The organism is Frigoribacterium sp. Leaf172, assembly GCF_001424285.1.
Lineage (GTDB): Bacteria > Actinomycetota > Actinomycetes > Actinomycetales > Microbacteriaceae > Frigoribacterium.
Map to the genome: position 1 here is coordinate 1 of NZ_LMPB01000005.1, position 111,455 is coordinate 111,455.

The 111,455-nt window shown below is 71.6% G+C and carries 111 protein-coding genes, 1 tRNA gene and 1 pseudogene (1 of these 113 running past the window's edge); 75 read left to right on the forward strand and 38 right to left on the reverse strand.

Going from position 1 to position 111,455, the window contains the following annotated elements; all coding sequences use genetic code 11:
- From ASF89_RS13700 to ASF89_RS13760, 14 genes and pseudogenes are all read left to right on the forward strand, one after another.
- Nucleotides 1-104 (forward strand): bL21 family ribosomal protein (locus ASF89_RS13700; protein ID WP_200937193.1); only part of this gene is annotated, 104 nt, incomplete at its 5' end.
- 12 nt (nt 105-116) lie between these two features.
- A partial coding sequence (locus tag ASF89_RS16300) for a 50S ribosomal protein L27 (RefSeq protein WP_369814556.1) occupies nt 117-226 on the forward strand: 110 nt, incomplete at its 3' end.
- A 1-nt stretch (nt 227) separates the two neighbouring features.
- A pseudogene (rpmA, locus tag ASF89_RS13705) lies at nt 228-470 on the forward strand (50S ribosomal protein L27); the annotation flags it as partial.
- A gap of 118 nt (nt 471-588) precedes the next feature.
- Entirely contained in the window at nt 589-2,124 is a 1,536-nt protein-coding gene (obgE, locus tag ASF89_RS13710; protein WP_055794750.1) for a GTPase ObgE, read from the forward strand.
- Nucleotides 2,121-2,945, forward strand: coding sequence for a glutamate 5-kinase (gene proB, locus ASF89_RS13715; protein ID WP_055794753.1), 825 nt, complete (start codon nt 2,121-2,123; stop codon nt 2,943-2,945). The genes obgE and proB overlap by 4 nt, the downstream gene beginning before the upstream one ends.
- A 10-nt stretch (nt 2,946-2,955) precedes the next feature.
- Nucleotides 2,956-4,224 (forward strand): glutamate-5-semialdehyde dehydrogenase, encoded by a 1,269-nt coding sequence (locus tag ASF89_RS13720; protein WP_055815876.1) that lies wholly within the window; start codon nt 2,956-2,958, stop codon nt 4,222-4,224.
- A gap of 35 nt (nt 4,225-4,259) precedes the next feature.
- On the forward strand, nt 4,260-4,478 hold the full coding sequence (locus ASF89_RS13725; RefSeq protein ID WP_055794755.1) for a hypothetical protein: 219 nt from the start codon (nt 4,260-4,262) through the stop codon (nt 4,476-4,478).
- A 17-nt stretch (nt 4,479-4,495) separates the two neighbouring features.
- Complete coding sequence (gene nadD, locus ASF89_RS13730) at nt 4,496-5,134, forward strand: nicotinate-nucleotide adenylyltransferase (protein ID WP_082474975.1); 639 nt, start codon at nt 4,496-4,498, stop codon at nt 5,132-5,134.
- Nucleotides 5,131-6,309, forward strand: a complete 1,179-nt coding sequence (locus ASF89_RS15770; RefSeq protein WP_055815878.1) for a hypothetical protein — start codon at nt 5,131-5,133, stop codon at nt 6,307-6,309. The genes nadD and ASF89_RS15770 overlap by 4 nt, the downstream gene beginning before the upstream one ends.
- A gap of 39 nt (nt 6,310-6,348) precedes the next feature.
- On the forward strand, nt 6,349-6,729 hold the full coding sequence (rsfS, locus tag ASF89_RS13740; RefSeq protein ID WP_055794760.1) for a ribosome silencing factor: 381 nt from the start codon (nt 6,349-6,351) through the stop codon (nt 6,727-6,729).
- 243 nt (nt 6,730-6,972) lie between these two features.
- Nucleotides 6,973-7,045 (forward strand) — tRNA-Ala (locus tag ASF89_RS13745).
- A 175-nt stretch (nt 7,046-7,220) separates the two neighbouring features.
- Nucleotides 7,221-7,985: a general stress protein gene (locus ASF89_RS16145; RefSeq protein WP_235484135.1), complete on the forward strand. Its 765-nt coding sequence runs from the start codon at nt 7,221-7,223 to the stop codon at nt 7,983-7,985.
- 105 nt (nt 7,986-8,090) lie between these two features.
- Nucleotides 8,091-8,351 (forward strand): hypothetical protein, encoded by a 261-nt coding sequence (locus ASF89_RS13755; protein WP_055815883.1) that lies wholly within the window; start codon nt 8,091-8,093, stop codon nt 8,349-8,351.
- The gene (locus tag ASF89_RS13760; RefSeq protein WP_055815885.1) at nt 8,348-8,806 is read left to right on the forward strand and encodes a MarR family winged helix-turn-helix transcriptional regulator; all 459 of its coding nucleotides are present in this window, start codon (nt 8,348-8,350) and stop codon (nt 8,804-8,806) included. Before ASF89_RS13755 ends, ASF89_RS13760 begins: the two co-directional genes overlap by 4 nt.
- Nucleotides 8,807-8,835: 29 nt before the next feature.
- On the opposite strand, the gene ASF89_RS13765 is transcribed toward ASF89_RS13760, so the two are convergent.
- On the reverse strand, nt 8,836-9,147 hold the full coding sequence (locus ASF89_RS13765; protein WP_156357258.1) for a hypothetical protein: 312 nt from the start codon (nt 9,145-9,147) through the stop codon (nt 8,836-8,838).
- A 204-nt stretch (nt 9,148-9,351) separates the two neighbouring features.
- On the opposite strand from ASF89_RS13765, the gene ASF89_RS15775 reads away from it, so the two are divergent.
- Nucleotides 9,352-10,896, forward strand: coding sequence for a fibronectin type III domain-containing protein (locus tag ASF89_RS15775; protein ID WP_055815889.1), 1,545 nt, complete (start codon nt 9,352-9,354; stop codon nt 10,894-10,896).
- A 45-nt stretch (nt 10,897-10,941) separates the two neighbouring features.
- Here the strand turns inward: ASF89_RS15775 and ASF89_RS13775 are convergent, their stop codons facing one another.
- Entirely contained in the window at nt 10,942-11,673 is a 732-nt protein-coding gene (locus ASF89_RS13775; protein ID WP_055794771.1) for a FadR/GntR family transcriptional regulator, read from the reverse strand.
- A gap of 286 nt (nt 11,674-11,959) precedes the next feature.
- On the opposite strand from ASF89_RS13775, the gene ASF89_RS13780 reads away from it, so the two are divergent.
- Nucleotides 11,960-12,511, forward strand: coding sequence for a gluconokinase (locus tag ASF89_RS13780; protein ID WP_055815892.1), 552 nt, complete (start codon nt 11,960-11,962; stop codon nt 12,509-12,511).
- Nucleotides 12,512-12,536: 25 nt separating this feature from the next.
- Here the strand turns inward: ASF89_RS13780 and ASF89_RS13785 are convergent, their stop codons facing one another.
- Complete coding sequence (locus ASF89_RS13785; protein ID WP_162240704.1) at nt 12,537-13,010, reverse strand: 2'-5' RNA ligase family protein; 474 nt, start codon at nt 13,008-13,010, stop codon at nt 12,537-12,539.
- A gap of 66 nt (nt 13,011-13,076) precedes the next feature.
- Nucleotides 13,077-13,580, reverse strand: coding sequence for a DUF4188 domain-containing protein (locus ASF89_RS13790; RefSeq protein ID WP_055815897.1), 504 nt, complete (start codon nt 13,578-13,580; stop codon nt 13,077-13,079).
- Between the two features lie 71 nt (nt 13,581-13,651).
- Between ASF89_RS13790 and ASF89_RS13795 the strand changes: the two genes are divergently transcribed.
- Nucleotides 13,652-14,260: a MerR family transcriptional regulator gene (locus ASF89_RS13795; protein ID WP_055815901.1), complete on the forward strand. Its 609-nt coding sequence runs from the start codon at nt 13,652-13,654 to the stop codon at nt 14,258-14,260.
- Nucleotides 14,261-14,290: 30 nt separating this feature from the next.
- Here ASF89_RS13795 and ASF89_RS13800 read toward each other — a convergent pair whose 3' ends face one another.
- The 3 genes from ASF89_RS13800 to ASF89_RS13810 all read right to left on the reverse strand — a co-directional run bounded on the left by ASF89_RS13800 (nt 14,291) and on the right by ASF89_RS13810 (nt 19,359).
- Entirely contained in the window at nt 14,291-15,727 is a 1,437-nt protein-coding gene (locus tag ASF89_RS13800; protein ID WP_055815904.1) for an MFS transporter, read from the reverse strand.
- 82 nt (nt 15,728-15,809) lie between these two features.
- Nucleotides 15,810-18,365, reverse strand: coding sequence for an ATP-dependent DNA ligase (locus ASF89_RS13805; protein ID WP_055815907.1), 2,556 nt, complete (start codon nt 18,363-18,365; stop codon nt 15,810-15,812).
- 106 nt (nt 18,366-18,471) lie between these two features.
- Entirely contained in the window at nt 18,472-19,359 is an 888-nt protein-coding gene (locus ASF89_RS13810; RefSeq protein ID WP_055815910.1) for an SDR family oxidoreductase, read from the reverse strand.
- A gap of 93 nt (nt 19,360-19,452) precedes the next feature.
- On the opposite strand from ASF89_RS13810, the gene ASF89_RS13815 reads away from it, so the two are divergent.
- Nucleotides 19,453-20,613, forward strand: a complete 1,161-nt coding sequence (locus ASF89_RS13815; RefSeq protein WP_055816061.1) for a Ku protein — start codon at nt 19,453-19,455, stop codon at nt 20,611-20,613.
- A 27-nt stretch (nt 20,614-20,640) separates the two neighbouring features.
- Here the strand turns inward: ASF89_RS13815 and ASF89_RS13820 are convergent, their stop codons facing one another.
- From ASF89_RS13820 to ASF89_RS13830, 3 genes are all read right to left on the reverse strand, one after another.
- On the reverse strand, nt 20,641-20,919 hold the full coding sequence (locus ASF89_RS13820) for a Rho termination factor N-terminal domain-containing protein (protein ID WP_055815913.1): 279 nt from the start codon (nt 20,917-20,919) through the stop codon (nt 20,641-20,643).
- 173 nt (nt 20,920-21,092) lie between these two features.
- Nucleotides 21,093-23,492, reverse strand: a complete 2,400-nt coding sequence (locus ASF89_RS13825) for a phosphoketolase (RefSeq protein ID WP_055815916.1) — start codon at nt 23,490-23,492, stop codon at nt 21,093-21,095.
- A complete protein-coding gene (locus ASF89_RS13830; protein WP_055816063.1) occupies nt 23,489-25,309 on the reverse strand; it encodes a glycoside hydrolase family 15 protein in 1,821 nt (606 codons plus the stop codon). The genes ASF89_RS13825 and ASF89_RS13830 overlap by 4 nt, the downstream gene beginning before the upstream one ends.
- Before the next feature lie 238 nt (nt 25,310-25,547).
- Between ASF89_RS13830 and ASF89_RS13835 the strand changes: the two genes are divergently transcribed.
- On the forward strand, nt 25,548-26,423 hold the full coding sequence (locus ASF89_RS13835) for an SMP-30/gluconolactonase/LRE family protein (RefSeq protein WP_055794790.1): 876 nt from the start codon (nt 25,548-25,550) through the stop codon (nt 26,421-26,423).
- A 110-nt stretch (nt 26,424-26,533) separates the two neighbouring features.
- Here ASF89_RS13835 and ASF89_RS13840 read toward each other — a convergent pair whose 3' ends face one another.
- Both ASF89_RS13840 and ASF89_RS13845 read right to left on the reverse strand, forming a co-directional pair.
- Nucleotides 26,534-27,712 carry an NAD(P)/FAD-dependent oxidoreductase gene (locus tag ASF89_RS13840; protein WP_055816066.1) on the reverse strand — a complete coding sequence of 393 codons (1,179 nt, stop codon included), beginning with the start codon at nt 27,710-27,712 and terminating at the stop codon, nt 26,534-26,536.
- A gap of 89 nt (nt 27,713-27,801) precedes the next feature.
- Nucleotides 27,802-28,341 (reverse strand): Dps family protein, encoded by a 540-nt coding sequence (locus tag ASF89_RS13845; protein ID WP_055794792.1) that lies wholly within the window; start codon nt 28,339-28,341, stop codon nt 27,802-27,804.
- 236 nt (nt 28,342-28,577) lie between these two features.
- Here ASF89_RS13845 and ASF89_RS13850 point away from each other — a divergent pair, with 236 nt between their 5' ends.
- Entirely contained in the window at nt 28,578-28,919 is a 342-nt protein-coding gene (locus ASF89_RS13850; RefSeq protein WP_055794794.1) for a hypothetical protein, read from the forward strand.
- Nucleotides 28,920-28,923: 4 nt separating this feature from the next.
- Complete coding sequence (locus tag ASF89_RS13855; protein WP_055815918.1) at nt 28,924-29,637, forward strand: triacylglycerol lipase; 714 nt, start codon at nt 28,924-28,926, stop codon at nt 29,635-29,637.
- Nucleotides 29,638-29,643: 6 nt separating this feature from the next.
- Here the strand turns inward: ASF89_RS13855 and ASF89_RS13860 are convergent, their stop codons facing one another.
- The gene (locus ASF89_RS13860; RefSeq protein ID WP_055815921.1) at nt 29,644-30,738 is read right to left on the reverse strand and encodes an aromatic acid exporter family protein; all 1,095 of its coding nucleotides are present in this window, start codon (nt 30,736-30,738) and stop codon (nt 29,644-29,646) included.
- 113 nt (nt 30,739-30,851) lie between these two features.
- Here ASF89_RS13860 and ASF89_RS13865 point away from each other — a divergent pair, with 113 nt between their 5' ends.
- The 3 genes from ASF89_RS13865 to ASF89_RS13875 all read left to right on the forward strand — a co-directional run bounded on the left by ASF89_RS13865 (nt 30,852) and on the right by ASF89_RS13875 (nt 35,090).
- Nucleotides 30,852-32,096: a phosphotransferase enzyme family protein gene (locus ASF89_RS13865; protein WP_156463433.1), complete on the forward strand. Its 1,245-nt coding sequence runs from the start codon at nt 30,852-30,854 to the stop codon at nt 32,094-32,096.
- A 330-nt stretch (nt 32,097-32,426) separates the two neighbouring features.
- Nucleotides 32,427-34,559, forward strand: coding sequence for a DEAD/DEAH box helicase (locus tag ASF89_RS13870; protein ID WP_055794802.1), 2,133 nt, complete (start codon nt 32,427-32,429; stop codon nt 34,557-34,559).
- 135 nt (nt 34,560-34,694) lie between these two features.
- Complete coding sequence (locus ASF89_RS13875; RefSeq protein WP_055794804.1) at nt 34,695-35,090, forward strand: VOC family protein; 396 nt, start codon at nt 34,695-34,697, stop codon at nt 35,088-35,090.
- 86 nt (nt 35,091-35,176) lie between these two features.
- On the opposite strand, the gene ASF89_RS13880 is transcribed toward ASF89_RS13875, so the two are convergent.
- On the reverse strand, nt 35,177-35,449 hold the full coding sequence (locus ASF89_RS13880; protein WP_055794805.1) for a mycoredoxin: 273 nt from the start codon (nt 35,447-35,449) through the stop codon (nt 35,177-35,179).
- 83 nt (nt 35,450-35,532) lie between these two features.
- On the opposite strand from ASF89_RS13880, the gene ASF89_RS13885 reads away from it, so the two are divergent.
- Entirely contained in the window at nt 35,533-37,290 is a 1,758-nt protein-coding gene (locus ASF89_RS13885; RefSeq protein ID WP_055794807.1) for a pyruvate dehydrogenase, read from the forward strand.
- A 124-nt stretch (nt 37,291-37,414) separates the two neighbouring features.
- Here the strand turns inward: ASF89_RS13885 and ASF89_RS13890 are convergent, their stop codons facing one another.
- Nucleotides 37,415-38,770 carry a hypothetical protein gene (locus ASF89_RS13890; RefSeq protein WP_055815927.1) on the reverse strand — a complete coding sequence of 452 codons (1,356 nt, stop codon included), beginning with the start codon at nt 38,768-38,770 and terminating at the stop codon, nt 37,415-37,417.
- 85 nt (nt 38,771-38,855) lie between these two features.
- Here ASF89_RS13890 and ASF89_RS13895 point away from each other — a divergent pair, with 85 nt between their 5' ends.
- Nucleotides 38,856-39,494: a CYTH domain-containing protein gene (locus ASF89_RS13895; RefSeq protein WP_055815930.1), complete on the forward strand. Its 639-nt coding sequence runs from the start codon at nt 38,856-38,858 to the stop codon at nt 39,492-39,494.
- Between the two features lie 124 nt (nt 39,495-39,618).
- Here the strand turns inward: ASF89_RS13895 and ASF89_RS13900 are convergent, their stop codons facing one another.
- Genes ASF89_RS13900 through ASF89_RS13910 form a run of 3 tightly spaced genes read right to left on the reverse strand, consistent with a single transcriptional unit; the run spans nt 39,619 to nt 42,921 of the window.
- Nucleotides 39,619-41,727 (reverse strand): S9 family peptidase, encoded by a 2,109-nt coding sequence (locus tag ASF89_RS13900; protein WP_055815933.1) that lies wholly within the window; start codon nt 41,725-41,727, stop codon nt 39,619-39,621.
- Nucleotides 41,728-41,736: 9 nt separating this feature from the next.
- Nucleotides 41,737-42,534 carry a hypothetical protein gene (locus tag ASF89_RS13905; protein WP_055794814.1) on the reverse strand — a complete coding sequence of 266 codons (798 nt, stop codon included), beginning with the start codon at nt 42,532-42,534 and terminating at the stop codon, nt 41,737-41,739.
- A gap of 36 nt (nt 42,535-42,570) precedes the next feature.
- Nucleotides 42,571-42,921 carry a hypothetical protein gene (locus ASF89_RS13910; protein ID WP_055794816.1) on the reverse strand — a complete coding sequence of 117 codons (351 nt, stop codon included), beginning with the start codon at nt 42,919-42,921 and terminating at the stop codon, nt 42,571-42,573.
- A gap of 56 nt (nt 42,922-42,977) precedes the next feature.
- Here ASF89_RS13910 and ASF89_RS13915 point away from each other — a divergent pair, with 56 nt between their 5' ends.
- Nucleotides 42,978-43,472 (forward strand): 8-oxo-dGTP diphosphatase, encoded by a 495-nt coding sequence (locus ASF89_RS13915; RefSeq protein ID WP_055815937.1) that lies wholly within the window; start codon nt 42,978-42,980, stop codon nt 43,470-43,472.
- 6 nt (nt 43,473-43,478) lie between these two features.
- Here the strand turns inward: ASF89_RS13915 and ASF89_RS13920 are convergent, their stop codons facing one another.
- Genes ASF89_RS13920 through ASF89_RS13930 form a run of 3 tightly spaced genes read right to left on the reverse strand, consistent with a single transcriptional unit; the run spans nt 43,479 to nt 46,857 of the window.
- Nucleotides 43,479-43,700, reverse strand: a complete 222-nt coding sequence (locus ASF89_RS13920; protein WP_055794821.1) for a hypothetical protein — start codon at nt 43,698-43,700, stop codon at nt 43,479-43,481.
- A gap of 11 nt (nt 43,701-43,711) precedes the next feature.
- Entirely contained in the window at nt 43,712-45,043 is a 1,332-nt protein-coding gene (locus ASF89_RS13925; protein WP_055815940.1) for an ABC transporter permease, read from the reverse strand.
- A 50-nt stretch (nt 45,044-45,093) separates the two neighbouring features.
- Nucleotides 45,094-46,857, reverse strand: coding sequence for a sodium:proton antiporter (locus ASF89_RS13930; RefSeq protein WP_055815943.1), 1,764 nt, complete (start codon nt 46,855-46,857; stop codon nt 45,094-45,096).
- Between the two features lie 144 nt (nt 46,858-47,001).
- On the opposite strand from ASF89_RS13930, the gene ASF89_RS13935 reads away from it, so the two are divergent.
- The 4 genes from ASF89_RS13935 to ASF89_RS13950 all read left to right on the forward strand — a co-directional run bounded on the left by ASF89_RS13935 (nt 47,002) and on the right by ASF89_RS13950 (nt 51,762).
- On the forward strand, nt 47,002-48,543 hold the full coding sequence (locus ASF89_RS13935; RefSeq protein ID WP_055815946.1) for a carboxylesterase/lipase family protein: 1,542 nt from the start codon (nt 47,002-47,004) through the stop codon (nt 48,541-48,543).
- A gap of 89 nt (nt 48,544-48,632) precedes the next feature.
- Nucleotides 48,633-49,913 (forward strand): inorganic phosphate transporter, encoded by a 1,281-nt coding sequence (locus tag ASF89_RS13940; protein WP_082474978.1) that lies wholly within the window; start codon nt 48,633-48,635, stop codon nt 49,911-49,913.
- Entirely contained in the window at nt 49,910-50,119 is a 210-nt protein-coding gene (locus ASF89_RS13945; RefSeq protein WP_055815951.1) for a hypothetical protein, read from the forward strand. Before ASF89_RS13940 ends, ASF89_RS13945 begins: the two co-directional genes overlap by 4 nt.
- A 128-nt stretch (nt 50,120-50,247) precedes the next feature.
- A complete protein-coding gene (locus ASF89_RS13950; protein ID WP_055815954.1) occupies nt 50,248-51,762 on the forward strand; it encodes an aspartate ammonia-lyase in 1,515 nt (504 codons plus the stop codon).
- Nucleotides 51,763-51,849: 87 nt separating this feature from the next.
- Here the strand turns inward: ASF89_RS13950 and ASF89_RS13955 are convergent, their stop codons facing one another.
- Nucleotides 51,850-52,986 carry a YihY/virulence factor BrkB family protein gene (locus ASF89_RS13955; RefSeq protein WP_082474979.1) on the reverse strand — a complete coding sequence of 379 codons (1,137 nt, stop codon included), beginning with the start codon at nt 52,984-52,986 and terminating at the stop codon, nt 51,850-51,852.
- A gap of 73 nt (nt 52,987-53,059) precedes the next feature.
- On the opposite strand from ASF89_RS13955, the gene ASF89_RS13960 reads away from it, so the two are divergent.
- On the forward strand, nt 53,060-54,439 hold the full coding sequence (locus ASF89_RS13960; protein WP_055794832.1) for a PrsW family intramembrane metalloprotease: 1,380 nt from the start codon (nt 53,060-53,062) through the stop codon (nt 54,437-54,439).
- 39 nt (nt 54,440-54,478) lie between these two features.
- On the opposite strand, the gene ASF89_RS13965 is transcribed toward ASF89_RS13960, so the two are convergent.
- Nucleotides 54,479-55,795 (reverse strand): MFS transporter, encoded by a 1,317-nt coding sequence (locus ASF89_RS13965; protein WP_235484136.1) that lies wholly within the window; start codon nt 55,793-55,795, stop codon nt 54,479-54,481.
- Nucleotides 55,796-56,004: 209 nt separating this feature from the next.
- Between ASF89_RS13965 and ASF89_RS13970 the strand changes: the two genes are divergently transcribed.
- The 3 genes from ASF89_RS13970 to ASF89_RS13980 all read left to right on the forward strand — a co-directional run bounded on the left by ASF89_RS13970 (nt 56,005) and on the right by ASF89_RS13980 (nt 59,608).
- Nucleotides 56,005-56,379, forward strand: a complete 375-nt coding sequence (locus ASF89_RS13970) for an FKBP-type peptidyl-prolyl cis-trans isomerase (protein WP_055795575.1) — start codon at nt 56,005-56,007, stop codon at nt 56,377-56,379.
- Entirely contained in the window at nt 56,376-57,209 is an 834-nt protein-coding gene (locus tag ASF89_RS13975; RefSeq protein WP_156463436.1) for an aldo/keto reductase, read from the forward strand. Before ASF89_RS13970 ends, ASF89_RS13975 begins: the two co-directional genes overlap by 4 nt.
- A 107-nt stretch (nt 57,210-57,316) precedes the next feature.
- Nucleotides 57,317-59,608, forward strand: a complete 2,292-nt coding sequence (locus ASF89_RS13980) for a UvrD-helicase domain-containing protein (protein WP_055815960.1) — start codon at nt 57,317-57,319, stop codon at nt 59,606-59,608.
- 8 nt (nt 59,609-59,616) lie between these two features.
- Here the strand turns inward: ASF89_RS13980 and ASF89_RS13985 are convergent, their stop codons facing one another.
- The 5 genes from ASF89_RS13985 to ASF89_RS14005 form a co-directional block, all read right to left on the reverse strand.
- On the reverse strand, nt 59,617-60,753 hold the full coding sequence (locus ASF89_RS13985; RefSeq protein WP_235484137.1) for a hypothetical protein: 1,137 nt from the start codon (nt 60,751-60,753) through the stop codon (nt 59,617-59,619).
- Nucleotides 60,753-61,820 (reverse strand): extracellular solute-binding protein, encoded by a 1,068-nt coding sequence (locus ASF89_RS13990; RefSeq protein ID WP_055815963.1) that lies wholly within the window; start codon nt 61,818-61,820, stop codon nt 60,753-60,755. The genes ASF89_RS13985 and ASF89_RS13990 overlap by 1 nt, the downstream gene beginning before the upstream one ends.
- A gap of 107 nt (nt 61,821-61,927) precedes the next feature.
- Nucleotides 61,928-62,938 carry an ABC transporter ATP-binding protein gene (locus tag ASF89_RS13995; protein ID WP_055815966.1) on the reverse strand — a complete coding sequence of 337 codons (1,011 nt, stop codon included), beginning with the start codon at nt 62,936-62,938 and terminating at the stop codon, nt 61,928-61,930.
- A complete protein-coding gene (locus ASF89_RS14000; RefSeq protein ID WP_235476315.1) occupies nt 62,935-63,732 on the reverse strand; it encodes an ABC transporter permease in 798 nt (265 codons plus the stop codon). The genes ASF89_RS13995 and ASF89_RS14000 overlap by 4 nt, the downstream gene beginning before the upstream one ends.
- Nucleotides 63,729-64,553, reverse strand: coding sequence for an ABC transporter permease (locus ASF89_RS14005; RefSeq protein ID WP_235484139.1), 825 nt, complete (start codon nt 64,551-64,553; stop codon nt 63,729-63,731). The genes ASF89_RS14000 and ASF89_RS14005 overlap by 4 nt, the downstream gene beginning before the upstream one ends.
- A gap of 215 nt (nt 64,554-64,768) precedes the next feature.
- On the opposite strand from ASF89_RS14005, the gene ASF89_RS14010 reads away from it, so the two are divergent.
- Complete coding sequence (locus ASF89_RS14010; RefSeq protein ID WP_055815971.1) at nt 64,769-65,773, forward strand: LacI family DNA-binding transcriptional regulator; 1,005 nt, start codon at nt 64,769-64,771, stop codon at nt 65,771-65,773.
- A 15-nt stretch (nt 65,774-65,788) separates the two neighbouring features.
- Here ASF89_RS14010 and ASF89_RS14015 read toward each other — a convergent pair whose 3' ends face one another.
- The 3 genes from ASF89_RS14015 to ASF89_RS14025 are packed head-to-tail and all read right to left on the reverse strand — an operon-like array spanning nt 65,789 to nt 67,795.
- The gene (locus tag ASF89_RS14015; RefSeq protein WP_055794843.1) at nt 65,789-66,388 is read right to left on the reverse strand and encodes a hypothetical protein; all 600 of its coding nucleotides are present in this window, start codon (nt 66,386-66,388) and stop codon (nt 65,789-65,791) included.
- 2 nt (nt 66,389-66,390) lie between these two features.
- Nucleotides 66,391-66,696, reverse strand: coding sequence for a protealysin inhibitor emfourin (locus ASF89_RS14020; protein WP_055815973.1), 306 nt, complete (start codon nt 66,694-66,696; stop codon nt 66,391-66,393).
- A 52-nt stretch (nt 66,697-66,748) separates the two neighbouring features.
- On the reverse strand, nt 66,749-67,795 hold the full coding sequence (locus tag ASF89_RS14025) for a M4 family metallopeptidase (protein ID WP_055794847.1): 1,047 nt from the start codon (nt 67,793-67,795) through the stop codon (nt 66,749-66,751).
- 51 nt (nt 67,796-67,846) lie between these two features.
- Here ASF89_RS14025 and ASF89_RS14030 point away from each other — a divergent pair, with 51 nt between their 5' ends.
- Complete coding sequence (locus ASF89_RS14030; protein WP_055794849.1) at nt 67,847-68,386, forward strand: adenine phosphoribosyltransferase; 540 nt, start codon at nt 67,847-67,849, stop codon at nt 68,384-68,386.
- A gap of 10 nt (nt 68,387-68,396) precedes the next feature.
- Here the strand turns inward: ASF89_RS14030 and ASF89_RS14035 are convergent, their stop codons facing one another.
- Nucleotides 68,397-69,131, reverse strand: a complete 735-nt coding sequence (locus tag ASF89_RS14035) for a M50 family metallopeptidase (RefSeq protein ID WP_055815976.1) — start codon at nt 69,129-69,131, stop codon at nt 68,397-68,399.
- 151 nt (nt 69,132-69,282) lie between these two features.
- Between ASF89_RS14035 and ASF89_RS14040 the strand changes: the two genes are divergently transcribed.
- The 4 genes from ASF89_RS14040 (at nt 69,283) to ASF89_RS14055 (ending at nt 74,056) form a co-directional block, all read left to right on the forward strand.
- Nucleotides 69,283-69,732 carry a VanZ family protein gene (locus tag ASF89_RS14040; RefSeq protein WP_055794853.1) on the forward strand — a complete coding sequence of 150 codons (450 nt, stop codon included), beginning with the start codon at nt 69,283-69,285 and terminating at the stop codon, nt 69,730-69,732.
- A gap of 93 nt (nt 69,733-69,825) precedes the next feature.
- Nucleotides 69,826-70,095 (forward strand): 30S ribosomal protein S15, encoded by a 270-nt coding sequence (rpsO, locus tag ASF89_RS14045; protein ID WP_055794855.1) that lies wholly within the window; start codon nt 69,826-69,828, stop codon nt 70,093-70,095.
- Between the two features lie 398 nt (nt 70,096-70,493).
- Nucleotides 70,494-72,767, forward strand: coding sequence for a polyribonucleotide nucleotidyltransferase (locus tag ASF89_RS14050; protein ID WP_055794857.1), 2,274 nt, complete (start codon nt 70,494-70,496; stop codon nt 72,765-72,767).
- A gap of 236 nt (nt 72,768-73,003) precedes the next feature.
- Nucleotides 73,004-74,056 (forward strand): aldo/keto reductase, encoded by a 1,053-nt coding sequence (locus ASF89_RS14055; protein ID WP_235484141.1) that lies wholly within the window; start codon nt 73,004-73,006, stop codon nt 74,054-74,056.
- A 32-nt stretch (nt 74,057-74,088) separates the two neighbouring features.
- On the opposite strand, the gene ASF89_RS14060 is transcribed toward ASF89_RS14055, so the two are convergent.
- Nucleotides 74,089-74,703, reverse strand: coding sequence for a TetR/AcrR family transcriptional regulator (locus ASF89_RS14060; protein ID WP_055794860.1), 615 nt, complete (start codon nt 74,701-74,703; stop codon nt 74,089-74,091).
- Between the two features lie 221 nt (nt 74,704-74,924).
- Here ASF89_RS14060 and ASF89_RS14065 point away from each other — a divergent pair, with 221 nt between their 5' ends.
- The gene (locus ASF89_RS14065; protein ID WP_055815981.1) at nt 74,925-76,301 is read left to right on the forward strand and encodes a pitrilysin family protein; all 1,377 of its coding nucleotides are present in this window, start codon (nt 74,925-74,927) and stop codon (nt 76,299-76,301) included.
- A gap of 14 nt (nt 76,302-76,315) precedes the next feature.
- The gene (locus tag ASF89_RS14070; RefSeq protein ID WP_055795584.1) at nt 76,316-76,918 is read left to right on the forward strand and encodes a histidine phosphatase family protein; all 603 of its coding nucleotides are present in this window, start codon (nt 76,316-76,318) and stop codon (nt 76,916-76,918) included.
- A gap of 30 nt (nt 76,919-76,948) precedes the next feature.
- On the opposite strand, the gene ASF89_RS14075 is transcribed toward ASF89_RS14070, so the two are convergent.
- Nucleotides 76,949-77,452: a GNAT family N-acetyltransferase gene (locus tag ASF89_RS14075; RefSeq protein WP_055815984.1), complete on the reverse strand. Its 504-nt coding sequence runs from the start codon at nt 77,450-77,452 to the stop codon at nt 76,949-76,951.
- A 52-nt stretch (nt 77,453-77,504) separates the two neighbouring features.
- On the opposite strand from ASF89_RS14075, the gene dapB reads away from it, so the two are divergent.
- Together dapB and ASF89_RS14085 are read left to right on the forward strand one after the other, a co-directional pair.
- Nucleotides 77,505-78,239, forward strand: a complete 735-nt coding sequence (gene dapB / locus ASF89_RS14080) for a 4-hydroxy-tetrahydrodipicolinate reductase (protein ID WP_055794867.1) — start codon at nt 77,505-77,507, stop codon at nt 78,237-78,239.
- 28 nt (nt 78,240-78,267) lie between these two features.
- A complete protein-coding gene (locus tag ASF89_RS14085) occupies nt 78,268-78,714 on the forward strand; it encodes a tetratricopeptide repeat protein (RefSeq protein ID WP_156463434.1) in 447 nt (148 codons plus the stop codon).
- Between the two features lie 72 nt (nt 78,715-78,786).
- Here ASF89_RS14085 and ASF89_RS14090 read toward each other — a convergent pair whose 3' ends face one another.
- Nucleotides 78,787-79,692, reverse strand: coding sequence for a TIGR01777 family oxidoreductase (locus tag ASF89_RS14090; protein ID WP_055794874.1), 906 nt, complete (start codon nt 79,690-79,692; stop codon nt 78,787-78,789).
- 151 nt (nt 79,693-79,843) lie between these two features.
- On the opposite strand from ASF89_RS14090, the gene thyX reads away from it, so the two are divergent.
- From thyX to dapF, 13 genes are all read left to right on the forward strand, one after another.
- The gene (thyX, locus tag ASF89_RS14095) at nt 79,844-80,611 is read left to right on the forward strand and encodes an FAD-dependent thymidylate synthase (RefSeq protein WP_055815987.1); all 768 of its coding nucleotides are present in this window, start codon (nt 79,844-79,846) and stop codon (nt 80,609-80,611) included.
- Nucleotides 80,612-80,690: 79 nt separating this feature from the next.
- Complete coding sequence (gene dapA / locus ASF89_RS14100; RefSeq protein WP_055794879.1) at nt 80,691-81,668, forward strand: 4-hydroxy-tetrahydrodipicolinate synthase; 978 nt, start codon at nt 80,691-80,693, stop codon at nt 81,666-81,668.
- A 64-nt stretch (nt 81,669-81,732) separates the two neighbouring features.
- Complete coding sequence (locus tag ASF89_RS14105; protein WP_055794882.1) at nt 81,733-83,409, forward strand: ribonuclease J; 1,677 nt, start codon at nt 81,733-81,735, stop codon at nt 83,407-83,409.
- Nucleotides 83,410-83,531: 122 nt separating this feature from the next.
- Nucleotides 83,532-86,354: a DNA translocase FtsK gene (locus ASF89_RS14110; RefSeq protein WP_055815990.1), complete on the forward strand. Its 2,823-nt coding sequence runs from the start codon at nt 83,532-83,534 to the stop codon at nt 86,352-86,354.
- 1 nt (nt 86,355) lies between these two features.
- On the forward strand, nt 86,356-87,000 hold the full coding sequence (gene pgsA, locus ASF89_RS14115; RefSeq protein WP_055794887.1) for a CDP-diacylglycerol--glycerol-3-phosphate 3-phosphatidyltransferase: 645 nt from the start codon (nt 86,356-86,358) through the stop codon (nt 86,998-87,000).
- Complete coding sequence (locus ASF89_RS14120) at nt 86,997-87,488, forward strand: CinA family protein (protein ID WP_055815993.1); 492 nt, start codon at nt 86,997-86,999, stop codon at nt 87,486-87,488. The genes pgsA and ASF89_RS14120 overlap by 4 nt, the downstream gene beginning before the upstream one ends.
- Before the next feature lie 146 nt (nt 87,489-87,634).
- Nucleotides 87,635-87,943, forward strand: a complete 309-nt coding sequence (locus ASF89_RS14125) for a helix-turn-helix domain-containing protein (RefSeq protein ID WP_055794896.1) — start codon at nt 87,635-87,637, stop codon at nt 87,941-87,943.
- A gap of 130 nt (nt 87,944-88,073) precedes the next feature.
- The gene (locus ASF89_RS14130; protein WP_055815997.1) at nt 88,074-88,298 is read left to right on the forward strand and encodes a DUF3046 domain-containing protein; all 225 of its coding nucleotides are present in this window, start codon (nt 88,074-88,076) and stop codon (nt 88,296-88,298) included.
- A gap of 312 nt (nt 88,299-88,610) precedes the next feature.
- Entirely contained in the window at nt 88,611-89,672 is a 1,062-nt protein-coding gene (recA, locus tag ASF89_RS14135; protein ID WP_055794902.1) for a recombinase RecA, read from the forward strand.
- 281 nt (nt 89,673-89,953) lie between these two features.
- The gene (locus ASF89_RS14140; protein WP_055816001.1) at nt 89,954-90,610 is read left to right on the forward strand and encodes a regulatory protein RecX; all 657 of its coding nucleotides are present in this window, start codon (nt 89,954-89,956) and stop codon (nt 90,608-90,610) included.
- A gap of 37 nt (nt 90,611-90,647) precedes the next feature.
- Complete coding sequence (miaB, locus tag ASF89_RS14145; RefSeq protein ID WP_055816005.1) at nt 90,648-92,231, forward strand: tRNA (N6-isopentenyl adenosine(37)-C2)-methylthiotransferase MiaB; 1,584 nt, start codon at nt 90,648-90,650, stop codon at nt 92,229-92,231.
- A gap of 1 nt (nt 92,232) precedes the next feature.
- Nucleotides 92,233-93,144 carry a tRNA (adenosine(37)-N6)-dimethylallyltransferase MiaA gene (gene miaA, locus ASF89_RS14150; RefSeq protein ID WP_055816008.1) on the forward strand — a complete coding sequence of 304 codons (912 nt, stop codon included), beginning with the start codon at nt 92,233-92,235 and terminating at the stop codon, nt 93,142-93,144.
- A complete protein-coding gene (gene dapF / locus ASF89_RS14155; protein ID WP_055816011.1) occupies nt 93,141-94,019 on the forward strand; it encodes a diaminopimelate epimerase in 879 nt (292 codons plus the stop codon). The genes miaA and dapF overlap by 4 nt, the downstream gene beginning before the upstream one ends.
- A gap of 29 nt (nt 94,020-94,048) precedes the next feature.
- On the opposite strand, the gene ASF89_RS14160 is transcribed toward dapF, so the two are convergent.
- Complete coding sequence (locus tag ASF89_RS14160; RefSeq protein WP_055794916.1) at nt 94,049-94,657, reverse strand: class I SAM-dependent methyltransferase; 609 nt, start codon at nt 94,655-94,657, stop codon at nt 94,049-94,051.
- Nucleotides 94,658-94,738: 81 nt separating this feature from the next.
- On the opposite strand from ASF89_RS14160, the gene hflX reads away from it, so the two are divergent.
- Complete coding sequence (gene hflX, locus ASF89_RS14165) at nt 94,739-96,283, forward strand: GTPase HflX (protein ID WP_055794920.1); 1,545 nt, start codon at nt 94,739-94,741, stop codon at nt 96,281-96,283.
- A gap of 63 nt (nt 96,284-96,346) precedes the next feature.
- Here hflX and lexA read toward each other — a convergent pair whose 3' ends face one another.
- On the reverse strand, nt 96,347-97,036 hold the full coding sequence (gene lexA / locus ASF89_RS14170) for a transcriptional repressor LexA (protein ID WP_055816013.1): 690 nt from the start codon (nt 97,034-97,036) through the stop codon (nt 96,347-96,349).
- A gap of 250 nt (nt 97,037-97,286) precedes the next feature.
- Here lexA and ASF89_RS14175 point away from each other — a divergent pair, with 250 nt between their 5' ends.
- From ASF89_RS14175 to ASF89_RS14200, 6 genes are all read left to right on the forward strand, one after another.
- On the forward strand, nt 97,287-97,661 hold the full coding sequence (locus ASF89_RS14175; protein WP_082490063.1) for a LysM peptidoglycan-binding domain-containing protein: 375 nt from the start codon (nt 97,287-97,289) through the stop codon (nt 97,659-97,661).
- A gap of 72 nt (nt 97,662-97,733) precedes the next feature.
- On the forward strand, nt 97,734-98,819 hold the full coding sequence (locus tag ASF89_RS14180) for a histidinol-phosphate transaminase (protein ID WP_055794926.1): 1,086 nt from the start codon (nt 97,734-97,736) through the stop codon (nt 98,817-98,819).
- A complete protein-coding gene (gene hisB, locus ASF89_RS14185; RefSeq protein ID WP_055816017.1) occupies nt 98,816-99,430 on the forward strand; it encodes an imidazoleglycerol-phosphate dehydratase HisB in 615 nt (204 codons plus the stop codon). The genes ASF89_RS14180 and hisB overlap by 4 nt, the downstream gene beginning before the upstream one ends.
- Nucleotides 99,427-100,062, forward strand: a complete 636-nt coding sequence (hisH, locus tag ASF89_RS14190; RefSeq protein ID WP_055794932.1) for an imidazole glycerol phosphate synthase subunit HisH — start codon at nt 99,427-99,429, stop codon at nt 100,060-100,062. The genes hisB and hisH overlap by 4 nt, the downstream gene beginning before the upstream one ends.
- A gap of 74 nt (nt 100,063-100,136) precedes the next feature.
- Nucleotides 100,137-100,883 carry a bifunctional 1-(5-phosphoribosyl)-5-((5-phosphoribosylamino)methylideneamino)imidazole-4-carboxamide isomerase/phosphoribosylanthranilate isomerase PriA gene (gene priA, locus ASF89_RS14195; protein WP_055794934.1) on the forward strand — a complete coding sequence of 249 codons (747 nt, stop codon included), beginning with the start codon at nt 100,137-100,139 and terminating at the stop codon, nt 100,881-100,883.
- Nucleotides 100,883-101,650 (forward strand): SseB family protein, encoded by a 768-nt coding sequence (locus tag ASF89_RS14200; protein ID WP_055794936.1) that lies wholly within the window; start codon nt 100,883-100,885, stop codon nt 101,648-101,650. The genes priA and ASF89_RS14200 overlap by 1 nt, the downstream gene beginning before the upstream one ends.
- Nucleotides 101,651-101,710: 60 nt before the next feature.
- Here ASF89_RS14200 and ASF89_RS14205 read toward each other — a convergent pair whose 3' ends face one another.
- Entirely contained in the window at nt 101,711-102,022 is a 312-nt protein-coding gene (locus ASF89_RS14205; protein ID WP_156357293.1) for a DUF1844 domain-containing protein, read from the reverse strand.
- Nucleotides 102,023-102,331: 309 nt separating this feature from the next.
- Between ASF89_RS14205 and infC the strand changes: the two genes are divergently transcribed.
- The 10 genes from infC to pheT all read left to right on the forward strand — a co-directional run.
- Nucleotides 102,332-103,006: a translation initiation factor IF-3 gene (infC, locus tag ASF89_RS14210; RefSeq protein ID WP_235484144.1), complete on the forward strand. Its 675-nt coding sequence runs from the start codon at nt 102,332-102,334 to the stop codon at nt 103,004-103,006.
- 3 nt (nt 103,007-103,009) lie between these two features.
- Entirely contained in the window at nt 103,010-103,204 is a 195-nt protein-coding gene (rpmI, locus tag ASF89_RS14215) for a 50S ribosomal protein L35 (RefSeq protein WP_043596704.1), read from the forward strand.
- A 30-nt stretch (nt 103,205-103,234) separates the two neighbouring features.
- Nucleotides 103,235-103,621, forward strand: a complete 387-nt coding sequence (rplT, locus tag ASF89_RS14220; protein ID WP_055794941.1) for a 50S ribosomal protein L20 — start codon at nt 103,235-103,237, stop codon at nt 103,619-103,621.
- A gap of 96 nt (nt 103,622-103,717) precedes the next feature.
- Nucleotides 103,718-104,542 carry an RNA methyltransferase gene (locus ASF89_RS14225; protein ID WP_055794944.1) on the forward strand — a complete coding sequence of 275 codons (825 nt, stop codon included), beginning with the start codon at nt 103,718-103,720 and terminating at the stop codon, nt 104,540-104,542.
- A gap of 108 nt (nt 104,543-104,650) precedes the next feature.
- Nucleotides 104,651-105,388, forward strand: coding sequence for an amino acid ABC transporter ATP-binding protein (locus tag ASF89_RS14230; RefSeq protein WP_055816020.1), 738 nt, complete (start codon nt 104,651-104,653; stop codon nt 105,386-105,388).
- A 99-nt stretch (nt 105,389-105,487) separates the two neighbouring features.
- Nucleotides 105,488-106,357, forward strand: a complete 870-nt coding sequence (locus ASF89_RS14235) for a glutamate ABC transporter substrate-binding protein (protein ID WP_055816023.1) — start codon at nt 105,488-105,490, stop codon at nt 106,355-106,357.
- 100 nt (nt 106,358-106,457) lie between these two features.
- Nucleotides 106,458-107,123 carry an amino acid ABC transporter permease gene (locus ASF89_RS14240; RefSeq protein ID WP_055794953.1) on the forward strand — a complete coding sequence of 222 codons (666 nt, stop codon included), beginning with the start codon at nt 106,458-106,460 and terminating at the stop codon, nt 107,121-107,123.
- Entirely contained in the window at nt 107,120-108,052 is a 933-nt protein-coding gene (locus tag ASF89_RS14245) for an amino acid ABC transporter permease (protein ID WP_055816027.1), read from the forward strand. Before ASF89_RS14240 ends, ASF89_RS14245 begins: the two co-directional genes overlap by 4 nt.
- An 86-nt stretch (nt 108,053-108,138) precedes the next feature.
- On the forward strand, nt 108,139-109,179 hold the full coding sequence (pheS, locus tag ASF89_RS14250; protein WP_055816031.1) for a phenylalanine--tRNA ligase subunit alpha: 1,041 nt from the start codon (nt 108,139-108,141) through the stop codon (nt 109,177-109,179).
- On the forward strand, nt 109,179-111,455 hold the 5' portion of the coding sequence (gene pheT / locus ASF89_RS14255) for a phenylalanine--tRNA ligase subunit beta (RefSeq protein WP_055816034.1). The gene runs 216 nt beyond the window's last position; the window shows 2,277 of its 2,493 coding nt (coding positions 1-2,277); its start codon is at nt 109,179-109,181; its stop codon lies off the right edge, out of view. Before pheS ends, pheT begins: the two co-directional genes overlap by 1 nt.

Consider the following 111,455-nt stretch of genomic DNA (forward strand, 5'->3'; position numbering starts at 1 on the left):
GCCCGAAGATCGTCATCCAGAACTACAAGAACAAGACCGGGTACAAGCGCCGCATGGGCTTCCGTGCCGACCTCACCCGCGTCAAGATCACCTCGATCAAGTAAGGGACACGGCTCATGGCACACAAGAAGGGCGCATCGTCCACCCGTAACGGCCGCGACTCCAACGCCCAGCGCCTCGGCGTGAAGCGCTTCGGCGGCCAGGTCGTCCTCGCCGGCGAGATCATNAAGGGCGCATCGTCCACCCGTAACGGCCGCGACTCCAACGCCCAGCGCCTCGGCGTGAAGCGCTTCGGCGGCCAGGTCGTCCTCGCCGGCGAGATCATCGTGCGCCAGCGCGGCACCCACTTCCACCCCGGCGCCAACGTCGGCCGCGGCGGCGACGACACCCTGTTCGCCCTCGCCCCCGGCTCGGTGGAGTTCGGCACCAAGGGCGGCCGCAAGGTCGTCAACATCGTCGCCGGCGCCTGAGCCTCGACCAGAGGCGCGGCGTCAGCTGCGACACACCGTATGGGCGAGCGTTGCTCGCCCATACGTGTTCGACCCGGGAGTCCATCCCCGGCCCCAGAGACTGAAATGACTGCACCCCATGGCCACATTCGTCGACCACGTCACCCTGCACCTGCGCGCCGGCAACGGCGGCAACGGCTGCGTGTCCGTCAAGCGCGAGAAGTTCAAACCCCTCGCCGGGCCTGACGGCGGCAACGGCGGGCACGGCGGAGACATCGTGCTGGTCAGCGACACCGGCGTCACGACCCTCCTCGGATTCCACCGCGCCCCGCACCGCTCGAGCGAGAACGGCGGCTTCGGCATGGGCGACCACCGCAGCGGCACGAACGGCGAGCTGCTCGAGCTGACCGTCCCGGTCGGCACGGTCGTCAAGAGCGAGGACGGCACCGAGCTCATCGACATGGTCGAGCCCGGCATGCGCTTCGTCGCCGCCCAGGGCGGCATCGGCGGACTCGGCAACGCGGCTCTGTCGTCGACCAAGCGCAAGGCCCCCGGCTTCGCGCTCCTCGGCACGCCCGGCTGGCAGGGCGACGTCCTGCTCGAGCTCAAGGTCGTCGCGGACATCGCCCTGGTCGGCTACCCGTCGGCCGGCAAGTCGAGCCTGGTCGCCGCTCTGTCGGCCGCCAAGCCGAAGATCGCCGACTACCCGTTCACCACGCTGCACCCCAACCTCGGCGTCGTCGAGTCGGGCGAGACGCGCTACACGGTCGCCGACGTCCCGGGGCTCATCGAGGGGGCCAGCGAGGGCAAGGGGCTCGGGCTCGAGTTCCTCCGCCACGTCGAGCGCTGCTCGGCCCTGCTCCACGTCCTCGACTGCGCGACGCTCGACCCGGGCCGCGATCCGCTGACCGATCTCGACATCATCCTCGGCGAGCTCGAGGCATACCCCGTCCCCGAGGGGCAGCTGCCGCTGCTCGAGCGTCCTCAGCTGATCGCCCTGAACAAGGTCGACGTGCCCGACGGCCGCGAGCTCGCCGACTTCGTCACCCCCGAGCTCGAGGCGCGCGGCTACAAGGTCTTCGAGATCTCCGCGGTCAGTCACGAAGGGCTGCGGAACCTCTCCTTCGCGCTGGCCGACGTCGTCGAGGCGAGCCGGGCCGAGATCGCCGCCCGACCCGCGCCTCCTCGACTCGTCATGCGTCCCCGCGCCGTCAACGAGAAGCCCTTCATCATCCGCGTCGAGGGCGGCACCTACGGCAACGTCTATCGGATCCTGGGCGAGAAGCCCGAGCGCTGGGTCGTGCAGACCGACTTCAACAACGAGGAGGCGGTGGGCTACCTCGCCGACCGGCTCAACACCATCGGCGTCGAGGACGCCCTGTTCAAGGCCGGGGCGCAGGCCGGCTCGACGGTCGTGATCGGGCCCGAGGGCGGCATCGTCTTCGACTGGGAGCCCACGCTGACCTCGACGGCCGAGCTGATGACCAGCGCCCGAGGCACCGACCCCCGACTCATCAAGAACGACCGGCCCACGCGCAACCAGCGTCGCGAGGAGTACTTCGAGCGCATGGACGCGAAGGCGGAGGCGCGTGCCGAGCTGCAGCGCGAGCGCGCCTCGGGCATGTGGACCGACGACGACGGGTTCCTCGTGAAAGAGGGCGACGACAAGGCATGAGCGACACGGCGTCGTCGTCGCCCCGCCGGGAGGGCGCCCGCGTGATCGACCGGGCCGGCATCGCGTCGGCTCGGCGCATCGTCGTGAAGGTCGGCTCGTCGTCGATCAGCGGCGACAACGCCGGTCAGATCGATCCGCTCGTCGACGCCCTGGCTGCGGCCTACGGACGCGGCGCCGAGATCGTCCTCGTGTCGTCGGGAGCCATCGCGACCGGCATGCCCCATCTGCGACTCGACGCGCGGCCGACCGATCTCGCGACGCAGCAGGCGGCGGCCGCCGTGGGGCAGAACGTGCTCATCTACCGGTATCAGCAGAGCCTGCGCCGGTACTCCATCGTCGCCGGGCAGGTGCTGCTCACCGCGGGCGACATCCAGAACCCGACGCACCGCAGCAACGCCCAGCGGGCGATGTCGCGACTGCTCGACCTGCGGATCCTGCCCATCGTCAACGAGAACGACACGGTCGCGACACAGGAGATCCGCTTCGGCGACAACGACCGCCTCGCCGCCCTCGTCTCGAAGCTGATCGGCGCCGACGCCCTCGTGCTGCTGAGCGACGTCGACGCGCTCTACACGAGGCCGCCCCACGAGGCCGGGGCCGTCAAGATCGTCGACGTCCCCTTCGGCGACGAGCTGCGCGGCGTGACGTTCGGCGACGTCGGCGCCGCAGGGGTCGGCACGGGAGGCGCGGGCACGAAGGTCGCCGCCGCGCGCTACGCGGCCGAGGCGGGCACGCCGGTGCTGGTGACCTCGACCGCGAACGTCGCCCGGGCGCTCTCGGGCGACGACGTGGGCACGTTCTTCGAGGCCGTCGGACCGTAAGATCGACCCCATGTCAGCCCGAGAAGCCGTCGTCCCCTCGTTCGATGACAAGGTGACCGCGGCGAAACGGGCGGCGTCGGCGCTGGCGACCTCGACCGCCGACGCGAAGAACGCGGCTCTCCGGGAGATCGCCGCCGCGATCGTCGCCGCCGAGGACCGGATCACCGCCGCCAACGAGCTCGACCTCCGGGCGGGTGCCGAGGCCGGGCTGTCGGACTCCCTGCGCGACCGACTCCGACTCGACGGCGACCGGCTGCGCGCCCTGGCCGCGGCGACGGAGCTCGTGGCGACCCTCGTCGACCCGGTCGGCGAGACCGTCCGCGGGCGCGTGCTGCCGAACGGGCTGCGGCTCGACCAGGTCAGGGTGCCGTTCGGCGTCGTCGGAGCCATCTACGAGGCCCGGCCGAACGTGACCATCGACATCGCCGCGCTCGCCCTCAAGAGCGGCAATGCGGCGGTGCTCCGGGGCGGCAGCGCAGCGCAGCGCACGAACGCCGTGCTGGTGGAGGTCGTGCAGGAGGCGCTGGTGCGGTCCGGTCTCCCCGCCGACGCCGTCGTCACCGTCGACGAGTTCGGTCGTGACGGGGCGGCCCGGCTGATGACCGCGCGCGGACTCATCGACGTGCTCGTGCCTCGGGGGAGCGCGGAGCTCATCCGGACCGTGGTGGAGCAGTCCACCGTGCCGGTGATCGAGACCGGTGCGGGCGTCGTCCACGTGTTCCTCGACGCGTCGGCAGACGCCGCGATGAGCGTCGACATCGTCCTCGACGCCAAGACCAGCCGACCGAGCGTCTGCAACGCGCTCGAGACGCTGCTGGTGCACGCCGACTCGGCCGAGCGGCTGCTGCCCGTCGTCGTCCCGGCCCTGCGGCGGGCCGGGGTCACGGTCCACGGCGACGCCCGCACGAGCGCCCTCGTCGCCGACGTCGTGCCGGCGACGGACGACGACTGGGCTGCGGAGTACATGAGCCTCGACCTGGCGGTCGCCGTCGTCGACGACCTCGACGCGGCGATGTCGCACATCCGCCGCTGGTCCACGGGGCACACCGAGAGCATCGTCACGGCCGATCTCGTCAGCGCCGAGCGCTTCCTGGCCGAGGTCGACAGCGCCGTCGTCATGGTCAACGCCTCGACGCGCTTCACCGACGGCGGCGAGTTCGGCTTCGGAGCCGAGGTCGGGATCTCCACCCAGAAGCTCCACGCGCGCGGGCCCATGGGCCTCGGCGAGCTGACGAGCACGAAATGGGTCGTGCGCGGCAGCGGTCAGGTGCGCGGCTAGACTGGCCCGGATCGTCCTCTCGAAACGGAGTACCCATGCTCGACGTCACCCTCCTCGCCGCGGCCCACGAAGAACTCGCGCCCCTGCTGGCGCCCCCGGTCGTGATCTCGCTGGTGTTCGGCGTCTTCTTCCTGTTCCTCGGGTACGTCGTGTGGAGCTACCGCGACGTCGCCAACCGCAGCCCCCGCAAGGCCAAGTCGCAGGAGCACAAGTCCGGCCCGGTCGACGAATTCGGCCACCCCGAATCGCACTGACCCGAGAGACGGACACCATGGTCGCGGCCAGCACCTCGGAGTCGTCGGCGCAAGCCGGCACCGGGCCGGGTCGGCGACCCCGCGTCGGCATCATGGGCGGCACCTTCGACCCCATCCACCACGGCCACCTCGTGGCGGCCAGCGAGGTCGCCCAGTCGTTCGATCTCGACGAGGTCCTCTTCGTCCCCACGGGGCAGCCCTACATGAAGACGGGCGTCACCGACGGCGAGCACCGGTACCTCATGACGGTCATCGCCACGGCCTCGAACCCGATGTTCACGGTCAGTCGCCTCGACATCGACCGTCACGGCCCCACGTACACGATCGACACCCTGCGAGACGTCCGCGCTCAGCGGCCCGACGCCCAGCTCTTCTTCATCACCGGCGCCGACGCGGTCGCGCAGATCCTCGACTGGAAAGACGTCCAGGAGCTCTGGGACCTCGCGCACTTCGTCGCCGTGTCGCGCCCCGGTCACGACCTGACCGTGAGCGGACTGCCCGAGAGCGACGTAAGCTTGCTCGAAGTCCCCGCGCTGGCCATCTCGTCGACCGACTGCCGCGCCCGGGTCGCCCGAGACTTCCCGGTCTGGTACCTGGTCCCCGACGGGGTCGTCCAGTACATCTCCAAGCACCATCTGTATCGGAGCGTTGCATGAGTTCGTCCGACGGCCAGCCGCCCCTGACCCGACGGCAGGTTCGAGACCTCGAGCGTGCCCGCGAGGCCGGTCAGGCGGTCACCGGCGCGATCCCCGTCCCGGCGTCCGCCCCCGCATCGATGCCCACCCCGGCCTCGGTGCCCGCTCCCGCCCCGGCGCCCGCATCCGCGGCGGCGCCTGCGTCGGCCCCCGCGCCCGCCCCCACGTCGGCGCCCGCCCCGGCGTCCGCGCCCGCCCCCGAGGCGGCGCCTGCGTCCACGCCGACCCCGGCCTCGACGCCCGCCCCCGGGTCGACGCCCGCCCCGTCGTCGATCCCCACGTCGGCGACGGCCTACGGATCCGAGCGCGGCCTGACCCGTCGCGAGCTGCGCGCTCTCCGTGAGGCCCAGTCGGGCAAGGCGGCCGAGCCCGTCCCGCTCCAGCCCCCCGGCCCCGAGCCCCGTCGGCCCCTGTCCGAGGCATTCAGCGCCGTCGACGAGATCATCGCCCCCACCGGGCAGATCCCCCGGGTGACGAGCGCGCCGTCGTCCGGCGAGACACCAGGGTCCGAGGCGACCAGCGCCACCTCGGCTCCGACCCCCGCGCTGCGACCGGCGTCGTTCGACCGCCGCGAGCCGAGCGGCCCCGCCGCCGCGGCGCCTGCGGCCCCGGTGCGTCCGGTCGTGCCCACGATCCCCGCCTCGGCGCCCGAGTCGAACGGCTTCGTGCCGCCGGTCGGTCATTGGACCACCCAGAGCAGCGAGCCCGACGGCGACACCGCCCCGGGTCGCGCTCTCGGCACCCACACCGGTCAGACGAACGCGCTGATCCTGACGGACCAGCAGGTCGCCGACGTGACCGGTGCCCTGAACGCCACGGGCGAGATCATCATCACCGGCTCGATCGACCTGCCTCGGAGTCTCGGAGCGACGGGCTCGCAGGCGCGGGTCGACAGCGCCGACATCGACCGCCTGCTCGAGCAGGGCGACGCCGAGAACGCCGAGACCGACGCCGTGCCCGTGCGGGCCAGCCGGGCCATCAGCACGCACACCTCCACCCGTGCGGTGGTGCTCGCGGCCTCGCAGCCGAAGGCGAGCCGGCTGCCGCTCTTCCTCGGGATCGGCGGCGGCATCATCGGAGCAGGTATCATCGGTGTGGTCGTCGCGGGTTTCGCGTCGGGCATCCTGGGTCAGTGACCCTCCTCATCCTCCGCACCACCGACATCTAAGGCATCCGTGACAGCCACCCCTCGCGCCATCGAGCTCCTGCAGATCGCGGCCCGCGCCGCCGACGACAAGCAGGCCGACGACCTCGTCGCGCTCGACGTCTCCGAGCCGCTGCCCCTCACCGACATCTTCCTGCTGGCCTCCGGCCGCAGCGAGCGCAACGTCGTCGCCATCGCCGGCGAGGTCGAAGACAAGATGCTCGAGGCCGGGGTCAAGACGCTCCGCCGCGAAGGCCGTGCCGAGGGGCGATGGATCCTCCTCGACTTCGGCGACCTGGTCGTCCACGTCTTCCACGATGAAGACCGTCAGTACTACTCGCTCGAGCGTCTGTGGAGCGACTGCCCGACGATCCCGATCGAGCTGCCGCAGCCCGCGCAGAACGAGGCCTGAGCCTCCTCCGACAGTCGACCGCGACCGCCGACCCGCACTCCGTGCGTGATCGGCGTCGCGGTCTCGTCGTCTCGGCCGCCACCCGGCGGGGACCGGAAGCCGTCCGGCGACGGGGCCGGGTCGCGTCGGAGGGTGCGAGCCCGGCTCGTCCCGCCGCGGTCGCGGGGGTGTTCAACCTCGCGCGATTTGTGTAGTAAGGTTGACGAGTTGCTTCGAGAGACGCAGCGAAGAGAAAACGAATACGGGTCTGTGGCGCAGCTGGTAGCGCACCTGCATGGCATGCAGGGGGTCAGGGGTTCGAGTCCCCTCAGATCCACCCTCACGAGAAGGCATCCGCAGAGCGGGTGCCTTCTCTCGTTCCCAGCCCTCGATCCCAGCCCTCGGGCGGCAGCGGGTCGTCCGGCGGCGCTCACGCGGCCTGCCGCCGCCTGTGTCTGGGAGCGCTCTGTGCATAAGCTCCACGCGGTCGTCCGCGACGGTAGAACTGATGCATGAGCGACGATCAGTCCGGCACCGGCAGCACCCCCGACCCCCACGCGACCCCCGCCTCCTCGGGGACGACCCCGGGCGAGACCGCCTCGGGCGCTGCGGCCCCCGACCAGCGTCCGCGTCCGGCCTACGGCGAGTACGCCCCGACGCCCGTCGGCGGCGGCGAGACCGATGCGACCGGCGCTCAGGCGCCCCCCGCGGTGCCCCACGACTCTCCGGCGCCGCCGAGGGGCGGAGCCGTCCCTCCCGCGGCGACTCGCCCGAGCGCGACCGACGGGATGCCCGGCCCCCGCGGCACCGGTGCCTTCGCAGGGGGCGGTCAGCCGCAGACCCTGGCGACCTTCACCCGCTACGAGGACGCCCAGTCGGCCGTCGATCTGCTCTCGGACGAGGGGTTCCCCGTCGAGAGCGTCTCGATCGTCGGTCATGACATCCGCACCGTCGAGAACGTGACCGGGCGACTGACCAAGGGCGGTGCGGCGGCTCGAGGCGCCGGGGGAGGAGCCTGGTTCGGCCTGTTCCTGGGGCTCCTCTTCGGTCTGTTCGCCACGAACGTCGCCTTCATCGGCATCCTCCTCATCGCCGTCGGCGGCGGTGCCCTCTGGGGTGCGCTGTGGGGCTTCGTCGGTCACGCCGCGCTCCGGGGTCGTCGCGACTTCGCGTCGACGAAGACGATGGAGGCCGGCAGCTACGAGGTGCTCGTCCGTGGCGAGCTCGCCGTCCAGGCGCACCAGGTGCTCGCGCGGGGGCGCGGCATCGCTCCGTAGGCTCCCGCGAGATCACTCGAACGGCCCGCCATCCCTCGGGGAGGCGGGCCGTCCGTCTGCAGCCGACACTCGCTTGGTGCACCAATCGTTGGTACGCTAATCGACGTGAGCCCGAGACGAGACGCCAGAGAACCCCGTACCTACGAGCACGGCAGCCGCTTCGGCGACCTCGTCGAGGGCCTGAACCGCCGCCTGCGGCCGTACATCGGCGGTGCGCAGCTCGGCCTCAAGAACGAGGCGCCGCTCGTCGAACCCGACCACGGGGGCGCCTGCCCCCTCTGCGGCCGTGCGATGGACGAGCACGTGGTCGACCGGACGGGTCCGCGCACGATGCTGCACTGCCCCACCCCGCAGGCCGAGCAGTGACCTCCCCGGACGCGGCGCCGCTGGAGGCCGCCGACCCGCTGGCGCTCGAGAGCCAGATCTGCTTCGCGCTCTCGGTCGCCTCGCGGAGCGTCGTCGCGGCGTACCGTCCCGTGCTCGAGCCGCTCGGTCTGACGCATCCGCAGTACCTCGTGATGCTGGCCCTCTGGCAGGGCCCGACCCTGACCCTCCGGGCGCTGGCCGAGACGCTCCGGCTCGACCCCGGCACGCTCTCGCCGCTCGTCAAGCGACTCGAGAGCCAGGGTCTCGTCACCAGGAGGCGCGGGTCGGCCGACGAGCGCACCCTCGCCATCGCGCTGACACCCGCGGGCGCCGCCCTCCGGGGGGAGGCCGAATCGATCCCGTCGCGCATGATGCGGCGCCTCGGCGTCGAGCGCGACGAGCTCGTGCTGCTGCACCGGACCATGTCGAAGCTGATCGTGGCGGCCGAGAGCTGACCCGCGCCTCCTCGGCGGTGGCAGCAGCGTCAGCGGAGGGGGACGGCGGCGGTCGCGTCGCGCGACCAGCTCACGGCCAGCGAGCCGCGGAGGGTGCGGATGTCGAGCTCCGAACGGAACGAGTCGACGAAGTGCCGCGCCGACCGCTCGTCGGCCACGACGACGTCGAGTCGGAGCGAGCCGAGCTCGTCCGTCACGAGCACCGGTCCGTCCGAGAAGCGGACCAGGTACTGATGCGGGCTGATCGGCAGGCTCTCGTAGCGACTGCGGAGGTCGCGCTCGAGGGTGCGCACCGAGTCGATGCCGGCGGTGGGCCTCACCCGGGCGCTCATCGCGATCATGACGGCATGCTGCCGGGTCGAGGCGTCCACCGGATGAACGGGACGTGACGACTCCCTCGGCTCCCGAGAGGGCGCCGGAGCGCCGGGCTGGTCACCCGCTCTCACCCGGTCTCACCCGGTCCGCCTCTTGGGGGACACCGGTCCCGGGCAGTACTGTCACGACTGGCGGAACCCGAACCCGCCACCTGTCAGGAGTACACCCGCATGCGGAGAATCACCGGCATCGTCGCACTCGCGACCGCCTTGACCCTGGGGGTGTCGGCTCCGGCCCTCGCCGCCCCGACCGGCTCGACCGGCGTCACCGGCTCGACGAGCAGCACGGTCGTCAGCAGCTCGTCCGCCGCCCCCTCGAAGTCGGCCGCTGCGAAGAAGGCGGCTGCTGCGAAGGCGGCTGCTGCGAAGAAGGCGGCTGCTGCGAAGAAGGCCGCCGCTGCGAAGAAGGCCGCGGCTGCGAAGGCCGCCGCCGCGAAGAAGGCGGCCGCCGCCCAGGCCGCCGCCACCGCGGCGTCCACGCCGCGTCAGCTGACGGCGACCGCAGCCGGCCCGACCTCCGTCGTCCTCGCCTGGAAGGCGCCCGCGACGAGCGGTCGCCCGGCCCCGGCCGGCTACACGGTCACCGTCGTCTCGTCCGACGGGCGCCCCGTCGGGCGCACGGTCTGGGTCCGCACGCCGAGCACGAGCACCCGCGTCGACGGCCTCGCCGCCGGCGCGACGTTCCGGTTCGAGGTGAGGGCCTGGACCAGGGGCGTCGCGAGTCCCGCCGCGCGTGTCGCGTACACGACGGCCGCCGCCCCGGTCGACCTCGGCACGGCGGTCTTCGCGGTCACGGACGGACGCATCGTCGCGTTCCCGACCGTCGACTCCGCGCCCGTCGACGTCGCGGCCGCCCCCGCGTCTCCCGGTGGCTACGACGTCGCCGCGAACGGCGATGCGGTCGTCCTCGACTCCGTCGCCGGGACGCTCGTCCGCCACCCCGCCACGCAGGCCGGTCCGGTCACCCTGGCGACGGACCTCGTCGGAGCCCGCGAGCTGCACGTCGCCTCGAAGGGCACGGCCTACGTGCTGACGGCCGGCGGCTCCCTCGTCGCCTTCGGCGCGGACGGCACGCGTCGCACGGTCGAGGCGGCCTTCCCCTCGACGCCGCTGCAGCTGGACGTGCGGCCGAACGGCGACGTCGTCGTGCTGTACACGAGCGTCCTCCGCACCTACCCGGCCGCCGGCGGTGCGCCGACCGAGAGCGTCTTCACGCAGGGGACCACCCGCCTGAACGACATCATCGCCGGAGCCGGGACGACGACCTACTACGAGGCCAACAGCGGCGGCGCCGTCGGTCTGCAGTTCTGGTCCATCGACGACGGCTCGGGGGTCTCGAGCGGCATCACGAGCACGACGGACCGCACGACCTACGCCGCCGGCGGCTACGGGCTGAACGGCTCGTTCTACGCGCTGCAGGCTTCGCAGTTCTGCCTGCCGTTCCCCAGCCCGAACCGACCGCCGTGCACGGTCGACCTGGCCTCGAAGGACATCGTCGTCACCTCGGCGTCGGGCGTCCGCACCGTCGTCCCCGCCACGGGCGTCGCCCTGCAGAGCGAGTCGCGCCCCGGCAGCATCACGGCCGACGCCGACGGCGTCCTGTTCGTCGGTCTCGCCGGCGGTGCGACCCCGGGTCTGTGGAGCTTCGCCCCCGAGGGAGGCGCGGCGCAGCTGGTCGAGGCCGGCGCCTTCACCGACGTGAAGGTCGTCGACTGACCCGTCGTGCCGTACCGCCGGACGGGGCGGGTCGGCCGGGTGCAACTAGCGCCCGGCGGCCCGCCCTTCGTCGTCGAACTCGGCGACCGTGGCCGCGATGAGCGCGTAGGCGGCCTCGTGCGCCGCCTCGTCGTCGCGTGCCGTGAGGGCGTCGGCCAGGGCGTGATGCCGGGCGGCGCTGGAGGGCGTGTAGTCGGTGATCGTGAAGCGCCGCTCTTCGGTGCGGGTGCGCAGCAGGGCCTCGACCGTCCCGGCGAAGTGCCCGATGACGGAGTTGCCCGATCCGTGCAGGATCGCCGTGTGGAAGGCGATGTCGGCCTCGAGGTACCGACGCCCGTCGCCGGCGGCCCCGGCCTCGAGCATCGTGCTCGCGGCCTGCTGCACGAGCGCGGCCTGGAGCGGGTCCAGTCGGGTCGCGCTGAGCCGGGCGGCCACGGGTTCGAGGCCCAGTCTCAGCTCGAGGAGCTCGCGCATCTGCGTGTGGTACTCGGAGCCCCGACCGCGCCAGAGGATGATCTGCGGGTTCATGAGATCCCAGGAGGCGCGGGGCAGCACCTGCGTGCCCACCCGCTGCCGAGGCTCCACCATGCCGAGCGACTGCAGCACGCGCAGCGACTCGCGGAGCACGGAGCGCGAGACGGAGAACCTCAGGGCCAGGTCGTCGAGGTTCAGGATGGAGGCCGGGGCGAGTCGTCCGTCGACGATGTCCTGGCCGAGGACGTCGACGACCCGGCCGTGCAGACCTCGTTCGCGGGCGGGCGGGAGTCGGAGCGTCATCGTGGGTTCCTGGGGTCGGGGCGGGCCGTCTTGCCGGTCGGGGCGCCGTGTGGCACACTCCATAAATCTGATTATTCACCTGATCAGATCGATCGCGTGCTCCAGACTGCCAGACCCGTTCTCGCACCGGGTCCGCGATCGATCCCGCACCATCCACCTGACGAAGAGGTCGCATCGCCGCGTCCTCGAGAGGATGCGACAGCATGCACCTGATCGCCTCGGCCACCGCCGCCCCCACGCCCTCGACGGCCCACGCCGGCGTCCTGCTCGCGAGCGCGGCCGTCTGATGGCCGTCGTCGAGAACCCGACCCGCGCCTCCTCGGGGCCGTACGCCGCCGACCCGGTGCTGGTGGTCATGGGCGTGTCGGGGTCGGGCAAGTCGACCCTCGCCGCCCTGCTGGCCGACGAGCTCGGCTGGGATCTCGCCGAGGGCGACGATCTGCACCCCGACGAGAACGTCGCGAAGATGGCGGCGGGCACGCCCCTCGACGACGACGACCGCGCGCCCTGGCTCGACACCGTGTCGTCGTGGATCATCGAGCACGCCCTGGCGGGCGTGCCCGGCGTCATCACCTGCTCGGCGCTGAAGCGGCGGTACCGCGACGTGCTGCGCGAGCACAACGTCGTCTTCGTCTACCTGCGCGGCACGCGCGAGCTGCTCGGCGACCGGATGGCCGCACGCGAGGGGCACTTCATGCCGACGACGCTGCTCGACTCGCAGGTCGCCACGCTCGAGCCGCCGCAGGCCGACGAGCGGCATGTGGTCGTCGACGCGGGCCGCGCACCCGCCGACGAGGTCGCCGACGTGATCCGGCTGCTCGGGCTGACCCGCGCCTGATGCGCGGTCCGTGCCCGCCGGCGACTCAGGCGGGGGCGCCCGCGAGGGCGGCGACGGAGACCACGGTCGCCTCGTCGCGGTCGAGATCGACGACGGCGAGGTGGTCGAGGATCAGCACGGCGCCCACCGCGAGGGCGGCCTGACGCGTGGCCGCGACGTGGGGCCGGTAGCCGGTCCCGTTGGCGTCGGCGTCGACGGGCGCCCAGCCGAGCGGCTCGAGCGCCGCGAGGAGGCTCGTGTGCAGGTCGGTCAGGAGCTCCGGCTCGACGAGTGCGACGGGCACGTCGCGGTTCGGGCCGAATCGTGCGGTCGCCCCGATGGCCGTCGGGATGGGCTGCTTGCCCGCCGCCACCCCGGCGACGGCCTCGACGACCGCGTGGCGGCCCGACAGGACGCCGAACGGGGGCACGACGGTGGCGTGCAGCGGGAACCTCGCGACCGCGTGACGGTCGCCGACGACCAGGGCGTCGATCGGGGCGATGATGGAGAAGTGCGGCACGAGCGCCACCGTACGCCGCCGCCCCTGCGCGGCGTCCCCCGGTCGGCGCTGCCGAGCATCGGGGTCTCAGCCGGAGGCGCGTGGCGAGGTCCGCCCGTCCGCCACCCGGTCCCGGGCCGTGTCTCTGCGGGGCCCGACGGGCACCGATCGGGTCGCCTGCGCGAGCCCCGAGACGGGAACGTCGACGTACATGCTCTCGGCGCGCTCGACCACGAACGTCTCGTGCCAGATGCCGACGGCGCCCGGCGCCGAGCGGGCGCGGCGGTTGAAGGCGCTCCAGGCCGGTCGGTGGGCCTGGTCGGGTGAGCTCGCATACGCGTAGAGCTTCTCGAGCGACGTCCAGTACTGGACGAGCACCGGGCCGCCGCGGCCGATCGTCACCCGCAGTCCCGTGATCCCGCTGTCGGGGTCGCGGAAGAGCTCGGTGAGCATCGGCCCCATCGCGCCGAAGACCGGGAGCCACTGGTCGGGTCGCCACCACCGGTTGATGCGCATCCCGATCAGGAAGACGACGAGCTCCCCGTCGTGCTCGTGGGTGGTCCGGCTCGGTCTCGGCTTGACTCGTGACATGGTCTCTCCTTAGATGGATAGTGCTGCTCTCCAATATTGGAGAGCAGCACTATCCAATGTCAAGGGGTCCCGTGCGCATCTCCCAGCTCGCCGAGACGACCGGGGTCGCGGTCGCCACGATCAAGTACTACCTCCGCGAGGGGCTCCTCCCCGAGGGCGAACGCACCAGCGCGACCCAGGCGCAGTACGGCGACGAGCACGTCCGACGGCTGCGCCTCGTCCGCGCTCTGCTCGGTGTGGGCGGTCTCAGCGTCGCCACGGCCCGCGACGTGCTCGCCCAGCTCGACGGAGAGCACGCGTCGATCGCCGAGATGCTCGGCGTCGCCCAGACGGCGGTGACCCCGACGGCCGACGAGGGCCTCGACCTCGGTCGCGCCCGGGCGCTCGTCGAGCACTGGGGGTGGTCGATCGATCCCGACTCCGACGACGTCCTCGCGGCGCTCGAGGTCGCCGTCGCGGGTCTCGACGCGGCCGGCTTCGATCTGCCCGAGAGCACGCTCGACGGGTACGCCCGCGCGATGGCCACGGTCGCCCAGGCCGAGATCGAGGGCATCCCGGTCGACTCGGTCGACGCCGCCGTGCAGTACGTCGTGCTCGGCACGGTGCTAGTCGAGCCTCTGCTGCTCGCGCTCCGTCGCCTGGCGCAGCAGGACGCCTCCTGGCGGCGGTTCGGCGTCTGAGCGCGAGCCCCTCCGCCTCCCGGCCGTCGGTCAGGAGGCGCGGTGCGAGCCCCGCAGGCCGACGAACGAGACCACGGCGCTCGCCGCGAGGAGCAGCGCGACCACGACGATGACGCGATGGAACCCGTCGACGGTCAACGCGCCTCCGGCGATGATGCCGAGGAATGCGACCGCGACCAGCCCGGCCACCCGCGAGATCGCGTTGTTGACGGCCGAGGCGATGCCGGACTGCGCGGCGGGCACCCGCGAGAGCACCGTCGAGGTCAGCGGTGCGACGGTCACGGCGAGACCCAGGCCGAAGAGCACGACTCCCGGCAGGATCTGCCACCGGACGTCGATGGGCTCGCGGACGAGCAGCATCCAGAGGAACCCGGCGGCGGTGATGAGCGGGCCGACGGTCATGAACGGCCGGGGCCCGTGGCGTGCCGCGAGGGTGCCGAACAGGGTCGAGAACAGCAGCGAGACGATCGTGGTGGGCAGGGTGACGAGCCCGGCGAGCGTGGCCGGCAGACCCGCGAGCTCCTGGACGACCAGGGGGATGGTGAGGGTCCCGAGGTTCAGCGCGGCGTAGACGCCGACCGTGGCGAGGTTGCCGACGGTGAACTCGCGGGTGCGGAACAGCGACAGGGGCATCATCGGAGCGGGTGCGCGGCGCTCCCACCAGACGAAGCCGCCGAGCGCCGCCAGGCCCACGATCAGCGGGGCCACGACGAACCAGGCGCCGAACCCCACGCGCTGCCCCTCGATCAGCGCGAAGACCGGGCCCGCGAGGCCCACGGCGGCGAGTGCGGCGCCGATCACGTCGACGTGCGCGGGCGCTCCGTCCGCGCCCCGATGGGCGTCGCCGGGGAGGCGCGTCATCAGCAGCAGGGTCAGCAGCACGGGCACGACGACGACGGCGAACACCCAGCGCCAGCCGATCGTGTCGACCAGGGCTCCTCCGGTCAGCGGACCGATGAGGAACGCGACCCCGGTCCAGGCGGTCCAGGCGCCGATCGCGCGGCCCTGCGCCGCACCCGTGAAGGTCGAGGTGATGAGCGCGAGACTGCTCGGGACGAGCAGCGCCGCCGCGACGCCCTGCAGCGCTCGGGCGGCGATCAGCAGACCGGGGTCGGGCGCGAGGGCGGCCAGCACGCTCGTGACCGCGAAGGCGACCAGCCCGATGCGGAGCACCCGCACCCGCCCGAAGGTGTCGCTGAGCGATCCGGCGACGAGCATCAGCGAGCCGAGGGCGAGCAGGTAGGCGTCGACCACCCACTGCTGCAGCACGAGGTCGGCCCCGGCGGCGCCCGGCCCCTGCGCCGCGCCCTGGCCCACGAGCTCGCGGGCGATGGCGGGCAGGGCGACGGTCACGATCGATCCGTCGAGGAACGCCACGGACGACGCCAGCACGGCCACGGCGAGCACCACGCGGCGGCCGCGCAGGGTCGCGGCGGAGGGGGCCGTCTCGGATCCGGGGATGGTCATGCGTCGACGCTCATGCTGGAGCCAACACCCGTCGGACCCCGGGCGATACCCGGTCGGTCGGGTGATTCGCCGACGGGCCCGATCACCCCTCGCGGACGACGTCCTCCGGCGACTTGTCCGGGCGCCAGCCGCGCCACGACGGCTGCCGGAGGCGGCCGGTCGACGTCCACTCGGCGATCGACACCTCGCCGACCCGCGACGGCGTCACCCAGCGCGCCCCGCGCGCATCCACCGTCGGGACCCCGACGAGCGGGCTCGTCTTCCGCTCGGCGGCCTCGAGCATCGGCAGCAGCTCGTCGAGCTCGCGGTCGCTGAACCCGGTGCCCACGCGCCCCACGTACTCGAGGCCCGCGTCGCCCGGCACGCCCATCAGCAGCGCTCCGACCCCGTCGGCCCGGCGACCGGCACCCGGACGCCACCCGGCGATCACGACCTCCTGCGTCCGATGGTGCTTCATCTTGAGCCAGGCCCGCGAGCGCCGCCCCGCGCTGTAGGTCGCGTCGCGGCGCTTGGCGACCACGCCCTCGAGTCGCAGTCGCCGCGACGTCGTCATGGCGGCGTCGAGGTCGCCGTCGAACGCGGGCGGCACATCGATCGCGCCGCCGCCCTCGACGATGCGTTCGAGCACCTCCCGCCGGTCGTCGTAGTGCTCGCGCACGAGCGAGCGGCCCTCGGCCCGCATCACGTCGAACAGCAGCAGCCGGACGGGTGCCGAGGCGGCGGCCCGCGCCACGTCGCGGGGGCGGGTCAGGCCCATGCGGCTCTGCAGGAGGCCGAAGTCGGGGCGACCCTTCTCGTCGACGGCGACGATCTCGCCGTCGAGCACCGCGCCTCCCTCGCTGTCGACCCGGTCGGCCAGCTCCTGCAGCTCGGGGTAGGCGGGGGTGAGGTCGTTGCCGTTGCGACTCGTCAGGGTGACCTCGCCGTCGTGGACCACCGCGACCGCGCGGATGCCGTCCCACTTCATCTCGAACGCCCACTCGCCCTCGGCGACGTCGTGCGCGTCGCCCGTCGTCGCGAGCATCGGCGCCACCGGCTCGGGCGCCGTCGGCTCGCGCTCCGTGCTCCGAGCCGACGAGGTGCCGCCCGAGCCGCGGCCCGTCGCGCCTCGGCCGGTCGGCTTCTCAGGAGGACGGCCGTCTCGGCGGGGTGAGCGCCGCTCGGACCCCTCGGCGCCTGAGTTCCCGACCGCCGACCCGCCGCCGTCGTCGTCCTTCATGCGGTGGATCAGCCAGTTCCGCTCGGCCTTCCCGCCGCCGTACCCGGTGTGGATGAGGGCGACTCGCCGGGTGCCGCGCTGCTCGCCGTGCAGCACGACGATGGCCTCCTTCCCGTCGCGCCACTTCTCGAGGTCGTACTCGCCCGAGTCCCAGATCGTGACCTCGCCGGCCCCGTACTCGCCCTTCGCGATGGTGCCCTCGAACGTCCCGTACTCGAGCGGGTGGTCCTCCGTCTGGACGGCGAGGTGGTTCGTGCCGGGGTCGTCGGGCTCGCCCTTCGGCAGGGCCCAACTGACGAGCACGCCGTCGTGCTCGAGGCGGAAGTCCCAGTGCAGCCGGCTCGCGTGGTGCTCCTGGATGACGAAGCTCCGGCCGTCGGTCGAGGGCGGGGCCTCGGCGGGCACCGGCTCGCGCGTCCGAGCCGGGTCGCGCATCGAGCGGTACATCTCGAGGCGGTCCCGGCGCTTCTCGGACGGGTCGTGGTCGGGGTCGTCCGTGTTGCGGAAGTCCTCGCCGAGCTCGCCCGGCGGCACCGGGGTGCCGCTCGACACGTCGGCGAGGGGGTCGCCGCGGCGCCTCAGGCGCGACAGCACCTCGGTGTGCTCGAGCTGACGCAGCGACGGCGAGGCGAGCTCGCGCCAGGTGCGCGGCATCGCGACGGTGGGCCGTGACCGTCCGCGCAGCGAGTACGGCGCCACGGTCGTCTTGCTGCCGTTGTTCTGCGACCAGTCGAGCAGCACCTTGCCGCGGCGATCGGCCCGGCCCATCGTGCTCAGCACGAGATCGGGGTGGTCGGCCTCCAGGGCCCGGGCCAGCTCGTGCGCCACCGCGCTCACCTGCTCGCCGGTCTGCCGGCCGTCGAGGCGCGCGTAGAGGTGCACCCCCTTGCTGCCGCTGGTCACGGGCACGAGCTCGAGACCCATGCCCTCGACGATCGGCCTCAGCTCGCGGGCGACCGCGACGCACTCGGCGAGACCGACGCCCTCGCCCGGGTCGAGGTCGAGCACGAGGCGATCGGGGTTCCGTCGCGCGCCGCGGGGGCCGAAGCGCCACTGCGGCACGTGGACCTCGAGCGCGGCGACCTGGGCCAGCCAGGTCAGCGTGGCGAGGTCGTTGACCATCGGGTAGACGTTCGCGTGGTCCTTGTGCTCGATCTCGTGCCGGGCGACCCAGTCGGGCGCGGAGTCGGGCAGGTTCTTCTCGAAGAAGACCTGGCCCTCGACCCCGTCCACCCAGCGCTTGCGCGTGGCCGGGCGCCCTTCGACGTGCGGCAGCATCCACTCGGCGACGGCTGCGTAGTAGCCGAGCACATCGGCCTTCGTCGTCCCCGTCTCGGGGTACAGCACCTTGTCGAGATTGGTCAGCTGCAGCCGGTGCCCGCCGACCTCGACGGTCTCGCCGCGTCCTCTGCCCGCCATCGCGCGCCTCCTCGGTCCGTGTCGCCTCCTGTTCTACCCGGCACGACGGCGGCCCGTCGCCCGCAGGGAGGGGGCGACGGGCCGCAGGAGCCGAGGAGGCGCGGTGTCAGACGGCGGGCGTGCCGCCGGCGATCGTGATGGTGGCGCCGCTCGTGTAGCTCGACTCGGGGCTGACCAGGTGCACGTACGCGGCACCCAGCTCGGCGGGCTGGCCCGGGCGACCGTAGGGCGCCTGCGCGCCGAACTCGGCGACCTTCTCGGCGTCCTGCGAGCCGGGCTGCAGCGGCGTCCAGATCGGGCCGGGCGAGACCTGGTTGACGCGGATTCCCTTCGGCGCCAGCTGCTGCGCGAGGCCGGCGGTGAAGACGCCGATCGCGCCCTTCGTCAGCGCGTAGTCGAGCTTGTCGGGCGAGGGCTGCGTTCCCTGGATCGAGCCCGTCGTCACGATCGACGAGCCGGGCTCGAGGTGCGGCAGGGCGGCCTGCGTCAGCCAGAACAGCGAGTACACGTTGGTCTTGATGGTCTCGTCGATGCCCTCGGTGGTCATCTCGAGGATGTCGTCGTGGCTCTCCTGGTGACCGGCGACCATGACGAGGGTGTCGAGCCCGCCGAGCTCGTCGACGGCCTTCTGGACGAGGTCTCGGCAGTACTGCTCGTCCGAGATGTCGCCGGGCACGAGGACGGCCTTCCGGCCCTCGCCCTCGAGCAGGTCGCGCACCTCCTCGGCGTCGGCCTGCTCGGCGGGCAGGTAGCTGAGCACGAGGTCGGCGCCCTCGCGGCTGAGCGCGATGGCGGCGGCGCGGCCGATGCCGGAGTCGGCGCCGGTGACGACGCCGCGGAAGCCGGTCAGGCGCTCCTTGCCGACGTAGCTGGTCTCGCCGTGGTCGGGCTTCGGGTCCATCGCGCGGGCCTCGCCGGGCATCGACTGCTCCTGCTCGGGGAACGGCGGCACCGGGTAGAGGTCGACGGGGTTCTTCTTGTCGTATTGGCTCATGCCGCATACCGTGGCCCCGCCGCGCCCGCTCCGCCCGGCCTCCTGTACCCCGAGAGCGGTCATTCGGAGCGAGCCCGGAGAAAGATGGCGGGCATGCGATCGATCTGGAAGGGCGCGATCACGTTCGGGCTCGTCAACGTGCCCGTCAAGCTGTACAGCGCCACGGAAGACCACGACGTCTCGCTGCACCAGGTCCACGACGCCGACGGCGGGCGGATCCGGTACCAGCGCCGGTGCGAGATCTGCGGCCGCGTCGTCGACTACGAGCACATCGACAAGGCCTACGACGACGGCGATCGCACGGTGATCATCACCGGCGACGACCTCAAGGCGCTGCCGGAGGAGAAGTCGCGCGAGATCGACGTGCTCGAGTTCGTGCCGAGCGACCAGCTCGACCCGATCATGTTCGACCGCAGCTACTTCCTCGAACCGGACGGCTCGTCGCCGAAGGCCTACGTGCTGCTGCGGCGCACCCTCGAGGAGACGGACCGCACCGCGATCGTGCACTTCTCGCTGCGGCAGAAGACCCGTCTCGCCGCGCTGCGCGTGCGCGGCGACGTGCTCATGCTGCAGACGCTCCTCTGGGACGACGAGGTGCGCGAGGCCCGGTTCCCGGCGCTCGAGAAGCAGACCCGCATCACCGACAAGGAGCTCGACATGTCGTCCTCGCTCGTCGACTCGCTGAGCGACGACTTCGAGCCGGCCGACTTCAGCGACGACTACCAGGCGGAGCTCCGCCAGCTGATCGACGCCAAGCTCGAGGAGGGCGAGTCGCTCGACACCGACGCGACCTTCGGCGAGTCGTCGGACGACGCTGACGAGGGCGAGGGCGGTGAGGTGATCGACCTGATGGAGGCGCTGCGACAGTCGGTCGAGAAGAACCGGTCGGGCGGGCGGCGCAAGCCCGCGAAGAGGGCGGCTGCTCGCGCGGGGTCGTCGGACGACGCGGATGACGCCGACGACGGCGACGACACCGACGACGGCGAGTCGGCGCCGAAGAAGCAGGCGGCGAAGAGTCCGGCCGCGAGGAAGCCGGCGGCGAAGGCGTCCGCGAAGAGGCCGGCGGCGAAGGCCTCGGCGAGGAAGCCCGCAGCGAAGAGCGAGCCGGCCGACGAGAAGCCGGCCGACGGGAAGTCAGGCGCGGCAAAGTCGGGCGCGAAGAAGGCGAGCGCGAAGAAGGCGAGCGCGAAGAAGCCGACTGCGAAGAAGGCTCCCGCCCGGAAGTCCGCCGAGGGCGAGCGGAAGGCCGGCTGACCGTTCGGACAGGCCGCCGCGGCGCGCTCAGTGGTCGCGCAGCGCCTCGATGAGGTCGGCCTTCTTCAGATCGGAGTAGCCGGTGAGGCCGAGCTCCTCGGCCCGCCCCTTCAGCTCGTCGACCGTCCAGTCGTCGTACGAACCCGAGCGGCCGCCCTTCGCGGCCACCTCCTTCTCGCTGCGACCCTTCTGGGCGGCGGCGTTCGAGATGCGGGCCGATTTCTCCTTCGAGTTCCCCTCCTCGCGGAGCGCCTCGTACATCTCGGGGTTCTTCAGCTGCGGGGGAGTGTCGTCCTTCGGCGTCATGCGCCCGACCGTACGCCGTCGCGCGAACGCTGTCGCACCTCGCCGAGACCGACCCCGAGACCGAGCCCGACACCAAGACCGAGCCCGAGACCGACCCCGAGACCCCGGCGATCCGCCGGGACCCTGCCGCGCGCGCATGGGGCCGAGAGGATTCCCGGGGTGCGAACCGCGTATCAGGCCCCGAACTGCCAGCCGACGACGTCGGGGTGGTCCTCGCCGTGCTCGTACGCGTAGGCGCGGGCGGCCTCGCGACGCGACTCGAAGTCGGCGACGAGGTCGGGGTGCTCGTCGGCCAGTCCGGGGACGCGGTGCAGCACGTCGAGCACGAGCCGGTACCGGTCGATGTCGTTCAGCATGGCCATGTCGAAGGGCGTGGTCGTGGTGCCCTTCTCCTGGAAGCCCCGCACGTGCAGGTTGTCGTGGTTCGTGCGCCGGTAGGTCAGCTGGTGCACGAGCGACGGGTAGCCGTGGAAGTCGAAGACGACGGGCTTGGACGTCGTGAACAGCTCGTCGAAGTCGTCGCTGGTGAGCCCGTGCGAGTGCTCCCGGACGTCCTGCAGGCGCATGAGGTCGACGACGTTCACCACGCGGGTGCGGAGTGACGGCAGCACCTGGCGCAGCAGATCGGCCGCCGCCACCGTCTCGAGCGTCGGCACGTCGCCCGCGCAGGCGAGGACGATGTCGGGGTCGACGCCGGCGACGGGCGCTCCCTCGGTGCCGGCCCACTCCCAGACGCCCACGCCGCGGCGCACGTGCTCCTCCGCCTCGGCGAGCGACAGCCAGGCGGGCGACTCCTGCTTCCCCGCCACGATGACGTTGACGGTGTCCGTGGTGCGGAACGCGTGGTCGGCGACGGCGAGCAGGGTGTTCGCATCGGGTGCCAGGTAGATGCGCACGAGATGCGCCTGCTTGTTGACGACGACGTCGAGGAACCCCGGGTCCTGGTGCGAGAAGCCGTTGTGGTCCTGTCGCCAGACGTGCGACGAGAGCAGGTAGGTGAACGACGAGATGGGGGCGCGCCACTCGATGCCGTCGGCGCTCTCGAGCCACTTGGCGTGCTGGTTGAACATCGAGTCGACGATGTGCACGAAGGCCTCGTAGGTGTTGAGCAGGCCGTGACGACCGGTCAGCAGGTAGCCCTCCATGAGCCCCTGCAGCAGATGCTCGCTGAGCACCTCCATGACCCGGCCGCTCGGTGCGACGTGCTCGTCGTCGGGCCAGATGTCGGCCGACCAGACCCGGTCGGTGACGTCGAAGACCGGGTCGAGGCGGTTCGACACCGTCTCGTCGGGTCCGAAAAGCCGGAAGGTCGACGGGTTGTCGCGCACGATCTCGGTCAGCCATCGGCCGAGCACTCTCGTCGCCTCGGCCTGCGTGCGGCGGTCGTCGGACGTCTCGACGGCGTGCCGGCGGTGGTCCGTCAGCTCGAGGTCGCGTCGCACGAGGCCGCCGTTCGACGCGGGGATCGCGCTCATGCGCTTCTCGCCGCGCGGGCGGAGCCCGTCGAGCCACGCGACCGGGCGTCCGGTCTCGTCGAACAGCTCGTCGGGTCGGTACGAGCGCATCCACGCGTCGAGCTGCTCCCGGCGCTCGTCGTTCTCGCGCACGCCGCTGAGCGGGACCTGGTGCGCCCGCCAGGTGCCCTCGATGCGCTCGCCGTCGACGGTCTTCGGTCCCGTCCAGCCCTTCGGGGTGCGCAGCACGATCATGGGCCAGCGCGGGCGCTCGCCGCCGTCGCCCGTGCGGGCCTCGCGCTGCAGCTCGTCGATGCGGGCGAAGGCCGTGTCGAGGGCCGCGGCCATCCGCTCGTGGACGAGCATCGGGTCCTCACCGTCGAACCCGCCCGAGACGACGATCGGCTCGTGGCCGTACCCGCGCATCAGCTCGAGCAGCTCGCTCTCGGGGATGCGCGAGAGCACGGTCGGGTTGGCGATCTTGTAGCCGTTCAGGTTGAGGATCGGCAGCACCGCGCCGTCATGTCGTGCGTCGAGCAGCTTGTTCGCGTGCCAGCTCGCCGCCAGCGGCCCCGTCTCGGCCTCGCCGTCTCCGATGACGCAGACCGCCACGAGACCCGGGTCGTCGAGCACGGCGCCGTAGGCGTGGCTCAGCGAGTACCCGAGCTCGCCGCCCTCGTTGATCGAGCCGGGGGTCTCGGGCGCCGCGTGCGAGGGGATGCCCCCGGGGAACGAGAACTGCTTGACGAGCTTCTGCAGCCCGTGCGCATCCGGGGTGACGTCGGGGAACAGCTCCGAGTACGTGCCCTCGAGATACGTGTTGGCGACCATGGCGGGCCCGCCGTGGCCGGGCCCGCAGACGTACAGCAGATCGCGGTCGTCCCGGCGGATGACCCGGTTCAGATGCGCGTAGACGAAGCTCAGCGCCGGAGACGTGCCCCAGTGGCCGAGGAGGCGCGGCTTGATGTCGTCGCGCGCGATCGGCCGCGTGAGCAGCGCGTTCTCCATCAGGTAGATCTGCCCCACCGTGAGGTAGTTGGCGGCCCGCCACCACGCGTCGACGAGGGCGAGCTCGTCTCCGGTCGCTGCGGGGACGGGGGCGGGTGCGGGTGTGCTCATGGGGCCTCCTTCTGGCCGTCGGTGTCGTCGCTGCTCAGCTCGTGGATGGTGATGGCCGCGTTGACCAGCGCGAGGTGACTGAGCCCCTGCGGCATGTTGCCGAGGAACTCGCCGCCGTCGGCGCTGATCATCTCGGTCAGGAGGCCGAGGTCGTTGGTCTGGTCGACGAGCTCGTCCATCAGGGCCACCGCCTCGTCCAACCGACCGACGCAGGCGAGGGCGCTCGCCATCCAGAAGGCGCAGGCCACGAAGGTGCCCTCCTCCTGGTCGACGTCGCTGTAGCGGAACACCAGCGGCCCCGCCCCGAGCTCGCGGCGGATGGCGTCGATCGTGCTCGACATGCGCTCCCCGCGGTCGAAGCCGCTCGGCGCGTGCAGCAGTACCGAGGCGTCGAGCTTCTCGCTGCCCGGGTACATGACGTACGCCCCGAGCTCCTCCGACCAGCCGTGCTCGTCGATCCACTCGACGATCAGGTCGCGGTTCTTCTTCCAGTGCTCGACGTCGTCCGGGTCGGGGTGCATCTGACCGATCTCGGTCAGCCGCAGCGCCGAGTCGATCGCCTGCCAGCAGCCCATCTTGCTGCTGACGTAGTGCTGCACGTCGGGGAGCTCCCACATGCCGGAGTCCTTCTCCTGCCAGCGACGGCACGCGTCGTCGGCGAAGCTCGCGAGGAGGTCGCCGGTCGAGACGTCGAGGATGTTGCCGTCGGCGGCGTACTGGCTCATGATCGAGAGGATGTCGGCGAACGTGCCGAGCTGCAGCTGCTCACCGGCCGGGTTGCCCTTGTAGACCGGTCCGATGCCCCGCCAGCCCTCCGATCCGGTCTCGTGGGTGCCGTCGGGCACGGTGCCGTCGAGGTTGAGGAAGATGTGCATCGTGCGCCCGTTGGCCTTGAGGGCCGAGAGCATCCACGACACGGCGGCCTGGGTCTCCTCGCGGAGGCCGAAGCGGACGAGGGCGTTGACCGTGTAGGCGAGGTCGCGCACCCACGCGAACCGGTAGTCCCAGTTCTTGTCGCCGGTGAAGTTCTCGGGCAGCGCGGCGGTCGCCGCGGCGGCGATGGCGCCGGAGGGGCTGTAGATCAGCAGCTTGAGGGCGAGGGCGCTGCGCTGGACGTGCTCGGCCCAGGGGCCGTCCCAGTTGAACTCGTCGGACCAGGTCTGCCAGTTGCGGATGGTGCGGTCGATGCCCTGATCGACGACGCGCGGATCGGGCAGGTGCAGAGGTTCGTCCTCGACGCCGCAGAGGCACAGGAGCGAGCGCGATCCCGGCTCCGTCGTGAACTCGCCCCAGAAGCGGTGCGGACCCCCGTGGGTCTCGCCGTCGCCGGGCTCGGTCGAGTCGATGCGGCCGTGGCCGAAGCCGACCAGGGCGATGTTGATGTCGGCCGCCCGGAGGACGGGCCCGTGCAGCGTGTCGAACCGTCGGATCGGGTGGGTTCCGAACGTGTTGCCGGGCACGACGGCCCAGCGCATGTCGACCGAGCCCTCGACCCCGTCGATCCGTCGGGCGAGCTCGGCCCAGGGGAGTCGACCGGCGATTCCGGTGACCAGGGCGTCGGTCACCTCGACGACGCCCGTCGAGGTGCGGAACCGGGTCACCAGGACGTTCGTGTTCGCGACGTACTCGCGTTGCACCTCGAAGTCGTCGTCGACCGGGCGCAGCTCGATGCGACCGCCCTTGCCGGCGTCGACGATGCCCGAGAACACGGGGTCCGTGTCGAGCTCGGGCATCGGGAGCCAGTCGATCTGCCCGTCGCGGGCGATGAGGGCGACGGTCCGGCCGTCGCCGATCGCCCCGTACGAGCGCAGCGCGATGTAGCCGTCCTCTCGCGGTTCGGGCCGGTGCCACTCGCCGGCGGCACGCGCGGCTCCGGGGTCGGCGGGGGCGGCGGTGTCGTCGGGTCTGTCGAGGAGATCGGTCACCGGGTCTACGGTGGCCCGGTGCGTCTCCTCGTGCCCGCCCCTCGCAGGGTTCTGTGATGATGCTGCGAGGCCGTACCCCTGTGGAGGGGCGACCGTGCGGCGCACCGCACCCGACTGGTAGACCGGACCGATGCCGCTGCCCACCGGAACACTGACCGAGCCCCGCCTCCTCCTCGACGCGAAGGCGGTGCTCGTCGAGAGCCCCGTCTGGGACGTCGACGCCCAGGAGTGGATCTGGTGCGACATCACGCCGGGCGTGCTGCACCGGACGAGCGTCGACGGTCGGAACGACCGCGCCGCGCAGCTGCCCGCGCCGCTCGCGAGCTTCCAGCGTCGTCGCGGGGGAGGCCTCATCATGGCCCTCGGCGACCGGATCGTCTCGACCGACGACGAGGGGGGCGGGCTCCGCGAGATCGCGCACCTGCCCCACCGACACGACGGCATCCGCTTCAACGAGGGCAAATGCGACCCGTTCGGCGCCTTCGTCGTCGGAGCGATGGACGTCACCGACGAGGCCCCGGACGGCCTGATGTACCGGGTCGGCCCCGACGAGGTCGTGACGCGCCTCCGGGGCGGGTTCACGACCTTCAACGGGCTCGAATGGAACGACGACGGCCGCACCATGTGGTTCACGGACACCGGGGTGAAGACGATCTTCCAGGCTCAGTGGGGCCCCGAGGGCGACCTGGCCGAGGTCGTGCCGTTCACCAGCGGCGGCATGCACGACGGTCTCGTGCGCGACGAGCGGGGCGAGTTCTGGGGGGCGATCTACGGCGAGGGCGTCGTGGTCCACCTCGACCAGGACGGCGATCTCATCGACCGCATCGAGTTCCCGGCGCCGCAGCTGACCGGCATCGCGATCGGCGGCCCCGACATGTCGACGCTGCTCGTCGGTTCGGCGCGCGAGAACATGAGCGACGACGAGCTGGCCCGTGCTCCGCTGAGCGGCGGCCTCTTCACCGTCGAGCTGGACCGCCGGGGTCGCGAGAGCTCCCTGTTCGGCTGAGCGGGCCGTCCGCCCGCCCGAGCGGGGGGCCGGTCCGGCGGAGCGGCCCGCCCGCCCGGCGGGCCGACAACCCGCGTCGACCGGGCCGTCCGCCTCCGGAGCGGGGTCCGTCAGATGCGGCCCGCCAGCTCGACGTCGCCGGGCGTGCAGTCGCGGACGACCTCGCGGGCCGCGTCGCGGGCGCCCTCGACGTTCCAGAGCAGCACGCCCTCGACACCCTCGTCGCCGAGGTAGTAGGCCACGGCGCGCCCCTCGCCCTTGTCGTCGAGCACCGTCTCGAGCGACGTGTCGAGCGTGCCGACCGCCTCGTACGAGATGTCGAAGACCTTTGAGTAGTAGTACGGCGTGTGGTCGTAGACCTCGTCGGAGCCCGCCATGATCCGGCCGACCGCGGCGCCCTGCCACTTCGCGTTGTCGACGTGCTCGACCCGTCGCCGCCCGAGGATGGCGTCGGGGTAGCTCGCGACGTCGCCCGCGGCGAACACGAGCGGGTCGGAGGTGCGGAGCGTCTCGTCGACGACGATCCCGTCGTCGACGTCGAGACCCGCGTCGGAGGCGAGTCCGTCGTCGGGCGAGATGCCCAGCCCGACCACCACGGCGTCCGCGTCGAGGGCCGACCCGTCGTCGAGCACGAGATGCAGGCCCGAGTCGTCGGCCGTGCCGCTCTCGACGCGGCGTCCCCGGGCCAGCTCGACCCGCGCCTCCTCGAAGGTCCTGTCGAGCACGGAGGCGATCGGCGCCGGCAGCAGGGAGGCGCCGAGCACGTCGTCGGGGAACACCAGGGTCACGCGGGTGTCGTTCTGGGCGAGCGCGGCCGCGATCTCGGTCCCGATGTAGCTGCCGCCCACGACGGCGACGTGCCGCCCGGACCCGGCCAACTCGCGCAGCCGCCGGTAGTCGGCCGCCGTGCGGAAGTACAGCACGCGGTCGTCGTCGGGCAGGTCGAGGGCCGTGGGGCTGCCGCCCGTGGCGAGGAGCAGCCGCCCGTAGCCGACGGTGTCGCCGTCGCTCGTGGTGACCGTCCGCGCGTCGCGGTCGATGGACTCGACGAGGGTGCGCAGCCTCAGGTCGGCGCCCGACTCCGCGACCGTGCCGAGGTCATTGTCGCTCTCGGTGTAGTCGGGGTCGATCCAGAGCTTCTTCGACAGGGCCGGACGGGTGTAGGGGGCGTCGACGTCGGCGCTGATGATCAGGATCGTCGCGTCGGGGGTCGTCTCGTGGATCGCCTTGGCGGCGGCGTCGGCGGTCATGCCCCCGCCGACGATGACGTGGTCGTAGCTCGTGCTCATGATGCTGTCGGTCCTCTCGACGACGGACGGCACCGCCCCGGAGGCGCGGGTCGCGCGCTCCGGGACGGTGCCGTCATGGGGTGGTGGAGCTAGTTGGCGACGGCGCCGACGCGATCGAGGCCCTCGGCCGCGGCCGACTCGTCGCGCTCGCGGGTGTCGGCCGAACCGGCGTCCTTCGCGGGGTGGCGGTTCTCGGCGCCCGTCATCCAGGCGAGCTGCTCGAGGCGCTCGAGGATCCCGTGCAGCACGTCGGCCGTCGTCGGGTCCTCGTCGTCGACCTCGTCGTGCACGGCGCGCATCGTCTCGGTGACGGCGTACATGCGGTCGACGATCAGGTCGACCACGGCCGTCGTCTCGACCGGCCCTTCGGGGAACTGCACGAGGCTGGTGTTCGCCGTGACGACCGACGAGCGGCCGTCGGGGATGAGGTACACGGCGCGCATGCGCTCGGCCACCTCGTCGGAGAACTCGCGGGCGGCGTCGACGATCTCGTCGAGCTGCAGGTGCAGGTCGCGGAAGTTCGAGCCGAGGAGGTTCCAGTGGGCCTGCTTGCCCTGGAGGTGCAGCTCGATGAGGTCGACGAGGACCTTCTGCATGTTGGTGCGGAGTGTGTCGGATCCCTGGAACATGATGTCTCCCGTTCGTCGTGGGTTCGTTGCCGAGTCTGTGCACCGGTGCGGTGCGATCTGGACGGTAGACCCTCCGCCGTGAGTGCTCTCAGCATTCGGGGGACGGCCGGGGAGGGAACCGGTTCCCTCCCGCTCGCCCGGGTGATATCTTCTGGGTGTCGACCGAGTCGATACCCGTCGGCATCGGTCGGCGGCGCCACCCCGATGGCGGGGTGGGCAGGTCCTGAGGGGGGCGCATGATCACGAGGACGACGGCGACGTCGGCCGAGGCGACGGAGATCGTCCGGCTCCGACGCGAGATCGAGAGCGCCTGGGGCGCGTTCGACGACATCGAGCAGATGGAGTGGAGCCACCGGGTCCTCGTCGTCCGGAGCATCGTGGGCTCGCTGCCCGACGCCGCCAGCGCCGCCTCCCGCGCGGGCCATGGCGAGTTCGCCCGTCAGCTGCTGCACGACGCAGCGGAGTTCCCGCCCCCGTGGGCGAGCATCTGCAGCAAGTGGGACGCCGCCCTGGCGATGTCCCTCGAGGCCGTCGAGGCCGCGGCCTGGTCCGAGAGCGAGCCCCTCGGCCTAGCCTGAGGTCATGACGAACGCCCCCTCCCGCGATCGACCCGGGCGGCGGCGGGTCGGCCTGGCGCGCTTCGTCCGGTGCCTGGTGCTCGACTACGTCTTCGTCTGGCGGGTCCACCTCGATCCGCCCTCGCGACGATCGGTTCCCCGGGTCTACCGCGAGGGCGCCCGGGCGCCCGTGCTCCTGCTGCCGGGCGTGTACGAGACGTGGCGGTTCCTCCGGCCCCTGGCCGATCGTCTCAGCGCCCTCGGCCACCCCGTCGTCGTGGTGCCGGGTCTCCGCCACAACCGTCGACCGATCAAGGCGACCGCCGAGCTGGCCCAGGCCGTGCTCGACGCGCACGACCTCCGCGACGTGATCGTGCTCGGGCACAGCAAGGGCGGCCTGATCGGGAAGACGATGATGGTGTCGACCGACGTCGAGGGCCGCATCGCGCGCATGGTGACGGTCAACAGCCCGTTCTCCGGCACCCGATGGTCGCGGGTGCTGCCGAACCCGGCGCTCCGGGCGTTCTCGCCGCGAGATGCGGATCTGCTCCTGCTGGCCGAGCAGCTCGAGGCCAACTCCCGGGTCACGTCGATGGCGTCGCGCTTCGACGCCCACGTCACCGAGGGCAGCGTGCTGCCGGGGGCCGTCAACCGCACCTTCCCCGTCGACGGGCACTTCCGTCCCCTCGGCCATCCGCGCTGCATGGCGATGATCATCGCCGAGGTCGAACGGGGCTGAAGGCCGTCAGCCGATGATCTCCTCGCGCACCCGGCGGAGATCCTCCAGCAGCGACCCCACGAGCACCCAGTTGTCGGGATCGGGCAGCATGACCTGCACGGGCGCCGTGAGCGCGGGGGAGTCCTCGGGCGACGACGCCGACGAGGCGGGCCGGCCCCCGGTGCCGGGCCGCGCCTCCTCGGTGGTCCTGGCGAGCAGTCTCACGTCGTGAGCCGCGCGACGGAGGTCTTCGGCGATGCTCTGCACGACCGGGTCGTCGGCCAGGGCGGGGTCGTAGTTGTCGTGCACGGAGCGGACCATGCCCACCACGCGGTTGACGAGCACCGTCAGCCGGTCGAGCAGATCCCCGTCGGCCTCGAGCACCGACCGGTTGCGACTCGCGCGCGGATTGAGCTGGAGGCTCTCGACGCCGGCGGTCACGGCCGAGGAGGCGCGGGCCTGGGTAGCGCGCAGGGCCCTCGCGTTCTCGAGACCCGCCGCGAGACGGTCCGCGTCGACCGGCTCGGCGAGCACGGCGGCGGTCTCGTCGAGCACGGCGGCGATGTCGCGGGCGAGCCGCCCGACGGCCAGATGGGCGGGCGCGAGCAGCACGGGCGGGACGATCAGGGCGTTGACCGCCAGTGCGATCGCCGCCCCGATGATCGTCTCGAGCACCCGGTCGAGGGCGTAGTCGGGGGTCTGGGCGCCGATGGCGAGCACCAGCATGGCGGAGATGGGCACCTGGTTCGCCGAGCTCGGCGTCAGCCGGAAAGCCCAGGCCACCAGCAGGCTGACGACGACGATGACGAGCACGATCCACGTCGAGTCGCCGAACAGCACGCCGGCGGCGTAGGCGATGAGCACGCCGGCCATGACGCCGACGCTCCGTTCGAGCCCGCGGACGAACGACTGGTTGACGCTCGGCAGCACCACGAGCAGCGCCGCGATCGCGGCGAAGATCGGCAGCGGCTGCTGCAGCAGCGCGATCGAGGCGAACCAGGCGGCGATCACCGCCACCGAGGTCTTGACGACCTGCAGCAGCGGCGTCCGCTTCGACTGCCGGATGCGCGAGACGACGGCTCCGCCCGGCAGACGCGGGGGACGCGGAGGGAGGGGTCTCACGCGCGACGGTCTCACCCGCTCAGACTAACGACCGGCCCGGACCGACGATCACGATTCGGTCTCCCCGCCGCCGTGCGCACGGCGGCTCGCGCGCCGGCTGGTTCACTGGTGGGGTGTGGCCTGATTCGGCGGAGATCCTCCCTGCAGCGTTCGCGAACTCCGGCGTGACCGTCGTGTCGTTCCGACCGCACTCCGTCGAGCCCTCGGGTGCCGGATTCCTCTACGGCTACGAGGTCGACACGGTCGACGCGCACGGCACCACCGCCACCGTCCTGACCTTCATCGACACGGACGCCCGCGCGGTCGACGGGTCGTCGGTCCTCACGACCGACCCCGCCACCGGTCGGCCCCTCGCGGTCTGGGCCTACCCGGCCGACCCCCTCCTGCCGGCGCTCGCCGGGGTGACGTTCCCCGACCGCGTCGTCGAGTCGCTCGCCGCGCTCGGCATCGTCGTGACCTCGCCGACCCTCACCGTGGCGGCGTACCGGCCGGGCAAGCGCGCGGTGATCCGTCTGGATTCGGCGGAGGCGACGCTGTTCCTCAAGGTGATCCGACCCGACCGGGTGGCGCCCATCGTCGAGCTCCACGCCGCGTTCCGCGGCCGGGGCGTCCCGGTCCCGGCCGTGCTGGCGTCGCGCGCCGACGGGCTGCTCGTGCTCGAACGGGTGGCCGGCGAGCCGGCGGGGCGGCACGTGCTCGCCCTCGCCGACGACCCGCGGTTCATCGATCAGCTCGTCGAGATCGGCCGGCGGACGGCCACGGTGCCCGTCGTCTCGCAGGCCCAGTCCGACGCCCTCGATCACGGCGACTGGCACCGGGCGACGCTGCTCGGGCAGCTGCCGTCGAACGCGGCCGAGATCGACGCCCTCTACGCCGAGATCGAGCGCCGTCGGGCGAGCTGGGTCGGCGACCCCCTTGCGGTCATCCACGGCGACCTGCATCTCGAGCAGCTCTTCGTCGACCCGGCGGAGCCCTGGCGGGTCACCGGCGTGCTCGACATCGACACGGCGGGCGTCGGGCATCCGGCCCGCGACGCCGCGGCGCTGATCGCCCACCTCGTCGTGACCGGCCAGTGGCACCGCGGCAACGGCGACGAGGCCCAGGCCCGTGCCTGCGAGCGCCTCGCCGACGAGGTCACCGGCGTCTGGACCGAGCGCGCGCCCGAGTGGGCCGAGCGTCTCGCCCCGGCCGTCGCGTCGCAGCTGCTCGCCCACGCGGGCGGGCAGGCGACGCTCAGCACCGAGACCGGGCGCCGGAAGGCCGTCCAGCTGATCGGCGCCGCGACGGGCGCCCTGCGGTCGTCGGCTGCCGACCGCGTCGACCCTGCCGACCCCGTCGACCGCCCCGAGTCGGTCTGACCCGCTGCGGCCCTGGTGGGCCGGCATCCGCGACACACGAGGAGGCGCGGGTGGCGTCGGTCCCTCCCGTGCGCGTAAACTGACCCCAGCATCAACGCCCGCGTCGTCGACCGACCCGGCCCGCCACGAGACACCGCTCTCGTCCGGTCCGCTCGTGCCCGTCGGTCCCGCCGGGGCGGGGTGGCCCGTCTCTCCGCGGACACCACAGCTGCACCCCGTCCAGCCCCACCCGCGGGCACGGCCGCGCGCATCGGGCGCGACCGGCTCGCACCGTCGCCGTCACGGCGGCGCATGCACCGTCGACGTCCACGTCGACCACGAGGAGGAGCCTTGGCTCGACCAGGCCAACGTCAATCGGGCGGCACCCGTACCGCCGCACGCTCGCACCGTCGACGCGAGGTCGACAACGACGGGCTGATCCCCGTGCTGGCCCGCGCCGTGCGCGAGGTCGAGGCGGCGGCTCAGCGGGGGCAGGTGAAGCCCTCGTCCCGCACCAAGTTCCAGGTCATCGCCCTGCTGATGCGCGAGGAGCGCGCCCGCGTCAAGGTCGACAAGACCATCTCGGACTCCGAGCGGGCCGAGCAGATGAAGCGCCTCGACGGCGTGGCGCAGATCCTCGCGAAGACGGCCGCCCGCGACACATCGCTCATCGCGCTGCTCGCGGAGGACGCCGTCGTGTCCGAGACCGCCAAGGCGCTCAAGCGCGACCTGCAGATGTCGGCCGGTCTCGAGCTCGCGCCCGAGGAGCTCGTCATCGTCACCGAGAAGGCCCCGGCCCCGGTGGCCTCCGAGCGTCAGGTCGTCCCGCAGTCGGTCGTGTCGCGGCAGCTCGCGAACCCGTTCCTGCCGCCGGACTTCTCGCTCGCCGAGGTCGCCCGCGAGGTGCACCCCGTGCGCCTGGCGAACTGGGAGCTCTTCGGCCCCCTCTTCAAGTCGTTCGAGTACGGCGCCGGCGGCGGGCCCGCCTGCATGCCGCTGCCCGAGCCGACCACCGTCGACGCGCCGGCCGGCGCGACGCTCATGCACCACCAGGCGCAGCTCGTCGAGTCGGCCCGTCAGGGTCACCGCACGTACCTGCTCGCCGACGAGCCGGGTCTCGGCAAGACGGCCCAGTCCCTCCTGGCGGCCCAGGCCGCCGACGCCTACCCGCTGCTCGTCGTCGTGCCGAACGTCGTCAAGACCAACTGGGCCCGCGAGGTCCAGCTCTGGACCCCGACCCGCAGCGCGACCGTCATCCACGGCGACGGCGAGAACCTCGACGCCTTCGCCGACGTCGTGATCGTCAACTACGAGGTGCTCGACCGGCACGTCGGCTGGCTCGGCGAGCTCGGGTTCAAGGGCATGATCGTCGACGAGGCGCACTTCATCAAGAACAAGGAGTCGCAGCGTTCACGGCATGTCATGCAGCTGTCGCAGCGCATCCGTCAGCGGACCGCGCACCCGCTGCTCATGGCGCTGACCGGCACCCCGCTGATCAACGACATCGAGGACTTCAGGGCCATCTGGGAGTTCCTCGGCTGGATCGGCGAGAAGAAGCCGAACGCCGAGCTGCTCGAGCAGCTCGAGGACGCGGGGCTGACCCCGGCCGACCCCGGCTTCTTCTCGTCGGCCCGCGAGATCGTCATCGACATGGGCATCGTCCGGCGCCGGAAGGTCGACGTCGCCGCCGACATCCCCGCCCGGCGCGTGGCGGACCTGCCGGTCGAGCTCGACGACGAGGTGGGTCGCTCGATCCGCGAGGCCGAGCGCGAACTGGCCCGCCGTCTCGTCGAGCGCTACCGGTCCGCTCTGGCGACCCGCACCTCCGGCGTCCGCGTCGACGGGGTCGACCACGATCTGGTGCGCCAGGTCGCCAAGTGGGAGCTGGAGGACAGCCGCTCGGCGTCGTCCGGCGAGAACGTGTTCAGTATGGTCCGTCGCATCGGCCAGGCGAAGGCCGGCCTCGCGGCCGACTACACCGCTCAGCTGGCCCGCAACGTCGGCAAGGTCGTGTTCTTCGCGAAGCACATCGACGTGATGGACACCGCCGAGGCGACCTTCGCCAAGCGCGGCCTCAAGTACGCGTCGATCCGCGGTGATCAGACGCCCGCCGTGCGCCAGCGTCAGATCGACGCGTTCGTGAACGACCCCGAGGTCGCCGTCGTGGTCTGCTCGCTGACGGCCGCCGGCGTCGGCCTCAACCTGCAGGTCGCATCGAACGTCGTGCTCGCCGAGCTCTCGTGGACGGACGCCGAGCAGACGCAGGCCATCGACCGCGTGCACCGCATCGGACAGGAGGAGCCGGTCACCGCGTGGCGCGTCATCGCCGCCCAGACCATCGACACGAAGATCGCCGAGCTGATCGACAGCAAGGCCGGGCTCGCGGCCCGCGCCCTCGACGGCGACGACAGCGAGATCGCGGCATCGACGGACGTGCAGCTCGATGCGCTCGTCGCCCTGCTCACCGAGGCCCTCGGGGGCTGACCGCTCGCCGGCCGACCCGTCGACGGGTCGGCCGGCCCTCCGACGCCCTGGCCGCAGAGCGCGGGGGAGGGGCGCCTCCCAGCGAGGGCGCGTTCTGTGGTGGTCGATCCGTCATCCGACCCCGAGGAGCACCCCATGCCCGAGATCCAGGGCTACGCCCACGTCGCCATCACCGTGTCCGACCTCGACGCGAGCCTCGCGTTCTACGAGCGGCTGCTCGGCACGGCGCCGGTCGGCCGCATCCAGCTCGAGGGTCTCGACCGTCGCCTGTTCCCCGTCGGCGGTGGGCAGATCCTCGGTGTGACGGCCTACACGCACGGCTCGGCCGACGTGTCCGATCCGACGAAGCCCGGTCTCGACCACATCGGGTTCGCCGTCGCCGACCGCGAAGGCGTCGTGGCGTGGCAGACCCAGGCGACCGAGGCGGGCATCGACTCCGATCTGCAGGACGCCGACTTCGGTCACGCCCTGATGGTCAAGGACCCGGACGGCAACCAGATCGAGTTCTTCGCACCCGCCGCCGAGGCCTGATACCGGACCCGGGCCTCGGCCCGGACGCACGGAACGGCCGCCCCGCATCCCTGCAGGGCGGCCGTCGCGGCGTCCGGGCCGTCGGGCTAGAGGCCGAGCTTGGCCTGCACGTCGGCGAGCGACGGGTTGGTCGCGGTCGAGCCGTCGGGGTAGATGATCGTCGGCACGGTCTGGTTGCCGTCGTTGACGCTCTGGACGATCTCGGCGGTGCCGGGCACCTCCTCGATGTTCACCTCGGTGTAGGCGATCCCCTGCTTGCCGAGCTGCTGCTTCAGGCGTGCGCAGTACCCGCACCACGACGTGCTGAACATCGTGATGGAGCCGGCGGCGGGGACATAGGCGGTGGCGGTGTCACTCATGACCCCAGGCTAGGCCCGGTCGGCGGTGAGCGAGGGGGGAGTTGGCTGGGAGGCGCACCCGGCACCCGAACGAGAGGATCACCATGGCCGACACGGTCGCCGATCAGATCATCGCCCAGCTCGTCGCGGCGGGGGTCCGTCGCATCTACGGCATCGTGGGCGACAGCCTCAACCCGATCGTCGACGCCGTGCGTCGGACGGGAGGGTCGTCGGCGGGCGGCATCGACTGGATCCACGTGCGCAACGAGGAGGCCGCCGCGTTCATGGCCTCGGGCGACGCCCAGATGAGCGGTGAGCTCGCCGTCTGCGCAGGGTCGTGCGGCCCAGGCAACCTGCACCTGATCAACGGGCTCTACGACGCGCACCGCAGCCGCGCGAAGGTCCTCGCCATCGCCAGTCACATCCCGAGCGAGATGATCGGGTCGGGGTACTTCCAGGAGACCCACCCCGACCGCCTCTTCGTCGAGTGCTCGGGCTACAGCGAGATGATCTCCACCGCGGCGCAGTCCCCGTCGGTCGTCGCCTCGGCCATCCGTCACACGCTCGCGGGCGAGGGGGTGAGCGTCATCACGCTCCCCGGCGACATCGCCGAGCTCGACGCCGCCGGGCGCGTGCCGACCCCGGTGACCGTCGGGGCGGCGGAGCTCGTCCCCGCCGCCGCCGACGTCGAGGCCCTGGCCGCCGCCATCGACGCCGCCGGCACCGTCGCGCTCTTCGTCGGCGAGGGCGGCCGCGGGTCGCACGACGAGATCATCGCGCTGGCCGATCTCATCGGCGCTCCCATCGGGCACAGTCTCCGCGGCAAGGACGTCATCCAGTACGACAACCCGTTCGACGTCGGCATGACCGGGCTGCTGGGCTACGGGGCCGCGCACGCGGGAATCCACGACGCCGATCTGCTCGTGCTGCTCGGCACGGACTTCCCGTATCCGCAGTTCCTGCCCGACGGCGAGAAGGTGACGATCGCGCAGGTGGATGTGAACGCCGCGGTGATCGGTCGCCGCGCCGACGTGCACGTGCCCGTCCACGGATCGGTCGCGGCGACGCTGCGGGCCCTGACGCCGCTCGTGCGACGGAAGCGCAGCCGGAGGTTCCTCGACCGCACCCTGAAGAAGCACCGGAAGCTCATGACGGGTGCCGTGGGCGCCTACACGAAGAACGTCGAGAAGCTGCGGCCCATCCACCCCGAGTACGCGGCCTCGCTGGTCGACGAGATCGCCGCCGACGACGCCGTCTTCACGGCCGACACCGGCATGGGCAACGTCTGGGCCGCGCGCTACGTGACGCCGACGGCCGAGCGGCGGATCTTCGGGTCGTACCTGCACGGGTCGATGGCGAACGCGCTGCCGCACGCCCTCGGCGCGCAGCTGGCGTTCCCGGGGCGGCAGGTCGTGTCGATCTCGGGCGACGGCGGTCTGTCGATGCTCCTGGGCGAGCTCGTCACGGCGAAGATGTACGAGCTGCCGGTCAAGATCGTGGTCTTCAACAACAGCACCCTGGGGCTCGTCAAGCTCGAGATGCTCGTCGACGGGCTGCCCGACTTCGGCGTCGACGTGCCGTACACGGACTACGCCGCCGTTGCGCGGGCCATCGGCATCCACGCCGTCCACGTCGAGGACCCCCGCGACCTGAGGACCGCCCTCGAGGCGGCCTTCGAGCACGACGGCCCGGCCCTCGTCGACATCGCCACCGATCCGAAGGCGCTCTCGCTGCCGCCCATGATCACGGGGGCCCAGGTCAAGGGCTTCTCCCTCGCGATGTCCAAGATCGTCATGAACGGCGGCGCCGGCGAGGCCGTGGCGATGGCGCGCTCGAACCTGCGGAACGTCCCCCGGCCGTAGTCGCCGTCGAGGAGGCGCGGCGGGGGTCGATCGCACCCGCACCGCGCCTCCTCGGCTCGGCTTCGAGACCGCCCGGGAGGCGCGGCCCAGGAGGCGCGTCCGAAGCCGCGACGCACCGCCCGCGTCAGCCGGCGGCGGGGGTGCTCCGTGCCGCGAGCCGTGCGACGGCCGCGAGCGGGATGCCGATCCAGTCGGGTCGGTTGCGGCTCTCGTAGACGGCCTCGTAGACGGCCTTGTCGATCTCGAACGCGTCGAGCAGGGCGCGCTCGGCACGGACGTCGACGCCGGACGACGCGATGTACCCGTCGACGAACGCCCGGCGGGCGTCGTGCGCCCAGCCGCTCGCGTCGATCGGGGTCGATTCGTGGGCCAGGGAGCCGGCCACGTAGTCGAACGACCGCAGCATGCCCGCGATGTCGCGAAGGGGCAGGTCGGGGCGCGAGCGCTCGGGCATCGGCCGGAGGGGCTCGCCCTCGAAGTCGATGAGCATCCAGCCGCGCTCCGGCGAGAGCAGCGCCTGACCGAGGTGCAGGTCGCCGTGGATCCGCTGCAGCTCGGGCCAGGCGAGGTGCTCGGCCGCGTCGTAGACGGCGCTGATCGCCGCCTCGTGCTCGGCGATCTCGGGGACCTCTCGGGCGGCGGTCGTGATCCGACGACGCATGCTGACGAGAGCGCCGCCGACCTCGTCCGGCCCGGCCGCGACCGTGCCGAGCTCGGCGGCGAGCGTCGCGTGCATCTCGGCGACGGCGACGCCGAGGTCACGGGCCTCCGCGGTGAAGTCGGTGCCGGCTGCGGCCGCGGCCAGGGCGACGCGCCAGGCGTCGTCGAGCCCGGGCAGGAACTCCTGCGAGAACGCGAGGTGACCGGTCGCCGTGCCCCCGTCGCGCCCCGGGTCGGTCCAGGTCGCGCGCAACGACCCGAACGACGACGGGACATGGGTCGACCCTCCGCGCGTCAGCGAGGCCTGGGTCGTCACGTCGGGGTTGTCGCCGTGGTGCAGCACGCGGAAGACCTTCGCGATGACGTGCTCGACGGGCCCGCCCTCGACGTCGTAGATGATCGACGTGTTCGACTGCTCGCCCGAGAGCACGCGCGAGCGGCGCACCCGACCGGGGTCGACGATGCGGCTCCCCTCGACGACCACGTCGGGCCCCTCGACGCGGGACTCGTCGGTCATGACGCGCAGGAGCTCGGCCGCGTAGGCCGGGTCGTGCGGCCCGTCGTACAGGTAGCGGCCGTCGGCGGACCCGATGAAGGCCCTGTCGCCGCCGGGGAGCGGTGCGTCACGGGCCACGAGGGGCACCTGGTACAGCACCGGGGTGTCTGCGGCCTCGTCGATGACGAGGAGGGTGAGCGCCAGCGCATCGCCGAGGTCGGACTCGAACGACCCGATGACCCGCAACGCGGGGGTCCGCCCCTTCGTCGCATACCAGCGCTGTCGCGCCATCCAGCCGGCCAGACTCGGTGCCACGTCGCTCATGCGACGACCCTACGCCCGGGCGATGCGACCCGCCCGGGACGACCTCGTCACCGGACGACGGGGAGGACCGGCTACAACTGGAGTCATGAGCCGCAGCGAGCAGACCGAGATCGAGCGCAAGTACGACGTCGACGGGACGGCGGCCGTGCCCGACCCCGTCGGAGTCGCCGGCGGCGGGCTCGTCGTCGCGCACGTCGAGAGCCCCGTCGTCGTCGAGCTCGCGGCGACCTACTGGGACACCGACGACCACGCGCTCGTCGCCGCGCGGACGACCCTGAGGAGGCGCGAGGGCGGCGGCGACGCGGGTTGGCACCTCAAGCTCCCGCCGGAGGCCGGTTCGACGGGTCGCCGCGAGGTGCACCGGCCCCTCGGCGCGGCCGACGAGCCGGTGCCGGACGAGCTGCTCGGACTCGTCTCCGACGTCGTCGGCGATCGGAGCCTCGGGCCGGTGCTGAGGCTCGAGACGACCCGAACGGTGCGCGCGCTCGTCGGGGGCGACGGCTCGTCCCTGGCCGAGATCGCCGACGACGACGTCGTCGCGACCCGGCTCGGGTCGGACGTCGAGCGCCGGTGGCGCGAGTGGGAGGTCGAGCTCGCGCCGGGGGTCGACGGCCCGTCCGGAGAGGGTCTCCTCGACGCCGTCGAGGAGGTCGTCCGAGCCGCCGGGGCCGTCCCGTCGACATCGCGGTCGAAGCTGGCCAGAGGTCTCGGCGCCGAGGGCTGATGCGTCAGCGGCGTCGCGGCTCGACGACCCGCCCGATGCGCCCGATGCGCTCGACGCGGCCGACGCGGCCGACGCGGCCGACGCGGTCGACGCGGTCGACGGTCGATCCGGTCCGCACCGTCGCTCAGGCGCGGCCGAGCACGTCGAGGATCCAGGCGATCTCGAAGGCCCGCTCGCGCCACGACTCGTAGCGTCCGCTGACGCCGCCGTGCCCGGCCGACATCTCGGTCTTCAACAGCACCGGCGCACCGACGTCGCGGAGCCGGGCGACCCACTTCGCGGGCTCCACGTAGAGCACCCGCGTGTCGTTGAGCGAGGTGACGGCGAGGATGCGCGGGTACGAGACCCCGTCGCGCACGTTCTCGTAGGGACTGTAACCGCGCATGTACTCGTAGACCTCGGCGTCGTGCAGGGGGTCCCCCCACTCGTCCCACTCGATGACCGTCAGCGGCAGGTCGGGGTCGAGGATGCTCGTCAGGGCGTCGACGAAGGGCACAGCCGCCACGATGCCGGCGAAGCGGTCGGGCGCCAGGTTGGCCACGGCGCCCATCAGGAGTCCGCCGGCGCTCCCGCCCTCGGCGACGAGCAGCTCGGGGCTGGTGCGCCCTTCGGCGATCAGATGATCGGCGACCGCGACGAAGTCCGTGAACGTGTTCTTCTTGGTCAGGGTCTTGCCGTCCTCGTACCAGGCGCGGCCCATCTCGCCGCCGCCCCGCACGTGCGCCACGGCGAACACGACGCCGCGGTCGAGCAGCGAGAGCCGGGCGACGCTGAAGCCGGGGTCGATGCTGTGCTCGTACGATCCGTAGCCGTAGAGGTGCACGGGCGCGGGGCCCGACGCGGGGGCTGCGTCACGACGCCAGACGAGCGAGACGGGGACGCGCGTGCCGTCGGCCGCCGTCGCCCAGTCCCGAGCCTGCTCGTAGTGCTCGGGATCGTATCCGCCGAGCACGTTCTGCCGTTTGAGCAGACGGCGCTCGCCCGTGCGGACGTCGAGGTCGTACACGGTCGACGGCGTCACGAACGACGAGTAGCCGAAGCGGACCGTCGGCTGGGCGAACTCGGGGTTGCCGCCGGCGCCGGCGGCGAAGAGCGGCTCGTCGAACTCGACCTCGGTCACGTCGCCGTACCCGTCGGGGCCGAGGGGCATGACGGCGAAGCGGGGGAGCGCGTCGCGGCGGTACTCGACCACGAGGTGACCGGCGAACGCGTCGACGGACTCGAGACGGACGGAGGCGCGGTGCTCGACGATCACCCGTCGGTCCGTCCTCGAGGTGGGGTCGTCGGCCGGCACGTCGACCAGCTCGAAGTTATCGGCGCCGTCGTTGTGCACCACGAGCAGTCGGTCGCTGCCCGCGACGATCGCGTGCTCGACCTCGTACTCGACGCCCTCGCGGCGGGGCCAGACGACCCGGAACTCGCCGGTGGGGTCGCTCGAGTCGAGCAGCCAGGTCTCGCTGGTGATCTTCGAGCCGATGTCGACGACGAGGTACTGGCGGCTGCGGGTGAGACCCACGCCGATCCAGTAGCGGTCGTCCGTCTCCGTGAACACGACGACGTCGTCACCCGCCTGACCGACCTCGTGACGCCAGATCGTGTCGGGTCGCCAGGACTCGTCGACGGTGGGGTAGAAGACGTAGCGGCCGGTGGCGTCGAAGACGGCCCCGGGAGCGGTGCCGGCGACCTCGTCGGCGAGGTCCTCGCCGGTGGCGAGGTCTCGCACACGGAGCGTGTACCGCTCGTCGCCCTCCGTGTCGACGGCGTAGGCGAGGAGGCGGCCGTCGGGTGAGACGTCGAAGCTGCCGAGGGAGAAGAAGTCGTGGCCGTCCGCCTCGACATTGCCGTCGAGCAGGACCTGCTCGCCCTCGGCGGCCCGCGCGGCGTCGATCGTGGGAGGGGTCCAGTCGTCGGAGCCCGAGATCGGGGCACGGCAGTGGATGCCGTACTGGGCGCCCTCGGCGGTGCGCGAGTAGTACCACCAGTCGCCTTCGCGGACGGGCACCCCGAGATCGGTCTCCTGCACGCGGCTCTTGATCTCGTCGAAGACGGTCTGACGCAGATCGGCGAGGTGCTCGGTCTCCGCGGCCGTGTGGGCGTTCTCGGCCTCGAGATGCGCCACGACCTCGGGGTCCTCCTTCGCTCGGAGCCACTCGTAGTCGTCGACGAAGTCGTGACCGTGGTGGCTGCGGGTGACGGGTTTCTTCGGAGCGCGTGGTGCGGGGACGGAGGCCATCCCGTCAGCCTACTGAGACGACCTCCGGTCGTCGGTGACACCCCGTTCGCGCGGCGGGACGGCGGGGTACTCGTCGGATGCCGCGTGCGCGTCGGCGGGGTCGGGGGCCTCCGCCTCGCGGCGTTCGTCGGCGGCCTGCTCGGGCGTGCCGGCCTTCTCGGGGCCGGCGCCGGCGCGGACGCCGGGCAGCGTGACCAGGCCGTCCATGTCGTCGTCGGGCAGGCGGGTGGCGTCGTCGGGTGTCGTCATGCCCGCGAGGCTACGCGCGGCGGACGCTGCGGGGGCCGCTCCCGTCAGGGCGGCCGGCGGTCGGAGCCCGGCGACGGTCGGGCCGAGGTGCGCCTCGCCGGGCTCGAGGTCGGCGATGGCCCGGCGATCGCTGGCGAGCCGCCGCACCCCCGCGTTCAGGCGGGCGTGCAGCTGCATGAGGTGCAGACGGTAGGCGTCGGGCTCGGTCTCGCTGTCGTCGAGGAACGCGTTGCAGGCGAGCGTCATCTCGTTGAGGACGGGCAGTGCGGGCGACCGCGGCGTCGTCCCCCGCCGCGCCGTCCGGATGACGCCCCGCAGCCCGGACACCGAGCGCCTCGCCGCCCCGTAGTCGGGGTCGCTCGCGGCGGCGTCGGGGCTCGACGTGGGATCGATCCGGTGCAGCACGCGCCGGAAGTGGATCTCGGTCACGAGCTCGTTCAGGGCCGAGGCCTCGGCCCGACGGGACTCGAGACGACGCACGAGCAGATTGGTCGCGAAGGCCGCCCCGGCGCCGAGGAAGGCGCCGAGCGTGACCGTGAACACGTCGCTCCAGAACATGCCGCCAGACTACGGACGACCACCGTCAGCTGAGGGTCAGCGCGACGCCGCGTCGATCCGCCCCATGAGCGACCAGACGGCCCTCGAGAGCTCGGGATGCCAGAGAGCGACGGTCCGGAGGAAGCGCAGCTCGTCCGGCGTGCCGAGGCCGCCGGCCACGGGCACGCCGTCGACGCCCCGGGCCGCGGCCCGGATCGAGATGACGACCTGCTCGTCGACCGTCGGGAGCCCGGGGATGACGTCCCACGGGTCCTCCCCGTTGCGGCACCGCAGCTCGATGAGGGCCGAGAGCTCGTCGTGCGCCTCGGCCCGGAGCACCTCGAGGCTCCGTCCGGCGCCGCGGAAGCCCGGGACGCCTCCCTGAGGCGCTGGGGGTGTCTCGGACATGCCGACGAGCCTACGCGCGAGCGCCTCCACGACGCCCCGGCCGCTACCCTCGGCGCATGGTCTACCGAGTCTGCGTCGCGTACCTGCTGAGAGAGACCGACGGCCGGTCGGAGGTCCTGCTCGGCCGCAAGAAGCGGGGTCTCGGGACGGGGCGCTACGTCGGGCTGGGCGGCAAGCTCGAAGCGGGGGAGTCCGCGCTCGCCGCGGTCGTCCGCGAGATCGAGGAGGAGGCCGGGGTGACGGTCGCGCCCGACGACCTCGAGCATCGCGGCGACCTGATGTACCTGTTCCCGCATCGGGAGTCGTGGAGCCAGAGCTCGGCGGTCTTCGTCACGACGCGGTGGACGGGCGAGCCGGCCGAGAGCGACGAGCTCGCCCCCGTCTGGTTCGACGTGGACGATCTCCCTCTCGACGAGATGTGGAGCGACGCCCGTGCCTGGCTGCCCGGCGTGCTGGCCGGGGCGCGCGTGTCGCACGAGTTCACCTTCGGCGAGGATCTCGCCAGCGTCGTCGCCGACCGGGCGCTCGACGCGCGGCCGCCGGTCCGCTGAACCGCGTCAGCGCCCGTCGCGCCGCGATCCGCTCGACCGCACGAAGAAGTCGACGACCCCCGCGACGACTGCCAGTGCGAGCGCCGTCCAGGCGTAGCCCACGAACAGCCCGGCGACGTCGCGCCCGCCCGGGGCGAGCACGATGCTGAGCGCGTAGAGGCCGGCGGCCGCGAGGAGGAGGGCGATGACGATCGCGACGAGCAGGCGGTGCGAGGAGCGGCGGTTCACGACCGGTCAGCCTACCCGCGAGGGCGGGTCGGGATCGGCCGGGTGTCGAGGGCGTCGTCCTCCAGGCCGCCCGGCGAGCCCAGCAGGGGATCGCCCGACGTGCCGTCGTCGAGCTCCCCGCGCTCGTCGACGGCGACGGTCCTGATCGTGCCGGTGTCGCTCGACGCGAGTCCGTGGCGCCGCAGGACGTCGTCGCGCTCCGCGGCCAGGAAGTCCCGGTTCGCGTTCTGCGCGTCGAGGAACATCGTCGTGCGACCCGTCACGATCCGGCGGACCCGCCGACGCTCCCACCACGCCTTGCCGGTGATCATCAGGACGACGCCCACCCCGGCGTAGACGAGCATCATCGTCAGACCCCGGCCGTAGCCCGGCCCCACGTCGTAGAGCGCCCTCTTGAGCATCTCGGTGATGCCGCTGCCCACCACGACGTTGTTGAGCCACGCGAAGGGCTGGGGCATGAACCAGGCCGGATACGCGCCTCCCGAGGCGGGCATCGACAGGAAGACGAACACGATCATCGCGGGCAGCGCGACGAAGCGGCCCACGAAGTAGCTGATGCCGTTGACCGTCAGGCCGATCGCGATGATCCAGCCCCAGCCGAGCAGCACCAGCTCGACGAAGTGCCCCTGCACCGCGCCGACCACGGGCCCGGCCAGCGTATTGGTGATCAGCGAGATCACGGCCGCTCCCACGACGATCACGGTCGTCCGGGTGCGATGCCGCAGGGGGGCTCCCATCAGCCCGATGAACATGGCGACCATGTAGCCGCCGATGCACCAGGCGAGCATCAGGTACAGCGAGACGGTGCCGTACTCGTCGTACGGAGGCAGCGGCGCCAGATCGGTGACGGCGGGCGCCGGGGCGCCGGACGCCTCGATCACGGGGGTGAGCATCGCCGGGATGAGCGCCGCGACCTGGTACTGGTGGGCGCTCGCGGTGTAGAGCAGGTCGTCGCCGGGGTCATAGGCCACGGCCGCCCGCCCGCTCGTGACGGCCGCGCGGGCCTCGGCTGCGTCGTCGTAGGCCCGCAGATCGATGACGCCCGGCAGACGCTCGTCGAGGGTCGTCTGCAGCTGGGCGGACGACCCCACGACGGCGACGGGCACGTCGTGGGGGTGCGGCGCGTGGAACGCGGCGATGTAGCAGAGGCAGAAGCCGACGATGAAGAACAGCGGCAGCCAGAGCTGGAGCCCGATCAGCTGGAGCGACGGGTGCAGCGTCGAGTACCACCGACGGAAGCGGCCGGGTTCGGGATGACCCGCCACGACCTCGCCGTCGGACGTCGGATCGCCGTCGGAGCCCCCGGTCGAGCCGCCCGTGATCGATGCCCCGGTCGCGTCCATCGCCGCCGTCCTCTCGCTTCGTCGTGCCCCGCCCACGGTACGCCCGCGGATCACGAGCGCCTGCTGGCGAGCGCCGAGGTGTCCATGGCGAGCTCCTCGGCGTCGAGCCCGAGCAGGACCCGGCGCATGACCTCCTCGTCGAGGTTGCCGGCGTCGCGCTCGCGCAGCACGACCTCGCGCCGCTTGGCCAGCAGCTCGCGACGGATGACGCCGATCGCGTGCGGGGCCTCGCGGCTGCTCGCGACCCGGGCGCCGGGCTCGCCGTCGGCGTCCCGTCCGTCCGAGCCGCGCTCGTCGGCGTCGTCGACGGCGGTGCGCTGCAGGGCCTCGTTCTGACGCAGCAGACGGGAGGTGGTCGACCGGACGGCCCGGTCGGTGAGCTCCGCGCCCCAGCGCTCCTCCCAGACGGGACGGCGCCGTTCGACGTAGGCCATGGTCTCGTCGGTGCTGGTGCCGAAGATCTCGAGCTCGGCGGCCAGGTCCCGGTCGCGCTGGGTGTCGTCGCGGACCCCGAGCGCCCGGATCACGACCGGCAGGGTCAGCCCCTGGATCAGGAGCGTGCCGACCGTCACGATGAACGCGATGAGGAACATCGTGTCGCGCGCGGGGACCGCGATGCTCGACTCGGTCACGGCGGGGATCGACACCGCCGCGGCGAGCGTGACCACCCCGCGCATGCCCGTCCACGAGATCACGGTCAGCTGACGCCAGTCCATGCGCGGCTGTGGCCGGTAGCGGACGGCCCGGAGCCCCCGGGTGGCCCGGACGCGCCGGAGCGTCGGCACCCGCCGGAGCCGTCGCAGCAGCGGCGACAGGAACACGTAGCGCGAGGCGCGGGCGGCGTAGTGGCTGCCGAACACGAAGAGCGGGCGGACGAGGATGACGACGGCGAGCACGGCCAGCGCGACCCCGAGGCTCTGTCCGAGGCCCCGCTCGCTCTCGGCCACGTCGAGCACGACAGCCTGCAGCTGCAGTCCGATCAGGGCGAAGACGAACCCCTCGAGCACGACGTCGGCGGCGGACCAGAAGGGGCGCTCCTGGAGGCGCGTGGCGTAGCCGGTGCGGGGCGAGTTGAAGCCGACGTAGAGACCGGCGGCGACGACGCCGAGCACGCCCGAGCCGCTGAGCTCCTCGGCGGTGATGTAGGCGACGAACGGCAGGAGCAGGCCGATGACGTTCTCGATGACGGGGTCGTCGATGCGCATGCGCACCCGATGCGCGACGAAGCCGAGCACGAGCCCGACGGCGACGCCGACGCCGATGGCGAGCCCGAAGATGCCGAGGTCGTCCCACAGGGTGAGGCTCGCACCGCCGACGATGGCGAGGAACACCTTGACGAGCGTGAGCGACGCCGCATCGTTGATGAGGCTCTCGCCCGACAGCACGGTCATGACCTTGCGGGGCAGGCCGAGCCTCCGGCCGATGGCGGCGGCGGAGACGGCGTCGGGAGGCGCGACCACGGCCCCGACGAGCAGCGCGGCGGGAAGCGACATGTCGGGGATCATCACGTACGCGACGCCGCCGACCGCGAAGGCGGTCACGACCACCGCGCCGACGCCGAGACGGGCGATCTGCGCGCGGCTCTCGCGGAAGTTCAGCAGCGACACGTCGAGGGCCGCCGAGTAGAGCAGCGGCGGGAGCACGACGGTGAGGATCACCTCGGAGTCGATCTCGATGTCGGGGACGCCGGGGATGAGCGACACCAGCAGGGCGACGCCGACCGTCAGAAGCGGGGCCGGCAGACCCCGCCACCGGGCGAAGGCCGTGACGATCAGCGACCCGGTGAGGATGATGAGGAGCTCGGCGAGTTCCATGCGGCGTGTGGCGTCCCGTCGTGTCGGGCAGTCGCGCCGGGTGCAGCGACTGCAAGATGTCGCCTCCATCTTCGCAGCGCGGCGCTAGGAGAACGTCGGGTGAACGCGGCGGACCGTCAGGCGTGACGCTCGTAGCATCATCGGGTGAGCGCACCCGCCGACGACCTCGTCCGAACCATCCCGCAGGGGCGGGTCCGCGGCCTGCGCGAGCGCGGTGTGGTCGCGTGGCGCGGGATCCCCTTCGCCGCGCCTCCGGTGGGTCCCCTCCGGTTCCGAGCGCCGCAGCCCGCCGCCGGCTGGTCGGGCGTCCGCGACGCGACGCGGTTCGGCCCGGCGGCCCCGCAGGATCGCGTGCAGTTCGTGGGGGTCGACGCCACGACGCCGCTCAGCGAGGACTGCCTGACGATCAACGTCGTCGCGCCCGAGGGCAGCGGGCCGGGCGACGACCTCCCCGTGCTCGTCTTCGTGCACGGCGGGGCGTACAGCGTCGGATCGTCTCGCGAGCACCCGCGTCAGGGCGAGACGCTCGTCCGCGAGGGCGGTGTGGTCTACGTGAGCTTCAACTACCGGCTGGGGGCGTTCGGCTACCTCGACTTCACGCACTGGGCCACCGACGAGCACCCGCTCGAGTCGAACCTCGGGCTCCGTGATCAGGTCGCCGCGCTCGAGTGGGTGCGCGACTGCGTGAGGTCGTTCGGCGGCGATCCGGGTCGGGTGACCCTGTCGGGCGAGAGCTCCGGCGGCAACGCCGTCACCACGCTCATGACCGTGCCCCGGGCGCGGGGGCTGTTCTCGGGGGCCATCGCCCAGAGCGCTCCGCCGAACGCGATCTACGCACCCGACGTCACCGAGCGGTGGGCGGGGGAGTTCCTCGAGATCCTGACGCACGCGCTGCACGACGACGACCTCGAATCGACCTCGGTCGACGACGCGGCGGAGCTGCTCGTCCGGGCTCCCACGTCGGCCATCGTCCGGGCCGCGAGCCGGCTGCAGCTCCGGATCCCCGACGAGGATCCGGGGACGATCTGCTTCAGCCCGGTGATCGACGGCGAGTTCCTGCCCGAGCGGCCGCTCGACGCGTTCAAGGCCGGGCGCGCGCACCCCGTGCCGCTGATCATCGGGACGAACGACCGTGAGGGCTCCGTGTTCACCGGTCGCCGGGACATCCTCGCGACGACGAAGCCGCGCATCCGGGCCATCTTCGCCGCGACGAGGAAGAAGGCCCGACGCGAGATCAAGAAGCACTACCCCGGCCTGCCCGCCCGACCGGCCGCGCTCGACTTCGGCGGCGACTTCGCGTTCTGGTACCCGAGCGTCAAGGTGGCCGAGCGTCACGCCGTCCATCAGCCGGTCCGGTTCTACCGGTTCGACGCGGCCACGCGCATCCTGCGGGTGGCCGGGATCGACGCCTTCCACGGGCTGGAGCTCTGGGGCATCTACGACCGGATGCGGACCCCCTTCGGCTGGGCGCTCAGCCTGCTGGGCGGGAGGCGCGCCTTCGTCCGGGCGTCGGCCCGCACCCGGGCCCGGTGGCTCGAGTTCGTCCGGACGGGCTCGGTCGAGGGCTGGCCGACCTACGACCCGTTCCGCCGCCGGACCCTCATCATCGATGCGAAGGACCGCGTCGAGCATGATCCGCGCGGCGAGCGCCGCCGCGCCTGGCAGGACTTCGTGCCCCACGTCTGACGCGGGGCGACCCCGGGGCGACACCGGCGGGACACCCGCCGTCCCCCTCCGAGTTGACCGCCGTTCACCTACCTGTGACACTCAGGCCGGTGGATATCACGCTCATCGTCGTCCTGGTCATCGCGGTGGCCCTCTTCTTCGACTTCACCAACGGCTTCCACGACACCGCGAACGCGATGGCGACCCCGATCGCGACCGGGGCGATGAAGCCCAAGGTCGCCGTCACCGTCGCCGCCGTGCTGAACCTCGTGGGGGCGTTCCTCAGCACCGAGGTGGCCAGGACCGTCTCCGGCGGCATCATCCGCGAGGGCGACGGCGGCGTGCTGATCACCCCCGAGATGATCTTCGCCGGGCTCATCGGCGCCGTCGTGTGGAACATGTTCACGTGGCTCCGCGGTCTGCCGTCCAGCTCGTCGCACGCGCTGTTCGGGGGGCTGATCGGCGCCGCGCTGGTCGGGGCGGGCCTCGGCTCGGTCGACTTCGGGGTCGTCCTGTCGAAGGTCGTGCTGCCCGCCCTCCTCGCACCGCTGATCGCCGGGGTCGTCGGCTACACCGCGACGCGGCTGGCCTACACGATCACCCGCCGCCGCGACGACAAGAGCGAGCGCGGGGGGTTCCGGTACGGGCAGATCTTCACGTCGTCGCTCGTCGCGCTCGCCCACGGCACGAACGACGCGCAGAAGACCATGGGCGTCATCACGCTCACGCTCATCGCGGGCGGACTCCTGACCCCCGACTCCGGTCCGCCGTTCTGGGTCGTGGTCGTGTGCGCCTTCGCGATCGCGCTCGGCACCTACACCGGCGGCTGGCGCATCATCCAGACCATGGGCGGCGGTCTGACCGAGGTCAAGCCCACCCAGGGGTTCTCGGCCGAGGCGTCGACGACGGCCACGGTGCTCGCGTCCAGCCACCTCGGCTTCGCGCTCTCGACGACCCAGGTCGCCAGCGGGTCCATCATCGGCGCCGGGCTCGGGCGCCGCGGCTCGAAGATCCAGTGGGGCACGGCCGGCAAGATCGTCGTCGCCTGGTTCATCACCCTGCCGGCCTCGGCCGCGGTCGGCGCCCTGGCAGCGCTCATCGCCTCGGTCGGCGTCGTCGGTCTCGTGATCGACGCGGTCGTCGGCGTCGCGGTCATCGGGGGCATCTTCCTGATCTCGCGCCGTCGTCCGCACGACCAGGGCGCGGCCATCGAGGTCGACCTCGCCGCGACGTCCGTCCTCTCGCGTCGTCGCGCCCGTCGTGCCGAGCGCCGAGGCCGGGTCGACACGCCGGCGGCCGGCGTCGAGGCCCCCTTCGTGCGGATGGACGATCCGCCGGCCCCCGCCCCGACCCGCGGCGGCTCCACCCCCGACGACGAGGTGCGCTCATGATCGACTGGTCCGCCTTCCTCGTCGTGGCGCTGGTGTCGCTGTGCTCCGCCGCCGCGCTCGTCTCGCTCTACTCGCTCGGCCTCCGCCTGCTGACCGTCGACGACCGCACGACGGGCCGGACGGTAGCCGGCTGGGCCTGCTTCGTCCTCTGCGCCGTCGGCGTCCTCTTCGGCATCTACCTGATCGTCCCCGCCCTCCACAGCTGAGGCGGCCTGCGGGCGTCGCCCCGCGCCTCCTCGGCGGACCGGCCCGCGCCCGCTCACGCCGGTAGGGTCGAGGGCATCGCCCGGCCGACGACGACCGGGCCCGACTGACGACCGGAGGCGCACCACCCGTGACGACCGACACAGCAGCCACCCGCACCGAGACCGATTCGCTGGGCAGCCGGGAGGTGCCGGCCGACGCCTACTGGGGCATCCACACCTCCCGGGCCCTCGAGAACTTCCCGATCTCGCAGCGGCCCATCTCGGTGTACCCCGACCTCGTGATCGGCCTCGCCCTCGTGAAGCAGGCGGCCGCTCGGGCGAACGTCGAGATCGGCGTGCTCGATCCGGTCAAGGCCGACGCGATCGAGCGCGCCTGCGTCGAGATCCGCGGCGGGGCCCTGCACGACCAGTTCGCCGTGGGGGTCATCCAGGGCGGCGCCGGCACGTCGACGAACATGAACAGCAACGAGGTCATCGCCAACCGGGCCCTCGAGCTGCTCGGCCACGACAAGGGCGACTACGCCCGGCTGCACCCGATCGACGACGTCAACCGCAGCCAGAGCACCAACGACACCTACCCGACGTCGGTCAAGATCGCCATGGTGCTCACGCTCCGTCGGCTGCTCGACGAGCTCGACCTCCTGGCGACGGCGTTCGCGACGAAGGGCGCCGAGTTCCACGACGTGCTGAAGGTCGGTCGCACGCAGCTGCAGGACGCCGTGCCGATGACCCTCGGCCAGGAGTTCGTCGGCTTCGCCCACACCCTCGGCGAAGACGTGCAGCGACTCCGCGACGTCATCCCCCTGCTCGGCGAGATCAACCTCGGCGCGACCGCCATCGGCACCGGCATCACCGCCGACCCGCAGTACGCCGAGGCCGTCCGTCGTCACCTGGGCGAGCTGTCGGGCATGGAGCTCGTCACGGCGCCCGACCTGATCGAGGCGACCAGCGACACGGGCGTCTTCATGACGCTCAGCGGGGCGCTCAAGCGGAGCGCCATCAAGCTCTCGAAGATCTGCAACGACCTGCGGCTGCTGTCGTCGGGTCCGCAGGCGGGGCTCGGCGAGATCACGCTCCCGCCGCGGCAGGCCGGCTCGTCGATCATGCCCGGCAAGGTCAACCCCGTGATCCCCGAGGTCGTCAACCAGGTCGCGTTCTCGGTGGCCGGCGCCGACCTCACCGTCACGATGGCGGCCGAGGCCGGGCAGCTGCAGCTCAACGCGTTCGAGCCCGTCATCACGCACTCGGTCATGCAGAGCCTGCAGTGGATGACCTACGCCTGCCGCACCCTCCGGGTCAACTGCGTCGACGGGATCGAGGCGAACCGGGCGCGACTCAGTCAGCAGGTCGACACCAACGTCGGCAGCGTCACCGCCCTGACGCCCTACATCGGCTACGCGGCCGCGGCCGCGATCGCCCACACGGCGCTGACGACCAACGGCTCGATCTCGGCGCTCGTCGTCGCGGCAGGGCTCATGAGCGAGGCGCAGGTGCAGAAGGTCCTCTCGCCCGCCCGTCTCTCCGGGCTCGAGGCGGTCACGAGCTCGATCCCCGTCATCGACGTCGACGACCCCGCCGCCGCCGTCGCCCGGGCGGCCAACTCGGCCGGGGCGCGGAACCCCGCCGACGAGACCGCCGGCTGACACGCGAGCCCGACCGTCGAGGAGGCGCGGCGCCGCTGCGACCGGCACCGCGCCTCCTTCGCCGTCAGCCCTCGGCGCCGGCGGCCGTCAGGGGGCCGAGGGCGCGTGGCTGGTGGGGTCGACCTGCTCGGAGCGCTCGGCCGCGCGCTCGCGTTCGTCGCCCGTCCGGTCGCTGATGGTGCGGACGTGCAGCCGCCGCAGCTCGTCCGGGTCGAGCACTCCGCCGTTCTCGCGCAGCGACCGCTCGCGGATCGCACGGCCGACCCGGACGTCCCAGGCGGTGTTCCGGGCGAGGATGTGATTGCGGGCCGTGTCGCGCATCGGCAGCGGGATGACCTCCTCGGCCTGGACCCCTCGCCGGAGCTGACGCATGCGGAGGATCTCGCTGTCGAGCTCGCCGCCGATCACGAGCACGAAGTTGCTGATGTAGGCGTACAGCAGCACGACCACGACCCCGCCGACCCAGCCGTAGAACCGGTCGTAGTTCGACACCGTGAGCACGTACGTCGCGAACCCGGCGGTGGCGAGGGCCCAGCCGCCGAGGGCGACCATGGCGCCGTACGACACCCACCGCAGGCGCGGCGGGCGCACGTTCGGGGTGAAGAAGTACAGCACCGCGACCGACAGCACGGCGAGTGCGACGAGCACCGGCCACTTCAGCACGTTGTAGAGATCGGTCCACGGCCGGCCGATGCCGACCCGGCCCGCGATGGCCTCGACGAGGGTCGGGGTGACGAGCAGGATGACGGCGATGAGAGCCAGCGACACCATCAGCACGACGGTCACGATCATCATGTGCCCGCGGAACTTCCAGATGCGCCGCCCCTCCTCGACCTCGTAGGCGGTGTTCATCGCGCGGCCGAACGCCGTCGCGTACGCCGACAGCGACCACAGCGTCAGCCACAGGCCGATGCCGAACGCGACGCCGGGGTTCGAGAGGCTGAGCATCTGCTCGAGCGGCCCCCGCAGCGACTCGACCGCGTTCGCCGTCAGGACGTACCGGGCGACCCCCAGGATGTCGGTCACCGCGTCGCCGCCGTCGCCGACGAACAGGGCGACGCCCGAGACCAGGGCGAGCGCGGTGGGCACGAGCGCCAGCAGCGAGAAGAAGGTCAGCGACGCGGCGGCGTCGATGGTGCGATGCCGCAGGAAGTCGTGCCAGACGCGCATCACCACGTAGCGGACCATCGTCGGGTCCTCGGGCAGGGACCGGGTCGAGGGCATCTGCCGAGGGTACCGCCGAGGAGGCGCGGCTCCCGCCCGGTCGGCCGCCGACGGCTGGCTCTAGGGTCGTGACATGACCTGGAACGAGCCCCGCGGCCACGATCCCCGCCGATCGTCGACCGTCACCCCGAACCCGCAGCCGGTGTGGTACCCGGTGCAGCCGGTGTTCAGCCGACCCGCGCCTCCTCGGCCCCGCGTCGCCAGCACCGTCGCGCTCGCGGTCGGCTTCACCGTCATCGGGGTGTTCGCGCTCGCCGTGGTCGTGTACTTCCTGATCTTCCTGCGGCCCTCGCTCATCGCCGCCGGGGCCCTCCTCGCCTTCGTGCCGCTCGTGATCGTGCTCGTCGGCATCTGGCTCGTCGACCGCTGGGAGCCCGAGCCGAGGGTCGCGCTGCTGTTCGCGTTCCTGTGGGGCGCCGCGGTCGCGGTCGGGACGGCGCTCGTCGTCGACGTGGTGGTCGGCAACATCCGCGCCGTCGTCGGTCTCGCCGACGGCGACTCGGCCGATCTCTTCGGCGCCGTGGTGCAGGCCCCGCTCGTCGAGGAGGGCGCCAAGGGCTTCGGGGTGCTGCTCGTCCTCTGGATCTTCCGACGGCACTTCGACGGACCGGTCGACGGAATCGTCTACGCCGCGACCGTGGCGGCGGGGTTCGCCTTCGTCGAGAACATCCAGTACTTCGCCGTGCAGGTCGCCGACGACCTCGCCACGGGCAGCCAGGGGCTCGTCTTCACGTTCCTGGTGCGGGCGCTGATGTCGCCCTTCGCGCATGTCATGTACACCGCCTGCACGGGTGTCGCGCTCGGTTACGCCGCGCGGCGCACGGGGCCGTTCGGGGCCATCGGCTTCTTCTTCGTCGGGCTCGTTCCCGCCATCGCCCTGCACGCGCTCTGGAACGGCGCGCTCATCGTGGTCGGCGGGGCGTTCTTCGCCTACTACCTGCTCGTGCAGGTGCCGATCTTCGCCGCGATGGTCGGTCTCGTGGTGTTCCTGCGACGCAGCGAGAGGCGGACGACCCATGCGCGACTCGCCGAGTACGCGGCGGTCGGCTGGTTCAGCGCCGACGAGGTCGCCATGCTGTCGACGTCGGCGGGTCGCCGCCGAGCCCGTCGGTGGGCCGCCGCGAACGGGCTCGGCCCGGCCATGAGGCGGTTCGTGTCGGACGCCACGCGACTCGCGGCGACGCGGCAGCGGATGCTCAAGGGGCGGCGCGAGATGGACGCCGTCGCCGGTCGCGACGAGGCCCTCCTGCTGCAGGCGCTCGGCGCGAGTCGCGCCGCATTGCAGGCTCCGCCCACCGCGTTCGTCGGGCATGCGCCGAGGCCCGACGGCGCCCCCCGGGTCGACGGCTCGGGCCGGCCGACGGGCGGCGGGTACGACGGGGACGCCCCGGAGGCGGTCGGACGCCCGGTCATGTACGACCAGTGGGGGCGGGCGCTGCCTCCCCAGTGGTGAGGCCGGACGCCGGACGCCGGACGCCGGCCGCCGGGCGGCTCAGGGAGTCGGCGCCTCCGCGTCGTAGCGGCGGAACGACGGGGTGAGCCGGGCGACCACGCCGACCAGCACGACGACGAGCGCCCCGCCGAGCAGCGGCGGCCAGAAGACCCCGACGGCCGCGACGAGGCCGACGAACAGATCGCCGAGGCGCGGTCCGCCGGTCACGACGACGATGAAGATCCCCTGGAGGCGCCCCCTCATCGAGTCCGGAGCCGCGGCCTGCAGGATGGTCGACCGGAAGATCGAGCTGACGTTGTCGGCCGCACCCGCGCCGGCGAGGGCGACGGCCGCGGCGACGAGTGCGATGGGCTGGGCCGCGGCGAGCCCGTCGTCGAGACCGCCTCCCGGTCGCAGGGGGGTGAGCGCCAGCACGAGCCCGAACGCCGCGACGAACGCGCCGTAGACCGCGACGGACCGGTTGACGGCGCGGCCCTGCAGTCGCACCTGCCCGAGTCGGCCGGAGAACACGCTGCTGAGCAGCGATCCGACGGCGAAGGAGGCGGTGAGGGCTCCGACCGTCACCGCGCCTCCTCCGATCACCAGCGTCCCGACCACGGGGTAGAGCACCCGCGGCTGCCCGAAGGTCATGGCGATCAGGTCGACGACGAACGTCGTGCGGATGTTGGGGGAGCGCCGGAGGAACCGCATCCCCTCGGCGAGCGACGACAGTCCGGGCCGGCTGGTCGCACCCTCGGGTCGGATCGGCGGCAGCGTGAGGATCCCGACGAAGGCGAAGGAGAAGAGCACGACGTCGACGCTGTAGGTGAGGGGGAACCCGACGCCCGCGACGAGGATGCCGGCGAGGGCCGGGCCGACGGTCAGCATGAGCCCCGTGCCGATGCCGCCGAGGGCAGCTGCGGCGGGCAGGAGGCGCGGGGGCAGCAGGCGGGGCACGATGGCCGCCCGGGAGGTCGAGATCATCGTCCCCGCGACGGCGTTCACGCAGGCGAGCACGTACAGCAGCGCGACCTCCCGGATCCCCAGCCAGGCGTGCAGCGCGATGGCGGCGGTCGAGAGCCAGGCGAAGACGGCGGCGACCAGGGCGACCTTCCGGCGGTCGAAGGCGTCCGCCAGCATGCCGCCGTAGAGCCCGGCGATGATCATCGGGACGAGCGAGAAGGCGCCGACGAGGGCGACGGCGAAGGTCGACCGGGTGATGTCGTAGACCTCGAGTCCCACGGCCACGACGGTGAGCTGCGTGCCGATCCCGCTGACCGTGTTGCCGACGAACAGACGGGCGAAGGCCGGGCTGGCGCGGAGCGGCGAGAGATCGACGACGAGCGGTCGCCGAGCGGAGCCGGGAGGAGTGGACAAGCCTCCATCATCGCCGATTTTGCACGACCCGGCACCGGAGGTATCGTCCATTCGTTCGCATCGATGAGTGGATCTCGGTGCGGATGGACGGTGGGTCGACCACTCGGGCCTCGCAGGGAGGACGCGAGCGGTCGACCCGCCTTCTTCGGCGGGGGCCGCGGCGTGCTCGACCGGTCGACCCGCACGCGACGGGTGGTTGGATGGTCGACATGACTCACGATTCCAGCACCAAGCCCGAGATCGACGCTCCCGAGGGCCCCGCGCCCAGCGAGCTGCAGATCACCGACATCACCGTCGGAGACGGCGACGAGGCGCAGGCCGGCTCGACCGTCAACGTCCACTACCTCGGCGTCGAGTACGACTCCGGCGAGGAGTTCGACTCGTCGTGGAACCGCGGCGAGCCCATCAACTTCCCCCTGGCCGCCCTCGTGCGCGGCTGGCAGGAGGGGATCCCCGGCATGAAGGTCGGCGGTCGCCGCAAGCTCGTCCTGCCTCCGCACCTCGCCTACGGCCCCGCCGGCGGAGGGCACTCGCTCTCGGGCAAGACCCTCATCTTCGTCATCGACCTGCTCGGCGTCAGCTGATGCCGGTTCCGTCGATCGGACTGAACGACGGTCACCTGCTCCCGGCTCTCGGACTCGGCACCTACGGGATGAACGGCTCCGAGGGAGCCGGGCAGATCGCGACCGCCATCGAGTCGGGCTACCGCCTCATCGACACGGCGCTGAACTACGGCAACGAGGGCGCCGTGGGCGAGGCGATCCGCCGGGTCGACGTCCCCCGCGACGAGCTCGTCGTCACGACCAAGCTGCCCGGGCGTCATCACGGGTACGACGAGACCCTCGCCAGCTTCCGCGAGAGTCTCGGGAACCTGGGGCTCGAGCGGGTCGACCTCTACCTCATCCACTGGCCCCTGCCGCGCGTCGACAAGTACGTCGACGCCTTCCGGGCGTTCGTCGCGCTGCAGGAGGAGGGCCTCGTGTCGTCCATCGGGGTCTCGAACTTCACCGAGGCGCACCTCCAGCGTCTGGCGGACGAGACCGGGGTCGTGCCGGCGGTGAACCAGGTCGAGCTGCACCCGTACTTCCCGCAGGCGGAGCTCCGGGCCGTCCACGAGCGCATGGGCATCGTGACCGAGAGCTGGAGCCCGCTGGCGAAGCAGAGCGAGCTGCTCACCGAGGGCGCCGTCACCGACATCGCGGCGGCTCACGGCAGGACGCCGACGCAGATCGTCCTCCGGTGGCACGTCGAGCTGGGCGCCGTGCCGGTGCCGAAGTCGGCGGACGCCGGGCGGCAGCGCGAGAACCTCGACGTCTTCGACTTCGAGCTGACGACGGCCGAGGTCGAGGCCATCAGCGGTCTCGAACGCGGACGACTGTGGGACGGCGACCCCGAGACCCACGAGGAGTTCTGAGCGACCCTCGCCGGATCCCCCGGACGCCCCTCGCCTCACGGCGGGGGGCGTTCGGTCGGTCGGCGACGGGTAGACTGACACGCCGACTTTCCCGAAGGGTTGAGTGACTGTTGTCTTCTGAGCTGGACCGCGAACGCGCCTACGTGGGCACGCTCTACTCGCGACTCGACGAGTTGAAAGCCGACGCTCGACGGCGTCTCGAGACCGTGCGACGCGAGACCGTCGGCGGCAACCATCAGAGCCGGAGCGAGCGGGACGCCTACGCGCGGCTGTACGAGGACACCATCGCGCAGCTCGGCGCCGTCGACGAGCGACTCGCCTTCGGCCGTCTCGAGCTCGAGCACCCCGACGAGCTCGGGCAGAGCGGCGACCCCGACGCCCCCGCGGGCGACGGGGGCGGGGGCCGGTACCGGTACATCGGCCGCATCGGGCTCCGCGACCGGGTGCACCACCCGATCCTGCTCGACTGGCGGGTCCGGGGGGCTGCGGCGTTCTATCAGGCGACGGCCGCGACCCCGCAGGGCGTGCGTGCGCGCCGTCACCTGACGCTCGACGGGCGCACCGTGACGCGACTCGAGGACGAGGTCTTCGATCCCGACCTCCTCGACCGCGACGACGTCCAGCTGCAGGGCGAGGGCGCGCTGATGGCGGCGCTCACCGCGCAGCGGACCGGCCGCATGACCGACATCGTCGCGACCATCCAGGCCGAGCAGGACCGCATCATCCGCGCCGGTCTCGACGGGGTCCTCGTCGTCCAGGGCGGACCCGGCACGGGCAAGACCGCGGTCGCCCTGCACCGGGCCGCGTACCTCCTCTACTCGCACCGTGAGCGCCTCCGGGGGTCCGGCGTGCTCGTCGTCGGGCCGTCGCGGTCGTTCCTGCGGTACATCGAGCAGGTCCTGCCGTCGCTCGGCGAGAGCGGAGTCGTCCTCTCGAGTCTGGGCGGCCTCTACCCGGGGCTCGAGACGCAGCTCGACGACGCACCCGCGACGGCGGCCGTCAAGGGCCGGGCCGAGATGGCCGATCTCATCCGCCGCGCCGTGCGCTCGCGTCAGATCCGCCCGACCGAGGCCACGACCATCGACATCAACGGCGAGCGGCTCGTCGTGCACCCCGACCTGATCGGCGACGCGATGCGCCGGGCGCAGGAGCGCAGCAAGCCGCACAACGAGGGCCGTGTGACCTTCAACAAGGCCGCGCTGTCGGCGCTCACGCGACTGCTCGTCGCGCAGATGCGCGAGCACGGCACCACCGTCGACGAGTCCGACGAGGCGGTCCTCCGCGAGGACATCCGGCAGTCGTACGACGTCCGGGTGCTGCTCAACACGGCGTGGATGCCCCTCTCGGCCGAGAAGCTCGTCGAAGACCTCTTCGCGCGCCCGAACTGGCTCGCCTCGCTGACCCCGCGGTGGAGCCCGGCCGAGCGCGCGCTGCTGCAGCGACCCCGCGGGTCGGAGTTCACCATCTCGGACGTCCCGCTCCTCGACGAGGCGGCCGAGCTGCTCGGCGAGTTCCAGGCCGGGGTCGACCCCGACAAGCTGGCGCGCAAGCAGCAGCGCAAGCGCGACATCGAGAACGCGGAGCGCGCGATCGAGAACATGGGGGTCGAGGGCATGGTGTCCGCCGAGCAGATCGCAGGCGGCTTCGCCGAGCGGGCCGCCTCGATGACCACGGCGGAGCGAGCGGCGGGCGATCGCACCTGGGCCTTCGGGCACGTGGTCGTCGACGAGGCGCAGGAGCTCTCGCCGATGCAGTGGCGTCTGCTGTCGCGGCGCTGCCCCCTGCGGTCGTTCACGGTCGTCGGCGACATCGCCCAGGCGTCCAGCCCCGGTTCGGCCACCTCATGGGACCGCGCCCTGCAGAGCCTCCTCGGGCGGCGCCGCCGGGGGACGGAGGCGCCGACGAGCGCACCCTGGACCCTCGAGGAGCTGACGGTCAACTACCGCACTCCCACGCAGATCGTCGAGTACGCCGAGCGCATCGCCGTGGCCTCCGGGCTCCACGTGACTCCCAGTCGTTCGGTGCGGTCGAGCGAATGGCCCGTGCGCGAGGTGACGGGCGCCTCCTCGCGGGGCGACTTCGTCCGCGCGACGGTCGAGGCCGTCCGGGCGGACCGCGCGATCGACTCCGACGGGACCCTCGCCGTGATCGCGCCCGCGCAGGCGGTCGGCGCGCTCGTCGACGCGCTGGCGGAGGCCTTCCCCGGTCTGGTGGCCGCCGGCACGTCGTCCCTGACCAGGCCCGTCTCCGTGCTGAGCCCCGCGACGTCGAAGGGTCTCGAGTTCGACTCGGTCGTCGTGGTCGACCCCGAGCGCATCCGCACCGGGTCGGAGCGCGGCAACGCGAGTCTCTACGTCGCGATGACGCGCCCCACCCAGCGGCTCACGCTGGTCGGCTGACCCGCGGCTCAGGAGCGGGCCAGCCCGAACTCCGCGTCGAGCGCGGCGATCTCGGACTCGAACCGACCCCGCAGCTCCGCCTTCTCGGCGGGGGGCAGCCAGCTCGCGTCGACCCCGGCCAGGGCCATCGAGCGGACCTGCTCCGCGGTCGCGCCGATCCGCTCGTGGACGATGCGGTACTCGGCGGCGAGCGTCGTCGGGAACATGCCCGGGTCGTCCGACGCCGGGATGACGCGGAGCCCGGCGTCGAGCATCGCCTCGATGGAGGCGCGACGCCAGGGCCGCCAGGAGCGCCGCGACGTCGTCGACACGACCGTGAACGCGACCTGCTCATCGCGCATCCGGGCCACGACCTCGTCGTCCTCGAGCACGTAGTAGCCGTGGTCGATGCGATCGCAGCCGAGCAGATCGAGGCAGGTGACGGTGTTCACGGCCGTCGGCGCGTGCTCCGACGAGTGCGCCGTGCGGCCCAGCCCGGCCTCGCCCGCGAGGCGGTAGGCGTCCGCGAAGCGCTCGGGCGGGCCCGAGGTCTCTAGGTTGTCGAGGCCGATCCCCGCGACGTACTCGTGCGGGTGGTCGACGACCTGCCGCACGAGACCGAGGGCGTGCTCGCCGCTCCGGCTGCGGTCGATTCCCTGGATCATCCGACCCGTCATGCCGAAGTCCCGCTCGGCCATCCGGATGCCCTCCGCGTACGCCTCGACGGAGCCGACGTAGCCGAGCGACTCGAGGTGCGGGGGCACGCCGTCGAAGAACAGCTCGAGGTGGCGGGTGCTGCTGCTCCTGTGGGCGTCCTCGAACGCCTCGTAGACGATCCGGGTCAGATCGTCGGCGTCGCGGAGCACGTCGACCACCCAGTTCGACGCCTGGAACAGCGAGTACGACACCGCGGGCTCGTCGGCGCTGCGCCCCTGCGGCACGGGGATGCGCGTGTCGCGGTAGAGCGCCGGGTCGGGCGGCAGCGAGTTGATGTCCGCGAAGATCCGCTCGGGCTCGTCGGGCAGTGCGAGCCCCTCGCGACGGGCCAGCTCGGCGAAGGTGGCGGCCCGCACCGTGCCGATGAGGTGGCAGTGCAGATCGGCCTTCGGCAGCCGGTCGAGGTACGCCCCGGGCAGGGCGGAACCGGTCGTGGTCTCGTCGCCCATCAGCGCGACGTCACCTCGCGGGCGAAGCGGTCGACCCACTCCGAGCGCGTGGGGACGAGCTCGGTCGGGTCGAGCGTGGAGTAGCCGGCGGCGACAGGGTCGGCCGCGATGTCGCCCACGACCGCCTCGATGGTGTCGGGCACGGTGGCCGCCGGGTTGACGGGCAGATCGCCCACGATCTCGGCCGACGCGGTCTGGGCCTCGGCCGAGAGCAGGTAGTCGATGAACCTCTCGGCGCCGTCGACGTTCGCGGCGCCGGTCGGGATCATGGCGCGGTTGGTCGCCATGTAGCGGCCGGTCTCGGGAGCGGTCCACGCGACGGGCTCGCCGGAGGCGACGAGGTCGGTGGCGAAGCCGCTCAGCGAGTCCGCGGCGACGATCTCGCCCTGGGTCAGCAGGTTCGTGACCTCGGTCGACGAGCTGTAGAACTGCAGCACGCCGGGGGCCCACTCGCCCAGCTGGTCGAGGGCCGCGTCGATGTCGTACGGGCCGTCGCCGTACTCGTCGGCCACGCCCGAGACCATGAGCTGACCCGCGGTGACCGAGATGTCGGGCAACGCGACCCGGCCCGCGAGGGCGTCGTCGCCGTAGAGGCTCCACGAGGCGGCCTCGTCGGCGCTGAACTCGTCGGTCGAGTAGAGGGTGCCGTTCAGCTGGTAGCTGTAGGCGGGTCCGACGTACTCCTCCTCGGTCGCGAAGTCGGCGATCTCGTCGAGCGACGGGACGTCCGAGGCGTCGACCTGCTGGAAGAGCTCGTCCTCCTGGCCCAGGGCGGCGTAGTAGTCCGAGATGAGCATCACATCGACCTCGGGCTCGCCGCCCGCGAGCTGCAGCTGCGAGAGGCGGTCCGAGTTCGAGCCCGTGTCGACGACGACCTCGATGCCGGTCTCCTCCGTGAACGGGTCGATGACCGCCTCCTGGAACTCCTCGACCCCGAAGGGGAAGGTGCTCACGGTGATCGTGTCGGCGTCGGCCTCTCCGCTGCTCGACGAGCAGCCGGCGAGCACCAGGGTGGTGACGGCGACGCCGGCGACGAGCGCGAGGCGGGTGCGGATGGTCGTGGTCATGATGGTGTCCTTTCGGGGCGGTCTCGGCGAGACCGGTCGGGAGGGTGATGCTGCTGAGGCGAGGGGGAGCGGCCGAGGAGGCGCGGGTCGGCCTCGGCGGGCCGCGGTCAGTCGGCGACGGCGACGAGCCGTGCGGCCGGAGCCTCCACGGTCACCGCGTCGCCGATCGCGATCGACTCGACCCCGGTGCTGCGGACGTCCGAGACGAGGCGCACCTCGGCACCGGCCGCGTCGACGGCCTGCACGGTCACCAGGAGGTCGACCCCGCGGTAGGCGACGTCGGTGACGCGGGCCGCGAGCTGCAGGCCGTCGTGCGCCGCGCCTCCTGACGGGGCGCCCGGTGCGACCGCGAGGTGCTCGGGGCGGACGGCCAGCGCCGTGCCGTCGGCGGTCGTGACGAAGTTCTCGTAGCCGAGGAACTCCGCGACGAACCGGTTGGCGGGGTTCGGGAACACATGCTGCGGGGCGCCCTGCTGCATGATGCGTCCGGCGCGCATGAGGACCATGTCGTCGCTCATCTCGAGCGCCTCGTCCTGGTCGTGGGTCACGAGCACGACGGTCAGGCCGGTCTCGCCCTGGATGCGCCGGATCTCGGCCCGCATCTGCACGCGGAGGCGCGCGTCGAGGTTCGACAGCGGCTCGTCCAGCAGCAGGAGCTTCGGGCGGATCGCGATGGCGCGGGCGAGCGCCACGCGCTGCTGCTGGCCCCCCGAGAGCTTCTTCGGTCGGCTGGACGCGAGGTGGGCGAGACCGACCAGGTCGAGCGTCTCCATCACGCGGCGCCGGCGCTCGGCCGTGTCGACGCCGCGCAGCTTCAGGCCGTAGCCGACGTTGTCGGCGACCGAGAGGTGCGGGAACAGCGCGTACGACTGGAACACCATGCCGAGGTCGCGCTTCTCGGGCGGGGTGCGGGTGCTGTCCACGCCGTCGATGCGGATCGTGCCCGACGTCGGAGCGGCGTACCCGGCGAGCATGCGGAGACTCGTCGTCTTGCCGCAGCCGCTCGGCCCGAGCAGGGTGGTGAGCTTGCCCTCGGCGATCGCGAGGTCGATCGAGTCGACGGCGGTGAAGTCGCCGAAGACCTGGCTCACGGCGACGAATTCTGCTGCGGTGCTCATCTGTTGATGCCTCCGAAGATCTTGGCGAAGCCGACGGTGCGTTCGGCGATGACGGCGATGACGACGGTCCCCGCGAGGATGAGCGTGGCCATCGCCGCGACCATGGGGTCGTAGCTCTGCTGCACGTAGTCGAGCATCGTGACGGGCAGGGTGCGGAAGTCGCGGCTCTGGAGGAGCAGCGACAGGGGCACGTTGTTGAACGAGGTGACGAAGCTGAGCAGCGCGGCCGAGAAGATGCCGGGGCGCAGCAGCGGCAGCGTCACGGTGAAGAAGGCGCGCAGCGGCGAGGCGCCGAGTCCGCGGGCGGCCTCCTCGAGCGCGGGGTCGGCCAGGGCGAGGGAGGCGCCGGTCACCCGGACGGCGTAGGGCAGCATCAGCACGGTGTGCCCGATCAGCAGCACCGGGAAGTTGTCGAGCCGGAACCCGATGACGAGCTGCTGGTACAGGGCGAGACCGACGACGAGCTCGGGCACGATGAGGGGCGAGAGGAACAGCCCCTCGACGAGGCCCTTGCCGGGCAGGCGTCCGCGGTGGATTGCCAGGGTCGCCGGCACCCCGACGGCCAGGGCGAGCACCGTCGCGACGAGGGCCAGCTGCAGGCTCGACAGCAGGGCCGACACGAAGGGGTCGTAGCCGAGCGCGGCCTCGAACCAGCGGAGCGAGAAGCCCTGGGGCGGGAACCGCAGGGTGCTGCCCGAGGTGAACGCGGTGGCGACGACGAACAGGATCGGGACGATCATGACGACGTAGCCGGCGACGGCGAGGGAGCCGGCGACGGGGCGGCGGGTTCTCACGAGGTGGCTCCCTTCCGGGCGACGAGGGTCGAGAGACCCGAGACGGCGAACACGAGCACGGTCATGACGAGAGCGGTCGCGGAGGCGCCGGCCCAGTCGATCGTGACGCTCGAGTACGAGAACAGCTGCGTGGCGAGCATCCGCTGACCGGAGCCCCCGAGCAGGTACGGCGTCGTGTACGCCGTGACCGATCCGGCGAACACGAGGGTCGCGGCGACGACGACGCCGGGCAGCGAGAGCGGGACGACGATGCTCCAGAAGGTGCGGGTCCGGCTGGCGCCGAGACCGCGGGCGGCGTCGTCGAGCCCGGGGTCGACCTGGGCGACGGCCGAGTAGCAGGAGATGATCGCGAGCGGCAGGAAGAGCTGAGTGAGACCGAGCACGATGGCGAGCTCGGTGTAGAGCAGCTGCGGCGCCTCGTCGACGAGGCCGACGGCGACGAGCAGCTGGCCGATCGCGCCGTTCCTGCCGAGCAGCACGAGCCATCCGAACGTGCGGACGACGTTGCTGAGCAGCAGCGGGAAGATCGCCAGCGCCAGGAGGACCCCCGACCACCGCGACGTCGAGCGCGCCAGGAGGTAGGCGACGGGGAACCCCAGGGCGACGCAGATCGCCGTGACGATCAGGCCGAGACCGACCGTGCGGCCGATGATGCGGAGGTCGAAGGGGTCGGTGAGCATCTGTCCGAGCCGGCCGATGATCTCGCCGGCGGTGACCCCGGGAGGCGCGAACAGCATCGCGAGGGACGGCACGGCGAACCCCACGACGAGCAGGAGGAGGCCCGGCAGCAGCAGGAGCAGCGCGGGCTTGCGGGACGTCACGGTGTGCCTCCGATCGGGGCGGCGGGTTCGGATCGCCGACCGGCCCCATCGGGTGAAACCGGTTACATCGACCCTACGGGCGCTCGACGACCGAACAGGTCGGTCCGTGTAAACAACATGTAAAAAGCGCCGCACGATCCGCGAGACCGGTTTCACCCGACGCCCTAGGCTGACGGGATGACGACGGGGTGCCGACCAGACGACGAGGGCCGGGCATGAGCGGCGCGGGGCGGTCGTCGACCCTCGCCGACGTGGCGCTGCTCGCGGGCGTCTCGAAGGCGACCGCGTCGCGGGTGCTCAGCCGCCCCGAGCTCGTCGCGCCCGAGACCGCCGCCCGGGTGCTGTCGGCGGCTCAGAAGCTCGGCTTCGTGCCGAACCGCGCCGCCCGCCAGCTGGCCAGGGGTCGCACCGGCGTCGTCGCCGTCGTCGTCCCGACCCTCGACAACGCGTTCTTCACCCCGATCATCGCCGGCGCGCAGGCGGCGGCGGGCGAGGCCGACCTGCAGCTGACGGTGTCCGTGCACCCGCTGGCCGGCGTCGACGAGCTGACGGCCTTCGAGCGGCTGTCGCACCAGGTCGACGGGTTCATCGTCGTCGCGCCCCGGGGGCCGGACGACGTGGTGCGGGCGGCCATCGCGCACAAGCCCACCGTGCTGGTCGACCGGGAGGTGACCGGCGCCTCCTCGGTGGTCGCCGACACGGCCACGGCCTTCGGCTCGCTCGTCTCGCGCTTCGTCGACGACGGCCGTAGCCGCATCGCCTATCTCGGAGGGCCCGACGGCTCGTGGCAGAACCTCCAGCGGACGGCGGCCGTCGTCGAGGCCGCCCGGGGGAGGGCGGAGCTGATCGTCCTCGGCCCCTACCCGGCCACCTTCGAGGCGGGGGTGCGTGCGGCGGCCGAGGTGATCGCGTCGGGCGTCGACGTCGTCGTGCCCTACGCCACCGCGATCGGTCTCGGGCTGATGTTCGTCCTCCGGGGCCGGTCGCCGGAGGGGGCGACGGGCCGGGGCCCCGGCGGCCCGAGCCCGGTGATCATCAGCTCCGAGAGGATGGTCGTCGACGCGCTCGGCCTCGAGGGCGTCCCGGCGATCGACGTCGACGGCGAGCACCTGGGCCGGGTGGCGGCGTCGCGCCTCGTCGCGGCGATCGCGTCGGGCGCCCCGCCCGAGTCGACGCCCCTCCGTCTCGCGGTGCCGGTGCGCTGGCCCGCCGGTCTCTGACGGGACCGGCGACCGCTACCTGTAGTCGTCCGGCCAGTCGAAGGCGGGAGGCGCGGTCACGGCCTCGCCCGTCGGGGCGAGAACCAGCGCGATGTCGTCGAAGTCGCCCAGGCGGATGCCGGCCGGATCGCCGCCGTAGCGCGAGCCGCCGACGAAGGTGGTCAGCGTGTAGCCGTCGTCGGCGCCGAGCGACCCGATGCTCGTCGCGTCGAGGTGGACGTCCCATTCGGTGAACAGCTGACCGAGCACGAGCGTCTCACGACGAGGCGACTCGACGTGCACGATGCCCGTCGTATCGTGCGTATGCAGCGGGGCGGCGAAGCGCGTGTCGGCGTCGTGGCCGATGTCGCCGGGCACGGTGACGGACTCGCCGTCGACCGTGATCGACAGGTGGCTGTGGACGTGCATCGCGAGATCCTCGCCCCAGACGTTCGTCAGGCCGGCCTCGGCGGCGCGCTCGGGGCGGTCCGCGACGGCGGGGACGGGCCAGGGAGGCGCGGTCTCCGATCCCGAGACCCGGTTCGGCAGGCCCGACTGCGCGACCGCGATGGACACCCCGCCGCCCACGAGCGCGAGCGCCGCGACGAGGCCGAGCACCCGGGCCGACGCCACCATTCTCAGCGGCCTTCCGGGCGGGCGGCGTCGACGGACGCCGTCTGCTGCACCCGGTCGACGAGCTCGCGCCACGGGCCCGTCACCTCGCTCTCGGGCAGTCTCGCCTTGCGGCGCGGACGCGTGTCGGCCGAGATCACGTAGACGAACCGATCGGGGTGCACGCCGGCGACCCGGGAGCCCGCGGACGACCACGGCACGTGGTCGAGCAGGACGAGCCACGCGTCCGTGTCCGGCTCGGCCTCGACGTCGACCTGCCACGTCCGGGTGAGACCTGCGAAGCCGCCGGTGCGCTGCACGGTCACGATCATGGCGCGATGCTACTCCGCCGGGTCGGGGATCCCGCCGGGGCGGCGCCGCCGTTCACGCGACGGGCTCGACCCCCACCCCGCGCCACCCCGAGATGGTCGCCGCGGCCTCGGAGGAGTCGACGCCGTAACGCGCTTCTGCGGCCGTCACGGTCGCCGCCGCGAACACGGCGAACGTGGCCGTCGGAGGCAGCCCGCCGCCCGTGAGGGAGTCGAACCAGATCCGACCGGCGCGCTCCCACGCGAAGCCGCCGAGCGCCTGCGCCGTCAGGAAGAAGGCCCGGTTGGGGATGCCCGAGTTCAGATGCACGCCCCCGTCGTCGTCGGTCGTGTCGACGTAGTCGTCGAGGTGGGCCGGCTGCGGGTCGCGACCCAGGACGTCGTCGTCGTACGCGGTCCCCGGGGCGCTCATGGACCTCAGGGCGCGACCCTGCACGTCGGGCAGGAACAGCCCCTCGCCGATCAGCCACGTGGCCTCGTCGGCCGTCTGGCGGAACAGGTGCTGCTCGACGAGGGCGCCGAAGACATCGCTGACCGATTCGTTCAGGGCGCCCGACTGGCCCTGGTAGACGAGGTTCGCCGTGTACTGCGTGAAGCCGTGCGCGAGTTCGTGCCCGATCACGCTGACCGACGCCGTGAAGCGCCCGAACACCTCGCCGTCGCCGTCGCCGAAGACCATGCGCTCGCCGTTCCAGAAGGCGTTGTCGTAATCCCGGCCGTAGTGGACCGTGGCGTCGAGGGGCAGTCCCCGGCCGTCGATCGACGACCGCCCGTAGACCTCGTCGAAGAGGGCGTACGTCGCGCCGAGAGCGTCGTACGCCTCGTCGGCGGCCACGTCGCCGGTGGCGGGCCCGCCCTCGTCGCGCACCCGGCGTCCGGGCAGCTCCTCGGCGCCCTCGGCGTCCGAGATCGAGCGGTCGAGTCCATCGGCCCTGCCCGGCGCGTCGACGGCCGAGCGGACGACCGGGGGAGCGGCGTTGCGATCGACCCCCGACATCGCGAGCAGGCCGTTCCGCGCGGCGCGGGGTGCGCGGTGCAGGCGCGGCGACTCCGCCGCAGCGAGGTGGGCGAGCAGATACGGGGGAACGATGAAGCGCGTCATGGGAGCACCCTGGCACCGGCCACCGACAGCGCGCCCGGTACTCTCGGACGAATGTCCTCCTCCGACGTCTCCGCCCTCCTCGACGACCTCATCGCCGTCGTCCCCGACTTCCCGAAGCCGGGCATCCTCTTCCGCGACGTCACGCCGCTCTTCTCGCACGCCGACGCGTTCGCCACCGTGACCACGGCGCTCAGCGAGCCCTTCGACGGGTCGTTCCAGGCCGTCGCCGGCATCGAGGCCCGGGGCTTCGCGCTCGCCGGCGGCATCGCCATCGAGCAGGGCGTCGGCGTGCTGACCGTCCGCAAGGCGGGCAAGCTCCCCGGCGAGGTGCTCAGCGAGAGCTACGCGCTCGAGTACGGCGAGGCGACCCTCGAGCTGCGGCCGAGTCAGCTCCCCGCGGGCACCCGCGTGCTCGTCGTCGACGACGTCCTCGCCACCGGCGGGACCGCCGAGGCGACCGTCACCCTGCTCGAGCGCGCCGGATACGAGGTCGTCGGCCTGGCCGTCCTCCTCGAGCTCGACGGTCTGGGCGGACGCGACCGGCTGGCCCCGCGCCTCCCCGTCCACGCGCTCGGATCCGCGCCCGCCTGATCCGCTCGCGTCAGCCGAACGACCGGGCGAGCTCCAGGGTCTGCGGGAACAGCAGCGCCGCCGAGCCCCCGAGGCAGGCCAGCGAGACGAGCACGAACACGCCCACCCAGACCACGCCGGGCACCCGGGTCAGCGCGGCGAGCTGATCGGCGTCCGACCCGGTCGTGCGCGATCGTCGCCGGCTGCGCTGCAGCTCGAGGCAGGCGCGCAGGGCGCCGAAGCCGAGCACAGCCGTCAGGGCGACCCCGAAGGCGCTCTGCCACGGCGGAGTCGCCGCGAACGTCACCCCGACGACGAGCGCGACCCCGACCAGCACCACCCACAGTCCGAACCAGTTGCGGATCTGCACGAGCATCAGGGCGAGCAGCAGCAGGAGCGCCCAGAGGAGCCCGGCCGAGTACCCCGCCGAGAGCAGCCAGGCGGCCGCGAGCGAGGCGAGGGCCGGCGCGGTGTAGCCGGCGAGCAGGGTGACGACCATGCCCGGGCCCGTGCGCGGCCCGCTCGAGACGGTCAGCCCCGACGTGTCCGAGTGCAGGCGGATGCCGGACAGCCGCCGACCGGTCAGCACCGCCGCGAGACCGTGCCCGCCCTCGTGCACGACGGTGACGGCGTGCCGCACGGTGCGCCAGACGCCGGGGACGAGCACGGCGACGAGGCCCGCCGCGACGGACGCGAGCAGCCACGGCAGGGGCAGCGGCGGCGCGACGAGGGCGATGCGGGTCCAGAGGTCGGTGACGAGGTCCACGTGACGAGCCTAGGAGGCGCGGTGCGCGCCCCGCCGACACCGCGCCTCCCACGGTCCGCGTCTCCACCCCCCGGTCCGTCCGGGTCGTCCTCGGGGATGATCTCCCGCCGCGGACCCCGGCTCCTCAGGTCGCATCCGTCACCATGGGGTCATGCGTCGCGCCGTCCTCCTCCTGCTCACCCTCGTCTATCTGGCCGGGGTCGCCTGGATGACCCTGCGGCCGAGCGTTTACGGGTCCGGCACGAGCGAGCTGCTCTGGCGGGCGCTCGACGTCTTCGCCCGGCACGACGAGACGTCGTGGATCACCTTCGCCCGCGTCGAGGCGGCCGCGAACGTCGCGATGTTCGTGCCGATGGGCATGTTCCCGGCCCTGCTGCTGCCCAAGCGCCTCTGGTGGTCCGGCATCGTCGTGGGCTTCGCCGCGACCGTCGCCATCGAGTGGTACCAGGCGACGTACCTTTCGGCGACCCGGTTCTCCGACCCGCAGGATCTCGTGATGAACACGCTGGGTGCGGTCATCGGCGCCGCGTTCGTCGGGCTGGCGCTGCCGGGCCGTCGTCGTCGGGCGTCCCGAGCCCGTTCCGCGGCCCCCGTCTGGTAAGCTCCTCAGGTTGCCGTCTGAACGGCCGCGGAACAAGAGAGCTCGCACATCCGGTGACGGGCACCGCGCAACGAACTGAAAGGGGATCCCTCTATGGCACTCGCACCTGACGTCAAGACCCGGATCATCGAAGAATACGCGACCCACCCCGGCGACACCGGATCCCCCGAGGTCCAGGTCGCCATGATGACGCAGCGCATCCTCGACCTCACCGAGCACCTCAAAGAGCACAAGCACGACCACCACTCGCGTCGTGGTCTGCTGCTCCTCGTGGGTCAGCGCCGCCGACTCCTGGGTTACCTGTCCAAGGTCGACATCGAGCGTTACCGCACGCTCATCGGTCGCCTCGGACTGCGCCGCTAGTCTTCGCGCTCCGTACGTCTCGACGACGGCCCCTCTCCGTACACGGAGAGGGGCCGTTCTCTCGTTCCGGGGCCGTGGGCCGGTCGACGGACGGTCGGCGCGCCCCGGCGCGCCCGGCCGGCAGCCGCGGTCCCGTCATGCCCGGGTGCTAGGATCGCGCTCGGAGCAGGCCGGTACGGCTGCTGGTCACCGGTGGTGGCAGGCGGAATGCCCCGATCAGCGCATCGAGTCGCGATCGGAGGCGGGGTCCGACCGTCTTCACTGTTGGCCAGACGTGCCACCGCCTCCGTCGCGTTGCTGCACGTGCATGTCCTCATGCCGTCCACGCCGCCCGCTCCCGGTATGACATCGAGGCCCACACGGGGCATCGATTCAAAACAAAGAGGAGAAACCCCCACATGGAGGGTCCAGAGATCAAGTTCGGCGAAGCCGTGCTCGACAACGGCAAGTTCGGCAAGCGCACCATCCGATTCGAGACCGGCCGTCTCGCCCAGCAGGCCCAGGGAGCCGTCGCCGCCTACCTCGACGACGACACCATGCTGCTGTCCGCCACCAGCGCCAGCAAGAAGCCGAAGGACAACTTCGACTTCTTCCCGCTGACCATCGACGTCGAAGAGCGCTCGTACGCCGCGGGCAAGATCCCCGGCTCGTTCTTCCGTCGTGAGGGTCGCCCCTCCACCGAGGCCATCCTCGTCTGCCGTCTCATCGACCGGCCCCTGCGTCCCTCGTTCGTCGAGGGTCTCCGCAACGAGGTCCAGGTCGTCATCACGGTCCTCAGCATCGCCCCCGACGAGTTCTACGACGCTCTGGCCATCAACGCGGCCAGCGCCTCGACCCAGATCTCCGGTCTGCCCTTCTCGGGTCCGATCGCGGGCGTCCGCCTCGCGCTGATCGGCGACCAGTGGGTCGCCTTCCCGAAGGCCTCGCAGCTGGCCGACGCCGTCTTCGACCTCACGGTCGCCGGTCGCGTCGTCACCGATGCAGCGGGCAACGACGACGTCGCGATCATGATGGTCGAGGCCGAGGCCACCGAGCACGCCTGGGGTCTCATCCAGGGCGGCGCGACGAAGCCCGACGAGGCCGTCGTGGCCCAGGGTCTCGAGGCCGCCAAGCCGTTCCTGAAGCAGCTCGTCGAGGCCCAGGCCACGATGGCCGCCCAGGCCGCCAAGGAGATCGCCGACTACCCGGTCTTCCTGCCCTACACCGACGAGGTCCTCGAGGCCGTCACGACCGCCGCGGGCACCGAGCTCGCCGAGGTCTACAAGATCGCCGGCAAGATCGAGCGCCAGGACGCCGACGACGCGCTCAAGGCCACCGTGAAGGACGCCATCGCGGCGAAGGTCACGGCGGGCGAGCTGCCCGAGTCGGCCAACGGCCAGGTCGGCGCCGCGTACAAGTCGGCGACGAAGAAGGTCGTCCGCGACCGCATCCTCACCGAGCAGATCCGCATGGACGGTCGCGGCCTCGCCGACATCCGCCCGCTCGACGCCGAGGTCCAGGTCATCCCGCGCGTGCACGGCTCCGCCATCTTCCAGCGCGGCGAGACCCAGATCATGGGCGTCACCACGCTGAACATGCTCAAGATGGAGCAGCAGATCGACTCGCTGAGCCCGGTCACCAAGAAGCGCTACCTGCACCACTACAACTTCCCGCCCTACTCGACCGGTGAGACCGGCCGGGTCGGTTCGCCGAAGCGTCGCGAGATCGGGCACGGCTTCCTGGCCGAGCGCGCGCTCGTGCCGGTGCTGCCGAGCCGCGAGGAGTTCCCCTACGCGATCCGTCAGGTGTCCGAGGCCCTCGGCTCCAACGGCTCGACGTCGATGGGCTCCGTCTGCGCCTCCACCCTGTCGCTGCTGAACGCCGGTGTGCCCCTCAAGGCCCCCGTCGCCGGCATCGCCATGGGTCTCGTCTCCGACGAGGTCGACGGCCAGACGCGCTACGCCGCGCTGACCGACATCCTCGGCGCGGAAGACGCGCTCGGCGACATGGACTTCAAGGTCGCCGGCACGTCCGAGTTCGTCACGGCCATCCAGCTCGACACGAAGCTCGACGGTCTGCCGACCGCCGTCCTCGACGCCGCGCTGAAGCAGGCGAAGGAGGCGCGCACCGCCATCCTCGGCGTGCTCAACTCGGCCATCGACGCGCCCGACGAGATGGCCCCGACCGCGCCCCGCGTGATCTCGGTCCAGATCCCTCAGGACAAGATCGGCGAGCTGATCGGCCCGAAGGGCAAGACGATCAACTCGATCCAGGACACCACCGGCGCCGACATCAGCATCGAAGAAGACGGAACCGTCTACATCGGTGCGGTCGACGGCCCCTCGGCCGAGGCGGCCCGTGCCCAGGTCAACGCCATCGCGAACCCCACCAACCCGGAGGTCGGCGAGCAGTTCCTCGGAACCGTCGTCAAGATCGCCTCGTTCGGTGCCTTCGTGTCGCTGCTCCCCGGCAAGGACGGCCTGCTGCACATCAGCGAGGTCCGCAAGCTCGCCGGCGGCAAGCGCGTGGAGAACGTCGAGGACGTCCTCGGCGTGGGTCAGAAGATCCTCGTCGAGATCACGAAGACCGACGACCGCGGCAAGCTGTCGCTCGCCCCGGTCATCGCCGAGACGGCCGACACCGACTCCAGCGGTGCCGCCGAGGAGTCCAACGACACCTCGGTCGACATCTAGGGTCCATCCCTCCGACGAGCCCGTCGCGACCTCGTGTCGCGGCGGGCTCGTCGGCGTCCGGGGCGCCGACCGGGCCGGTCGGCCGGCGCCCTGCGGCGCGGACGATCCTTCGCGTAACGATTCGGTGCGGCGACGGACGCGATGCGCGCCGGAGCCGTACTCTGACGATGAGGTGCAGACCCCGGCGCCCGTCCAGCTCAGACGGATCGGGGTGCGCCAGCGGAGGAGGAGCGTCGGTGACCGACTCGACGGCCACGTCCGCGCAGGCGGCTGCCGCGGGGCGTCCCGTCGCGACGAGCCGCGGTCAGGCGCCCGGCCGACCGCCCGCGGTCGATCAGGCCACCGTGCCCGTCGATCTCGGCGTCATCCAGCCCCGCCGTCGTCTCGGCACGTCCGATCTCCGGGTCTTCCCCCTGGCGCTCGGCGGCAACGTCTTCGGTTGGACGGCGGATCAGACCGAGACGCGGTCCGTGCTCGACACCTACTTCGATCTGGGCGGCAACTTCGTCGACACGGCCGACTCGTACGCCGGCGGCCGGAGCGAGATCATGATCGGCTCGTGGATGCGCGAGCGCCGGTCCCGCGACGACATGGTCGTCTCGACCAAGGTGGGCAAGAGCGCCGACCACCCCGGGCTCACGCCGAAGGCGATCGAGCGGGCCGTCGAGGCCTCCCTCGAGCGTCTCGGCACCGATCGCATCGATCTGCTCTACCTCCACGTCGACGACACCGAGGTGGCGTTCGAGCGGACCCTCCTCGCCGTCGACCACCTCATCCGGGCCGGCAAGGTCCGGTACTTCGGGGGATCGCACCACTCCGGCAACCGTCTCTACGAGGCGCGGATCGCCGCGGGGATGCTCGGCGTCGCGCCGATGGTCGCGCTGCAGAACCAGTACAACCTGCTGAACCGGGGCGAGTACGAGAAGGGCCTCGCCCGGGTCGCCGCTCAGCTCGGTCTCGGCGTCATGCCGCGCTTCGCGCTGGCCAGCGGATTCCTGTCGGGCAAGTACCGCACACGAGCCGACTTCGCCGGTTCGCAGCGCCGTCCCGACCTCGCGAAGCATCTGAACAAGCGCGGACTCCGGGTCCTCCATGAGCTCGACCGCATCGCCTCGGTGCACGAGGTGTCGACGGCGGCGATCTCGCTGGCGTGGCTGCTGACGAAGCCGAACGTCGTCGCGCCGGTCGCGAGCGCGACCAACGCCAAGCAGGTCTTCGAGCTGACGCAGGCCGTGCGCGTGCAGCTGACGCGCCTCCAGGTCCTCGACCTCGACCGCGCCTCGGCGTAGGAGCGGGGCGGGCCGAGGAGGCGCGGAGCGCGTCAGGCGGAGAGCAGCCGTTCCGCCGTGCGCCTCAGGGCCGCGGAGGCGGCGATCGCGTCACCGGCGTACGCGCCGACCTCGGCGCCGTCGAGGGCCAGCTGGAAGTCGTCGGCGGCGTCGCCGGGCATCGGGTGGCCGGCGCTCTTGAAGAGCTCGACGAGTGCGTCGGTGAGCCATTCCCGATGCTCGTTGATCGCGATCCGGACGGGGTGGGTCGGGTCGCTGAACTCGGCGGCCGCGTTCGCGTAGGCGCTGCCGCGGAACCGCGGATCCTGGAGACGGGTGGCGGACGCGTCGACGAGGCGGCGCACGGCGTCGACCCCGTCGCCCGCCGAGGCGACGATGGCCGCCAGGGTCTCGACGTCGCGTTCGTGCCGGACGGCCAGGAACTGCAGGACGAGCGTGTCCTTGGCGCCGAAGTGCTTGTAGAACGTGGCCTTCGTCACCGACGACTCGGCGATCAGACGGTCGACGCCCACCACGCGGATGCCCTCGTCGTAGAAGAGGCGGTCGGCGGTCGTGAGTACGCGGGCCCGAGCGCCGGGAGTCGTCTGGTCGGCACGAGGGCGGCCAGGGAGACGCTGGACGGCCGGTTGGGGGGAATCGACCGTCACAGCGTGGCTCCTTGGGACATATCGGCTTAGAGCCGCGTGGGGGACGCACGCTCCGGACCGCATGACATGTCCGACCAGCCGCCGCGGCCGTCTCTCGTGGGGGGGACGGGTCGACCGCGGTAGACACGACTGTAACACCGATGAGGACAGACGCACCCGTCTGTTTGTCCGCATCACGTCCCCCACTTCGGGTGTCAGGGGCGAGCGGTAGGCTCGCACCGATGAACGGACCGGTCCTGCTGCCCCTCGACGAGGTCGAGCTCTCCTTCGACGCGACGGGCGGTTCCCTCGTCCGACGGACCGTCCTCCCGACGGGGCTGCGCATCCTGAGCGAGAGCATGCCCGGGGCCCGCAGCGCGACCGTCGGCTTCTGGGTCGCCGTCGGCAGTCGCGACGAGGGCGAGGGTGACCGCGGGTCGACCCACTTCCTCGAGCACCTCCTCTTCAAGGGCACCCCGACCCGGTCGGCGCTCGACATCGCCGTGGCCTTCGAGTCGGTCGGGGGCGAGCACAACGCCGCGACCGGCAAAGAGAGCACCTGCTACTACGCGAGGGTCCGCGACGTCGACCTCGACGACGCCGTCGACGCGCTCGCCGACATGGTCACCTCGTCCGTCCTCGATCCCGGCGAGTTCGAGACCGAGCGCGGGGTCATCCTCGACGAGCTCGCGATGGCCGACGACGACCCGAGCGACGTCGGCGGCGAGCGTCTCTTCGAGTCGGTCTTCGGCGACCACGCGCTGGGTCGACCCATCGGCGGGTCGCCCGAGAGCATCCGGGCGGCCTCGCGTGACGAGGTGTACCGCCACTACCTGCGCACCTACCGACCCCGAGACCTGGTCGTCACGGTCGCCGGGGCCGTCGACCACGACCGCCTCGTCGATCGCCTCCGCGTCGCCATGACCCGCTCTGACTGGTCGACCGACGCCGCCTCCCCGGTGGCGCGGCGATCGGCGTCCGACCCCGGTGGCGAGGCGGCTCCCGGCCAGGGCGAGCCGCTCGTCGTCGTGCGTCGACCCCTCGAGCAGACCACGCTCCTCCTCGGCGTCCCGGGTCTGCCCGTGACCGACGAGCGCCGCTCGGCGATGGCCGTGCTGAACTCCGTCCTCGGCGGCGGCATGTCGTCGCGCCTGTTCCAAGAGGTGCGCGAGCGTCGCGGTCTGGCCTACTCCGTCTACTCGTTCGCTCCCAGCTACTCCGACGCGGGTCTGTTCGGCCTGTACGCCGGGTGCGCGCCGGCCAACGTCGGCGACGTCGCGCGTCTCATGCTCGAGCAGCTCGACGCCGTCGCCACCGATGGCATCACCGCCGACGAGCACCGTCGGGCCCTCGGTCAGCTGGGCGGTGCTGCGGCTCTGGCGCTCGAAGACAGCGACACCCGCATGAACCGCCTCGGGCGCGCCGAGCTGTCGATGGGTGAGTTCGTCGACCTCGACGCCTCCCTGACGCGACTCGCGGCCGTAGCCCTCGACGACGTCCGCGATCTGGCGGCCACGCTGCGATCGGGGCCGTTGTCGACCGTGGTCGTGGGCGAGGTCGACGAGTCGACGCTGCCCGTGCCCGCGACGACGTCCGCCTCGTCGTCCGTCCTTCCATGAATCAGGAGACAACGGTGTCCCACTACCTCTACCTCGTCCGTCACGGCGAACAGCAGGACGCCGAGCACGGGCTGCCCGACGGTCCGCTCTCCGAACGCGGCAAGCGGCAGGCGCGGCTGATCGCCGAGCGCCTCGGCGGGGTGCCTTTCGACGCAGCCTGGCACTCGCCCCTCGAGCGCGCCGCCGAGACGGCCCGCATCATGACCGAGCGCCTCCCGGCGCTCGAGTCGCAGCCCTCGACGCTCCTGTTCGACTGCGTCCCGTCCGGGCCGACCCCCGACATGCCCTCGTCGTACAAGCCGTTCTTCGGCGGGGTGACCGAAGAGGAGATCGAGGCGGGTCAGGCGCAGATGGCCGACGCCGTCTCCGAGTGGCTGACCCCGGCCCGCGAAGACCGTCACGACCTGCTGATCACGCACAACTTCGTCATCGGCTGGTTCGTCCGAGAGGTCTTCGGCGCTCCGGCCTGGCGGTGGATGGGCGTCAACCAGGCCAACGCCGGTCTGACCATCATCCGCGTCCGCTCGGCCAAGCCGCCGGAGCTCGTCACCCACAACGACCTCGGGCATCTGCCCGTCGAGCTCCGCACGGGCCTCCCGGTCGATCAGTCGATCTGACCCCGTCGCGGGCGGTCCGTCAGCGACCCGTCAGCGGACTGGCCGGCCGTACCACGACGTGGCGTTCGGATTGTCGTTGTAGGGCTCGATGAGCGAGTAGCCCGCGGCGCGATACAGTCCGCCGGCCGCCTCGAGGCTGTCGTTCGTGTCGAGGACGAGCTCGTCGGCCCCGAGGGCGATCGCACGTCGCTCGAGCTCGACGAGCACCTGGCGACCGAGTCCGCGCCCGCGGGCGTCGGGACGCACGAACAGGTGCTTGACCTCGTAGCGCACGCGTCCGTCGGGTCCGCTCTCGAGACGGCGGACGCCGCCGCACGCGAGGGCGCGGACGGCCTCGTCCGGCGCCTCGGCGTCGTCGTCGGTCGTCACGACCACGAAGACGCCGGCCGGGGGAGTGAAGGTCGCATCGACCGGGTTCGCCGTGTGATAGCTGCCCTGCGTCACCGGGAACGTCGCGGCGCGCTCGGCGAAGTACTCCGACAGCAGCGAGGAGGCGGGGGTCGAGCTCACGGGCATCTCGCGGAATCGAGGCATCCCCCGATCGTATTCGACGGCCCGGCGGTCGTCGCGCCGGTAGGTTTGGCTCATGACTTCCCGCATCGCCGTCGTCGGGGCCACGGGCACGCTCGGCGGCTTCATCGTCGATCTGATCGAGCGGACGCCCGATCTCGAACTCCACGCCGGGCTGTCGTCGAGAGACGATCTCGACCTCGTCGTCGGGGCCGATCTCGTCGTCGACGTCACCCACCCCGCGGTGAGCCCCGGCATCGTCGAGCACGTCGTGCGCGCGGGGCTGCCGGTGCTCGTCGGCACGTCGGGGTGGAGCGCGGAACGCATCGCCCGACTCCGCACCGTGGTGGCGGACGTCGCGGGCCCGGGTGTCCTCGTCGTGCCGAACTTCTCGCTGGGCTCGGTCCTCGCGACCCGCTTCGCGACGATGGCGGCCCGGTTCTACGAGTCGGTCGAGATCGTCGAAACCCACCACCCGGCGAAGGCCGACTCGCCCTCGGGCACGGCCGTCCGCACGGCCGAGCTGATCGCCGAGGCGCGTCGCGACCTCGGGCCGGTGTCGGCCCCCTCGTCCGATCAGCGCGCCCGCGGACAGCAGGTCGCGAGCGTCCCCGTCCACAGCCTCCGCCTGCGCGGCGTGACCGCTCGTCAGGAGGTCGTCTTCGGCGGCGAGGGGGAGACCCTCACCCTCACGCACGACACGCTCTCGCAGCGTGCCTACGAGCAGGGTCTGCTCGTCGCGATGGGTGCCGCCCCCTCCGTCAGCGGGGTCGTCGTCGGCCTCGACAGCGTGCTGCCGCTCGACCGATGACGGCGCTCGCCTCCCCGCAGGCCACCCGGTGAAGGGTCGTGTCGGCGCCCTGGTGATGGCCGCGCTGCTGGTGCTCTACATCGTGCTGGTCGGTCAGCGCGCCCTGGCGCTCTTCGCCACCGGAGAGGGGGTCGCCATCGGTCTGGGCGTCGGTCTCGTCATCCTGCCGCTGCTCGGGGTGTTCGCCCTGGTGGCCGAGATCCGCTTCGGTCTCGCGACGCAGTCGATGGTGCGCGAGCTGCGTGACGCCGGCGAGCTGCCCGTCGACGACGTCCCCCGGCGACCGTCCGGCCGTTACGACCGGGTCGCCGCCGACGCCGCGTTCCCGGCCTATCGCGAGGCGGTCGAGGAGTCTCCCGACGACTACCGCGCGTGGTTCCGGCTCGGTCTCGCCTACGACGCCTGCGGCGACCGCCGCCGGGCACGGCAGGCGATCCGCTGGTCGCTGACGCTGAGGCGTCGCGGGCCCTCCTGACGCGTCGGCCCCCCTGTCGGGGTCGTCGCGACCCGCGCCTCCTCGGGTCCGACGACGGCCGACCGGGTCGGGTCAGAGACGAGCGGTGAGCGCGTCGACGGCCTCGTCGACCGTCGTGTGCCGGAACGCGAACCCGTCGGCCAGCAGCTTCTCGGGGACGACCTGCTGGCTGGGCAGGAGCAGCTCGCGTCCGGCCTCCCGCATCGCCGTCGAGATGACGGACTCCGGCACCCGCAAGGCGTAGGGCCGCTTCAGGTCGTGCGCGAGGCGGCGGGTGAGGGCGTCGCTCGTGGCGGGGGTGGGTCCGGCGAGGTTGACGGGCCCGGCGAGGTCGGAGGTCATGAGGTGGACGATCGCGGCGGCCTCGTCGTGGAGGCTGATCCACGGCCAGAACTGGTCGCCGGTGCCGAGACGGGACCCGAGTCCGAGGCGGGTGAGCGGGAGGAGGGGCGCGAGGGCGCCGCCGGGGCCCACCACGAGACCCGTCCTCAGGGTGACGACGCGGACGCCGTCCGGCGCCGTGTGCGCGGTGCGCTCCCACTCGTCGACGACGTCGCTGAGGAACCCCGTCCCGCGGGCGCTCGCCTCGGTCAGCCGGTCGCCCGGGCGATCACCGTAGATGCCGACGGCTGATCCGCTCAGGAAGGTCGCGGGCGGCGTCGAGGCCGCCCGCATGCCGGCGACGAGGGTGCGGGTGGCGTCGACCCGCGATCCGGCGATCTGCTTCTTGTAGCCGTGCGTCCACGGCAGACGGCCGAGGGAGGCGCCCGACAGGTTCACGACGACGTCGGCGCGGTCGAGGAGGGTCGTGTCGATCACGCCGGCGGAGGGGATCCAGGTGAACTGCGACTCGTCTCGGGGCTCGCCGCGGACCAGCGAGAGCACGGTGTGACCGGCGGCGCGCAGCTGGGCGCCGAGCTCCGTGCCGATCAGGCCGGAGGCTCCGGCGACGAGGACCGTCCGGGGGGCGTCGTTCATGGTTCCTGCTCTCGATCGGCGGGGCGCACGGGCGCGCCCTCCTCGGGAGCCTAGGCGCGCCTCCTCGGTGACGACCGGGTGCCGAGGAGGCGCGGCGCCGGTCGCTCGCGCGCCACCGGCCCGTCCCGGGTCCGGTTGTAGAGTCGACGCCGTGACCGATGCAGAACCCCTCGCCCCGTCCGCCCCCGAGCCCGCCGTCGAGTTCCGCTCCGACGTGACCGTCGAGCTGGTGCGCTCGAGCGCCCACGACTCCGACGTCCTCTTCGCCGCGCGCGTGTCGACCATGGGGGAGCTGACCCTCGAGGGCGCTCAGGCCTCGGCCGACGGCGCTCAGGCGACCAAGGGCGCCGGGCTCATCAACTACCTGATGCGCGATCGCCACGGTTCGCCGTTCGAGCACAACTCGATGACGTTCTACGTCCAGGCGCCGATCTTCGTCTTCCGCGAGTTCATGCGGCACCGCATGGCCAGCTACAACGAGGAGAGCGGGCGCTACCGCGAGCTGAACCCGGTCTTCTACGTGCCCTCCGAGCACCGCAACCTGCAGCAGGTCGGCAAGCCCGGCGCCTACGACTTCCTGCCCGGCACGCCCGAGCAGAGCGCGCTGGTCCGCGCCGAGACCGAGCAGACGTCGCGCGAGGCGTACACCTCGTACAAGCGCATGCTCGACGCGGGCGTCGCCCGTGAGGTCGCGCGCATCGTGCTGCCCCTGAACATCTACTCGTCGATGTACGTGACGGTCAACGCGCGTTCGCTCATGAACTTCCTGAGTCTCCGCACGAAGCGCGAGGGCACGCATTTCCCGTCGTTCCCCCAGCGCGAGATCGAGATGTGCGCCGAGAAGATGGAGGACATCTGGGCGGAGCTCATGCCCCTGACCTACGCGGCCTTCGGCACCAACGGACGCGTCGCGCCCTGACACCCGGCCCGGCGGGGGCGGGGCCGACGCACCGGCCCGCACCCGCCGGTCGTCCGACCGGAGCCAGTACGCTGTCTCCGTGTCGAACATCAGCAACCCCTTCGGTCAAGTACTCGTCGCCCTCGTCACCCCCTTCACCGCCGACGGCGAGGTCGACTGGCCCGCCGTCGAGAAGCACATCGACGACTGCATCACGGCCGGGGCCGACGGCATCGTCGTGACGGGCACCACCGGCGAGACCAGCACGCTGACCGACCCCGAGAAGCTCCGGCTCGTCGAGGTCGGCAAGTCGGTGGCCGCCGGCCGCGCCAAGATCATCACGGGGGGCGGGTCGAACGAGACCGCCCATGCGATCCAGCTCTACAAGGCCAGCGAGAAGGCCGGGGCCGACGGCGTCATGATCGTCACGCCGTACTACAACAAGCCGACCCAGGCCGGCGTTCTCACCCACTTCCGCATGATCGCCGACGCGACCGACCTGCCGGTCATCCTCTACGACATCCCCGGGCGCACGGGCATCCCGATCAAGTACGAGACCCTGCTCCGAGCGGCGAAGCACCCCAACATCGTGGCCGTCAAAGACGCCAAGGGCGATTTCGCCGAGGTCAGCCGGGTGCTGAACCAGACCGACCTGCTGTACTTCTCCGGCGACGACGCCAACGTGCTGCCGCATCTCGCCATCGGCGCGTCGGGCCTCATCGGCGTCACCGCCAACATCGCCGCCGCCCCGTACCGCACGATCATCGACGCGGTGAACGCCGGCGACCTGCACACGGCCACGCAGGCGCACCAGATGCTCGAGCCGCTCGTCCGCGCCGTCATGACGCACGTGCCCGGGACCGTCGCCGCCAAGTACATCCTCCACGGCCTCGGCCGCATCTCGAGCCCGCGCGTCCGCCTCCCGCTCGTCGGTCCCGAAGACAGCGAGGCCGCGCTGATCGAAGACGAGCTGTCGCACGTGGGCGCCATCCCGGGTCTCGACCTCAGCCGCTTCCGACCCGATCGCAACGCCGCAGCGGGCGGGGCGCTGCCGAAGGTGCACGGCACGACCCGCTGAGCCGCGCCTCCTCGGTCCCGTCGTCCCGTCGGGTGCGATCCTCTCCCCATCATCGAAGGAACAGATGTCCACGACGATCCAGATCCCGCCGGCGCTCGAGAGCGGAACGCTGCGGGTGATCCCCGTGGGGGGTCTGGGCGAGATCGGTCGCAACATGACCGTCTACGAGATCGACGGCAAGCTCCTGGTCGTGGACTGCGGCGTGCTCTTCCCCGAAGAGCACCAGCCGGGCGTCGATCTGATCCTGCCCGACTTCTCGCCCATCCGAGACCGCCTCGACGACATCCTCGCGGTCGTCCTGACGCACGGGCACGAAGACCACATCGGAGCCGTGCCCTACCTCCTGAGACTGCGCGCCGACATCCCGCTCATCGGGTCGCAACTGACGCTCGCCCTCATCGAGGCGAAGCTCAAAGAGCACCGCATCAGCCCCTACACGCTGACCGTCGCGGAGGGCGGGCGCGAGACCCTCGGCCCCTTCGAGCTCGAGTTCGTCGCCGTGAACCACTCGATCCCCGACGCCCTCGCCGTCGCGATCCGGACCTCCGCCGGACTCGTGCTGCACACGGGCGACTTCAAGATGGACCAGCTGCCCCTCGACGGGCGCATCACCGATCTGCGTGCCTTCGCCCGGCTGGGCGAAGAGGGCGTCGACCTGTTCCTGCCCGACTCGACGAACGCCGACGTGCCGGGCTTCACGGCCCTCGAGCGCGACATCGGGCCCGTGCTCGACGACGTCATCCGGCGCGCTCCGAGGCGGGTCGTCGTCGCGAGCTTCTCCAGTCACGTCCACCGGGTGCAGCAGGTCCTCGACGCGGCCCACGCCAACGGTCGGCGCGTGGCCTTCATGGGCCGGTCCATGGTGCGCAACATGGCCATCGCCGCCGATCTCGGTTACCTGAGCGTGCCCGACGGCGTGCTCATCGACGCCAAGAAGGCACGCGACCTCCCCGACGACCGCATCGTGTACATGAGCACGGGGTCGCAGGGCGAGCCGATGGCCGTCCTCGCCCGCATGGCGAACCTCGAGCACCAGATCGAGATCGGCGCCGACGACACCGTCATCCTCGCCTCGAGTCTCATCCCCGGCAACGAGAACGCCGTCTACCGCGTCATCGACGGGCTGACGAAGCTCGGCGCGAAGGTGGTGCACAAGGGCAACGCCAAGGTGCACGTCTCCGGGCACGCCTCGGCGGGCGAGCTCCTCTACTGCTACAACGTGCTGCGGCCGAAGAATGTCATGCCGGTCCACGGCGAGCACCGGCATCTGTACGCCAACGCGGCCCTCGCCGTCCGGACGGGAGTCCCCGAGGCGAGCACCATCCTGGGGCAGGACGGCGTCGTGGTCGATCTGCGAGACGGCGTCGCCCGTGTCGTGGGTCAGCTCGATCTCGGCTACGTGTACGTCGACGGGTCGACCGTCGGCGAGATCACGGACGCCGACCTCAAAGACCGGCGGATCCTCGCCGAGGAGGGCTTCATCTCGGTCTTCGTGGCCATCGACGCGGCGACCGGGCGAGTGGTCGTCGGACCCGAGATCCAGTCCCGGGGCTTCGCCGAAGACGAGCGGGTCTTCGACGACGTCGCCCCGAAGATCGTCGCCGCCCTCGCCGAGGCGGCCGAGAACGGGACCCGCGACACCCACGCCTTCAGCCAGGTCGTCCGACGGACCGTCGGTCGGTGGGTCAACACCCAGCACCGCCGTCGCCCGATGATCGTGCCGGTGGTCATCAGCGCCTAGGCCGTGGCCGGTCGCGGCCCAGCCGGTCGACGGCCCCGGCGGAGCCGCGGCGGGCGGGCCCCGTGCCTGACACACGCGACCGCATCCGACCGGCGTCGGTGGGGGACTGTACCGTGGAGCCCATGGCCACGCCCACGAAGTCGACCCCGCGCACCCGCTCGGGCTCCCGTGCGTCCTCGGCGCGTGACGCGACCAAGGCCACCAAGAAGCTCCCCGCCGCCCCGGCTCCCGCTCCGGTCCGAGAGGGGCCCAACCCCCTCGCATCGGCCTGGATGGGTCTCGCCCACATGACCGGCGCCGCGTTCCGGCTCCTCGGCAGAGAGACCCTCGACAAGAGCGAGCGCCGCGACGGCGTGCCGTTCTTCCTCGTCCTGCTCGCGATCGCGGGCGGGGTCGTCGAATGGCTCAACCCCACGAGCCCCGTCGCCATGGGCTTCGACGCCTACACCTTCGGCGGTCTCTTCGGGCGGGTGGCGTACGCCCTCCCGGTCATCATGATCCTCTTCGCGGGATGGCTGTTCCGCCACCCGTCGTCGGTTCACGACAACACCCGCATCGGCATCGGCCTCGGCCTCTCGCTCGTTTCCATCAGCGCGCTCTGCCACATCTTCGGCGGTCAGCCCGAGGCGTCCGAGGGGATGCCCGCTCTGGCCACCGGCGGCGGGGTCCTCGGCTGGGTGGTCGCGTCGTGGCTCGTCGCCCTCGCGACCGAGTGGGTGGCGGTGCCGCTGGTCGTCGTGCTCCTGGCGTTCTCGATCCTGATCATCACGAAGACGCCGCCGAACCGCATCGGTCGTCGCCTCGGCGAGCTGTACGGGTACCTCTTCGGCGAGACCGTCGACGAGCGGTCGGCGGCGCAGGCCGCGGACTCGGGCGACGCCGAGGGCGAACCCGAGTCCCTGCCGTGGTGGCGGCGCAACCCGGGCCAGCGAGAAGACGACCCCGCCTACGACACTCCGCTCGTCCGTCCGGCGGCGGCCACCGCTCCCACCGAGACCCTGGGGCGTCGCAAGAAGCGCAGACCCGTCTTCGAAGAGGCCGAACCCGCGTCGCCCGCCGAGGCCAGGGCCCCCCGCGACTCCCCGGCGACGGCCGAGACCGACGTCTTCTCGACGGATCTCCTCGCCGATCTCGACCGTGCCGAAGAGGCCGTCCGTGCCCAGGGGATCGACATCCCCCTCGATCCGGAGCCCACCGCCACGACCGTCCTCCCCGTCCCCGGGGTGCTGCCGGGCGAGGGCGAGAGCGACGCCGCAGCCGAGTTCCTCGCTCCCGACCCCGACGAGGCCGCGCCCCCGTCGCTCGAGACGGCCGACCCCTCCTCCGCCGACGTCGAACCGTACCGGCTCCCCGCCGTCACCACCCTGGCGGTCGGCGAGCCGGCCAAGGCCCGCAGCGAGGCCAACGACGCCATCGTGGCCTCCATCACATCCGTGCTCGACCAGTTCAACGTCGACGCCAAGGTGACCGGCCTCAAGCGCGGTCCGACCGTGACCCGCTACGAGATCGAGCTCGGCCCCGGGGTCAAGGTCGAGCGGGTGACGGCGTTGACCAAGAACCTCGCCTACGCCGTCGCGTCGAACGAGGTCCGCATCCTGTCGCCGATCCCCGGCAAGAGCGCCATCGGCGTCGAGATCCCGAACACCGACAAGGAGATCGTGGCGCTCGGCGACGTGCTCCGGTCGTCCGCAGCCGCCAAGAGCACGCACCCGATGACCATCGGCGTGGGCAAGGACGTCGAAGGCGGCTACGTCGTCGCGAACCTCGCGAAGATGCCGCACCTCCTCGTCGCGGGCGCCACGGGCTCCGGCAAGTCCAGCTTCGTGAACTCGATGATCACCTCGCTGCTGATGCGGGCCAAGCCCGCCGACGTCCGCATGGTCCTCATCGACCCGAAGCGGGTCGAGCTGTCGATCTACGCCGGCGTCCCTCACCTCATCACGCCCATCATCACGAACCCCAAGAAGGCCGCCGAGGCCCTCCAGTGGGTCGTCAAAGAGATGGACATGCGGTACGACGACCTGGCGAGCTTCGGGTTCCGTCACATCGACGACTTCAACCGAGCCGTCGTCAACGACGAGATCGTCCTGCCTGCCGGCAGCGCGCGGACCCTCAAGCCGTACCCGTACCTCCTCGTGGTCGTCGACGAGCTGGCGGACCTCATGATGGTCGCGCCCCGCGACGTCGAAGACAGCATCGTCCGCATCACCCAGCTGGCCCGGGCCTCGGGCATCCACCTCGTCCTCGCGACGCAGCGCCCCTCCGTCGACGTCGTGACGGGGCTCATCAAGGCCAACGTGCCCTCCCGCTTCGCCTTCGCCGTGTCGAGCGTCACCGACTCCCGGGTCATCCTCGACCAGCCGGGCGCCGACAAGCTCATCGGCCAGGGCGACGGTCTCTTCCTGCCCATGGGCGCCTCCAAGGCCATGCGCGTCCAGGGCGCCTGGGTGCAAGAGAGCGAGATCGCCCAGGTCGTCGCCCACGTGACGCGTCAGGCCCGACCCGACTACCGACCCGACGTCGCGGCCGTCGTCGAGAAGAAGGAGATCGACGGCGACATCGGCGACGATCTCGAACTCCTGCTCGCGGCGGCCGAGCTGGTCGTCAGCACGCAGTTCGGCTCCACGTCCATGCTGCAGCGCAAGCTCCGGGTCGGCTTCGCCAAGGCCGGCCGCCTGATGGACCTCATGGAGTCCCGCGACATCGTCGGACCTTCCGAGGGCTCGAAGGCGCGCGACGTCCTCGTGACCACCGAGCAGCTGCCCGGCGTGCTCGCGAAGATCCGTGGCGGCGACTCCGGTCCGAGCGGTCACGGGCGCCCGGGCGCCTCCTCGTCCTCTTCGGCGATCGACGACGATCCGGTCGAGGCGATGACGCGCGGGTACGCCGAGGTCGACGACGACGAGGGGTCGGAAGACGCCTGGAACCTGACGGGACGAGACTGACGTGACCCACGACGACCGCACCGACGGCGCACCGCGAGGCGCGACCTTCCCCTTCCGCGGGCGCATCGCCAGCAAGGGGCCGGGCCCCGCCAGCACGGCCAACATCGCCAACATCATCACCGTGGTGCGCATCCTCATGGCGCCGCTCTTCATGGCGTGGCTCCTCGTCGACGACGGGGCCGATGGCTCCCTCCGCATCGCCGCGGCGATCCTCTTCGTGGTCGCCATCCTCACGGACAGCCTCGACGGCATGCTGGCGCGAGGGCTGGACCTGGTCACGGACTTCGGCAAGATCGTCGATCCGATCGCCGACAAGGTCCTCATCGGGGGCGCCCTCGTCTCGCTCTCGATCCTGGGCGAGCTGCCCTGGTGGGTCACCGTCCTGATCCTCGTCCGCGAGATCGGCATCACCGTCTTCCGGTTCGCCGTGATCCGGGACCGCGTCATCCCTGCCTCGCGAGGGGGGAAGCTCAAGACCGTCCTCCAGGCCGTCGCGGTCACCCTGGCGCTCTTCCCCCTCTGGAACCTCCTCGGCGAGGGCATGCACTGGGTCAACGGGGTCCTCATGACGGCCGCGGTCGTCGCGACGGTCGTCTCGGGGCTCGACTACCTGCGCGTCGCCGCCAAGCACGGTCGCTCGTCGTGACCGAGGCGAGCGACGTCGTCGCCGAGCTGACGCGTCGTCGGCTCACTCTCGGAGTGAGCGAGTCGTTGACAGGCGGGCTCCTCGTCGCGGAGCTCATCTCGGTCCCCGGGGCGTCGGCGGTCGTCCGCGGTGGCGTCGTGGCCTACCAGACGGAGCTCAAGCACACGCTCCTCGGCGTCGACGAGGCCCTGCTCCATCTTCGCGGCCCGGTCGATCCCGAGGTCGCCCGCTCCATGGCGGTCGGCGTGCGCCGCGCGGTCGAGACAGGCGGAACCCGCACCGACATCGGTCTGGCGACGACCGGGGTCGCTGGGCCCGAACCGCAGAGCGGCCACGATCCCGGCGTCGTCTTCGTGGGGCTCTCGTGGGGCGACGAGAGCCGTGTGGTCGCACTCGACCTGTCCGGCGACCGCGAGGCCATCCGACGGGCGACCGTCTCCGAATCACTCTCGGCGCTGTATTCCTGGCTCGTCGAGACGAGGGAATAGTCCGCGTTTCGGTCTCGTTACATCTGACAGGTTCACAAGAGTCGCACAGTCCCTGCTGGTTACAGTTACAGCCAACTGCGCTTCAGTGTCACCATCCCACCTCAGATAATCCCGTCAGGGTGGGCGTTCGTACGGAGGAGGGTCCCATGGTTCTGGTTCGACAAGAAATCGGTGACGTCCTCCGCGACTTCCGCCTGCAGAAGGGGCGCACGCTCCGACAGGTCGCCAGCAAGGCCAGCGTGGCTCTCGGCTACCTGAGCGAGGTCGAGCGTGGTCAGAAAGAGGCCAGCTCCGAGATCCTCGCCTCGGTCGCCGACGCTCTCGAGACCCCCATCTCGGTCATCATGCGCGAGGTGGGCGACCGGATGGCCGTCATCGAGGGGCTCAATCCGATCCCCGACACGCTCCCCGACGACCTCGTCGCCGAGTTCGACACCGATCTCGCGGTCCGCTGAACCGACCCTCGTCCCGAACGCCCCCGGTCCTCCGCCGGGGGCGTTCGGCGTCCGGGCAGCTGCCCGGCTGCGAGGAGGCGCGTGCTCGTGATCCGCACCGCCCACCTCGACCACGCGGTAGCCTCCGGTGATGCGTAAGAGCGAGTTCGCCCGGGCCGTCGACGACCAGTTCGGCGAGGCCTACGGCCGTGTCCTGCTCCGAGATCTGGTCATGTCCGCCGTGGGCGAGCGGACCGCCGAGCAGGCACTGGCGGCGGGCGTCCCGCCCCGGGACGTCTGGCTCGCGCTGTGCGACGCCGAGGGCGTGCCGGAGTCCCGACGTCATGGTGCGGGACTCCCGACTCCCAAGCGCTGAGGCCCGGCCCGGTCGCCGCCCTCGACGTCCGACTCGCGCGGATGTTCGACACGCCGCGCGTCCACGGTCGAACATGTGTTCGCACCGGTGATAGCGTCCTCCACAGGGCCTGATCGGTCCGAGAACGCCACAGGCTCCTGCCGTACCGGCTCCGATGTCGGTGGTCGCCCGTAGCTTTCTCGTATCGACGTTCCCGCCGCCGGAGTCACCGGCGGCACCAGCCTTGTCGTAGCGGCGACGACCCTGCTCCATCGGTCGACGGCGACGCGACAGCCTATAGGCGCACGGACGACCACCACGAAGGAGAACACCATGCCGTCAGCAGAGAACCGCGAGAAGGCCCTCGAGACCGCGCTCGCCCAGATCGACCGCCAGTTCGGCAAGGGCGCCGTCATGCGCCTCGGCAGCGACGAGCGTGCTCCTGTCGCCGTCATCCCGACGGGGTCGATCGCACTCGACGTCGCGCTCGGCATCGGGGGCATCCCCCGCGGCCGCATCGTCGAGATCTACGGTCCCGAGTCGTCCGGCAAGACCACGTTGACGCTGCACGCCATCGCCAACGCACAGCGCAACGGCGGCATCGCGGCGTTCATCGACGCCGAGCACGCGCTCGATCCCGAGTACGCGAAGAAGCTCGGAGTCGACATCGACGCTCTGCTCGTGTCGCAGCCCGACACCGGAGAGCAGGCCCTCGAGATCGCCGACATGCTCGTCCGCTCCGGGTCCATCGACCTCATCGTCATCGACTCCGTGGCGGCGCTCGTGCCCCGTGCCGAGATCGAGGGCGAGATGGGCGACTCGCACGTCGGTCTGCAGGCGCGGCTCATGTCGCAGGCCCTCCGCAAGCTGACCGGTGGTCTGAGCCAGACCGGCACCACCATGATCTTCATCAACCAGCTCCGCGAGAAGATCGGCGTGTTCTTCGGCAGCCCCGAGACGACGGCCGGCGGTAAGGCGCTCAAGTTCTACGCGTCGGTGCGCCTCGACATCCGCCGCATCGAGACCCTCAAGGACGGCACCGACGCGGTCGGCAACCGGACCCGCGTCAAGGTCGTCAAGAACAAGATGGCGCCGCCCTTCAAGCAGGCCGAGTTCGACATCCTGTACGGCGTCGGCATCTCTCGTGAGGGCAGCCTGATCGACTTCGGCGTCGAGCACGGCATCGTCCGTAAATCGGGTGCCTGGTACACCTACGAAGGCGACCAGCTCGGTCAGGGCAAAGAGAACTCGCGCAACTTCCTCCTCAACAACAAGCCGATCGCCGACGAGATCGAGCACAAGATCCTCGCCAAGCTCGGTGTCGGCGGGGCCAAGACCGTCGAAGAGCCCGTGGCGTCGATCGAGACCAAGATCGCGGCACGGAAGGGCGCATGACGTCGTCTGACGACCTCGCGCCCGTGACGCCCCTCTTCGGGCGCCGCGGGGCGGGCCGGCAGGTGGCTGGTCGCGAGGCAGCAGAGGCCGATCCGGTCCCTGCCGACGGCGAGTCCGAGCACGGTGGTGCTGCTCCTCAAGACGCGTGGGTCGATGACGAGGCGCACGACGCGCCAGGCGATGACGCCGCGCAGCCCCGCACGGCGGAGCACACCGAGGCGGCGCCCGCTGTAGCGCCGGTCGCGACCGCCACCCCACGTCCGGAGTCTCGAACAGCTCCGGTGGTCGACTCCGACCGGGCGGTGGAGCGCTCCGCCGCCGTCGAGGCGACGGCCGCCGCCTTGGCTGCCATCAGCGATCACTGGGCGGGCCCCCGAGCCGTCGCATCCCTCGAGACGTCGTTCGATGGCGGCGCCGACGACGAACCGGAGCCCGAGGGCCTGGAGGCGCAGCGGACCAGGGCCGAGAACGTGAGCATGCACGCCTTGTCCCGACGCGGTGTCTCATCGTCCGAGATGGCGTCGCTCCTGGCTTCCCGAGACCTCGACGCTCAGGTGGTCAGCGACGAGGTCGAGCGCCTGGAGGGCGTGGGGCTCCTCAACGACCGAGAGCTCGCCGAGAACCTCGTGCGGGCCAAGCAGGAGCGCAAGGGCCTGGGCCGTGGCGCCGTCACGAGCGAGCTGCGCAGCCGCGGTATCGCTCCCGAGCTCATCGAGCAGGCGATGGCCGAGATCGACGACGACGACGAGCAGGCTCGGGCGGACGAATGGGCGCGCAAGCGTTCGTCGTCCCTGCAGGGTCTCGACCGGGCGACCGCCGAACGCCGCCTCAACGGCTATCTCATGCGACGCGGGTACCGTTCCGAGACCATCCGACGTGCGGTGGAGAAGGCCCTTCCGCGAGGCGGCGGTTCGCGGGGCGGCGTCCGGTTCGAGTGACCGGTGGTCCGGGGCGGCGGCCGTAGACTCTGCGTCTATGTCGACGGTTCTCCCCGCCCCGGTCTCGGAGGGTCGCGCAGCGGCCGACTCCCTCCCCGAGCGTCGTACCTACGAGGTGCGCACGTTCGGGTGCCAGATGAACGTCCACGACAGCGAGCGGTTGAGCGGCTCGCTCGAGGCGGCGGGTTATGTTCCGGCGGTCGGCCAGGAGGCCGATGTCGTCGTCATCAACACGTGCGCCGTCCGAGAGAACGCGGACAACAAGCTGTACGGCACCCTGGGGCGTCTGGCGGGTGTGAAGCGCGGTCGCCAGGGCATGCAGATCGCCGTCGGCGGGTGCCTCGCGCAGAAAGACAGAGAAGCCGTGCTCGATCGCGCCCCCTGGGTCGATGTCGTCTTCGGGACGCACAACGTCGGAGCGCTCCCGACCCTCCTGGAACGCGCTCGGCACAATGACGAGGCCCAGGTCGAGATCCTCGAGGCTCTCGACGTCTTCCCGTCCACTCTGCCGGCGAAGCGGGACTCGCTGAGCTCCGGCTGGGTCTCGATCTCGGTCGGCTGCAACAACACCTGCACCTTCTGCATCGTGCCGACTCTGCGGGGCAAGGAGCGTGACCGGCGGCCGGGTGACATCCTCGCCGAGGTGCGGTCGCTCGTCGACGAGGGGGCCGTCGAGGTGACGCTGCTCGGCCAGAACGTCAACTCGTACGGTGTCGAGTTCGGCGACCGGTTGGCGTTCGGCAAACTCCTCCGCGCCGTCGGAGAGATCGAGGGCCTCGAACGCGTCCGATTCACCAGCCCTCACCCGGCCGCCTTCACCGACGACGTGATCGACGCGATGGTCGAGACGCGGGCGGTGATGCCGCAGCTGCACATGCCGCTCCAGTCCGGCTCCGACCAGGTGCTCCGTGCCATGCGTCGCAGCTACCGCAGCGCCCGGTTCCTGGGCATCATCGACCGTGTCCGGGCCGCGATGCCCGACGCGGCCATCTCCACGGACATCATCGTGGGGTTCCCCGGCGAGACCGAGGCGGACTTCGCCGAGACGCTGCGAGTCGTGGCAGAGGCGCGATTCGCCTCCGCCTTCACCTTCCAGTACTCCATCCGGCCGGGGACGCCTGCTGCGGACATGCCCGACCAGGTCCCCAAGGAGGTCGTGCAAGAGCGGTACGAGCGCCTCACGGCGCTCCAGGACTCCATCTCGTTCGACGAGAACCGTGCGCTGATCGGACGCCGCGCCGAGGTGCTCATCGCGGCCGCCGAGGGTCGGAAGGACTCCGAGACCCATCGGCTCTCCGGGCGTGCGGAAGACAGCCGGCTCGTGCATCTCGACGTGCCCGAGGGGCGGACGGCCCCTCGGCCCGGTGATGTCGTCACGGTCGACATCACGGGTGCCGCGCCGTTCCACCTCCTCGCCGAGGCGGCACCGGGCTCGGTCTTCGAGGTCCGTCGCACCCGCGCCGGCGATGCCTGGGATGCGGCTCAGGCGGCTTCCTGCGGGGCGCCGGCCTCCTCGACGGGATCGACCCGCGCCTCCGGGGCTCCGCGGGTGTCTCTCGGGCTTCCGACGCTGCGGGTGTCGACCACGCCGATCTACGACGCCGGCGACGGTCTCCGCTGACATGCTGATCGCTCTGGTCGGTGCCACGGGCACCGGCAAGTCGGCGCTGTCGCTCGACCTCGCCGAACGGCTGCGTGCCCGGGGGCGCCCGGTCGAGATCGTCAACGCCGACGCGATGCAGCTCTACCGCGGCATGGACATCGGCACGGCCAAGCTGGCCGTCTCCGAGCGCCGGGGTGTGCCGCATCATCTGCTCGACGAGCTCGAGGTCACCGACGAGGCGAGCGTCGAGTGGTATCAGGGCCGGGCTCGCTCCGTCATCGACGAGATCGATGCGCGGGGCGGCGACGCCATCCTCGTCGGGGGCTCCGGTCTCTACGTGTCGAGCGTGCTGTTCGATCTGCGATTCCCCGGCACGGATCCGGCGGTCCGTGCCCGGTACGAGGCGGCGGCCGAGCAGCACGGACCGGGCGCGCTCTTCCGGCTCCTGCGCGAGCGTGATCCCGTCGCGGCCGAGAGGATCGGATCGACCAACGTGCGCCGGCTGGTCCGGGCCCTCGAGGTGGGGGAGATCACGGGTGAGCCGTTCTCGGCACGCCTGCCCGACGAGGCTCCGCGGTGGCGTCCGTCGGTCATCGTCGGCGTGCACGACGAGCGCGCCGACCTCGTCGCACGACTGGACGCCCGGGTGGAGGGGATGTGGGCCGCCGGGCTCGTCGACGAGGTGCGCGGTCTCGTCGCCGACGGTCTCGAGCGCGGGGTCACGGCGAGTCGGGCGATCGGCTACGCCCAGGCCGCCGCGCAGCTGCGGGGCGAGCTCTCCGAGGCGGAGGCCGTCGAGACCACGGCGGCGCTGACCCGGCGCTACGCACGGCGCCAGGTGAGCTGGTTCCGTCGGTATCAGGATGCGCACTGGGTGCGATCGGGGGACCCTCGGAGCCTCGAGGAGGCCCTCGATACACTCGAGGGGTGACCACCACTCTCCAGTTCACCAAGGGCCAGGGCACGGGCAACGACTTCGTGCTGTTCTCCGACCCCGACGGCGAGTTCGTGCTCGACCCGGCGACCATCCGCGCCTTGACCGACCGGCACTTCGGCGTCGGCGGAGACGGCGTGATCCGTGCGGTCCGATCCGAGAACCTGCCGGACGGGCGCGGCGTCCTCGAGGTCGACCCGTCGGCCGAGTGGTTCATGGACTACCACAACGCCGACGGCAGCGTCGCCGAGATGTGCGGCAACGGCGTCCGGGTCTTCGTCCGCTATCTCACCGAGAGGGGGCTCGCGACGCTCGAGCCGGGGGAGACCCTCTCCATCGGCACGAGGGCCGGTGTCCGGCACGTGCAGCGCAGCCTCACCGGGTTCCAGGTCGATCTCGGTCCGTGGTCCCTGGCTGATGCCGCTCCGACGGTCAGGGCGCGCGAGCTCCACGCGGCCCGCCCGGGTCTCGCTCTCTCGGTGGGCAATCCCCACGTCGTCGTCGCCCTCGCCTCCGACGACGAGCTCGAGGCGCTCGACCTGACGTACCTGCCGGTGCTCGATCCGGAGCCGGTCGACGGAGCCAACGTCGAGTTCGTCGTCCCGGCGGATCCCCTCGTCGTCGACGGGATCGGGCACATCCGGATGCGCGTGCACGAACGGGGCAGCGGTGAGACGCTCTCCTGCGGCACCGGTGCGGCTGCGGCCGCTCTCGCGACACGCCACTGGGCCGGAGCGGGTGCGCCCGATCAGTGGCGGGTGGAGGTCCCCGGCGGCACGGTGGGAGTCCTCGTCGTCCCCGGGGTCGACGGCGAGCACGTCTCTCTGAGCGGCCCGGCCGAGCTGGTGTTCAACGGGGCGCTCGAGCTCTGAGCCCCGGTCGTCCGAGACCGACCCGGTCGTCAGCGCCGGTGGGCCGTCAGCAGGCGGTAGCCCTTGCTGGTGGAGGCGCGGGTCACGTCGACGACGTCAGCCAGCTCGGTGTTCATCCACTTCTGCAACGAGTCGGCACCGAGGTTCTTCTGGACGACGAGCCACGCGTCCGAGCCGGGTTCGAGACGAGGCAGCCACCGGGTGAGGAGCCCGTGCAGCTCGTTCTTCCCGACGCGGATCGGAGGGTTCGACCAGATCGTCGAGAAGCGCAGATCGTCGGGAACATCGTCGGGCTCCACGGCGTTGACGTTCTCGAGGCCTGCGGCCCGGGCGTTCTCGCGCACGAGCTCCAGGACTCTCTTGTTCACGTCGACGGCCCAGACCGTCGAGTCGGGTGACGCTGACGCGAGGCTCACGGTGATGGGGCCCCAACCGCACCCGACATCCAGCAGATGACCCGTCGCCGGCGGTGTCGGTGCGCCGGCGAGCAGCACGGCCGTCCCGGCGTCCACCCGATCGGGGCTGAACACCCCGGCGGCGGTCGTGAGCGCGAGCTCGCGACCGGCCAGGGTCACCGTGATGGTCCGGCGCCGCATCCGGCTCTCCGGATCCGAAGAGAAGTAGTGCTCGCTCGCCATGGCGACAACCTATCGACAAACCCCAGGGGGGCCGAATCGGCTCCCCGCTCCCCGCCTGATGAAAGGGCTAGTATCACTCCGATGACAGACCTCCCCACGAACCCGCTCGATGCCGAGCGTTCCGAGCAGGGCGACGACGTCGTCGCGCGCGTGCTCGACCGTGCGGCGTCCCGGGCATCCGCCTACACCGTCTTCTCACCCGCTCAAGCGATCCAGACGCGGTCCCTGCACGATTCCGGCTCCGACGGCGACCAGTTCGACCGTGACGACCGACAGGCCCTCCGTCGCGTCGCCGGTCTCTCGACCGAGCTGGAGGACGTCACCGAGGTCGAGTACCGACAGCTCCGGCTCGAGAACGTCGTGCTCATCGGCGTCTACTCCCAGGGGTCTCTCGCGGATGCCGAGAACAGCCTCCGCGAGCTCGCCGCCCTGGCCGAGACGGCCGGTGCCGTCGTGCTCGACGGGCTGCTGCAACGGCGGCCCAACCCCGATCCGAGCACCTATCTCGGCAGCGGCAAGGCGGAGGAGCTCCGCATGACGGTCGCGGCCTTGGGCGCGGACACGGTGATCGCCGACACCGAGCTGGCTCCGAGCCAACGGCGCGCGCTCGAGGACGTGGTCAAGGTCAAGGTCATCGACCGCACCGCCGTCATCCTCGACATCTTCAGTCAGCACGCCAAGAGCCGCGAGGGCAAGGCCCAGGTCGAGCTCGCGCAGCTCGAGTACCTGCTTCCGCGGCTCCGTGGCTGGGGCGACTCGATGTCGCGTCAGGCCGGTGGTCAGGTCGGCGGGGCGGGGGCCGGCATGGGCAGCCGCGGTCCGGGTGAGACGAAGATCGAGCTCGACCGTCGGCGGATCCACACCCGCATGGCGCGCCTCCGTCGCCAGATCAAGGAGATGAAGCCGGCGCGCGACGCCAAACGGGCTAACCGCGACCGCAACGAGGTCCCCTCCGTCGCGATCGCGGGCTATACCAACGCCGGCAAGTCCAGTCTGCTCAACCGCCTGACCAGCGCCGGCGTCCTGGTCGAGAACGCCCTGTTCGCCACCCTCGATGCGACCGTGCGGAAGAGCACGACGACCGACGGCCGCCCGTTCACGTACTCCGACACGGTCGGCTTCGTCCGCAATCTCCCCCATCAGCTGGTGGAGGCGTTCCGATCGACTCTCGAGGAGGTCGCGGCGTCGGATGTCATCGTCCATGTCGTGGACGGCTCGCACCCGGATCCGACGGCGCAACTCGCCACCGTGCGCCAGGTCGTGAGCGAGGTCGATGGTGCTGGCATCACCGAGATCGTGGTCTTCAACAAGAGCGACCTGGTCGATCCCGATCAGCGTCTCGTGCTCCAGGGGCTCGTGCCCGACGCGGTCTTCGTGTCGGCTCGGACCGGAGAGGGCATCGACGAGCTCCTCGAGCGGATCGCCGGTTCGCTCCCCACTCCCGACGTCGAGCTCGAGCTGCTGGTGCCCTACGACCGCGGCGATGTCGTGTCGCAGCTCCACGACTCGGGCCGGGTGGTCGAGTCGTCCTACGAGGAGGAGGGCACCCGTGTGCACGCACGCGTGTACCCGAGCGACGTCGCGTGGTTGACCCCGTTCGTCTCGCGCGCGGCCGTGTCCCGCTGAGACCACCGGGTCACGACGAAGCCCCTCGCCGATCGGCGAGGGGCTTCGTCGTGCGCGAGCGACTCAGACGGAACGCAGGACGGCCACGACCTTGCCGAGGATCTGCGCGTGGTCACCGACGATCGGCTCGAACGCGCTGTTGCGGGGGAGCAGCCAGGTGTGGCCGTCCCGCTGCCGGAAGACCTTGACGGTCGCCTCGTCATCGAGCATCGCGGCGACGATGTCCCCGTTCTCGGCCGAGTTCTGCTGGCGGACGACCACCCAGTCCCCGTCGCAGATGGCGGCGTCGATCATCGAGTCCCCGACGACGCGGAGCATGAAGAGCTCCCCCTTGCCCACGAGCTGGCGGGGGAGCGGCATGACGTCCTCGACCTGCTGCTCGGCCGTGATCGGGATCCCGGCGGCGATCCGCCCGACCATGGGGACGTGGGCGGTGTCGCCGTCGTCGCTCGTCGTCAGGATGTTCGTCACCGGCGCAGAGGGCGCGGCCTCGGTGCTGAGGACCTCGAGAGCCCGGGGGCGATTGGGGTCCCGGCGGATGCGGCCGGCGAGCTCCAGCTGGTTCAGCTGGTGCGTCACGCTCGAGAGCGACTTGAGGCCGACGGCGTCGCCGATCTCGCGCATGCTCGGCGGGTAGCCGCGCTGACCGATGCTCTGCTGGATCGCGGTCAGGATCGAGCTCTGCTTGGCCGTCAGCTCCTTGCGCGCGACCGTTCCCGAGTCCGTGGACCGTCGGGGCTGCGGGTCGGTCATGTCTCTCCTGCCGTCGATGTCGGTGGTCGGTGTTCTACTCGGACCACCGAGCCAAACCGTATCCGATGGGTGCCGCTCGGCGAAACACATGTTCGAGTGTGTCGCCGATCGGGTCCGGAAAAATCGAACATCGGGCTTGATATCGCCCTCAATCGAAGATATGTTCGGAACACGTCTTCGTGCCCGGTGTTCCCGGCCGATCGCCGGGCACGAACACGGACGTCTTCTCTAGCGGTGAAAGGACCACCTCATGAGCGCCACCACGATCTCCCGCAACGCCACATCGTCGAACGCGCCCATCGGCGCGACACCGCGCGTCCGCCTCCGGATCACGCGCCGGGGTCGTCGTGTCGTCGGCGCCGGTGTGACACTTCTCGTCGCCGGCGTCGTCGGCGGCGTCCTGCTCGCCGGCCCCGGCGCGCAGGCGTCCGACACGGCCGGCTCCGCCTCCTTCGAGTACGTCACAGTCGACGGGGGCGACACGCTCTGGCAGGTCGCCTCCGAGATCGCCCCCACGAAAGACCCTCGTGACGTGATCAGCGACATCGTCCGACTGAACAACCTCGGCAGCACCGAGGTGGCGGCAGGTCAGTCCCTCGCCGTCCCCGCTCAGTACTCGAACTGACTTCCCGGGCCCGGACCCGGGCGCTGCCGAGGGCGATTCGATCACCACCCGTCCGCGATCTAGCATGGTGGCGTGTCCTTCAGTCTCGACGACCTCCCCCTCCGCGACGATCTGCGCGGCCTGACCCCCTACGGCGCACCCCAGAAGAAGGTGCCCGTCGCGCTCAACGTCAACGAGAACACGCATCCCATCCCCGAGAACGTGGCTCGCGACATCGTGGCGTCGATCGCCCAGGCGGTGCTGCAGGTCAATCGCTACCCCGACCGCGAGTTCACCCTCCTCCGAGACGCTCTCGCCGGGTACCTCGGCCACGGACTGACTCGTGACAACATCTGGGCGGCCAACGGCTCGAACGAGGTCATCCAGCAGATCCTGCAGGCCTTCGGCGGGCCGGGCCGGCGCGTGCTCGGTTTCCCTCCCACCTACTCGATGCACTCGATCATCGCGGCGGGCACGGGCAGCGTCTGGGTCGAGGGGGCGCGCGATCCCGGGTTCGGCATCTCGCCGGAGACCGCCGTGGCCGAGATCCGTCGGACGAGACCCGATGTCGTCTTCTTCTGCGGTCCCAACAACCCCACGGGGACTCCTCTCGACCTCGAGACCGTCCGCGCCGCGTACGACGCGACGGACGGCATCGTCTTCGTCGACGAGGCCTACGCCGAGTTCATGCCGGTGGGGCAGCCCACGGCTCTGACCCTGCTCGACGGCCGCCCGCGCCTGATCGTGTCGCGCACGATGAGCAAGGCGTTCGCGTTCGCGGGGGCGCGGGTCGGATACCTCGCGGCGCACCCGGCGGTCGCCGATGCGCTGCGTCTGGTGCGCCTCCCCTACCACCTGTCGTCGCTGACCCAGGCGGCGGCCGTCGCCGCCCTCGCCCACGCCGACGAGATGCTCGCCATGGTCGGCGAGATCTCCGTCCAGCGTGATCGCATCGTGCAGGTCCTCACCGAGCTCGGCTACCAGCCCTGGCCCACGTGGTCGAACTTCGTGCTCTTCGGCGGCGTCGACGACCCGACCGACGTGTTCGAGCGCCTCCTCGCCCGCGGCATCATCGTGCGGAACCTCGGCATCCCGAACCACCTGAGGGTGAGCGCCGGCACCGAGGCCGAGACGACCGCGTTCCTCGAGGCGCTGCGCGACATTAGGCTCTCCTCGTGACCGAACAGACCCCGAGGCGCGTGGCCTCCCTCGAGCGCGAGACGAGCGAATCGCGCATCGCGCTGTCCCTCGACCTCGACGGCTCCGGCTCGTCGACGATCGACTCGTCCGTGCCCTTCTTCGACCACCTGCTCACCGCCTTGTCGAAGCACTCGCTCATCAACCTCCAGGTCGCGGCGAGCGGAGACACCCACATCGACGCGCACCACACCGTGGAGGACATCGGCATCGCGTTCGGAACGGCGCTGCGGCAGGCGCTGGGCGACAAGAAGGGCATCGCCCGCTACGGCGACGCCCTCGTGCCGCTCGACGAGGCTCTGGTCCAGGCCGTCGTCGACATCTCCGGTCGGCCCTATCTCGTCCACACGGGCGAGCCGGAGGGCTTCGAGCTGCACCTCATCGGCGGGCACTTCACCGGCTCGCTCGTGCGTCACGTCTTCGAGGCCATCGCCTACAACGCGGGCATCACCGTGCACATCCGGGTTCTCGGCGGCCGCGATCCGCACCACATCGCCGAGGCGGAGTTCAAGGCGTTCGCGCGAGCGCTGCGGCAGGCCGTCCAGCCCGATCCGCGCGTGGTGGGCATCCCGTCGACGAAGGGCGCCCTGTGACGGCCCGCCCCTCGGTGGTCGTCCTCGACTACGGCAGCGGCAACGTGCACTCGGCGGTCAAGGCCCTCGAGCTCGCCGGCGCCGATGTCGAGCTGACGGCCGATCGCGCTCGAGTGCAAGCGGCCGACGGTCTCTTCGTCCCGGGGGTCGGTGCGTTCGGCGCGGTCATGAGCGCTCTCGAGGCGGTCCGAGGCGGTGAGCTGATCGACCGGCGTCTCGCCGGCGGGCGGCCGGTCATGGGCATCTGCGTGGGCATGCAGGTCTTCTTCGAGGGCGGTGTCGAGCGCGGTGCCACGGCCGGCGGTCTCGGCGAGTGGCCCGGCGTGGTCGACGAGCTCAAGGCCGACGTCCTGCCGCACATGGGCTGGAACACCGTCGACGTCCCCGAGGGCAGCACCCTGTTCGAGGGTGTGGCCGACGAGCGCTTCTACTTCGTCCACTCGTTCGCGGCCCAGTCCTGGACCCTCGACGTGATCCCGCCGTTCCCCGAGCCCCACGTCACCTGGGCTGATCACGGCGGTCGCTTCGTCGCCGCGGTCGAGAACGGCCCCCTGTGGGCGACTCAGTTCCACCCCGAGAAGTCGGGGCGGCCGGGCATCCGCCTGCTCTCGAACTGGCTCGGCACCCTCTGACACTCCCGAACCCGAGCCTGCGACCCGGCAGGCTCCCGGCGCGATCCGCGCGGCACCGCCGCGAGAGAGACGACATGAGCGACTTCTGCACCACCCCGTCCCTGACCCTGTTCCCGGCCGTCGACGTCTCCGGCGGTCAGGCCGTCCGCCTGACCCAGGGCGAGGCGGGCAGCGAGACCGGCTACGGCGACCCGGTCGCGGCGGCCGACGACTGGAAGAACCAGGGGGCCGAGTGGCTGCATCTGGTCGACCTCGACGCCGCGTTCGGACGCGGTGACAACCGCCAGGTCATCAAGAAGGTCATCAAGCAGGTCAAGGGCATCAACGTCGAGCTGAGCGGCGGGATCCGCGACGACCGGTCGCTCGAGGACGCCCTCGGCACGGGGGTCAAGCGCATCAACCTCGGCACGGCCGCCCTCGAGAACCCCGAGTGGGCCGCGCATGTCATCGCCGAGTACGGCGAGGCCGTGGCCGTCGGTCTGGACGTCCGCGGCACCACGTTGGCCGCTCGCGGCTGGACGGAGGACGGCGGCGACCTCTGGACCGTCCTGGCCCGGCTCGAGGAGGCCGGCTGCGCCCGCTACGTGGTGACGGACGTCACGAAGGACGGCACGCTGCAGGGCCCCAACGTCGATCTCCTCCGTCAGGTGATGGATCGCACCGAGCGCCCGGTGATCGCCTCGGGCGGCATCTCGAGCCTCGACGACCTGGTCGCCCTCCGCGAGCTCGTCCCGCAGGGCCTCGAGGGGGCCATCGTCGGCAAGGCGCTGTACTCCGGGGCGTTCACTCTCGCGGCCGCCCTCGACATCGCCTCCGACTGATGCCGACCCCCGGCTCCGACAGCGCCGGTCGGCCCTGGGAGGGCCGGACCTTCGACCATCACGACACCGCCTACGCCGGCGACGACGGCTCGGCCGACCCGCGCCTCCTCGAAGCGCTGAAGCGGTTCCATCTCGGCGAGGTCGGCGAGGACACCGTCGTGGACGCCCTCCGTCCGGCGCGGCTGCTGGTTCCTCTCGTCGCCGTGGCGGGCGCCGACGACGACGACCATCAGCACGGCGGCCGCGGAGACAAGTCGCAGGAGCTCTCCATCGTCACCGTGGCCGGCCCCGACGGGCGCGACGTCCTTCCGGCGTTCACCTCGGTCGCGGCGCTCTCGGCGTGGAGCGCCACGGCGCGTCCCGTGCCGGCGGACGCCCGCCGGATCGCCCTGGCCGCCGCCGCCGAGTCGACCGAGCGCCTGATGCTCGACGCCGGCTCCCCGACCGCGTTCGCCCTGCGCCGTCCGGCGCTGTGGGCCCTGGCGCAGGACCTCCCCTGGCAGCCCAGTCACGCCGATGAGGCGGTGCTGCGCGCCTTCCTCGACGCGGGGGCGGACGAGGAGGCGCTGGCGGGCCTGGTCATCGCCCCCGGTTACGAGGCGGCCCGGCTCGGCGGACCCGAGATCGTGGTGCAGCTGGGGGTGCGCGCGGGTCTCGACCGCGAGGGGCTCACGTCGCTGCTCGCCCGTCTCCAGGCGGCGTGGGCCGGCGACGCGGTCATCGCGGAGCGGGTCGACAGCATGGCGGTCAAGGTCGTCTCGGTCTGATCCGAGGTCGGTCGGCCTCTCGCGCGCCCGACGGGCCGATCGCGGTCGGGAGGCGGGGGTCTAGTTGACCGGGCCCGTGAACTTCTCGCCGGGTCCCTGCCCGATGGGGTCGGGGAACGCCGACGCCTCGCGGAAGGCGAGTTGCAGCGACCGCAGCCCGTCGCGCAGCGCGCGGGCGTGCTGGTCGCCGATCTCGGGAGCGCTCGCGGTGATGAGCCCCGCGAGCGAGGTGATGAGCTTGCGCGCCTCGTCGAGGTCCGTCTGGGCGCGGGGGTCGTCGGCCAGTCCGACCTTGACGGCGGCAGCGCTCATGAGGTGCACGGCGACGGTGTTGATGACCTCGACGGCGTTGACGTCCGCGATGTCGCGCACCTCGTCACCGGGGACCGGGGGAGTGGCGGTGCCGAGGGGCTCGTCGAGCCCGGTGTCGTGCTGGTGATCGGGGGTGTGGCTCACGTGTGGATCCTCTGCTAAGCTCGTCGAGGCTCCGAAGCATCTGCTTCGGTGCGAAAGTGGAGATTCTCCCACCCGCGCTTGACCGTTCGATTAGGTTACCGGGTTGTTGGCACCCCGCCGGTCCTCCTCGAGGGCAGGCAGCCAGGGTGCAGCGACGTTCCGTCGCATTGACCGGAATTTCCCTCCGGCCGGTGTTCCGTGTCGCGAAACTCCTCTTTCCCTGCCGTGACCACCGGTCCGGCGGGTGACGAAGCAACGACAGAGGAGCTCCGCATCAGCGATCCCCGTACGAACGACCGTATTCGCGTCCCCGAGGTCCGCCTCGTCGGACCTGGCGGAGAACAGGTCGGTGTCGTCCCCATCGCCATGGCCCTGCGTCTCGCGGCAGAGGCCGAGCTCGACCTGGTCGAGGTGGCCCCCAACTCGAAGCCTCCCGTGGCCAAGATCATGGATCACGGAAAGTTCAAGTACGAGGCTGCGCAGAAGGCGAAGGAGGCTCGTCGCAACCAGGCGAACACGATCCTCAAAGAGGTCCGTTTCCGCCTGAAGATCGACAAGCACGACTACGAGACCAAGCGCAAGCGCGCCGAGGGCTTCCTGCAGGGCGGCGACAAGGTCAAGGCCATGATCCTGTTCCGCGGTCGCGAGCAGTCCCGTCCCGACCAGGGCGTCCGTCTCCTCCAGCGCTTCGCCGAAGACGTCTCCGAGTGGGGCAGCGTCGAGTCGACCCCCACCATCGACGGCCGCAACATGGTCATGGTGATCGGGCCGCACAAGAACAAGTCCGAGGCCAAGGCCGAGGCAGAAGCTCGCAAGGTGGCCAACAAGCCGCCGAAGCACCCGACGTCCGACCAGGTTCCGGCCGACGCACCGGCCGAACCGACAGAAGAAAGTAAGTAAGACATGCCCAAGCAGAAGACCCACTCCGGCGCCAAGAAGCGCTTCAAGGTCACCGGTTCCGGCAAGATCATGAAGCAGCAGGCCGGCATGCGCCACAACCTCGAGGTGAAGAGCGCCAAGCGCAAGGCTCGCCTGAACCAGGACCAGGTGCTCGCCCCCGCCGACGCCAAGGTCGCCAAGAAGCTTCTCGGTCACTGACCGCTGACACGAACGTAGAGGAACAAGAAAATGGCAAGAGTAAAGAGAGCGGTCAACGCCGCCAAGAAGCGTCGCGTCATCCTCGAGCGTGCCGAGGGTTACCGCGGTCAGCGTTCGCGTCTGTACCGCAAGGCCAAAGAGCAGGTCACTCACTCGCTCGTCTACTCGTACCGCGACCGTCGTGCCCGCAAGGGTGAGTTCCGTCGCCTGTGGATCCAGCGCATCAACGCCGCGTCGCGTCAGAACGGCCTGACCTACAACCGCCTCATCCAGGGTCTCTCCCTGGCCGGCGTCGAGGTCGACCGTCGCATCCTGGCCGAGCTGGCCGTCAACGAGCCCGCCACCTTCGCCGGCCTCGTCGCCACGGCGAAGGCCGCGCTGCCCGCCGACACCTCGGCTCCCAAGGTCGCCGCGTAGTCACCAGCGTCACCGCATCACCCCGGCCCGGACGGCATCGCCGTCCGGGCCGTCGTGCGTCCCGGCTCCCGAGGCCGGGTGGGGCATAGTGGAGGTGTGAGCACCTCCCTCCTCGACAACCCCCGATCGCCCCGCGTCCGCGCCGTGGCGAAGCTGGCCAAGCGCGACGCGCGCACCGACACCGGGTCGTTCCTGCTCGAGGGGCCCCAGGCGGTGTCCGAGGCGCTGGCCTTCCGACCCGAGCTGCTCGTCGAGCTCTTCGCGACGCCCACGGCCCTCGAGCGGCACCCGCAGGTCTCCGACGCAGCCCGCGAGGCTCAGCTCGACATCGAGTTCGTCAGCGAGGCCGTCATCGCCGTGATGGCCGACACGGTCACCCCCCAGGGCATCGTGGCCGTCTGCCGGCAGTTCCCGACCGCCGTCAAAGACGTCTTCGCCGACACGGGCCGGGGTGGTCCGCGTCTGATCGCGATCCTCGAGGAGGTCCGCGACCCGGGCAACGCCGGCACCATCATCCGCGCCGCCGACTCGGCCGGTGCCGACGCCGTCATCATGACCGGCCGCAGCGTCGACCTCTACAACCCCAAGGTGGTCCGTGCCACGACCGGGTCGCTCTTCCACGTGCCGGTCGCCGTCGGCGCCGACCTCGCGAGCGTCGTCGCGCGGTGCGCCGAGGCGGGCATCCAGGTCCTGGCGGCCGACGTCAAGGGCGACGACCTCCTCATGGCCCGCACCGAGGGGATCCTCTCCGCTCCCACCGCCTGGTTGTTCGGCAACGAGGCCCGCGGACTCACCGACGACGATCTCGCCCTGGCCGACCGTGCCGTCGTCGTGCCGATCTACGGGCACGCCGAGTCGATGAACCTCTCGACCGCCGCCTCGGTCTGCCTCTACGAGAGCGCATTCGCGCAGCGGAGCTGACGGCCAGGAGGCGCGGGCCGGCCAGGCGGCGCCGGCCGCGTCGTTTCGGTTGCGTTACGAATCCGCTGTGAATTTGCGCCCGCCAGACCCACCTGTTTGTGTGGACGCATGGAACCCCTCGTCGTCGTCGACCACGTCAACAAGCACTTCGGTGAACTGCACGTCCTGAAGGACATCACGACGACGGTCTCCCGAGGCGAGGTCGTGGTCGTCATCGGGCCGAGCGGCTCGGGCAAGTCCACGCTGTGCCGGGCCATCAACCGCCTCGAGACCATCGACGACGGCACGATCACCATCGACGGGACGCGCCTCCCCGACGAGGGCTCCGAACTGGCACGACTCCGGGCCGACGTCGGCATGGTCTTCCAGAGCTTCAACCTCTTCGCGCACAAGACGGTGCTCGAGAACGTCACGCTGGGGCAGATCAAGGTCCGCAAGCGCAGCAAGGCCGAGGCCGAGAAGCGAGCCATGGAGCTCCTCGAGCGGGTCGGCGTCGCGAATCAGGCTCAGAAGATGCCGTCGCAGCTCTCGGGCGGCCAGCAGCAGCGCGTGGCGATCGCCCGTGCCCTGGCGATGGATCCGAAGGTGATGCTCCTCGACGAGCCGACCAGCGCGCTCGACCCCGAGATGATCACCGAGGTCCTCGACGTCATGGTCCAGCTCGCCAAAGACGGCATGACTATGATCGTCGTCACCCACGAGATGGGCTTCGCCCGCAAGGCCGCCGACCGCGTCGTCTTCATGGCCGACGGCGAGATCGTCGAAGAGAGCACGCCCGAGCGGTTCTTCACGGCGCCGACGTCCGATCGGGCCCGCGACTTCCTGTCGAAGATCCTCACGCACTGATCGGCAGACCCCGTCGTCGCCGCGCGTCCGTCCTGCGGCGCGACCCCGGATCCCCCCGTCCGCCGATCGGCGTCCGGGTCACACAGCAAGGAGAACAGAATGCGACTCAGTAGAGGTTTCGTCGCCGTGGCCGCAGCAGCCGTCACGGTGCTCGGACTGTCGGCCTGCACCGACTCGGCCGCCCCCGAAAGCTCCGTCGAGGTCGAGGAGGTCTCCGACTTCGAAGACGGCACGACGATGGCCCGCCTCGCCGAGGCCGGCGAGATCACCATCGGCACCAAGTTCGACCAGCCCCTGTTCGGCCTCGACGACGGCTCCGGCAACCCGCAGGGCTTCGACGCCGAGATCGGCAAGCTCGTCGCGGCCAAGCTGGGCATCCCCGCCGACGGCATCACCTGGGTCGAGACGGTGTCCGCCAACCGCGAGCCCTTCATCCAGAACGGCGACGTCGATCTCGTCATCGCGACCTACACCATCAACGACGAGCGCAAGAAGGTCGTCTCGTTCGCGGGCCCCTACTACCAGGCCGGTCAGGACCTTCTGGTGCTCGAGGGCAACCCCGACGGCATCGAGGGCGCCGAGGACCTCGAGGGCAAGGCCGTCTGCACGGTCAGCGGCTCGACCAGCGAGGCCAACATCGCCGAGTACACGGACGACATCATCGCGACCGACACGTACTCGAACTGCCTCGAGCCCCTCCGCACCGGTGCTGTGGCGGCCGTGACGACCGACAACGTGATCCTGGCCGGTCTCGCCGACCAGAACGAGGGCGAGTTCGAGGTCGTCGGCGCGCCCTTCACCGAGGAGCCCTACGGCATCGGTCTCGCGCTCGACGACACCGACTTCCGCATGTTCATCAACGACACCCTCGAAGAGGCCGAAGACGACGGCACCTGGGACGAGCTCTGGGAGGCCACGGCCGGCGCCGTCCTCGAGACGCCCGAGCCCCCGGCGATCGACCGCTACTAGTCACCACCCCGGTGGGCACCGCGGCGCGAGTCGTCCGCGGTGCCCACCACCGCCTGCTGCCCTCTCGGCAGCCCTCTGACCTGGAGTCCCGGTGAACCCCTTGGACGTCATCCCCGGCTTCGACGCCGTGACCGAGAACTGGCCCCGCTTCTGGGGCGGGTTCGTCACGACGCTGCAGCTGCTGGCACTGTCCGCCGTCGGCGCGATCGTGATCGGCTTCGTCGTCGCGGCCCTGCGCATCTCGCCGGTCGCCTCGTTCCGGGTGTTCGCGACGGTCTACACCGAGGCGATCCGCAACATCCCCCTGACTCTCGTGCTGTTCTTCTGCGCGTTCGTCCTGCCCTACCTCGGCGTCGGCATCGGCTACTTCCCGCTGGCGGTGGTGGGTCTCACGCTCTACACGTCGCCGTTCGTCGCCGAAGCGGTCCGCTCCGGCGTCAACGGCGTGCCGGTCGGTCAGGCCGAGGCGGCCCGCAGCATCGGCCTCGGCTTCGCACAGACGCTCAGCCTCGTGATCATGCCGCAGGCCATCCGCATGGTGATCCCGCCGCTGATCAACGTCATCATCGCCCTCACGAAGAACACCTCGGTCGCCGGCGGCTTTTTCGTCGCCGAGCTGTTCGCGGCCGGACGGTTCATCGCCAACGACCGGGGCGACGCGGTCATCACGACGCTCGTGTCCGTCGCCGTGTTCTATCTGGTGGTCACCATCACGCTGGGTCGCGTCGCGGCTCTCGTCGAGAAGAAGGTCGCGGTCCTGCGATGAGCACGAACGTCCTCTACGACGCCCCCGGTCCCAAGGCCCGCCGCACGTCGCGCATCATCTCGGTGTTCGGCGTCGTCCTGGTGCTGGCCCTCGTCGCCTACCTCGTCTACCTGCTCGGGCGACCGCGCATCAGCGCCAACGGCGCCGTCACGGCGAGCGTGCTCGACCCGTCGCGCTGGGACATCATCCTCGACCGCAACCTGTGGCGGAACATCGCCGGCGGCTGGCTCGCGACCGTGCGGGCCGCGGCGGTGGCGAGCGTCCTGGCCGTCGCCATCGGCGTGCTGTTCTCGTTCCTCCGCACGGCACGCACCGCCTGGGTGCGGATCCCGACGACGATCGTCCTCGAGTTCTTCCGCGGCATGCCCGTGCTGCTGATGATGCTGTTCATCCTCCTCGTCTTCTCGACGGGAGCCTTCTGGGCGGTCGTGGCCGCCCTCGCCGTCTACAACGGCGCCCTCATCGGCGAGGCGCTCCGCTCGGGCATCGCCTCTCTGCCGAAGGGGCAGCGCGAGGCCGGCCTCGCCATCGGCCTCTCGCCCGTGCGCACCCGCTTCGCGATCGAGTTCCCGCAGGCGTTCCGGCAGATGCTGCCGATCATCCTGGCGCAGCTGGTGGTGCTCCTGAAAGACACCTCGCTCGGCTACATCGTGGGCTACGTCGAGCTGACACGTCGGGGTCTGAACCGTCTCGGCACCTCGTACGGCAGCAACTACACCTTCACCCTCTTCGCCGTGGTGCTCGTCGTCTATCTGCTGACGAACCTCGCGTTCTCGTACGTCGTGCGCGTCGTCGACCGGCGGACGGGGCGCCGCGGCGTGATGAAGAAGCCCCGCGGCGGCGGGCTCGGCGGCCCCGGGCTGCTGGCGCGCACCGGGCGTCCGTCCGTCGACGCGACGACCGGCGGCTCGCAGGCGACATCGACCTGAGTCCGTCCCCCTTCCGCCCCGTCGTGCCTCCCCGGACCCCCGAGGAGGCGCGGGTCGGCTCCCGACGATCGCTAAGCTTGGTTCTCGTGTCAGACTCCGTCCCCATCTCCGAAGACGCCGTCGCGTCGGCGGTCGACTCCGCTCTGGTCGCCCTGGCGACCGCGGCGTCCGTCGCCGAACTGAAGACCGCCCGTTCGCAGCACACCGGCGAGGCGTCCGTCCTCGCCCGGATGAACGCCGGGCTGCGCGATCTGCCGGGCGATCAGAAGGCCGCTGCGGGCAAGCTCGTCGGTCAGGCCCGGGGCCGGGTCAACCAGGCCGTCGCCGCACGCGAAGCCGAGCTGGTCGAGCTCGAAGAGGCCGCCCGTCTCGCCGACGAGGCCGTCGACGTCTCCGCGCTGCCGTCGCGTCGTCGGGCCGGCTCACGTCACCCGCTGGCGCTCCTGCAAGAGACCATGGTCGACCTGTTCGTCGGCATGGGCTGGGAGGTCTCCGAGGGGCCCGAGCTCGAGCACGAGTGGTTCAACTTCGACGCCCTGAACTTCGACGCCGATCACCCGGCGCGCGCCATGCAGGACACCTTCTTCGTCGATCCGGTCGACGAGCATCTCGTGCTCCGCACGCACACCTCGCCGGTGCAGATCCGGACGCTGCTCTCGAAGCAGCTCCCGGTGTACAACGTCGCCACGGGCCGCGTGTTCCGCACCGACGAGCTCGACGCGACGCACACGCCCGTCTTCACCCAGATCGAGGGCATCGCCATCGACAGGGGGCTGACCATGGCGAACCTGCGCGGCACGCTCGAGCACCTCGCCCGGTCGATGTTCGGCGCCGAGGCACAGATCCGTCTCCGCCCCAACTACTTCCCGTTCACCGAGCCGAGCGCCGAGATGGACGTCTGGCAGCCGAACGCCAAGGGCGGCGCCCGGTGGGTCGAGTGGGGCGGCTGCGGCATGGTCAACCCGAACGTCCTGCGAGCCGCGGGCATCGACCCCGACGAGTACCAGGGCTTCGCCTTCGGCATGGGCATCGAGCGCACGCTGCAGTTCCGCAACGACCTCAACGACATGCGCGACATGGTCGAGGGCGACGTCCGATTCAGCGAGCAGTTCGGGATGGTGGTCTGATGCGGGTTCCGATCAGTTGGCTCGGCGAGTGGGTCGACCTGCCGGGCGACGTCAGCCTCGAGCACGTCCACGCGGCGCTCGTCTCCGTGGGGTTCGAAGAAGAGGACGTCCACGTCGGCGACGTGACGGGTCCGCTCGTCGTCGGTCAGGTGCTCGAGCTCGTCCCCGAGCCCCAGAAGAACGGCAAGACCATCAACTGGTGCCAGGTGGCGGTCGGTCCCGACGACGTCCGCGGCATCGTCTGCGGCGCGCACAACTTCGTCGTCGGCGACAAGGTCGTGGTGTCGCTCCCGGGCGCCGTCCTGCCCGGGCCCTTCCCGATCGCCGCTCGCAAGACCTACGGCCACGTGTCCGACGGCATGATCGCCTCGACGCGCGAGCTGGGTCTCGGTGACGAGCACGACGGCATCCTCCTGCTCTCGTCGCTCGGACTCGACCCCGAGGTCGGCGCCGACGCCATCGCGCTGCTCGGCCTCGACGAGGCCGCCGTCGAGATCAACGTCACCCCCGACCGCGGCTACGCCTTCAGCATCCGGGGCGTCGCCCGCGAGTACTCCCATGCGACGGGCGCGACGTTCCGCGATCCGGCCGAGGCCGTGACGGTCGCGTCCGCCGACGGGTTCTCCGTCGACGTGCGCGACGAGGCCCCAGTGCGCGGCGCGGCGGCCGTCTCGACGTTCGTCACGCGGGTCGTCCGCGGCGTCGACGCCTCTCGTGCCACGCCGCCGTGGATGTCGGCGCGACTCCGGCTCGCCGGACTCCGCAGCGTCTCCCTGCCGGTGGACGTCACGAACTACGTCATGCTCGAGCTCGGTCAGCCGATCCACGGCTACGACCTCGGCACGCTCGACGGCGGCCTGACGGTCCGTCGTGCGGCTGCGGGCGAGCAGCTCCAGACGCTCGACGGCAAGACCCGGCGGCTCCACCCCGAAGACCTGGTCATCGCCGACACGTCGGGTGCCGTCGGTCTCGCCGGCGTCATGGGCGGCGCCCGCACCGAGATCACGACCGAGACGACCGACGTGCTCGTCGAGGCCGCCACGTTCGACCCCGTGTCGATCGCCCGATCCGCGCGTCGTCACAAGCTCCCGAGTGAGGCGTCGCGTCGCTTCGAGCGCGGCGTCGATCCTCGTGTCTCCGCACCCGCCGCGCAGCGCGTGGTCGACCTCCTCGTCGAGTGGGGCGGCGGAACGGCGGACGCCCTCGGGTCCGCGCTCGACTCGTCCGCCCCGTCTCCGGTCATCGCTCTGGCCGCCGAGCGCGCCTCCCGCCTGATCGGGGTCGACTACACGCCGACCGAGATCGTCGACGCGCTGACCTCGATCGGCGCCATGGTCGAGCAGACGACCGAGGGCTGGTCCGTCACGCCGCCGTCCTGGCGTCCGGATCTGACCGACGCGGCGACCCTCGTCGAAGAGGTCGCTCGCATCACCGGTTACGACCGCATCCCGTCCGTCCTGCCGGTCGCGCCTCCGGGCCGGGGTCTGACGCGTGAGCAGAAGCTCCGGCGCCAGGTCTCGTCGTCGCTCGCGGCCGCCGGCTCGACGGAGGTCGCGTCCTACCCGTTCGTCTCGTCCGAGCAGAACCGGGCCTTCGGCGGCCTCTCCGGCGAGAACGGACCCGGCGTCCGACTGGCGAACCCCCTCGACGTCGCGGCGCCCGAGCTGCGGCGATCGCTCGTCCCCGGGCTGCTCGAGATCGTCCGCCGCAACAGCTCACGCGGCCTCGTGGACCTCTCGGTCTTCGAGGCGGGCACGGTGTTCCTGCCCGAGGCCGGTCGCTCCTATGGCACGGCGGGCGTCCCCGCCGGCGCCGAGCGACCGTCCGACGAGGTCCTCGCATCGCTCGAGGCGAGCATCCCGCGTCAGCCGCGGCACCTCGCCGTCGTCGGAATCGGCCAGGCCATCGATCGTCAGCCCGGGCAGGCGGCCGTCGCGGCCTCGCTGGCCGACGTGCTCGACGACCTCCGCGCGGCCGTCCGCGCGGCCGGTGCCGAGGCCGTCTTCCGCCAGGGCTCCCACCCGTCGCTGCACCCGGGTCGCACCGCCGAGGTCGTCGTGGCGGGCGAGGTCGTGGGGTACGCCGGCGAGCTGCTGCCGCGTCGCGCCGCCGGCCTCGATCTGCCCCGGGTGGTCGCGGTCGGCGAGATCGACCTCGACCGGGTCATCGCGCTCGGCGACGTCGAGCTTCAGCCGTCTCCCATCTCGTCGTTCCCCGCCGCCACACAGGACCTCTCGCTGGTCGTGGGCGTCGATGTGCCCGCGGGCGAGGTCCTC

What these genes read in the sequence shown, in the direction of transcription:
- ASF89_RS13955 (WP_082474979.1), bottom strand. Translation starts at nt 52,986, where the DNA reads ATGCCCTCGACCCGGTCCCTGCCCGAGGACCCGACGATGGTCCGCTAC.
- ASF89_RS14130 (WP_055815997.1), top strand. Translation starts at nt 88,074, where the DNA reads ATGCGTAAGAGCGAGTTCGCCCGGGCCGTCGACGACCAGTTCGGCGAG.
- ASF89_RS14020 (WP_055815973.1), bottom strand. Translation starts at nt 66,696, where the DNA reads ATGATCGTGACCGTGCAGCGCACCGGCGGCTTCGCAGGTCTCACCCGG.
- nadD (WP_082474975.1), top strand. Translation starts at nt 4,496, where the DNA reads ATGGTCGCGGCCAGCACCTCGGAGTCGTCGGCGCAAGCCGGCACCGGG.
- dapB (WP_055794867.1), top strand. Translation starts at nt 77,505, where the DNA reads ATGACTTCCCGCATCGCCGTCGTCGGGGCCACGGGCACGCTCGGCGGC.
- ASF89_RS13905 (WP_055794814.1), bottom strand. Translation starts at nt 42,534, where the DNA reads ATGTTCTGGAGCGACGTGTTCACGGTCACGCTCGGCGCCTTCCTCGGC.
- ASF89_RS14175 (WP_082490063.1), top strand. Translation starts at nt 97,287, where the DNA reads ATGAGCGCCACCACGATCTCCCGCAACGCCACATCGTCGAACGCGCCC.
- ASF89_RS13800 (WP_055815904.1), bottom strand. Translation starts at nt 15,727, where the DNA reads ATGACCATCCCCGGATCCGAGACGGCCCCCTCCGCCGCGACCCTGCGC.
- ASF89_RS13890 (WP_055815927.1), bottom strand. Translation starts at nt 38,770, where the DNA reads ATGAGCGACGTGGCACCGAGTCTGGCCGGCTGGATGGCGCGACAGCGC.
- ASF89_RS13990 (WP_055815963.1), bottom strand. Translation starts at nt 61,820, where the DNA reads ATGACCACGACCATCCGCACCCGCCTCGCGCTCGTCGCCGGCGTCGCC.
- ASF89_RS13720 (WP_055815876.1), top strand. Translation starts at nt 2,956, where the DNA reads ATGTCAGCCCGAGAAGCCGTCGTCCCCTCGTTCGATGACAAGGTGACC.
- ASF89_RS13775 (WP_055794771.1), bottom strand. Translation starts at nt 11,673, where the DNA reads ATGACGCTCCGACTCCCGCCCGCCCGCGAACGAGGTCTGCACGGCCGG.
- ASF89_RS13880 (WP_055794805.1), bottom strand. Translation starts at nt 35,449, where the DNA reads ATGAGTGACACCGCCACCGCCTATGTCCCCGCCGCCGGCTCCATCACG.
- ASF89_RS13765 (WP_156357258.1), bottom strand. Translation starts at nt 9,147, where the DNA reads ATGATCGCGATGAGCGCCCGGGTGAGGCCCACCGCCGGCATCGACTCG.
- ASF89_RS14230 (WP_055816020.1), top strand. Translation starts at nt 104,651, where the DNA reads ATGGAACCCCTCGTCGTCGTCGACCACGTCAACAAGCACTTCGGTGAA.
- ASF89_RS13780 (WP_055815892.1), top strand. Translation starts at nt 11,960, where the DNA reads ATGGCCGTCGTCGAGAACCCGACCCGCGCCTCCTCGGGGCCGTACGCC.
- ASF89_RS13815 (WP_055816061.1), top strand. Translation starts at nt 19,453, where the DNA reads ATGCGATCGATCTGGAAGGGCGCGATCACGTTCGGGCTCGTCAACGTG.
- ASF89_RS13835 (WP_055794790.1), top strand. Translation starts at nt 25,548, where the DNA reads ATGCCGCTGCCCACCGGAACACTGACCGAGCCCCGCCTCCTCCTCGAC.
- miaB (WP_055816005.1), top strand. Translation starts at nt 90,648, where the DNA reads ATGTCGACGGTTCTCCCCGCCCCGGTCTCGGAGGGTCGCGCAGCGGCC.
- obgE (WP_055794750.1), top strand. Translation starts at nt 589, where the DNA reads ATGGCCACATTCGTCGACCACGTCACCCTGCACCTGCGCGCCGGCAAC.
- lexA (WP_055816013.1), bottom strand. Translation starts at nt 97,036, where the DNA reads ATGACCGACCCGCAGCCCCGACGGTCCACGGACTCGGGAACGGTCGCG.
- ASF89_RS14090 (WP_055794874.1), bottom strand. Translation starts at nt 79,692, where the DNA reads ATGAACGACGCCCCCCGGACGGTCCTCGTCGCCGGAGCCTCCGGCCTG.
- ASF89_RS13985 (WP_235484137.1), bottom strand. Translation starts at nt 60,753, where the DNA reads ATGGGCGACGAGACCACGACCGGTTCCGCCCTGCCCGGGGCGTACCTC.
- proB (WP_055794753.1), top strand. Translation starts at nt 2,121, where the DNA reads ATGAGCGACACGGCGTCGTCGTCGCCCCGCCGGGAGGGCGCCCGCGTG.
- ASF89_RS14235 (WP_055816023.1), top strand. Translation starts at nt 105,488, where the DNA reads ATGCGACTCAGTAGAGGTTTCGTCGCCGTGGCCGCAGCAGCCGTCACG.
- ASF89_RS13825 (WP_055815916.1), bottom strand. Translation starts at nt 23,492, where the DNA reads ATGAGCACACCCGCACCCGCCCCCGTCCCCGCAGCGACCGGAGACGAG.
- rplT (WP_055794941.1), top strand. Translation starts at nt 103,235, where the DNA reads ATGGCAAGAGTAAAGAGAGCGGTCAACGCCGCCAAGAAGCGTCGCGTC.
- ASF89_RS14200 (WP_055794936.1), top strand. Translation starts at nt 100,883, where the DNA reads ATGCCGACCCCCGGCTCCGACAGCGCCGGTCGGCCCTGGGAGGGCCGG.
- ASF89_RS13925 (WP_055815940.1), bottom strand. Translation starts at nt 45,043, where the DNA reads ATGGACGCGACCGGGGCATCGATCACGGGCGGCTCGACCGGGGGCTCC.
- ASF89_RS14065 (WP_055815981.1), top strand. Translation starts at nt 74,925, where the DNA reads ATGAACGGACCGGTCCTGCTGCCCCTCGACGAGGTCGAGCTCTCCTTC.
- priA (WP_055794934.1), top strand. Translation starts at nt 100,137, where the DNA reads ATGAGCGACTTCTGCACCACCCCGTCCCTGACCCTGTTCCCGGCCGTC.
- ASF89_RS13910 (WP_055794816.1), bottom strand. Translation starts at nt 42,921, where the DNA reads ATGTCCGAGACACCCCCAGCGCCTCAGGGAGGCGTCCCGGGCTTCCGC.
- ASF89_RS13820 (WP_055815913.1), bottom strand. Translation starts at nt 20,919, where the DNA reads ATGACGCCGAAGGACGACACTCCCCCGCAGCTGAAGAACCCCGAGATG.
- ASF89_RS13915 (WP_055815937.1), top strand. Translation starts at nt 42,978, where the DNA reads ATGGTCTACCGAGTCTGCGTCGCGTACCTGCTGAGAGAGACCGACGGC.
- ASF89_RS13885 (WP_055794807.1), top strand. Translation starts at nt 35,533, where the DNA reads ATGGCCGACACGGTCGCCGATCAGATCATCGCCCAGCTCGTCGCGGCG.
- ASF89_RS14075 (WP_055815984.1), bottom strand. Translation starts at nt 77,452, where the DNA reads ATGCCTCGATTCCGCGAGATGCCCGTGAGCTCGACCCCCGCCTCCTCG.
- ASF89_RS13875 (WP_055794804.1), top strand. Translation starts at nt 34,695, where the DNA reads ATGCCCGAGATCCAGGGCTACGCCCACGTCGCCATCACCGTGTCCGAC.
- rpsO (WP_055794855.1), top strand. Translation starts at nt 69,826, where the DNA reads ATGGCACTCGCACCTGACGTCAAGACCCGGATCATCGAAGAATACGCG.
- ASF89_RS15775 (WP_055815889.1), top strand. Translation starts at nt 9,352, where the DNA reads ATGCGGAGAATCACCGGCATCGTCGCACTCGCGACCGCCTTGACCCTG.
- miaA (WP_055816008.1), top strand. Translation starts at nt 92,233, where the DNA reads ATGCTGATCGCTCTGGTCGGTGCCACGGGCACCGGCAAGTCGGCGCTG.
- ASF89_RS14125 (WP_055794896.1), top strand. Translation starts at nt 87,635, where the DNA reads ATGGTTCTGGTTCGACAAGAAATCGGTGACGTCCTCCGCGACTTCCGC.
- ASF89_RS14245 (WP_055816027.1), top strand. Translation starts at nt 107,120, where the DNA reads ATGAGCACGAACGTCCTCTACGACGCCCCCGGTCCCAAGGCCCGCCGC.
- ASF89_RS13790 (WP_055815897.1), bottom strand. Translation starts at nt 13,580, where the DNA reads ATGTCACGAGTCAAGCCGAGACCGAGCCGGACCACCCACGAGCACGAC.
- ASF89_RS13810 (WP_055815910.1), bottom strand. Translation starts at nt 19,359, where the DNA reads ATGAGCCAATACGACAAGAAGAACCCCGTCGACCTCTACCCGGTGCCG.
- ASF89_RS13970 (WP_055795575.1), top strand. Translation starts at nt 56,005, where the DNA reads ATGACTCACGATTCCAGCACCAAGCCCGAGATCGACGCTCCCGAGGGC.
- ASF89_RS13930 (WP_055815943.1), bottom strand. Translation starts at nt 46,857, where the DNA reads ATGGAACTCGCCGAGCTCCTCATCATCCTCACCGGGTCGCTGATCGTC.
- ASF89_RS13725 (WP_055794755.1), top strand. Translation starts at nt 4,260, where the DNA reads ATGCTCGACGTCACCCTCCTCGCCGCGGCCCACGAAGAACTCGCGCCC.
- ASF89_RS14025 (WP_055794847.1), bottom strand. Translation starts at nt 67,795, where the DNA reads ATGACGCGCTTCATCGTTCCCCCGTATCTGCTCGCCCACCTCGCTGCG.
- ASF89_RS13840 (WP_055816066.1), bottom strand. Translation starts at nt 27,712, where the DNA reads ATGAGCACGAGCTACGACCACGTCATCGTCGGCGGGGGCATGACCGCC.
- hflX (WP_055794920.1), top strand. Translation starts at nt 94,739, where the DNA reads ATGACAGACCTCCCCACGAACCCGCTCGATGCCGAGCGTTCCGAGCAG.
- ASF89_RS14110 (WP_055815990.1), top strand. Translation starts at nt 83,532, where the DNA reads ATGGCCACGCCCACGAAGTCGACCCCGCGCACCCGCTCGGGCTCCCGT.
- ASF89_RS13945 (WP_055815951.1), top strand. Translation starts at nt 49,910, where the DNA reads ATGATCGACTGGTCCGCCTTCCTCGTCGTGGCGCTGGTGTCGCTGTGC.
- ASF89_RS13960 (WP_055794832.1), top strand. Translation starts at nt 53,060, where the DNA reads ATGACCTGGAACGAGCCCCGCGGCCACGATCCCCGCCGATCGTCGACC.
- ASF89_RS16145 (WP_235484135.1), top strand. Translation starts at nt 7,221, where the DNA reads ATGAGCGACGATCAGTCCGGCACCGGCAGCACCCCCGACCCCCACGCG.
- rpmI (WP_043596704.1), top strand. Translation starts at nt 103,010, where the DNA reads ATGCCCAAGCAGAAGACCCACTCCGGCGCCAAGAAGCGCTTCAAGGTC.
- ASF89_RS13900 (WP_055815933.1), bottom strand. Translation starts at nt 41,727, where the DNA reads ATGGCCTCCGTCCCCGCACCACGCGCTCCGAAGAAACCCGTCACCCGC.
- ASF89_RS14160 (WP_055794916.1), bottom strand. Translation starts at nt 94,657, where the DNA reads ATGGCGAGCGAGCACTACTTCTCTTCGGATCCGGAGAGCCGGATGCGG.
- ASF89_RS14010 (WP_055815971.1), top strand. Translation starts at nt 64,769, where the DNA reads ATGAGCGGCGCGGGGCGGTCGTCGACCCTCGCCGACGTGGCGCTGCTC.
- ASF89_RS13995 (WP_055815966.1), bottom strand. Translation starts at nt 62,938, where the DNA reads ATGAGCACCGCAGCAGAATTCGTCGCCGTGAGCCAGGTCTTCGGCGAC.
- ASF89_RS14050 (WP_055794857.1), top strand. Translation starts at nt 70,494, where the DNA reads ATGGAGGGTCCAGAGATCAAGTTCGGCGAAGCCGTGCTCGACAACGGC.
- ASF89_RS14040 (WP_055794853.1), top strand. Translation starts at nt 69,283, where the DNA reads ATGCGTCGCGCCGTCCTCCTCCTGCTCACCCTCGTCTATCTGGCCGGG.
- ASF89_RS15770 (WP_055815878.1), top strand. Translation starts at nt 5,131, where the DNA reads ATGAGTTCGTCCGACGGCCAGCCGCCCCTGACCCGACGGCAGGTTCGA.
- ASF89_RS13895 (WP_055815930.1), top strand. Translation starts at nt 38,856, where the DNA reads ATGAGCCGCAGCGAGCAGACCGAGATCGAGCGCAAGTACGACGTCGAC.
- ASF89_RS14030 (WP_055794849.1), top strand. Translation starts at nt 67,847, where the DNA reads ATGTCCTCCTCCGACGTCTCCGCCCTCCTCGACGACCTCATCGCCGTC.
- ASF89_RS13850 (WP_055794794.1), top strand. Translation starts at nt 28,578, where the DNA reads ATGATCACGAGGACGACGGCGACGTCGGCCGAGGCGACGGAGATCGTC.
- ASF89_RS13845 (WP_055794792.1), bottom strand. Translation starts at nt 28,341, where the DNA reads ATGTTCCAGGGATCCGACACACTCCGCACCAACATGCAGAAGGTCCTC.
- ASF89_RS13855 (WP_055815918.1), top strand. Translation starts at nt 28,924, where the DNA reads ATGACGAACGCCCCCTCCCGCGATCGACCCGGGCGGCGGCGGGTCGGC.
- ASF89_RS14015 (WP_055794843.1), bottom strand. Translation starts at nt 66,388, where the DNA reads ATGGTGGCGTCGGCCCGGGTGCTCGGCCTCGTCGCGGCGCTCGCGCTC.
- ASF89_RS14105 (WP_055794882.1), top strand. Translation starts at nt 81,733, where the DNA reads ATGTCCACGACGATCCAGATCCCGCCGGCGCTCGAGAGCGGAACGCTG.
- ASF89_RS13805 (WP_055815907.1), bottom strand. Translation starts at nt 18,365, where the DNA reads ATGGCGGGCAGAGGACGCGGCGAGACCGTCGAGGTCGGCGGGCACCGG.
- recA (WP_055794902.1), top strand. Translation starts at nt 88,611, where the DNA reads ATGCCGTCAGCAGAGAACCGCGAGAAGGCCCTCGAGACCGCGCTCGCC.